Origin of the sequence: Campylobacter sp. RM6914, from assembly GCF_004803835.1 — a bacterium.
Lineage (GTDB): Bacteria > Campylobacterota > Campylobacteria > Campylobacterales > Campylobacteraceae > Campylobacter_A > Campylobacter_A californiensis.
Map to the genome: position 1 here is coordinate 1,091,770 of NZ_CP012545.1, position 115,343 is coordinate 1,207,112.

117 protein-coding genes (2 of these 117 only partly in view) are annotated in these 115,343 nt (G+C 37.2%); 50 read left to right on the forward strand and 67 right to left on the reverse strand.

Annotated elements, in window-relative coordinates; all coding sequences use genetic code 11:
* From CCAL_RS05675 to groES, 8 genes are all read right to left on the reverse strand, one after another.
* A protein-coding gene (locus CCAL_RS05675) for a TDP-N-acetylfucosamine:lipid II N-acetylfucosaminyltransferase (protein WP_170015595.1) crosses the window boundary here: on the reverse strand, window positions 1-579 show its 5' portion. 444 nt of this gene lie to the left of the window's left edge; only the first 579 of its 1,023 coding nucleotides appear in the window; the start codon lies at window positions 577-579; its stop codon lies off the left edge, out of view.
* Window positions 576-1,613 carry a dTDP-glucose 4,6-dehydratase gene (gene rfbB, locus CCAL_RS05680; RefSeq protein ID WP_170015597.1) on the reverse strand — a complete coding sequence of 346 codons (1,038 nt, stop codon included), beginning with the start codon at window positions 1,611-1,613 and terminating at the stop codon, window positions 576-578. The genes CCAL_RS05675 and rfbB overlap by 4 nt, the downstream gene beginning before the upstream one ends.
* The gene (gene rfbA, locus CCAL_RS05685) at window positions 1,600-2,481 is read right to left on the reverse strand and encodes a glucose-1-phosphate thymidylyltransferase RfbA (protein WP_170015599.1); all 882 of its coding nucleotides are present in this window, start codon (window positions 2,479-2,481) and stop codon (window positions 1,600-1,602) included. Before rfbA ends, rfbB begins: the two co-directional genes overlap by 14 nt.
* Before the next feature lies 1 nt (window position 2,482).
* Window positions 2,483-3,673 (reverse strand): UDP-N-acetyl-D-mannosamine dehydrogenase, encoded by a 1,191-nt coding sequence (wecC, locus tag CCAL_RS05690; RefSeq protein ID WP_170015601.1) that lies wholly within the window; start codon window positions 3,671-3,673, stop codon window positions 2,483-2,485.
* A 9-nt stretch (window positions 3,674-3,682) separates the two neighbouring features.
* Window positions 3,683-4,816 (reverse strand): non-hydrolyzing UDP-N-acetylglucosamine 2-epimerase, encoded by a 1,134-nt coding sequence (wecB, locus tag CCAL_RS05695; RefSeq protein ID WP_170015603.1) that lies wholly within the window; start codon window positions 4,814-4,816, stop codon window positions 3,683-3,685.
* On the reverse strand, window positions 4,813-6,177 hold the full coding sequence (locus CCAL_RS05700) for a phosphomannomutase/phosphoglucomutase (RefSeq protein WP_170015605.1): 1,365 nt from the start codon (window positions 6,175-6,177) through the stop codon (window positions 4,813-4,815). The genes wecB and CCAL_RS05700 overlap by 4 nt, the downstream gene beginning before the upstream one ends.
* Window positions 6,178-6,356: 179 nt before the next feature.
* The gene (gene groL, locus CCAL_RS05705) at window positions 6,357-7,991 is read right to left on the reverse strand and encodes a chaperonin GroEL (RefSeq protein WP_170015607.1); all 1,635 of its coding nucleotides are present in this window, start codon (window positions 7,989-7,991) and stop codon (window positions 6,357-6,359) included.
* Window positions 7,992-8,015: 24 nt separating this feature from the next.
* Window positions 8,016-8,276, reverse strand: coding sequence for a co-chaperone GroES (gene groES, locus CCAL_RS05710; RefSeq protein ID WP_169935488.1), 261 nt, complete (start codon window positions 8,274-8,276; stop codon window positions 8,016-8,018).
* A 170-nt stretch (window positions 8,277-8,446) separates the two neighbouring features.
* Between groES and CCAL_RS05715 the strand changes: the two genes are divergently transcribed.
* The gene (locus tag CCAL_RS05715; protein WP_170015609.1) at window positions 8,447-11,005 is read left to right on the forward strand and encodes a translocation/assembly module TamB domain-containing protein; all 2,559 of its coding nucleotides are present in this window, start codon (window positions 8,447-8,449) and stop codon (window positions 11,003-11,005) included.
* A 43-nt stretch (window positions 11,006-11,048) separates the two neighbouring features.
* On the opposite strand, the gene CCAL_RS05720 is transcribed toward CCAL_RS05715, so the two are convergent.
* The 13 genes from CCAL_RS05720 to uvrB all read right to left on the reverse strand — a co-directional run bounded on the left by CCAL_RS05720 (window position 11,049) and on the right by uvrB (window position 24,881).
* Window positions 11,049-11,903, reverse strand: a complete 855-nt coding sequence (locus CCAL_RS05720) for an MBL fold metallo-hydrolase (RefSeq protein ID WP_170015611.1) — start codon at window positions 11,901-11,903, stop codon at window positions 11,049-11,051.
* Between the two features lie 62 nt (window positions 11,904-11,965).
* The gene (locus CCAL_RS05725; protein WP_170015613.1) at window positions 11,966-12,793 is read right to left on the reverse strand and encodes an ABC transporter permease; all 828 of its coding nucleotides are present in this window, start codon (window positions 12,791-12,793) and stop codon (window positions 11,966-11,968) included.
* Window positions 12,790-13,440, reverse strand: coding sequence for an ATP-binding cassette domain-containing protein (locus tag CCAL_RS05730; RefSeq protein ID WP_169935481.1), 651 nt, complete (start codon window positions 13,438-13,440; stop codon window positions 12,790-12,792). The genes CCAL_RS05725 and CCAL_RS05730 overlap by 4 nt, the downstream gene beginning before the upstream one ends.
* Window positions 13,441-13,450: 10 nt before the next feature.
* Window positions 13,451-14,356 carry a NapH/MauN family ferredoxin-type protein gene (locus CCAL_RS05735; RefSeq protein WP_170015615.1) on the reverse strand — a complete coding sequence of 302 codons (906 nt, stop codon included), beginning with the start codon at window positions 14,354-14,356 and terminating at the stop codon, window positions 13,451-13,453.
* Window positions 14,353-14,817, reverse strand: a complete 465-nt coding sequence (locus CCAL_RS05740) for a c-type cytochrome (RefSeq protein ID WP_170015617.1) — start codon at window positions 14,815-14,817, stop codon at window positions 14,353-14,355. The genes CCAL_RS05735 and CCAL_RS05740 overlap by 4 nt, the downstream gene beginning before the upstream one ends.
* 1 nt (window position 14,818) lies before the next feature.
* Window positions 14,819-15,391, reverse strand: a complete 573-nt coding sequence (locus tag CCAL_RS05745) for a c-type cytochrome (RefSeq protein ID WP_170015619.1) — start codon at window positions 15,389-15,391, stop codon at window positions 14,819-14,821.
* Window positions 15,391-16,077 carry a 4Fe-4S dicluster domain-containing protein gene (locus tag CCAL_RS05750; RefSeq protein WP_170015621.1) on the reverse strand — a complete coding sequence of 229 codons (687 nt, stop codon included), beginning with the start codon at window positions 16,075-16,077 and terminating at the stop codon, window positions 15,391-15,393. Before CCAL_RS05750 ends, CCAL_RS05745 begins: the two co-directional genes overlap by 1 nt.
* Window positions 16,074-17,303: a nitrous oxide reductase family maturation protein NosD gene (locus CCAL_RS05755; protein ID WP_170015623.1), complete on the reverse strand. Its 1,230-nt coding sequence runs from the start codon at window positions 17,301-17,303 to the stop codon at window positions 16,074-16,076. Before CCAL_RS05755 ends, CCAL_RS05750 begins: the two co-directional genes overlap by 4 nt.
* Entirely contained in the window at window positions 17,300-18,055 is a 756-nt protein-coding gene (locus tag CCAL_RS05760) for a cytochrome C (protein WP_170015625.1), read from the reverse strand. The genes CCAL_RS05755 and CCAL_RS05760 overlap by 4 nt, the downstream gene beginning before the upstream one ends.
* Window positions 18,056-18,146: 91 nt before the next feature.
* The gene (nosZ, locus tag CCAL_RS05765; protein WP_169935468.1) at window positions 18,147-20,735 is read right to left on the reverse strand and encodes a Sec-dependent nitrous-oxide reductase; all 2,589 of its coding nucleotides are present in this window, start codon (window positions 20,733-20,735) and stop codon (window positions 18,147-18,149) included.
* 18 nt (window positions 20,736-20,753) lie between these two features.
* Window positions 20,754-21,629 carry a WD40 repeat domain-containing protein gene (locus CCAL_RS05770; protein ID WP_170015627.1) on the reverse strand — a complete coding sequence of 292 codons (876 nt, stop codon included), beginning with the start codon at window positions 21,627-21,629 and terminating at the stop codon, window positions 20,754-20,756.
* Between the two features lie 369 nt (window positions 21,630-21,998).
* Complete coding sequence (locus CCAL_RS05775) at window positions 21,999-22,454, reverse strand: hypothetical protein (protein ID WP_170015629.1); 456 nt, start codon at window positions 22,452-22,454, stop codon at window positions 21,999-22,001.
* A gap of 444 nt (window positions 22,455-22,898) precedes the next feature.
* Complete coding sequence (gene uvrB, locus CCAL_RS05780; protein WP_170015631.1) at window positions 22,899-24,881, reverse strand: excinuclease ABC subunit UvrB; 1,983 nt, start codon at window positions 24,879-24,881, stop codon at window positions 22,899-22,901.
* A 301-nt stretch (window positions 24,882-25,182) separates the two neighbouring features.
* On the opposite strand from uvrB, the gene CCAL_RS05785 reads away from it, so the two are divergent.
* The 7 genes from CCAL_RS05785 (at window position 25,183) to CCAL_RS05815 (ending at window position 31,732) form a co-directional block, all read left to right on the forward strand.
* Window positions 25,183-25,416 carry a hypothetical protein gene (locus tag CCAL_RS05785; RefSeq protein WP_169937426.1) on the forward strand — a complete coding sequence of 78 codons (234 nt, stop codon included), beginning with the start codon at window positions 25,183-25,185 and terminating at the stop codon, window positions 25,414-25,416.
* A gap of 12 nt (window positions 25,417-25,428) precedes the next feature.
* Entirely contained in the window at window positions 25,429-25,665 is a 237-nt protein-coding gene (locus tag CCAL_RS05790; RefSeq protein ID WP_169937424.1) for a hypothetical protein, read from the forward strand.
* Window positions 25,662-26,084 carry a type II secretion system protein gene (locus CCAL_RS05795; RefSeq protein WP_170015633.1) on the forward strand — a complete coding sequence of 141 codons (423 nt, stop codon included), beginning with the start codon at window positions 25,662-25,664 and terminating at the stop codon, window positions 26,082-26,084. The genes CCAL_RS05790 and CCAL_RS05795 overlap by 4 nt, the downstream gene beginning before the upstream one ends.
* The gene (locus CCAL_RS05800; RefSeq protein WP_170015634.1) at window positions 26,084-27,934 is read left to right on the forward strand and encodes a primosomal protein N'; all 1,851 of its coding nucleotides are present in this window, start codon (window positions 26,084-26,086) and stop codon (window positions 27,932-27,934) included. The genes CCAL_RS05795 and CCAL_RS05800 overlap by 1 nt, the downstream gene beginning before the upstream one ends.
* Before the next feature lie 75 nt (window positions 27,935-28,009).
* Window positions 28,010-29,074 (forward strand): flavodoxin-dependent (E)-4-hydroxy-3-methylbut-2-enyl-diphosphate synthase, encoded by a 1,065-nt coding sequence (gene ispG, locus CCAL_RS05805; protein ID WP_170015636.1) that lies wholly within the window; start codon window positions 28,010-28,012, stop codon window positions 29,072-29,074.
* On the forward strand, window positions 29,061-30,473 hold the full coding sequence (locus CCAL_RS05810; RefSeq protein WP_169937416.1) for a replicative DNA helicase: 1,413 nt from the start codon (window positions 29,061-29,063) through the stop codon (window positions 30,471-30,473). The genes ispG and CCAL_RS05810 overlap by 14 nt, the downstream gene beginning before the upstream one ends.
* Window positions 30,473-31,732: a ComEC/Rec2 family competence protein gene (locus CCAL_RS05815; protein WP_170015638.1), complete on the forward strand. Its 1,260-nt coding sequence runs from the start codon at window positions 30,473-30,475 to the stop codon at window positions 31,730-31,732. The genes CCAL_RS05810 and CCAL_RS05815 overlap by 1 nt, the downstream gene beginning before the upstream one ends.
* On the opposite strand, the gene CCAL_RS05820 is transcribed toward CCAL_RS05815, so the two are convergent.
* From CCAL_RS05820 to CCAL_RS05830, 3 genes are all read right to left on the reverse strand, one after another.
* Window positions 31,685-32,518 carry a YihY family inner membrane protein gene (locus tag CCAL_RS05820; RefSeq protein ID WP_169937413.1) on the reverse strand — a complete coding sequence of 278 codons (834 nt, stop codon included), beginning with the start codon at window positions 32,516-32,518 and terminating at the stop codon, window positions 31,685-31,687. The genes CCAL_RS05815 and CCAL_RS05820 overlap by 48 nt on opposite strands.
* Window positions 32,519-32,627: 109 nt before the next feature.
* Entirely contained in the window at window positions 32,628-34,013 is a 1,386-nt protein-coding gene (locus CCAL_RS05825) for an FAD-linked oxidase C-terminal domain-containing protein (RefSeq protein ID WP_169937411.1), read from the reverse strand.
* Between the two features lie 2 nt (window positions 34,014-34,015).
* Window positions 34,016-34,738 carry a plasminogen-binding N-terminal domain-containing protein gene (locus CCAL_RS05830; RefSeq protein WP_170015640.1) on the reverse strand — a complete coding sequence of 241 codons (723 nt, stop codon included), beginning with the start codon at window positions 34,736-34,738 and terminating at the stop codon, window positions 34,016-34,018.
* 117 nt (window positions 34,739-34,855) lie between these two features.
* On the opposite strand from CCAL_RS05830, the gene CCAL_RS05835 reads away from it, so the two are divergent.
* The 4 genes from CCAL_RS05835 (at window position 34,856) to CCAL_RS05850 (ending at window position 40,342) form a co-directional block, all read left to right on the forward strand.
* A complete protein-coding gene (locus CCAL_RS05835) occupies window positions 34,856-36,025 on the forward strand; it encodes a peptidoglycan DD-metalloendopeptidase family protein (RefSeq protein ID WP_169937408.1) in 1,170 nt (389 codons plus the stop codon).
* Window positions 36,026-36,034: 9 nt separating this feature from the next.
* Window positions 36,035-37,402 (forward strand): magnesium transporter, encoded by a 1,368-nt coding sequence (gene mgtE / locus CCAL_RS05840; RefSeq protein WP_169937406.1) that lies wholly within the window; start codon window positions 36,035-36,037, stop codon window positions 37,400-37,402.
* On the forward strand, window positions 37,387-37,983 hold the full coding sequence (locus tag CCAL_RS05845) for an NUDIX domain-containing protein (RefSeq protein ID WP_169937404.1): 597 nt from the start codon (window positions 37,387-37,389) through the stop codon (window positions 37,981-37,983). The genes mgtE and CCAL_RS05845 overlap by 16 nt, the downstream gene beginning before the upstream one ends.
* A 265-nt stretch (window positions 37,984-38,248) precedes the next feature.
* Window positions 38,249-40,342 carry an RNA degradosome polyphosphate kinase gene (locus tag CCAL_RS05850; protein ID WP_170015642.1) on the forward strand — a complete coding sequence of 698 codons (2,094 nt, stop codon included), beginning with the start codon at window positions 38,249-38,251 and terminating at the stop codon, window positions 40,340-40,342.
* A 44-nt stretch (window positions 40,343-40,386) separates the two neighbouring features.
* Here the strand turns inward: CCAL_RS05850 and CCAL_RS05855 are convergent, their stop codons facing one another.
* From CCAL_RS05855 to CCAL_RS05870, 4 genes are read right to left on the reverse strand one after another with little or no spacing between them, the layout of a single operon-like run.
* On the reverse strand, window positions 40,387-41,181 hold the full coding sequence (locus tag CCAL_RS05855; RefSeq protein ID WP_169971476.1) for a 3'-5' exonuclease: 795 nt from the start codon (window positions 41,179-41,181) through the stop codon (window positions 40,387-40,389).
* Window positions 41,178-41,825 (reverse strand): ribulose-phosphate 3-epimerase, encoded by a 648-nt coding sequence (gene rpe, locus CCAL_RS05860; protein WP_170015749.1) that lies wholly within the window; start codon window positions 41,823-41,825, stop codon window positions 41,178-41,180. Before rpe ends, CCAL_RS05855 begins: the two co-directional genes overlap by 4 nt.
* A 12-nt stretch (window positions 41,826-41,837) precedes the next feature.
* Window positions 41,838-43,211, reverse strand: a complete 1,374-nt coding sequence (locus tag CCAL_RS05865; protein ID WP_170015644.1) for a hypothetical protein — start codon at window positions 43,209-43,211, stop codon at window positions 41,838-41,840.
* Window positions 43,195-43,959 carry a hypothetical protein gene (locus tag CCAL_RS05870; RefSeq protein WP_169937397.1) on the reverse strand — a complete coding sequence of 255 codons (765 nt, stop codon included), beginning with the start codon at window positions 43,957-43,959 and terminating at the stop codon, window positions 43,195-43,197. Before CCAL_RS05870 ends, CCAL_RS05865 begins: the two co-directional genes overlap by 17 nt.
* A 154-nt stretch (window positions 43,960-44,113) precedes the next feature.
* Between CCAL_RS05870 and rpmB the strand changes: the two genes are divergently transcribed.
* The 4 genes from rpmB to CCAL_RS05890 are packed head-to-tail and all read left to right on the forward strand — an operon-like array spanning window position 44,114 to window position 46,902.
* Complete coding sequence (rpmB, locus tag CCAL_RS05875) at window positions 44,114-44,305, forward strand: 50S ribosomal protein L28 (protein ID WP_169937395.1); 192 nt, start codon at window positions 44,114-44,116, stop codon at window positions 44,303-44,305.
* Between the two features lie 21 nt (window positions 44,306-44,326).
* The gene (locus CCAL_RS05880; protein ID WP_169937393.1) at window positions 44,327-45,457 is read left to right on the forward strand and encodes a potassium channel family protein; all 1,131 of its coding nucleotides are present in this window, start codon (window positions 44,327-44,329) and stop codon (window positions 45,455-45,457) included.
* A complete protein-coding gene (argJ, locus tag CCAL_RS05885) occupies window positions 45,450-46,640 on the forward strand; it encodes a bifunctional glutamate N-acetyltransferase/amino-acid acetyltransferase ArgJ (RefSeq protein WP_172285071.1) in 1,191 nt (396 codons plus the stop codon). Before CCAL_RS05880 ends, argJ begins: the two co-directional genes overlap by 8 nt.
* Window positions 46,641-46,695: 55 nt before the next feature.
* A complete protein-coding gene (locus CCAL_RS05890; RefSeq protein ID WP_170015648.1) occupies window positions 46,696-46,902 on the forward strand; it encodes a YdcH family protein in 207 nt (68 codons plus the stop codon).
* A gap of 2 nt (window positions 46,903-46,904) precedes the next feature.
* On the opposite strand, the gene epsC is transcribed toward CCAL_RS05890, so the two are convergent.
* The 13 genes from epsC to yajC form a co-directional block, all read right to left on the reverse strand.
* Window positions 46,905-47,462, reverse strand: coding sequence for a serine O-acetyltransferase EpsC (epsC, locus tag CCAL_RS05895; RefSeq protein ID WP_169937388.1), 558 nt, complete (start codon window positions 47,460-47,462; stop codon window positions 46,905-46,907).
* Between the two features lies 1 nt (window position 47,463).
* The gene (gene cysK / locus CCAL_RS05900; protein WP_170015650.1) at window positions 47,464-48,369 is read right to left on the reverse strand and encodes a cysteine synthase A; all 906 of its coding nucleotides are present in this window, start codon (window positions 48,367-48,369) and stop codon (window positions 47,464-47,466) included.
* Between the two features lie 65 nt (window positions 48,370-48,434).
* Window positions 48,435-49,103 (reverse strand): endonuclease III domain-containing protein, encoded by a 669-nt coding sequence (locus CCAL_RS05905; protein ID WP_170015652.1) that lies wholly within the window; start codon window positions 49,101-49,103, stop codon window positions 48,435-48,437.
* The gene (locus CCAL_RS05910) at window positions 49,100-49,864 is read right to left on the reverse strand and encodes an ATP-binding protein (protein ID WP_170015654.1); all 765 of its coding nucleotides are present in this window, start codon (window positions 49,862-49,864) and stop codon (window positions 49,100-49,102) included. Before CCAL_RS05910 ends, CCAL_RS05905 begins: the two co-directional genes overlap by 4 nt.
* Window positions 49,857-52,811, reverse strand: a complete 2,955-nt coding sequence (mfd, locus tag CCAL_RS05915; protein WP_170015656.1) for a transcription-repair coupling factor — start codon at window positions 52,809-52,811, stop codon at window positions 49,857-49,859. The genes CCAL_RS05910 and mfd overlap by 8 nt, the downstream gene beginning before the upstream one ends.
* Entirely contained in the window at window positions 52,792-53,919 is a 1,128-nt protein-coding gene (locus CCAL_RS05920; protein ID WP_170015751.1) for a Mur ligase family protein, read from the reverse strand. The genes mfd and CCAL_RS05920 overlap by 20 nt, the downstream gene beginning before the upstream one ends.
* Window positions 53,920-53,973: 54 nt before the next feature.
* Window positions 53,974-55,542: a GGDEF domain-containing protein gene (locus tag CCAL_RS05925; RefSeq protein ID WP_170015658.1), complete on the reverse strand. Its 1,569-nt coding sequence runs from the start codon at window positions 55,540-55,542 to the stop codon at window positions 53,974-53,976.
* Window positions 55,523-56,062 carry an LPS assembly lipoprotein LptE gene (gene lptE / locus CCAL_RS05930; RefSeq protein WP_169971460.1) on the reverse strand — a complete coding sequence of 180 codons (540 nt, stop codon included), beginning with the start codon at window positions 56,060-56,062 and terminating at the stop codon, window positions 55,523-55,525. The genes CCAL_RS05925 and lptE overlap by 20 nt, the downstream gene beginning before the upstream one ends.
* 3 nt (window positions 56,063-56,065) lie before the next feature.
* Window positions 56,066-58,537, reverse strand: coding sequence for a leucine--tRNA ligase (leuS, locus tag CCAL_RS05935; protein ID WP_170015660.1), 2,472 nt, complete (start codon window positions 58,535-58,537; stop codon window positions 56,066-56,068).
* 10 nt (window positions 58,538-58,547) lie between these two features.
* Window positions 58,548-58,886, reverse strand: a complete 339-nt coding sequence (locus CCAL_RS05940) for a DUF6394 family protein (RefSeq protein ID WP_169937372.1) — start codon at window positions 58,884-58,886, stop codon at window positions 58,548-58,550.
* 9 nt (window positions 58,887-58,895) lie between these two features.
* Window positions 58,896-59,867, reverse strand: coding sequence for a protein translocase subunit SecF (gene secF / locus CCAL_RS05945; RefSeq protein WP_170015662.1), 972 nt, complete (start codon window positions 59,865-59,867; stop codon window positions 58,896-58,898).
* Between the two features lie 15 nt (window positions 59,868-59,882).
* Entirely contained in the window at window positions 59,883-61,466 is a 1,584-nt protein-coding gene (gene secD / locus CCAL_RS05950; RefSeq protein WP_170015664.1) for a protein translocase subunit SecD, read from the reverse strand.
* 3 nt (window positions 61,467-61,469) lie between these two features.
* Window positions 61,470-61,739, reverse strand: a complete 270-nt coding sequence (gene yajC, locus CCAL_RS05955) for a preprotein translocase subunit YajC (protein ID WP_169937367.1) — start codon at window positions 61,737-61,739, stop codon at window positions 61,470-61,472.
* On the opposite strand from yajC, the gene CCAL_RS05960 reads away from it, so the two are divergent.
* Entirely contained in the window at window positions 61,712-63,013 is a 1,302-nt protein-coding gene (locus tag CCAL_RS05960) for an apolipoprotein N-acyltransferase (RefSeq protein WP_170015666.1), read from the forward strand. The genes yajC and CCAL_RS05960 overlap by 28 nt on opposite strands.
* A gap of 17 nt (window positions 63,014-63,030) precedes the next feature.
* Here the strand turns inward: CCAL_RS05960 and metK are convergent, their stop codons facing one another.
* Entirely contained in the window at window positions 63,031-64,233 is a 1,203-nt protein-coding gene (gene metK / locus CCAL_RS05965; RefSeq protein WP_169937363.1) for a methionine adenosyltransferase, read from the reverse strand.
* A gap of 141 nt (window positions 64,234-64,374) precedes the next feature.
* Here metK and sstT point away from each other — a divergent pair, with 141 nt between their 5' ends.
* From sstT to CCAL_RS06030, 13 genes are all read left to right on the forward strand, one after another.
* Window positions 64,375-65,631, forward strand: coding sequence for a serine/threonine transporter SstT (sstT, locus tag CCAL_RS05970; protein WP_170015668.1), 1,257 nt, complete (start codon window positions 64,375-64,377; stop codon window positions 65,629-65,631).
* Between the two features lie 101 nt (window positions 65,632-65,732).
* Entirely contained in the window at window positions 65,733-67,451 is a 1,719-nt protein-coding gene (locus CCAL_RS05975; protein WP_170015670.1) for a M3 family oligoendopeptidase, read from the forward strand.
* 1 nt (window position 67,452) lies between these two features.
* The gene (locus CCAL_RS05980; protein ID WP_170015672.1) at window positions 67,453-67,893 is read left to right on the forward strand and encodes a hypothetical protein; all 441 of its coding nucleotides are present in this window, start codon (window positions 67,453-67,455) and stop codon (window positions 67,891-67,893) included.
* 208 nt (window positions 67,894-68,101) lie between these two features.
* A complete protein-coding gene (locus CCAL_RS05985; protein ID WP_170015673.1) occupies window positions 68,102-70,171 on the forward strand; it encodes an ATP-dependent helicase in 2,070 nt (689 codons plus the stop codon).
* Window positions 70,168-70,989 carry a tRNA pseudouridine(55) synthase TruB gene (gene truB / locus CCAL_RS05990; protein ID WP_170015675.1) on the forward strand — a complete coding sequence of 274 codons (822 nt, stop codon included), beginning with the start codon at window positions 70,168-70,170 and terminating at the stop codon, window positions 70,987-70,989. The genes CCAL_RS05985 and truB overlap by 4 nt, the downstream gene beginning before the upstream one ends.
* On the forward strand, window positions 70,983-71,213 hold the full coding sequence (gene csrA / locus CCAL_RS05995) for a carbon storage regulator CsrA (RefSeq protein ID WP_169937351.1): 231 nt from the start codon (window positions 70,983-70,985) through the stop codon (window positions 71,211-71,213). Before truB ends, csrA begins: the two co-directional genes overlap by 7 nt.
* Window positions 71,210-71,965 (forward strand): 4-(cytidine 5'-diphospho)-2-C-methyl-D-erythritol kinase, encoded by a 756-nt coding sequence (locus tag CCAL_RS06000; RefSeq protein WP_169971440.1) that lies wholly within the window; start codon window positions 71,210-71,212, stop codon window positions 71,963-71,965. Before csrA ends, CCAL_RS06000 begins: the two co-directional genes overlap by 4 nt.
* Window positions 71,962-72,417: an SsrA-binding protein SmpB gene (gene smpB / locus CCAL_RS06005; RefSeq protein WP_169937347.1), complete on the forward strand. Its 456-nt coding sequence runs from the start codon at window positions 71,962-71,964 to the stop codon at window positions 72,415-72,417. Before CCAL_RS06000 ends, smpB begins: the two co-directional genes overlap by 4 nt.
* Window positions 72,418-72,426: 9 nt before the next feature.
* Complete coding sequence (locus CCAL_RS06010; RefSeq protein ID WP_169937346.1) at window positions 72,427-73,029, forward strand: thioredoxin domain-containing protein; 603 nt, start codon at window positions 72,427-72,429, stop codon at window positions 73,027-73,029.
* A gap of 53 nt (window positions 73,030-73,082) precedes the next feature.
* Window positions 73,083-73,517 carry a flagellar basal body rod protein FlgB gene (flgB, locus tag CCAL_RS06015; RefSeq protein ID WP_169937344.1) on the forward strand — a complete coding sequence of 145 codons (435 nt, stop codon included), beginning with the start codon at window positions 73,083-73,085 and terminating at the stop codon, window positions 73,515-73,517.
* 9 nt (window positions 73,518-73,526) lie between these two features.
* A complete protein-coding gene (gene flgC / locus CCAL_RS06020) occupies window positions 73,527-74,030 on the forward strand; it encodes a flagellar basal body rod protein FlgC (RefSeq protein ID WP_170015677.1) in 504 nt (167 codons plus the stop codon).
* The gene (gene fliE / locus CCAL_RS06025) at window positions 74,027-74,320 is read left to right on the forward strand and encodes a flagellar hook-basal body complex protein FliE (protein WP_169937340.1); all 294 of its coding nucleotides are present in this window, start codon (window positions 74,027-74,029) and stop codon (window positions 74,318-74,320) included. Before flgC ends, fliE begins: the two co-directional genes overlap by 4 nt.
* A 6-nt stretch (window positions 74,321-74,326) precedes the next feature.
* Window positions 74,327-76,159 carry a peptidoglycan D,D-transpeptidase FtsI family protein gene (locus CCAL_RS06030; protein ID WP_169937338.1) on the forward strand — a complete coding sequence of 611 codons (1,833 nt, stop codon included), beginning with the start codon at window positions 74,327-74,329 and terminating at the stop codon, window positions 76,157-76,159.
* Here the strand turns inward: CCAL_RS06030 and CCAL_RS06035 are convergent.
* From CCAL_RS06035 to CCAL_RS06045, 3 genes are read right to left on the reverse strand one after another with little or no spacing between them, the layout of a single operon-like run.
* Window positions 76,151-76,600, reverse strand: coding sequence for a response regulator (locus CCAL_RS06035; protein WP_170015679.1), 450 nt, complete (start codon window positions 76,598-76,600; stop codon window positions 76,151-76,153). The genes CCAL_RS06030 and CCAL_RS06035 overlap by 9 nt on opposite strands.
* A gap of 39 nt (window positions 76,601-76,639) precedes the next feature.
* The gene (gene hemH, locus CCAL_RS06040) at window positions 76,640-77,569 is read right to left on the reverse strand and encodes a ferrochelatase (RefSeq protein ID WP_170015681.1); all 930 of its coding nucleotides are present in this window, start codon (window positions 77,567-77,569) and stop codon (window positions 76,640-76,642) included.
* Window positions 77,566-78,438, reverse strand: coding sequence for a Gfo/Idh/MocA family oxidoreductase (locus tag CCAL_RS06045; RefSeq protein ID WP_169937332.1), 873 nt, complete (start codon window positions 78,436-78,438; stop codon window positions 77,566-77,568). The genes hemH and CCAL_RS06045 overlap by 4 nt, the downstream gene beginning before the upstream one ends.
* Before the next feature lie 244 nt (window positions 78,439-78,682).
* On the opposite strand from CCAL_RS06045, the gene alaS reads away from it, so the two are divergent.
* From alaS to CCAL_RS06065, 4 genes are read left to right on the forward strand one after another with little or no spacing between them, the layout of a single operon-like run.
* A complete protein-coding gene (alaS, locus tag CCAL_RS06050; protein ID WP_170015683.1) occupies window positions 78,683-81,235 on the forward strand; it encodes an alanine--tRNA ligase in 2,553 nt (850 codons plus the stop codon).
* A complete protein-coding gene (locus CCAL_RS06055) occupies window positions 81,235-81,732 on the forward strand; it encodes a 3-isopropylmalate dehydratase (protein WP_170015685.1) in 498 nt (165 codons plus the stop codon). Before alaS ends, CCAL_RS06055 begins: the two co-directional genes overlap by 1 nt.
* Window positions 81,732-82,277 carry a septum formation inhibitor Maf gene (gene maf, locus CCAL_RS06060; protein WP_169971434.1) on the forward strand — a complete coding sequence of 182 codons (546 nt, stop codon included), beginning with the start codon at window positions 81,732-81,734 and terminating at the stop codon, window positions 82,275-82,277. Before CCAL_RS06055 ends, maf begins: the two co-directional genes overlap by 1 nt.
* Window positions 82,274-84,202 (forward strand): transglycosylase domain-containing protein, encoded by a 1,929-nt coding sequence (locus CCAL_RS06065; protein ID WP_170015687.1) that lies wholly within the window; start codon window positions 82,274-82,276, stop codon window positions 84,200-84,202. The genes maf and CCAL_RS06065 overlap by 4 nt, the downstream gene beginning before the upstream one ends.
* 204 nt (window positions 84,203-84,406) lie before the next feature.
* Here CCAL_RS06065 and rplS read toward each other — a convergent pair whose 3' ends face one another.
* From rplS to CCAL_RS06145, 16 genes are all read right to left on the reverse strand, one after another.
* Entirely contained in the window at window positions 84,407-84,763 is a 357-nt protein-coding gene (gene rplS, locus CCAL_RS06070; RefSeq protein ID WP_169937324.1) for a 50S ribosomal protein L19, read from the reverse strand.
* A gap of 14 nt (window positions 84,764-84,777) precedes the next feature.
* Window positions 84,778-85,464, reverse strand: coding sequence for a tRNA (guanosine(37)-N1)-methyltransferase TrmD (trmD, locus tag CCAL_RS06075; RefSeq protein ID WP_169937322.1), 687 nt, complete (start codon window positions 85,462-85,464; stop codon window positions 84,778-84,780).
* Entirely contained in the window at window positions 85,461-85,991 is a 531-nt protein-coding gene (gene rimM / locus CCAL_RS06080) for a ribosome maturation factor RimM (protein ID WP_170015689.1), read from the reverse strand. Before rimM ends, trmD begins: the two co-directional genes overlap by 4 nt.
* Window positions 85,981-86,226 carry a KH domain-containing protein gene (locus CCAL_RS06085; RefSeq protein ID WP_169937319.1) on the reverse strand — a complete coding sequence of 82 codons (246 nt, stop codon included), beginning with the start codon at window positions 86,224-86,226 and terminating at the stop codon, window positions 85,981-85,983. The genes rimM and CCAL_RS06085 overlap by 11 nt, the downstream gene beginning before the upstream one ends.
* Window positions 86,227-86,230: 4 nt before the next feature.
* The gene (gene rpsP / locus CCAL_RS06090) at window positions 86,231-86,461 is read right to left on the reverse strand and encodes a 30S ribosomal protein S16 (protein ID WP_169937317.1); all 231 of its coding nucleotides are present in this window, start codon (window positions 86,459-86,461) and stop codon (window positions 86,231-86,233) included.
* Between the two features lie 66 nt (window positions 86,462-86,527).
* A complete protein-coding gene (ffh, locus tag CCAL_RS06095; protein WP_170015691.1) occupies window positions 86,528-87,868 on the reverse strand; it encodes a signal recognition particle protein in 1,341 nt (446 codons plus the stop codon).
* A gap of 64 nt (window positions 87,869-87,932) precedes the next feature.
* Entirely contained in the window at window positions 87,933-88,691 is a 759-nt protein-coding gene (locus CCAL_RS06100; RefSeq protein WP_170015693.1) for an RluA family pseudouridine synthase, read from the reverse strand.
* Complete coding sequence (gene waaA, locus CCAL_RS06105) at window positions 88,681-89,823, reverse strand: lipid IV(A) 3-deoxy-D-manno-octulosonic acid transferase (RefSeq protein ID WP_170015695.1); 1,143 nt, start codon at window positions 89,821-89,823, stop codon at window positions 88,681-88,683. The genes CCAL_RS06100 and waaA overlap by 11 nt, the downstream gene beginning before the upstream one ends.
* 7 nt (window positions 89,824-89,830) lie before the next feature.
* Window positions 89,831-90,538 (reverse strand): zinc ribbon domain-containing protein, encoded by a 708-nt coding sequence (locus tag CCAL_RS06110; RefSeq protein WP_169937309.1) that lies wholly within the window; start codon window positions 90,536-90,538, stop codon window positions 89,831-89,833.
* A 12-nt stretch (window positions 90,539-90,550) separates the two neighbouring features.
* Window positions 90,551-91,273 (reverse strand): Nif3-like dinuclear metal center hexameric protein, encoded by a 723-nt coding sequence (locus CCAL_RS06115; protein WP_169937307.1) that lies wholly within the window; start codon window positions 91,271-91,273, stop codon window positions 90,551-90,553.
* Window positions 91,270-92,127, reverse strand: coding sequence for a glycine--tRNA ligase subunit alpha (gene glyQ / locus CCAL_RS06120; protein WP_170015753.1), 858 nt, complete (start codon window positions 92,125-92,127; stop codon window positions 91,270-91,272). Before glyQ ends, CCAL_RS06115 begins: the two co-directional genes overlap by 4 nt.
* Before the next feature lie 11 nt (window positions 92,128-92,138).
* A complete protein-coding gene (locus tag CCAL_RS06125; RefSeq protein ID WP_172285072.1) occupies window positions 92,139-92,561 on the reverse strand; it encodes a GyrI-like domain-containing protein in 423 nt (140 codons plus the stop codon).
* On the reverse strand, window positions 92,561-93,034 hold the full coding sequence (locus CCAL_RS06130) for a DUF3972 domain-containing protein (protein ID WP_169937304.1): 474 nt from the start codon (window positions 93,032-93,034) through the stop codon (window positions 92,561-92,563). Before CCAL_RS06130 ends, CCAL_RS06125 begins: the two co-directional genes overlap by 1 nt.
* 9 nt (window positions 93,035-93,043) lie before the next feature.
* Entirely contained in the window at window positions 93,044-93,538 is a 495-nt protein-coding gene (purE, locus tag CCAL_RS06135; RefSeq protein WP_169937302.1) for a 5-(carboxyamino)imidazole ribonucleotide mutase, read from the reverse strand.
* On the reverse strand, window positions 93,535-94,797 hold the full coding sequence (locus tag CCAL_RS06140; RefSeq protein ID WP_170015699.1) for a peptidase U32 family protein: 1,263 nt from the start codon (window positions 94,795-94,797) through the stop codon (window positions 93,535-93,537). The genes purE and CCAL_RS06140 overlap by 4 nt, the downstream gene beginning before the upstream one ends.
* On the reverse strand, window positions 94,797-95,546 hold the full coding sequence (locus CCAL_RS06145) for a chemotaxis protein (RefSeq protein WP_169937298.1): 750 nt from the start codon (window positions 95,544-95,546) through the stop codon (window positions 94,797-94,799). Before CCAL_RS06145 ends, CCAL_RS06140 begins: the two co-directional genes overlap by 1 nt.
* A 96-nt stretch (window positions 95,547-95,642) precedes the next feature.
* On the opposite strand from CCAL_RS06145, the gene CCAL_RS06150 reads away from it, so the two are divergent.
* From CCAL_RS06150 to CCAL_RS06160, 3 genes are all read left to right on the forward strand, one after another.
* Window positions 95,643-96,422 carry a histidinol-phosphatase gene (locus tag CCAL_RS06150; protein WP_170015701.1) on the forward strand — a complete coding sequence of 260 codons (780 nt, stop codon included), beginning with the start codon at window positions 95,643-95,645 and terminating at the stop codon, window positions 96,420-96,422.
* Window positions 96,423-96,506: 84 nt separating this feature from the next.
* Window positions 96,507-97,937 (forward strand): type I glutamate--ammonia ligase, encoded by a 1,431-nt coding sequence (glnA, locus tag CCAL_RS06155; RefSeq protein WP_170015703.1) that lies wholly within the window; start codon window positions 96,507-96,509, stop codon window positions 97,935-97,937.
* 236 nt (window positions 97,938-98,173) lie between these two features.
* Window positions 98,174-99,796: a DNA polymerase III subunit gamma/tau gene (locus CCAL_RS06160; RefSeq protein ID WP_394346917.1), complete on the forward strand. Its 1,623-nt coding sequence runs from the start codon at window positions 98,174-98,176 to the stop codon at window positions 99,794-99,796.
* On the opposite strand, the gene CCAL_RS06165 is transcribed toward CCAL_RS06160, so the two are convergent.
* Genes CCAL_RS06165 through CCAL_RS06175 form a run of 3 tightly spaced genes read right to left on the reverse strand, consistent with a single transcriptional unit; the run spans window position 99,786 to window position 102,692 of the window.
* Window positions 99,786-100,106: a cupin domain-containing protein gene (locus CCAL_RS06165; protein WP_169937290.1), complete on the reverse strand. Its 321-nt coding sequence runs from the start codon at window positions 100,104-100,106 to the stop codon at window positions 99,786-99,788. The genes CCAL_RS06160 and CCAL_RS06165 overlap by 11 nt on opposite strands.
* A complete protein-coding gene (ccoS, locus tag CCAL_RS06170; protein ID WP_169937288.1) occupies window positions 100,090-100,323 on the reverse strand; it encodes a cbb3-type cytochrome oxidase assembly protein CcoS in 234 nt (77 codons plus the stop codon). The genes CCAL_RS06165 and ccoS overlap by 17 nt, the downstream gene beginning before the upstream one ends.
* On the reverse strand, window positions 100,305-102,692 hold the full coding sequence (locus tag CCAL_RS06175) for a heavy metal translocating P-type ATPase (RefSeq protein WP_170015707.1): 2,388 nt from the start codon (window positions 102,690-102,692) through the stop codon (window positions 100,305-100,307). The genes ccoS and CCAL_RS06175 overlap by 19 nt, the downstream gene beginning before the upstream one ends.
* A 160-nt stretch (window positions 102,693-102,852) precedes the next feature.
* Here CCAL_RS06175 and CCAL_RS09365 point away from each other — a divergent pair, with 160 nt between their 5' ends.
* The 5 genes from CCAL_RS09365 to CCAL_RS06195 all read left to right on the forward strand — a co-directional run bounded on the left by CCAL_RS09365 (window position 102,853) and on the right by CCAL_RS06195 (window position 106,295).
* A complete protein-coding gene (locus CCAL_RS09365) occupies window positions 102,853-103,074 on the forward strand; it encodes a CoA protein activase (RefSeq protein ID WP_228026726.1) in 222 nt (73 codons plus the stop codon).
* Entirely contained in the window at window positions 103,031-103,345 is a 315-nt protein-coding gene (locus CCAL_RS09370; RefSeq protein ID WP_228026727.1) for a BadF/BadG/BcrA/BcrD ATPase family protein, read from the forward strand. Before CCAL_RS09365 ends, CCAL_RS09370 begins: the two co-directional genes overlap by 44 nt.
* Before the next feature lie 267 nt (window positions 103,346-103,612).
* Window positions 103,613-104,722 (forward strand): double-cubane-cluster-containing anaerobic reductase, encoded by a 1,110-nt coding sequence (locus CCAL_RS06185; protein WP_170015709.1) that lies wholly within the window; start codon window positions 103,613-103,615, stop codon window positions 104,720-104,722.
* 89 nt (window positions 104,723-104,811) lie between these two features.
* Window positions 104,812-105,189 carry a RidA family protein gene (locus CCAL_RS06190; RefSeq protein WP_170015711.1) on the forward strand — a complete coding sequence of 126 codons (378 nt, stop codon included), beginning with the start codon at window positions 104,812-104,814 and terminating at the stop codon, window positions 105,187-105,189.
* 20 nt (window positions 105,190-105,209) lie between these two features.
* Window positions 105,210-106,295: a threonine synthase gene (locus tag CCAL_RS06195; RefSeq protein ID WP_170015713.1), complete on the forward strand. Its 1,086-nt coding sequence runs from the start codon at window positions 105,210-105,212 to the stop codon at window positions 106,293-106,295.
* Window positions 106,296-106,367: 72 nt separating this feature from the next.
* Here the strand turns inward: CCAL_RS06195 and CCAL_RS06200 are convergent, their stop codons facing one another.
* A complete protein-coding gene (locus CCAL_RS06200; protein ID WP_170015715.1) occupies window positions 106,368-107,477 on the reverse strand; it encodes a cation diffusion facilitator family transporter in 1,110 nt (369 codons plus the stop codon).
* Between the two features lie 149 nt (window positions 107,478-107,626).
* Between CCAL_RS06200 and rho the strand changes: the two genes are divergently transcribed.
* Window positions 107,627-108,973, forward strand: a complete 1,347-nt coding sequence (gene rho / locus CCAL_RS06205; RefSeq protein ID WP_170015717.1) for a transcription termination factor Rho — start codon at window positions 107,627-107,629, stop codon at window positions 108,971-108,973.
* A 61-nt stretch (window positions 108,974-109,034) separates the two neighbouring features.
* Here the strand turns inward: rho and nusA are convergent, their stop codons facing one another.
* Entirely contained in the window at window positions 109,035-110,141 is a 1,107-nt protein-coding gene (gene nusA, locus CCAL_RS06210; RefSeq protein WP_169937275.1) for a transcription termination factor NusA, read from the reverse strand.
* 146 nt (window positions 110,142-110,287) lie between these two features.
* Between nusA and CCAL_RS06215 the strand changes: the two genes are divergently transcribed.
* Genes CCAL_RS06215 through CCAL_RS06245 form a run of 7 tightly spaced genes read left to right on the forward strand, consistent with a single transcriptional unit; the run spans window position 110,288 to window position 115,118 of the window.
* On the forward strand, window positions 110,288-110,530 hold the full coding sequence (locus tag CCAL_RS06215; RefSeq protein ID WP_169971404.1) for an HP0268 family nuclease: 243 nt from the start codon (window positions 110,288-110,290) through the stop codon (window positions 110,528-110,530).
* Window positions 110,527-111,831 carry a tRNA (N6-isopentenyl adenosine(37)-C2)-methylthiotransferase MiaB gene (gene miaB / locus CCAL_RS06220; RefSeq protein ID WP_170015756.1) on the forward strand — a complete coding sequence of 435 codons (1,305 nt, stop codon included), beginning with the start codon at window positions 110,527-110,529 and terminating at the stop codon, window positions 111,829-111,831. Before CCAL_RS06215 ends, miaB begins: the two co-directional genes overlap by 4 nt.
* Window positions 111,812-112,546 (forward strand): lysophospholipid acyltransferase family protein, encoded by a 735-nt coding sequence (locus tag CCAL_RS06225; RefSeq protein WP_170015719.1) that lies wholly within the window; start codon window positions 111,812-111,814, stop codon window positions 112,544-112,546. Before miaB ends, CCAL_RS06225 begins: the two co-directional genes overlap by 20 nt.
* A gap of 3 nt (window positions 112,547-112,549) precedes the next feature.
* A complete protein-coding gene (locus CCAL_RS06230) occupies window positions 112,550-113,002 on the forward strand; it encodes a hypothetical protein (RefSeq protein ID WP_170015721.1) in 453 nt (150 codons plus the stop codon).
* 55 nt (window positions 113,003-113,057) lie between these two features.
* Window positions 113,058-114,071, forward strand: a complete 1,014-nt coding sequence (locus CCAL_RS06235; protein ID WP_169937267.1) for a hypothetical protein — start codon at window positions 113,058-113,060, stop codon at window positions 114,069-114,071.
* Window positions 114,068-114,589 (forward strand): hypothetical protein, encoded by a 522-nt coding sequence (locus CCAL_RS06240; RefSeq protein WP_170015722.1) that lies wholly within the window; start codon window positions 114,068-114,070, stop codon window positions 114,587-114,589. The genes CCAL_RS06235 and CCAL_RS06240 overlap by 4 nt, the downstream gene beginning before the upstream one ends.
* Window positions 114,582-115,118 (forward strand): hypothetical protein, encoded by a 537-nt coding sequence (locus CCAL_RS06245; protein WP_170015724.1) that lies wholly within the window; start codon window positions 114,582-114,584, stop codon window positions 115,116-115,118. Before CCAL_RS06240 ends, CCAL_RS06245 begins: the two co-directional genes overlap by 8 nt.
* Here the strand turns inward: CCAL_RS06245 and tilS are convergent.
* Window positions 115,107-115,343: the end of a tRNA lysidine(34) synthetase TilS gene (gene tilS / locus CCAL_RS06250; protein ID WP_170015726.1), read on the reverse strand. The gene runs 747 nt beyond the window's last position; the window shows 237 of its 984 coding nt (coding positions 748-984); its start codon lies beyond the right edge, outside the window — the gene reads right to left on this strand; the stop codon is at window positions 115,107-115,109. The genes CCAL_RS06245 and tilS overlap by 12 nt on opposite strands.

Below are 115,343 nucleotides of genomic sequence, written 5' to 3' on the forward strand. Positions count from 1 at the left end.
AACATCTTTATGCCTATTTTCTTTAGTAGACGAATTACCAACTAAAATTTTAATAGTCTGCGTATCCACGCAATCACTTTCGACCATTTCACAAGAAGCAATACAAGTAGGATAAAATTGTGAGTAAAATATATTCTTTGGACTTATTTGATAATTATTAATTGCATATGCCATATCTTTGTTGTTTACTGATATAAAATTATTAATCTTTCTAATTACTTGTTTTTTTATCCAACCCTGCTTTTCCGGAAAATAAAAATCACCGCCCCACATAATCCAATAACATTTTTTAATAAGCCAAGGATTAAAAAACAGATAAAATATGCAATATGGCTGAGAAAGTCCATGTATTATGATTTTTTTAGATTTATACATTTTTATATTAAATTCTATAAAATATTTTATAAAATCTTTTATATTATTTATTGATTTTATACAAAAGTCATCATCTATATAAAATTCTCTTTTATTAGTACCACCAACCAAAAGAAAAAAATGATCATTTATATTAAAATTCTCTTTTATAAAATCAATAAAAGGTTTTGTAAATTTCTCTTTTCTAGTAAGATGCAAAATCATTTATTTTGTCCATATTTACTTAAATACCACTCCACAGTTTTTATAATACCCGTGTCAAAATTCTCATCAGCTTTCCAGCCAAGTTCTGCTTCTAGCTTAGTCGCGTCTATGGCGTAGCGTCTATCATGACCCGCTCTATCTTCTACGAAAGTTATTAGACTTTTATATGAGAAATTTTGCTTTGGCACTTCTTTGTCTAAAATTTCACAAATTCTATCCACTATTTGCAGATTTGTTCGCTCATTTCTTCCACCGATATTATATGTTTCGCCCTTTTTGCCATTGTGATAAACCAAGTCTATGCCCTTGCAATGATCAAGCACATATAGCCAGTCTCTTATGTTTTTACCATCGCCATATATCGGTATTGGACTTCCTTTTAGAGCGTTTCTTATGATAGTTGGGATTAGCTTTTCATCATGCTGTTTTGGGCCATAGTTGTTTGAACAGTTTGTGATAACACAGTTTAGTCCAAAAGTCTCCACATAAGCCCTTACTATCATATCGCTTGAAGCCTTACTTGCACTGTACGGAGAGTTTGGCGCATATGGAGTTTTTTCAGTAAATAGATCATCTGGATCATCTGATAGCGTACCATATACTTCATCTGTGCTTATATGATGAAACCTACAGTCCTTATACTCTTTTTTATAGACAAACGGCTTATCCATCCAATATTTTTTAGCAACATCTACAAGAGTATAGGTGCCATTTACGTTTGTTTGCACAAATACACCGGGGTTTTTGATGCTATTATCTACGTGGCTTTCAGCCGCAAAGTGAATAACTCCCCTTATATCATACTCAGAAAATATAAACTCCACAAGCTCGCGGTTACAAATATCACCTTTTATAAATTTATATCTTAGGTTGTTTTCACACTCTTTTAAATTTTCTAAATTTCCAGCGTAGGTTAAAAGATCTAAATTTACAATATTATAGTTTGGATATTTTTCTAAAAAATACGGCACAAAGTTTGAGCCGATAAATCCAGCACAACCTGTTACTAATATTGTTTTATTATCTATAGACACTACTATCCTTTACTAATGTGTAAAGATACTGTCCATATCCATTTTTAGATAGTGGTTTTGCTATTTCTAAAATTTTTTCCTTAGTTATCCAACCATTATTATATGCTATCTCTTCAAGACAAGCTATTTTATAACCCTGCCTATGCTCTATTGTTTGCACGAATTGCCCAGCTTCTACTAGACTATCATGGGTGCCTGTGTCAAGCCACGCAAAGCCACGACCAAGAAGCTCGACTTTTAGTTTTCCTTTCTTAAGATATTCTTGATTTATACTTGTGATTTCTAGCTCACCCCTATCACTTGGTTTTACATTTTTGGCTATTTCGACCACACTATTATCATAAAAATACAGTCCAGTAACCGCAAAATTTGATTTTGGTTTTACAGGTTTTTCCTCTATGCTGATGGCTTTTTTGTTTTCGTCAAATTCAACTACACCAAATCTTTCAGGATCCCTTACTTGATAACCAAATACAATCGCGCCATCCTTTATAGAAGCAGCATTTTTTACCATCTCACTTAATCCACTTCCATAAAAAATATTATCACCAAGTATTAGACATACGCTATCTTTTCCAATAAATTCCTCACCCAATATAAAAGCTTGAGCCAAACCATCAGGACTTGGCTGAATTTTGTATTCCAACCTTATTCCCCAGTCATTTCCATCACCTAAAAGCTCTTTAAATTTGTCCATGTCTTGTGGAGTTGAGATTATCAGTATCTCTTTTATACTAGCCAGCATTAAAACAGACAATGGATAGTAAATCATTGGCTTATCATAGATGGGGAGCAACTGCTTACTAATACTTCTTGTTACCGGATAAAGCCTTGTGCCACTACCCCCTGCTAAAATTATACCTTTCATATTATTTTAAAACCCCACAAAAGTCTAGCTCACTCTTTATATCAAGCTCTTTAAATTCCTTATGTCCTACCAAAAATACAGCCAAATCAGCTATATTTAACGCCTCTTTATAATCCACTATCTCAAATTCACTATGCGTTTGAATATTTGGCTCAACAGCTATTATATCAAACCCTTGCTTTTTTAAAACCCTAGCCACACCCAAAGCCGGAGACTCTCTAAGATCATCAATATCTGGTTTAAACGCCAGTCCCATACAGGCTATTTTCGGCTTTTTACCATTTTCTAGCTCAAACTTTAAAGCCGCATTTTTTATCTTCTCTGTAGCCCACTGCGTCTTATATGTATTTACCTCTCTTGATGTTTTTATAAGTCTTGCATCACTACCACCAGCATGGACGATAAACCAAGGATCGACAGCTATACAGTGTCCGCCCACACCAACACCAGGACTTAGGATATTAACACGTGGATGCCTATTTGCAAGACGTATTAGCTCCCATACATTTATATTAAATTTATCACACAGTATCGAAAGCTCATTTGCAAAGGCTATATTTATATCACGAAATGAATTTTCTGTTAGTTTTGCCATCTCAGCCGTTCTTGCATCAGTTTGTAAGACTTCACCGTTAACAAATGTCTTGTAAAACTCTGCCGTCCTTTTAGAAGCTTCATCAGTTAAACCGCCCACTATTCTATCATTTTGCACAAGCTCCTTCATAATCTTGCCTGGCAATACACGCTCAGGACAGTGAGCCACATATATTTTTGCAGTATTTACACCATTTTCTTTTAAAATTTTCTCCACCATCTCAGTTGTGCCTACAGGAGAGGTTGACTCCAGTATTACTATATTTTCATCTTTTACATATGAAGCTATAGACCTAGTAGCACTTGCGACATAGTCTAAATTTGGGATATACCCCTTATGAAAAGGTGTGGGAACGGATATTATAAAAACATCTGCAAAGCTAGGCTTTAAGTCTGCTTTTAGATTTCCACTATTTACAGCGCCCTTAACAAAGACATCAAGTTCTGGCTCAACGATATGAATTTTACCTTGATTTATCGTATCTATTGTACTCTGTACTACATCTACACCATGCACATTATAGCCTTTATTTGCCAAAAGTGCAGCAGTCGGAAGTCCTATATATCCAAGTCCTACAACACATATATCTTTAATCATCAAACATCCCTATCCCAAATTTTTAATAAAATCAACTATCTTAGCACAAGCACTACCATCACCATAAGGATTGTGCGCCTTGCTCATCTTGCTGTACACATCTATATTGTCAAGTAATTTTTGTGCTTCACTTACTATTTTTACCCTATCCACTCCTACAAGCTTAACCGTCCCAGCCTGCAAAGCCTCTGGTCTTTCTGTGGTGTCCCTCATCACAAGCACGGGCTTTCCTAAACTTGGCGCCTCTTCTTGCACCCCACCACTATCCGTAATAATAAAGTATGCTCTACTCATCAGATATACGAACTCACTATATTCAAGCGGTGCAATAAGATAAACGTTTTTAGTATTTGACAAGATATCACTTACTGGTTTTTGCACATTTGGATTAAGATGTACTGGATATACTATATCTATATCTGGATTCTTGGTCGCAATATCCTTTAATGCGTTACAAATATTTATAAAACCATCGCCAAAATTTTCTCTTCTATGTCCAGTTACAAGTATGATTTTTCTATCGTGATTTAAGTTGTATTTTAAATTAAGCAAGGTTAAGATTTTATTTTTAAAATCACTATTTTTATCCATCATGTTTAGCAATAAGAATAGAGCATCTATTACTGTATTTCCTACAACTTCAATATTTTTTTCATCTTTGTTTTCTTTTAAAAGATTACCTTTTGATAGATTTGTCGGAGCAAAATGATAGCTGGCCATTATTCCGATCATCTGTCTATTTATCTCTTCTGGAAACGGAGAATATATATTACCAGTTCTTAACCCTGCCTCAATATGCGCAATCTTTATCTGTTTATAAAAAGCAGCTAAAGCAGTACTGCTTGCAGTAGTCGTATCTCCATGCACAAAGACAATATCTGGTTTAAAATCCTCTAAGACATCTCTCATTTTTATCAAAATTCTAGCAGTCAGATCATAAAGGTCTTGTCCAGACCGCATGATATCTAGATCATAATCCGGCTTTACATCAAAGATCTCAAGAACCTGATCAAGCATATGCCTATGTTGTGCCGTAACACACACCTTAATCTCAAACCATAGGTATTTTTTAAATTCTTTTACCAAAGGAACCATTTTAATGGCTTCTGGTCTAGTTCCAAAAACTATAAGTATCTTTTTCATACACAAAGCCTTACTGCATCCGTAACTTTCTCTTGAATTTCATTCAAAAATATCTCATTTTTAGCTTCAAACCTAGTTACTATAACGGGAGTAGTATTTGAAGCACGCACTAGCGCCCAGCCATCTTCAAATTGGATTCGAACGCCGTCTATCTCGATAAGATTTAAAATTTTAGGTAAGTCACATTCATTATGTTTTATACGTCTTTTAAGCTCTTCGACTATTTTAAATTTATCCTCTTCGCCTACTTTTATCTTTATCTCATCGGTACTAAAAACAGGTGGCATCTTGTCAAGTTCACCATCAAGGTCAAAGCCTTTATTAACAAGCTCCAAAACTCTCATCATCGCATAAAGTGCGTCATCAAAACCAAAATATCGCTCTTTAAAAAAGATATGTCCACTAACTTCGGCAGCAAGATCCACATTTAGCTCTTTCATCATCTTTTTTATATTACTATGTCCGGTTTTGCCCATGAAAACTTCACCGATCTTAGCGATCTCGTCATACATATTTTGCGAGCATTTTACCTCACCTAGAACGCGTGGATTTTGCATATTTAACGCATAAAGATAAGCTAACTCATCACCCTTTATATCACGCTTTGGAGTGATCACCGCTATACGATCGCCATCGCCGTCAAAACCAAAGCCAAGCTTTACATCACCACCGTCAATAAACCTAAAAATATCCTCTAAATTTTCCTTTTCACTTGGATCCGGGTGATGGTTTGGGAAATTTCCGTCAGGCTCAGGGTATAAAATTTTAGCATTTAAGCCAAGTTCGTTTATGATAGGTACGACACTCACGCCTATCGCACCATTCGCACAGTCGATCACAAAAGGCTCTTTAAAGCTCTTTAACCCCGCAAATTCTTTAACAAAAAACTCTTTATATGGTGTTAGAATGTCAAATTTCTCGCAAGCTACATCGTCATCTATGCGCGTGTTTTGATCTATTATTTTATTTACTTCAAGTTTTAATTTTTGCAGATCATCACCAAAAAAGCTATCTTTTTTTATAGTTATTTTAAACCCATTATACTCTTTTGGATTATGTGAGCCAGTTATCATAACATTTGCGTCAAAATAGTCAGCATACACACTAAAGTATCCCACTGGCGTAGGAAGCAAGCCTATGTCATAAATTTTAATACCGCCAGCCTTATTTAAACCACTAAGTAAAAATTTAAATAACTCGCTCGCACTTAGCCTTGCATCATAGCCAACGCTTAGTGTTTTTACACCAAGCTCTTTCATTTTTAAACCCAAGGCATATCCGATAGCTTTTACACTAGCTTCATTGAGGTCTTGATCAAAAATACCGCGAATGTCGTATTCTCTAAAAATATTATCAAACATTATTTTTAAGCTCTTTATTTTAAATTTATTGCAGAAAATTAAATATTTTGCGTAAATTATAGGCTAGTTTTGGTTAAATGTTTATTAAATTAAAGTCGTATTTTTGTGTATTTTGAAGTATTTTTGTATGTTGTAAAAATAAATTTAGCCCGCTAAAAAACGGGCTAAATTTGATGGGCTTACATCATTCCGCCCATACCACCCATTCCGCCCATATCAGGCATTGCAGGAAGTGGTTTATCTTCTTTTATCTCGCTAATCGTAGCTTCTGTGGTTAGAAGCAAGCTAGCTACTGAAACAGCGTTTTGAAGAGCTACACGCTCAACTTTCACAGGATCTATAATACCTGCTTCAAACATATTTACATACTCGCCGTTTGCAGCGTTAAAGCCAAAATTCTCATCTGCACTAGTTTCAACTGCATTTGCAACTACACCCGCGTCAAAACCAGCGTTTTCAGCGATTTGGCGAAGTGGAGCGCGAAGTGCGCGACGAACTATCTCAGCACCTATTTTTTCATCGCCCACAAGGTCAAGTTTTACGCGTTTTGAAGCAAGGATAAGTGCAGAGCCACCGCCTACAACTATGCCCTCTTCTACGGCTGCGCGAGTTGCGCTTAAAGCGTCATCAACGCGGTCTTTTTTCTCTTTCATCTCGGTTTCAGTAGCAGCTCCTACTTTTATAACAGCTACGCCTCCGCTTAACTTAGCTAGACGTTCTTGAAGTTTTTCACGATCATAGTCGCTTGTAGTTTCTGCGATTTGAGCTTTGATTTGGTTGATTCTAGCGTCTATTGCGGCTTTTTCTCCGGCACCATTTACGATAGTTGTATTATCTTTGTCGATAACTACGCTTGAAGCTTGTCCAAGATCATTTAAAGTAGCACCTTCAAGAGTTCTGCCTAGCTCTTCACTGATAACTTCACCACCTGTTAAGATAGCAATATCTTCAAGCATAGCTTTTCTTCTATCGCCAAAACCAGGAGCTTTTACGGCAGAGATATTTAGTACGCCACGAAGTTTGTTTACTACAAGTGTCGCAAGTGCTTCACCTTCGATATCTTCAGCGATTATCAAAAGAGGTTTTCCTGTTTTTTGTATGGCCTCAAGCACAGGTAAAAGATCTTTTAAATTTGCGATTTTTTTGTCAAATAACAAGATGTATGGATTACTTAGTTCAACTTGCATTTTTTCAGTATTTGTGATGAAATACGGGCTTAAATATCCACGGTCAAATTGCATACCTTCAACTACATTTAGCTCGTCTTCGATAGACTTTGCCTCTTCAACAGTGATAACACCGTCTTTTCCAACTTTTTCCATAGCGTCAGCTATCAACTTGCCGATGCTGTCATCTGAATTTGCAGAGATTGTTGCGATTTGTGCGATCTCTTTTGAGCCTGAAACTTTTTTAGAGATATTTTTTAGCTCTTCAACAAGAGCAGCTACTTCTTTATCCATACCGCGTTTTACTTCGATAGGATTTGCGCCTGCAGTTACATTTCTAAGACCTTCTTTAAATATCGCATGAGCCAAAACTGTCGCAGTCGTAGTGCCGTCACCAGCTTGGTCGTTTGTCTTACTAGCAACTTCGCGAACTAAGCTTGCACCCATGTTTTCTATAGTATCTTTTAGATCAACTTCCTTGGCAACACTCACGCCATCTTTTGTGATAGCAGGTGCACCAAAGCTCTTTTGGATAAGCACGTTACGTCCGCGTGGTCCCATTGTTACCTTAACAGCGTCATTTAGTTTTCTAACGCCTTCATACAAGCGGTTTCTTGCGTCATCTGAGTAAAAAATTTCTTTTGCCATTTTATTTCCTTTTTAGTTTATTTCTTATTTTATTACGCCTAAAACATCATCAAGATTTAAGACTAGATATTGCTTGGCGTCAAGCGTGATTTCAGTGCCTGCATATTTGCCAAATACAACTGTATCTCCTGTCTTTACACACTCTACTTCGCTACTTACCGCTAATGTTTTACCACTTAAAGGTTTCTCTTTTGCGTTATCGGGTATAATAATACCTGAAGCGGTGGTTTTTGTTTCTTCCACACGCTCAACTAGAATACGTTTGCCTAATGGTTGAAAATTCATCGTTCATCCTTTTGGTTAAATTTCAAATTTTAGCACTCTTTATTTTTGAGTGATGAAATATTAGCATTTTTTTCGTTAAAAGTCAATTATTGATACGAGCTTTTTCAATAAACTTTAGTCTAGTAAGCTCAATATATATGATATAATAAAATAAATCTTAAAGGATAAATATGAAAATTTTAGCCTACATCGCAGGAATTTTAATTCTCACTGTATTTTGTGTATTTGGTTTTATCTTTAGCAGTTTTGGCAACTCTATGATCGCTTCTTATGCGCAAAATTTGGCAAAACAAAAAGCAGGCATAGAACTTAGTTTTGATAAATTTGAGCTTGGCATTAGCAAAGTGGATATAAATGCTAAAGTTAATAATGAAATATCAGCAAGTATAAATGGTGATTTTTCGGTATTTTCCCAAAATATAGATCTTACTTACGAAATAAATGCAAGCGACCTAAAAAGCGCAAATTTAAAACTCACGCAACCGATCGCGTTAAGTGGCAAAATAAAGGGCAAATTTAACAACTTTGATGCAAACGGAGCAGGAGAAGCCCTTGGATCAAGTATAAATTTCTTAGCAAACATTAAAGAGTATAAGCCTTTAAGCTTACAACTAAACGCAAAACAGCTAAAAATAGATGAGATTTTAGCCCTTGTCAAGCAGCCGATATATGCAAGCGGACGTATCGATATCACATCAAATATAACCGAACAAAACGACATGCCAAACGGGATGGCTGAAATTTTAATATATGACGCGGTAGCAAACAATGCTTTGATATCACGTGACTTTAACGTAAGCTTGCCTAAAAATTTCACATTTAAAGGCGCTGCAAATGCGCAAATAGCAAACTGGATCGCAAATGTAAAAAGCACTCTTATCACGCCTATCGCTACTGCAAATACGACAAAAACAGTGTATAACATAGACAATAAGTCGTTAAATACAGACTTTATGATCGAGATCAGTGATCTAGCCAAACTTGAGCCTATCATCAACCAAAAATTAAACGGTGCTCTAAAAGCTAACGGCGATCTTACTTTTAGCGACTATAAACTTCAAAATTTAAATGCCGTTATCGACGGGCTTGGTGGCAAGATAGATGCAAATTTAAAAGATGGCAAGTTGCTAGCTAAAATTCACTCCATTAAGCTTGAAGAAGCGTTAAAACTAGCCGCACAACCCCCATACGCAACTGCAAACATAAACGCAACTGCCACTATTGAAAATTTAAACGACGCTAAAAATATCAAAGGCAATATCGCTCTTACAAGTGATGGCAAAATAAATAAAAACGAACTTAAAAAAGTAGCAAATTTAAACCTAGCAAAAGATGTTGGCTTTAGCCTAAACACCGATGCAATCATAGCCAAATCAATAGCTAAATTTAAAGCAAATTTACTTAGTGAGCTGATAAAACTAAAAGACGTTAGTGGTGAATTTGATATACAAAAACAGAGCTTAAGTAGCAAATTTTCACTTCTTGCGGATGATCTGGCAAAATTTGAAAGTATCACCCAACAAAAACTAAGCGGAGCCGTAAATTTAAACGGCGATATCAAAGTAGTAGATAAAGTTTTAAGCGAGCTTGGAATTTATGGAAGTGTGATCGGCGGAGAGATAAATGCCAAATTCAAAGACCAAAACCTAAATGCCACACTTAAAAACGGCTCACTAAAAGATGCATTTTTATTACTTGCTCAAGCACCGCTTGCAAATGCCAAACTAAATTTAAGTGCAAATTTAAGTTCTATAGATCTAAAAAACCTAAATGGCGACATACTCTTGTCATTTACTAACGGTGAAGCTTACGAAAAAGAGCTTAGCAAACTACTAGAAAAAAACTTCCCAAGCGGAGTAAAATTTGAAGCCACATCAAACATTAAACTCGCAAAAAACGTAGCAGACTTTACTACGGATGTCAGCTCGACGCTTTTAAATTTAAAAGATACAAGCGGGAAATTTGACATAAATAGCGGCAACCTAAATGCTAAATTTAACGCCTTTATCCCGGAACTATCAAGGTTAAAATTTGCCACAGGACGAGAGTTAAAAGGCGCACTTAACGCAACCGGGGATATTGTAAAAAGTGGTGAAAATTTAATAGCCAACCTTAACTCAAATGTCTTTGGTGGCACAATAACTGCAAAACTTAACAACAACGATCTTAATGCCATCTTGCAAAATTTCACCTTTAAGGACTTAACCGACACATTAAACATGCAACATATTTATGACGGTATAGGAGATGGCAGGCTAAACTACAACCTAGCTTCACAAAAAGGCGACTTTAATATCGACATAAACGAAGGCAGACTCGTATCAAACGACTTTACAAATACCATAAAGACATTTAGTGGACGCGACATAACAAGTGAAATTTACAAAAACGGCTATCTAAAAGGCACGATAGATAAAAATCTTATAAACTTTAAAGCCCAGATGAGTGCACAAAGAAGCGATATAAACGTTACAAACGGCACTTTTGATACCACGTCGCAAGCTATGAATATCCCGGTTGATTTTAAATACGAAAAAACAGACGCTAAAATCGCCATAACAGGCACCACTCAAGATCCAAAATACAGCGTGAGTTCAGAATACCTTAAAGGCAAAATCACAAAAGAGATAGATAGGTTTTTAGATAAAAAACTTGGCAAGGATAGTAACGAAACGAACTCTAGCACGACAAAAGATGCTATAAAAGGGCTTTTAAAAGGGTTGTTTTAAGTAAAATGGCGAGAATTGGCTCGCCACTAATTTTTGCAAGTAGTTAAAATTTAACAACATCGCCGTCATTTGGGATGATAATCTTACTATCTATACCTTTTTCTTTTACAAATTTACGCAAATCTTCGCGGCTTACACTTGCGTGATTAACCGCGTCCATATGAACGGCTATGATTTTAGTGTTTACAAGCACCTTTGCGGCGTGTTCTACATCGGCTTTTCCCATTATGATACCGCTATTTTCAAAGCCTAAAATTCTAGCGTCGCCAGTATTCATCACAACTACGCTTGGGTTAAATTTATTAAGCGCCTTATTTACATCAGCCGTCCACAAAGTATCGCCCATAACATAAAGCGTCTCATGTCCTTTAGTCTCAAAGACTACACCCATCGCATCACCTAGGAGTGCTGAAAGATTTGGGTTAGCATACATCTCCACAGTGCCGTGCGCACCGCCTGTTTTGCTTAATTTTACACCATCAAATTCCACACTGTCATATATAACTTTTATATTCTTAAAACCTTGTGAAACAAGAAGCTTTGCGTCGGCATTGTGCTGGACAAACACAGGTAGCTCTTTTGGTAAAATTTGTGCTGCTACTTCGTCAAAGTGGTCAGGATGAGTATGGGTGATAATGATAGCATCCACACCTTTATACACCTCTTTTACATCCATCGGAAGCTCTATTAGAGGATTTCTTAGATGTGAGTTTAAAGTGCCTTCAAAGCCTGGATATTTGCCTTTTGGCGCAAGGTATGGATCTAGCAAAAAGACTTTGCCCGCATAGCTAATCTTAGCCGTAGCGTTTCTGATGTGTTGGAAGCTATCTTGTGCAAAAGCCATGAAATTTAGCCCAAAAAATAGGGCAACTATAAATAAAATTTTATTTATTTTCATATTTTCTCCTTTATTTTTAATGCGTTATATTACATAAATTATATAAACAGACAAAATTTATCTTAAACTAGATCTTTACTACTAAATATAAAATAGCCTGCCGTAAGCAAGATAACACCCAAAACTATAGGATAAAAAATCGAATACAAAACAAAACCCATTGTGCTAAAATTTGTGAGTATAAAATTTGAAGCCACGCCGATAACGGCTAAATTTGGATCAAACAAACTAATAGCAGCAACCCTAAAAACCTCGATGGGATTAATGAGTGCTATAAAAAATATAATATCCTCTCTAACACTACTTTTCATCAAGAACCCTATCAATACCAAATCCATAAAAGCAAGCAGAACCAACCAAAGCAAAAATGCTACACCCTGCCCCATCTCTTGATTTTTAATCAAAGCCGAGATAAAAAATCCAAACGACAAAAAGACTATACTAAGTGAAAAAAGCAAAGCCGTATAAAAGCCTAAAATTTGCCACGGTATCTCTATATCTTTAGCAACTCCAGTAACAAGAGTTAGCAAAAGTGCAAAAACCAAAGGCGTAAATATAACAAATATCCTACCAAGCGCCTTACCAAAGTAATACTCCGCCAGACTAATAGGAAAACTTAGGATGTATTCTAGTAAATTTGTGTCCCTATCGGCATTTATACTTCGCACGGTAGAGACTAGTATAAAAATAGGCACGATAATAACGCAAATTTGAATAAACAGTAGCAAAAGCCTAGTAAGTCCCGAAAATCCAAGCACACGAGAGTCAGTAATTCCGCTAAATATAAACGTTATCACAAGTCCCGTAAACACAAGCATATAAAGCAAGAACCACCTTGAGCGAAACGACTCTGTAATGTCAAGTTTGGCTATTAAGAAAATATTACTCATTCGTGATCTCCTGTGGTTTCGTCTTTGATAATTTCGCCAAGATCCATCTCTATGTATCTATCGCAAATTTGCTTTACCTCATCGACCCTGTGCGAGATACAAACAAGTGTTTTACTTTTAGCAAACTCATCCAAAAGCCCTATAAAATTTCCTCTTGCCTTTGGATCAAGGTTTGCCGTTGGCTCATCAAATATAAGCACATCGCTATCTTTTGAAAAAGCTATGGCAACAAGCATTTTTTGCTTCATGCCGCCTGAAAGCTTATAAAAAGGCTTGTTTAAATTTCCATTTAAATCAAGCTCTAATTTATCGCAAAAAAACTTAATGCGATCAAATTTAACATCAGAAGTTTTGCAAACAAACTCACAAAGCTCTTTTAGACTAAATTTCAAAGGCGGCGGAGTTTGTGGCACAAATGATATGTTTTTTAAAGCATCTTTTCTTGATAAAAATGGATCTGCGCTACATACTTTTACCTCGCCGTTATTTGGTCTAAATTCGCCCAAGATTATACGCATAAGCGAGCTTTTGCCCGCCCCATTTTGTCCGTATATTACGACTTTTTGTGATTTTTTAATATGCAAATTAATATTTTTTAAAATATTTTGCGAGCTAAAAGTCTTTGTAATGCCTTTTAAAATTATCACTTTTATCCTTTTAGATTAATCTTTTAAAACCGTTGTCAAATTTAAGCGCATCGTGATGACATACGTCGATACAGCGTCCACAAAGCGTGCAGTCGCCACCAACTAGCCTAAATTCTTTTTTATCTTCATCGCCGCTAAGCTTGGCGTTTTTCTTAGTTATCTCAAGCACGTGTGGCATTAAACAAGTGTCTATACAAACAAGACAGTGATCACAAAGCTCTTTGTTCCAGCTTACTTTAATGGCATTTGTGCGAGTTAGAAGTGAGTAGGTTGCTCCGATAGGGCAAAAATACCTACACCAAGCCCTTCTTGAAAAGAAAATTTCCACAAAAAGAACAAACACTACAAACCATATCGCATGAAAATACCCATATATGATAAACCTTGAAAATATCCCAACGACGCTAAAAATTTCAAACACAAGTTGAGAGCTTGCAAAACTCATAGTCAAAAACAAAACAGCAAAGACATATCTCCATCTAGGGTCAAAATTTCGCCTTGATATGATCTTTTTAGCGGCTAAATTTTCATGTATCTTCTCGCCTATCTCGCCTAAAAGCGAATACGGGCATATCCAGCTACAAAACGCCCTGCCCCCGACAAGAGCGTAAAAAAACAAAATCGTACATGTACCGATAATTAAATTTATAGCAAATTCATGTGTCGCGGCAAAGACCTCAAAGCTCATAAACGCATCCGTAAGATGAAAGCCAAGCATCCTTGAACCGCTGATACTTCCTTCTAAAATTTGAATATCCGCATAGTATGAAAGGATAAACAAAAGATGGACTAAAACTATGCTAAATATCCGCCATGAACGGATACTTAAGCGTTTTTTACCCTGCTCGTTTTCTATTACCAAGGTATCAAAAAAACCCGTTTTTGCTACCGTGCAACGGGTGGTGTATTTATTCATTTTTCATTACCGCTTTTAAAATTTGAAATTTCATCAGCTAAGAGCTCTAGATCCGTATCGCTGACATTTGTCAAAAGTCCCTTCATGAGAGAGTTTTGAATTTTGTCTTCTTTATACTCTTTTAGCCTTGATAAAATTTCATCCTTACTTTTACCACTTATATCAGGAGCCATGACGCCTTTACCGTTAGCACCGTGACATGGAGCACATGTTGTCAGGTATCTTTTGCTCGTGCCTGTGGTTGGTTGATTAGCAACCATGTTTTTAAGCTCTTTTATCTTTTTAAGCTCTTCGTCATCTTGTAAATTTATATCCGTTTTTACCTCAGCTTTTGGCGCGATCGTCTCTTTTGGTTCAAGCTTAACTTCACTCTGTTTTGAAGCAGGAGTATTAGAACTCATCATAAAAACCATAAGAGCTATTATCAAAACACCGATGATTATTGCTATTTTCTTACCCATGTTATTTTCCTTTTCTAAACTGTTCGTTAAAGTTACTTATCTCATCCGCAAGCGATCTTATCTCTGTATCGCTCATGTTTTTTATAAGGTCTTTCATCAAAACATTTGCTTTTTCTTTGTTTTTGTAAGCGCTTATCATATTAAATATCTCATCGCTACTTTTAGTTAAAAGCGAAGGGCCTATGATGCCGTTTGCATAGTCATTGTGACAAGCGGAGCATTTTAAGATAAATTCCTTGCTAAGCTGACCCTTTATAAGCTTTAAATTTATAACCTCAAGTGGAGAGCGAACCATAGCCAAAGCGCCGACAGATCGACTTACGTTACTGTCATCAAGCCCGAAAGAAACGCGCTTTTGACCATGTATATCGTAGGTAAAAAAGTCTGAATTATCCTTTTGTTTTGTGTTATGGTTACTTGCTTTTTGTATCTCTATCGCAGGAGCTTGGTTTGTGACTAACTCTGCTTGTGCGGACTGCTTGGTTTGAGCAATTTTACCTTCACTCCCTTTGCCGCTATCACAACCGCAAAGTAGCGTAAACGCCGCCAAACAGCATAAAAATTTATATCTCATTAGCCCTCCTTGTAAATTTCATTATATTTTTTATTTGGTATTATGCTAATAATCTGCGCCGGACAAACCTCCGCACAAACACCGCAACCTACGCATTTTTCTTTTATATCGGGTAAATTTGCACCATCTTTTGTCCGTCTCATCGCTATAGCCCCATCTCCAACAGGACAAAGTCTAACACATAGATCACATTCGTTATCAACTCTTTGTTTTATCGTCTCTTTTAATGCCTCTTCACGTTCGTTATACGTTTTTCTTTCAAGCATTTTTAAGACGCCGTTTTGGTTGATGTTTTCATTTTTATAAGCAAGGCAGGAATTTACGTCACCCAAAACCGCAATCCCCATTAAAACATCGCTAATACAAGTCGTATGATGATCTAACGCGCCGCTTGGACAGGCTAATACACACGGAAAAAGATCACATAGATAACAGCCTCTATCATTTGGCGATATATATGAAGTGCCGTTTGAGTATCCTTGTGTTATATCAAGCAAATTTATGCTGTGATAAGGGCATACTTGAACGCACTGCCCGCATTTTATACACAAAGCTTCGAAATTTTTAACGGCACCGGGCGGTCTTAGATACAGTTCATGAGAATTTGTCTTTGGAAGCAACTTTCCCGCTCCATACCCAACTCCTGCAGCAACTACGGTAAATGCTATAAAATTTCTTCTATTCATACGCTTGTCTTTTCTTTGTTTGGTTTCATTTTTGGACTTTTATCTTCAAGTAATTTTATAGGCTCTGAAAACGGAGCTAATTTAGCCAGGAAATTTAATCCACTTATAATACTTGAGCCGTAAAAAAATCTCAAAGTCGGATAGTATTGCCACAGCCTATCGGCATAAACAAAATTTACATAGGATACATCTCCTATGCCGTTACGATCCAAGTCATACCCCTCATACTCGTCAAAGTAGTTACCCTCCCAGTATATCTGGTCGATCTTAGAGCCCGGGGTGTCGTTTATCGCCGTGTCCATATTGCCGATAAAGTCATTGTTTAAAAAGATACTTCTTTCTTGTGTAGCATGGAGTTGAACGCCGACTATGTTATGTAAAATTTGGTTATTCTCAAAGCTGTTCAACGCCCCTGGATTTAACGGAGACCTATCAAGATAAAATCCTCTTGCATTATAAAGCAAGATGTTATCTTTTATATCAAAGTCAGAAACATCCTTTAAGGCTATGCCAACCCCAAAAGCACCGCTTGAGCCGATAATGGTGTTATTTTTAACAAGCGATTTGGTGGAAAACATAAAATACATCCCAACAGCACCGTAGCTAAATTTATTCTCTTCTATTAGGTTATTAGACGAATACATCGTATGTATCGCATATCTGTTACCATGGCCATAGTTACCTCTTATCGTGTTACTACTAGAAAACCACGCTACGATATCACGGCTATTATAAACATAGTTTTTTTCGATCAAATTCTCATGCGAATACCACGCTCTAATAGCATCGCCTCTTTGCGGTATGTCAAATCCCTCTTTTGAAGTTATGTTGTTATCTCTTATAATAGAGCCATTGCACTGAGATAACTCAACACCAAAAAGCACATCTTTTATGCGATTTTTTTCTACAAGTAAGTTATTGCCGTTTAGGCAACTTATCCCGGCATCAAGTGTCATCTGACTGATGCCGCTGCCTTCGATATTTAAATTTATAAGCTTAACGTTTTTGCTAGTAACTTTTATAACGCTTGAAGTTTTATCTCCCTTTATAACGACATTTTGTCCTTTGCCGATGATGGTTATCGCCTTATCAACGACAACATTACCGCTATAAATTCCGTCATTTAGCCAAAGAGTATCACCGTCTTTGGCTAAATTTATAGCCTCTTGTAGCGGATTAGAAAGACCAAAGGTGGCGATCATAAAAACTAAAAGCAAAAATTTCATTTTTTAAGTTCTTTTTTCTTTGAAAATACAGCCAAGATACAAAGAACACTCATTGCTATCATAATCCAAAAACCGATACTAGGGTATGAATGTGTTGTAAATTGCGCTACTTTACCATCACCAAGAACTGTCGGCATAAATGGTTTTATCTTAAACGCTCCCCACTCTTGCATGTTGTGTCCATACCAGTAAAGCCAGCCCGCAAACGCTCCCATAAAAAGCACGGGCGCTATAGTTGGAAGCACCATAAGCAGTGAGTTGAATTTACCGTCATAATACAAAAACGCAAGCATACATATCGTAGAGATAAGTAGATAGTATGGAGATATGGCACGTTCTACATTACCGCCGTGCTCCATAGGATACATGCCGATGTAGTGATTTATAGTGTTCATCTCATGAACCTCTCCGCTATATCCATCAACATGAAAATAAACAGGAATTCCGTTAGGAAAGACCTCTTTTGGATAGTTAGGAGCTTCAAGAGAAACATACCATACAGGAAAAGACGGCGTTCCTATCTCAGCCCTACTTTCCAACATCTTTTTAAGACTTGAAGCCACGTCTTCTTTTAGTAGGTGATTTTTATGCTGAAACGAAGTATAAATGTCGTAAATTTTATAAGAGTATCCAGGTAGGCTTTCACCTGCAGCTATCTTTGCATTTGCCCCAAAAAATCCAAGAACCGGCACGGTAAAACAAACAGTCATTAAAACTAGCGCGATGATCGTATAAATTTGATACTTTTTCATCTTTTCTCCTTGTGTTTAAATTTCTAACAATTCATTTTAAATTTTTAGAAATTTAAACAGTTCGGGAGAGCTTTTCTCTCCCGAATTTGCACTACATGCCGGCGTTTTCATCGATCCATTTTAGATACTCTATGATATCTTTTGTCTCTTGATCGCTCATGTTTTGGTTTGGCATTCTAAGGTTAAAGTAATCAATCATTGACTTGATATACTCATCATTATAGAATTTAGCAGGGTCTTTAATAAAGTCAAACACCCATTTCTCGCCGTTTTCATGTCTTAGTAAAACACCGGTTAAGTCTGGACCGGAGCTTACTTGACCTATGACGTGACAACCGTTACAACCACCTTTTAAGTAAGCCTCTTCTCCTTTTGCGGCAGCCGCACTCATAGGAGTTGCTATCTCTTTTGCCAGGTTGTTTTTAGCTCTTAAACCAACATCGGCGGTTTTTACCATGTATTGCCATACTTGATACTCCCAAAGGATCGCGCCGTTTACATCGCCTTTTTTGTAAGCTTCATCAGCCTTAGCCTTAGTTTCAGGGATCCTACCGTATTGATCTAGGGCATCAACAACAAGCTCTTTTACTTTAGGATACTTCTCGTATCCTTTTTCTTTTAAATACGCCACAACGCCTTGTATAACATCATCAGTTGCTTTGTTTGTAGCTATGACCTTTTCGTATTCAGCTTTTAAAGCCTCGGGGCTTAAGGTTTTTAGCTTGCTAACCTTGGCTGATTCGTATTTTTTATTTGGATCCTTAACATACAAATAACCCATCATCTCAAGGTGAAGCGCGGAGCAAAATTCAGTACAGTAGTAAGGAAAAACACCCTCTTCATCAGCAACAAAATTTACAGTTGCGGTTTTGCCAGGTTCAAGCGATGCGTGAACGTTGTAAAGATCTACAGTAAAACCATGTGTTTCATCCTGCGCACGCTCTAGGTTTGTAAGGTGGATAGTTACGTTATCACCTTTATTTACCTCGATATGCTCAGGGTTAATATGGCTTCTCACCATTGTCGCATAAACAGTCACGTTGTTGCCGTTACGTTCGATTCTCTCTTGACCGGCTAAAGTAGCAGCTGGGTGAGCCTTGCCTGTTCGAGAGTTTGTTCCCATATTGTAAGTCGCGGCAGGATTTAGCTTGCTAGCTGCGATCGATACCACATCATGTGGCTCGCCAAGCGGTATAGGAAGATCGTATAAAAGCTCCATTTTAGCACCTGTTATATCTATAAGCTGGTGGTTTTGCGGATGTAAAGGACCGACCGGGTTAAATCTATCAAGAGAAAGTTTGTCTAAAGCGATAGCATATTTGCCTTTTGGCTTAGCAGACTTACCTTCCATAGTATCAAGGTGTCCGATGTTATAGTGGACATTTATCCTGTCAAGAACCTTTAAATTTTTATAATCCCATTTTACGATCTGACTATCAACATACAATGATGTATATAAAATTCCATCCTTCTCGTCAAATGAGGTGTGTAAAGGTCCAAGACCAAGCTCGACTTGTCCGTGAAGCGTTTTTTTCATGTCAAGCACAGGTATACCATATGGATCGGTGCCTATAAATTCTTTCTTATCGATTAACGCCTTGATCTTTCTAAAGTCAAAAACACTAGCATGAGTGTCTAGCTTACCACCGATGATAATGTATCTGCCATCAGGGCTCACGTCGATACCGTGCGGACTTTTTGGCTCAGGGATCAAAAACAACGCTCCGGCTTTTACTGCAGCTTCTATAGTAACGACTCTATGACCGTTGATCTCCATGTAGTTTTTCTTATCCTGTGCAAGTTTTTCTAAAATTTGCCAGTTATAAACGTGCATGTAATCAGTGTCGTTCCTACTTGCTCCCGCCTCAAATGGAGGAAGTCCCTTTTCTATACCACCTGTATACATCTCTGAATTTATAGAGTTTGTAAAAGCCCATCCAAAGCTCTCGCCTTTGCCTGCATCGCTTAAGTCTTGCCAGTAAGGAGGAAGTTCAAGAGTAAATGAAGCTTTCTCGTCTATCTTACCCTTTTGATAGTCAAATTTCCAAAGAGTTACAGCACCGCGATACACCGCCTCATACTCCTCTATCGGGTGATAGTTGTTATCAAACGGGGCTGCATACTGAGCGGCTTCGATGACATACTCGGTATTTGGAGTAACAAAGCTTCCGCCGTGTTCGCTTTTTATAACCGGGTTTACAACGATCTGACTTGTTTCAAAGTCATGTAAATTTATAACACCGATTCTAGGATTGGCCTTATCGTTGATAAAGAGATAGTCTCCAACATACTCACCATTTTTCTCCGTAAGTGCCGGGTGGTGAGTATCACCCCATGTTATCTCTTTGCCTCTGATGGCACCGCTTTTTAAGATCGCTTTTGACTCCTCGTCATAGCCGTATCCTTGCCAAGGTTCGGGCGTAAAAACTCCGATATACTTATAAATTCTCATGGAAGGGACGCCGTAAACCAAAACTTGACCACTTTGTCCGCCTGATGAAAAAACGATGTAATCATCTCTCTTGCCGCTTGGTTGATATGTCTTAGCAGCAGCTAATACGTCTTTCTCACTTAAGCCACGCTCTTTCATGATCGTTGCAAGATCACTTGAAAAAGCACCGCTTGTAGCAAGAACGACGCCAGCCACGCCGACAATAGCAGAGCGTAAAAAACCGTTCATCTAAAATCTCCTTTCTTGTTAAGATTTATTGTTAAATTTAACCTTACCGTTTAGCATCACCACGACGATACTCTTGTTATGACCAAAAATTTTAACCACCGTGTCGGGATTTGCACCATAAATTTTAATATCCTTAAATTTCAAATCACTCTTATAAATTTCTCCATTTTTTAGCCCCATATAAATTTCATCATCTATCAAAGCTAAACTTTTTACGCCAAAGTCTGAAATTTTTATGTAGCTCCCATCTTTTAATGTCAAAATTTCTCCGTTTGCAAGACCAAAAACCACATCACCCAAAAGCTCTTGCGAGCTTAAAACAACACTTTTTGTCCTAAATAGCTCTTTAGCTTGTAAATTTGTCAAATTGATCTCATAAACCGACCTATCCCAGCCGGTTACTATCGCCCTATCATCCAAGATAATACAGCTTGAAACTCTATAAATTTTATCAAGCTTGATCGTGTGTAATTTACCTGTTGCTACATCATAAGAGATGAATGTGTTCTTGCCGACAAAAGCATAAAGTTTGTTATTTTTAAATTTTAGATAAGAGATAGAAGTATCTAGTCCAAAAGATGATGCATCAAACACACTCTTGTCATGTGTGCCGTTTTGATTAAATTTTAAAATTTCACCATCGTTAGTTCCGACATATAAGCTATCTTTATCAAACGAAGCTGAAGTTAGCCTTTTGCCCTTTATAATACCGACTTCATCTTGCATGTTTAAATTTATGATCTTAAGTAAATTTTGGTTATCAAAAACAGCTAAGAGATCGCCGTTTTGGCTGTAAGCGCAACCGCCTATATCACCGCTTGTAATTTCCAAGTGCTGACTTGAATTTGCAAATAACAAACTCGAGAATATGATCATGTAAAATATTTTTTTCATGTTTTTCATCCTCTCTTGGTGTTATCATAGCACTAGATACGGCAAAGAGCGTTGATTTGTGTCAAGATTTTGAATAATTAGTTAATAAAAAATATATTTGTGTAGCATGGTAACATTTTAAATTTCTAAGTGATAATTACATAACTATTTTACGAATTTTTGCTCAATTTTAAAGCTTTTATCAATAAGCAAAAAATTTCAAAATTGTTTCTAAAATACCCATAACCAAGCAAAAACAAAGGCAGCAAGGTATGTTTTGAAGTTAAGTTTTTAAATTTATTTTACTTTGAATTTATAAGTTTAATAGTCAGAGTAGTATCTACACAACTCTGACTATTAAAAATTAAATTTATTTTATTTTTGTTTACTTTATTGCCTTAGATCAAAGTCGATAAAAAGACCGATCTTTTTGCCGTTGCTATAAATCTCAAACCTATATCTCATCACGGTAAGCAAACAAGAGCTTAAGACAACATTTGAAACGTAACCATTTTCGCGCGGCTCAAGTTTGGCTTTTATAACACCCATATCCATATTTACGCCGCTTATCTCAAGGCTTGGATTTTTAATATCACTAAGGCCTTCTATCTTAACAGTAACAGGCTGCATGGTGTAGATAGGTTTTGGAGAGAGCGCAAAGCTTACTTTTTTGCCTTTATACTCAACCTCACACGAGTGTTCTTTGTTTAGATCGCAAGGCAGAGGAGTTAGTTCGGTATCCAAAACAACCTCATCATTTTGCAAATTTTTTGGCTTAAAAAACAAATACGCCGAAGCACCAAAAACAGCTATCAGTAATGTAAGTATGATCATAAACTTTTTCATCTCACTCCTTTTTATTTTTGATCATTATAGCACAAAGAATTATTATGCTCTTTTTTGAGAAATTTAAACCTAAAATAGCTTTTTGTAATATTTAAGTAAGAACAATTTGACGTCAATGTCAAAATTTATGATATAAAATCAACAAAACAAAAGAAGGTCTAAAGAAAGCATTTATCATGACTGCAAGCCTTTTAGACTCTGCGTATAAGTGTATTAAAAAAACTTGGCGAAGAAAATATTATTTTAACAAACAAAAGTACTTTTGCTAAATGTATTTATAATTACATATGTAAAGTTATCAAAAACAAAATGATAGATTAAAAGTTTTAGGACGGTATGTAAAATGATAAAAATAGCCTTATATCAAATTACAAATTTTTCATAAAACAAGTTATTGCAAAAATTTAATATCTTAAATTTATATCTACATTTTAGCCATAAATTTCAAAGCTCTCTAAGCTTTGCTATCTCGTCACGCAAGGCTGCAGCTTTTTCAAACTCAAGCGCATTTGCCGCTTCAAACATCTGCTTTTTAAGCTCTTTTACGATTTTAGCTCGTTCGGCAGCCGGCATTTTTTCCATATTTTTAGCCTTTTGATAAAGCACACCCTCATCTTCGACATGCAAGCTCTCTTCGATATTTCTCGTTGCAGAACGCGGAGTGATGTTGTGAGCCTTGTTATACTCATCTTGCATTTTACGCCTTGAGGTCGTGATGTCTATCGCCTCTTGCATGGAATTTGTTACCTTTTTGCAAAACATCACAACTTTGCCGTTTACATTTCTAGCCGCTCGCCCCATGGTTTGTATCAAACTGGTTCGTGAGCGTAAAAACCCCTCTTTATCCGCGTCCATTATGGCTATAAGTGAAACCTCTGGAAGATCAAGTCCCTCACGAAGCAAATTTATACCGACTAGCACATCATAACTGCCACTTCTTAAACCGCGTATCAGCTCATTTCGCTCTATGGCGTCGATGTCTGAGTGCATATACTTTACTCTAACGCCAAGTTCGGTATAGTAGCGAGTTAGCTCCTCAGCCATCTTTTTAGTTAAAACAGTTATCAACACACGCTCGCCGCGCCCAACCACTTCTTTTATCGTATCATATAGGCTCTCTACTTGATTATCACTATCTCGTAGCTCTATAAGCGGGTCTAAAAGCCCGGTAGGACGCAAAACCTGCTCATATACATGACCTTGCGAGAGTTCAAGCTCAAGTTCGTTTGGTGTGGCTGATACAAATAAAAAATTCGCATTTTTATTTATAAACTCATCAAATTTAAGCGGTCTGTTATCAAGCGCGCTAGGCAAACGAAACCCATACTCCACAAGAGTTTCTTTGCGACTTCTATCCCCTGCATACATACCGCGAAACTGTGGTAAACTAACATGGCTTTCATCGACTATCACTAAGAAATTTCCATCATTTAGTAATTTAAAATAATCAAACATTGTATATGGAGTTTCACCCTCGCCTTGTCCCGTAAGATGACGTGCGTAGTTTTCTATACCCTTACACATCCCCGTGCCGCTAAGCATTTCAAGGTCAAATTCCACCCTTTGCTTTAAGCGCTGATGCTCGACAAGCTTACCCTCTTTCTTAAAAAATTTAAGTCGCTCATCAAGCTCTGTTTCAATATCTTTGATAGCTGACTTTAAACGCTCTTCACGCACGATAAACTGACTTGTTGCATAAAGCGTAAATTTATTTATATCTTTAGTTCGTTTGTTTTCAAGTATATCAAAATGATACATGCTTTCTATCTCATCGCCAAAAAATTCCACTCTAAGTGCCTCATCACCCCAGTACGCCGGGTAAATATCGACCACATCGCCGTTTACTCTAAAGTCACCACGATCAAAATAAGCATCATTTCGTTTATATCCCATATCAACAAGACGGCGCAAAAGCGAGCGCTGGCTTAAATTTTCACCGACATTTAGATATTGCACCATGCCTTGATACTCGCCCGGATCGCCCAAACCGTAATTAGCCGAGACAGACGCTATAACTATAACGTCATCAAAACTTAACAAGCTAGCGGTCGCGCAAAGACGCATACGCTCAAGCTCCTCATTTACAGAGCTATCCTTTTCTATAAAAAGGTCTTGACGCGGGATGTAGGCTTCTGGCTGATAGTAGTCGTAGTAACTTATAAAATACTCCACGTGGTTATTTGGGAAAAAGCCTTTAAATTCGCTATAAAGCTGTGCTGCAAGAGATTTATTGTGTGTCATTATTAAAGTCGGCATTTTTAAATTTTTTATCACATTTGCCATAACAAAGGTCTTACCGGAGCCTGTTATACCCAAAAGCGTGTTGTAACGGTTACCACCACGTATGCTACTAACGATACCGTCGATAGTGTCTTGCTGATGCTGTGTTGGGCTAAATTTACTTGAAATTTCAAACTCATTTTTCATCTTAAATTCCACTTACATTAAATTCAAATTCATAAATTTTACATTTTAGCCAAAACAATCTTATTTCAAGGCAAGTTTTTATATAAATTTTATATTTTACAAGAGAAACTCTCACGCTCCTAAAATTTGAGCTAAGCAAATACGAAGCCAAAATTTAGCGAGATACTCGTGTTGAGCAAGTAAAGACATCAAACATCACGCTGTCACTCTGCGCAAACTACTTAAAATACTCTCATTGTTAGCTATATTTTAGCCTTTGCGTGCTAAAATACAAACTTAAATTTTAAAAAAGAGGTGAATCATGTTTGAAGAAAACAAAGTACTAACCACATTAACAAGCAAAGTAAATGACCTACTTGAAAAATATGACGAGGTAACAAAAACAAACGAAGATTTACATAATCAAATCGTAACTTTAAAAGCGCAAAACGAAGCCAAAACAAACCAGATCGCACGCCTTGAAGAGGAGCTAAACAAGAAGAATAGTGAAACTGATGACGTGCTTAAAAAGATAGAAGCGGTTTTAGGAAAATAACTCGGATAACCAATGAAGCAAATCACGCTTACGATACTTTCGCGCGACTACACTATCACCCTTGATGATGATTTTGCCAAAATTTTTGAGCGTGATTGGCAAAAATTTCTAGGCGGTCAAAAATTTCTTGACCCCAAAGACGTTTTAAACGCATTTATAGAAAAATGCTACGCTGACTACGCCAAGGAAAACGACCTAAAGCGTATCATCGAAAAAATAGACAACGCCATCTTAAAGGAAGATAAATGAAAAGAGCTGCTTTTACGATGATAGAGTTGATATTTATCATAGTTGTCGTCGGTATTTTAGCTGGAGTGGCTTTGCCAAAGATATTTTTCACGCGAGATGATGCGATGATAACAAAGACAAGAACCCAGATCGTAGCCATACAAAGTGCCATATCAGCAAAATTTAACGAATCTTTAATGAGCGGAGGAGGTGCGGTTTATCCAAATTCCCTAGAAGGCTCTAACGCTTCATTGCTTTTTGACGGCGTTCTTGTCCAAGGCATTAAACCGGCAGCTAACGAGTCATCAAGCGGCTGGAGAAACGTGGGCGATACATACACGATACGAATTTCCACAAGAAGCACAAGTTTTACTTATAATGCAACTGACGGCTCATTTACTTGCGATGACGAAGGTCTTTGCGAAGAGCTAACTCAGTAATGCACTTTTACAAAGTTTCTTTTAGTGGCTTAAATTTATCCGCCCTAACATATCATTCAGATAAAAAGATAGAAAATTTTACAGCCGTAAAAGTAAATCTAAACAGAAAAGAAAATACCGGATATGTGGTTTCACAGTGTGATGAGCCGGACTTTAAAACACTTGAAATTTTAGAAATTTTACCATACTCTTTAACTAAGATTCAAGCCGAACTTGTTAAATTTATAAGCTACTACTATACTTGTAACTTTGGTGTAGCCATCGGTCTTTGTGAGGAAAACACTACCAAAGATACGCAAAATTTTACGCAAAATTTTAATAAAACTCCAACGCTAAACGAGAAGCAAAACAGCGCGTTAAATTTTATCAAGTCACACAAAACAAGCCTGCTTTTTGGTGATACGGGAAGCGGTAAAAGCGAGGTTTATATCGCGGCTATTAAAGAAATTTTAGATAACGGTGAACAAGCATTATTTTTAATGCCTGAAATTTCACTAACCCCTCAAATGCAAAAGCGGCTTGAGGGATTTTTCGGTGAAGCAGTAGCCATCTGGCACTCTAAAATTTCAGCAAAGAAAAAAGGTGAAATTTTAGAAAACATCGCAAACGGCAAGGTTTTACTTGTTGCAGGCGCTCGCTCGGCTCTGTTTTTACCGATGTCAAATTTAAAGCTTATCGTTGTTGATGAAGAACATGACGATAGCTACAAAAACACAGGCTCTCGACCTCACTATAACGCTCGCGATCTAGTGTTGTTTTTATCAAGTAAATTTGACGTCAGAGTCATCCTAGGAAGTGCTACACCAAGCCTAACAAGCTTTCACAAACAGCCTGTTTTTCGTATGCGAGGGACATTTTTTAATTCACAAAAATTCTTCATATACGATGAGAGTGAAACAGGACTTACTCAAATTTTAAAAGACGAGATCGCAAAATGTCTGGCAAACAAAAAACAAGCTGTCATCTGCCTGCCAACACGCGCAAATTTCAAATATCTCGAGTGCAAAGAGTGTGGAGAAAGCATAAAATGTCCATTTTGCAGCATAGGTATGAGCTTTTACAAAAAACAAAATGTGCTTAAATGTCAATACTGCGAATACAAAATGCCAGTCACACAAAGATGCGAAAAGTGCGGTAGCCAGATGATAGAGGCTAAAAAGATCGGCACGAGCGAGCTTTTGGAACAACTACAAAACGAATTTGCAAATGCTAGAATTTCAAAATTTGACCGCGATGAGATCACGACACAAAACAAACTCGTAAAAGCATTAAAAGAATTTAACGACGGCAAGATCGATATCCTTGTGGGAACGCAAATGTTAAGCAAGGGACACGACTATCATAACGTTGATCTAGCCGTGATAATGGGTATTGACGAGCTGCTAAATTATCCTGATTTTAGAGCAAGAGAAAAGACTCTGGCTTTAAGTATGCAAGTAGCAGGACGTGCCGGCAGGAACGGTATAGGACGGGTTATCGTCCAAAGTCGACAGCGTGAATTTTTTGAAAACTACATTAGTGATTATGATAAATTTTTAGCCGATGAGCTTAGTTTTAGAGAGAGTCTTTATCCGCCTTTTGCTAGACTTTTAAGAATAATCATCTCACATAAAAACGAAGCAAATACCAAAAAGATCATGGATGAGATGATACTTAGGATAAATTCACTTCAAAACGATCAAGAATTTCAAGTGATAGGATATGGAAAATGCGCGATCGAAAGGTTAGGAGATAAATTTCGCTATGAAATTTTAATAAGAAGCTCCTCCCATCTACCGCTTATAAATATCGCAAATATCTGCAACCAAGAGCATGCCGATATCGATATAGACCCTGTAAATTTTAGTTAAATTTCAAAAAACACGCGAAATCAAATTTTAATCCTACTTTTTATATAATAACCTTTTACTTTTAAAGGCTAAAAATTGCAAAGATATCCGACTAAACAGATAAAAATCAAAAACGTAGCTATCGGTGGAGATGCACCTATCTCGGTGCAGTCGATGACATTTTCAAAAACAAAAGATATAAAAGGCACACTAGAGCAGATAAATCGCCTATACTTTGCGGGATGCGATATCGTGCGCTGTGCCGTGCTTGATAAAGAAGACGCTTACGCGCTTAAAGAGATAGTTAAGCAAAGTCCGCTTCCTATAGTTGCCGACATTCATTTTAACTACCGCTTTGCGCTAATTGTTAGCGAATTTGTAGACGCCGTGCGGATAAATCCTGGCAATATCGGCTCAAAAGAGCGTATAAAAGCGGTAGTTGAGGCGTGTAAACAGCGAAATTTACCTATTCGCATAGGCGTAAATTCGGGTTCGCTTGAAGAGCAGTTTGAAGATAAATACGGTCGCACTATTGAAGCGATGGTAGCTTCAGCTATGTATAATATAAATTTACTTGAGGATTTTGACTTTACTGACATTAAAATTTCACTTAAATCAAGCGATGTAGAACGAACTATGGCGGCTTACCGCGCGCTTCGTCCAAAAGTTATTTATCCGTTTCACTTGGGTGTGACGGAAGCGGGAACAACATTTCACGCTACGATAAAATCAGCTATCGCTCTTGGCGGACTGCTGCTAGAAGGTATCGGCGATACGATGAGAGTTAGTATCACGGGCGAGCTAGAAGAAGAGATAAAAGTCGCAAAGGCGATACTAAAAGATAGTGGTCGCCAGCGTGAGGGACTAAATATCATCTCGTGTCCGACCTGCGGGCGCTTACAAAGTGACCTGATGGCCGCCATAAAGATTGTCGAAGAAAAGACCAAACATATAAAAGAGCCGTTAAATGTAAGTGTAATGGGCTGTGTAGTAAATGCTATCGGCGAGGCAAAGGGTGCAGATGTCGCTATAGCCTTTGGTAAGGAGAGCGGACTAGTCATGCGCCGTGGCGAGGTTGTAGCAAGACTAAAAGAGAGTGAACTAGTGGATCGGTTTTTAATAGAACTTGACGAGGAGATAAAGAGCCGTGGCGAAAAATAAATTTGAAGCGGTTGACTTTCACAACCTATACGACCTTGACATGGAAAGAGCAATACTAAGCTCGATACTCCTAAATAACGATGTTTTAAGTGAAATTTCAGATATTATAAAACCAAGCGACTTTTATCTAAAGGGACATGCTGAAATTTATACAGCGATGATGGAGTGCTTAAATTCCGACCTACCTATCGCTACTTCATTTTTAAAAAACAAGCTCGGAAGCAATTTTGATGAAAATTTAATGGTAGAAATTCTTGCCACAAACTCTATTATCGACATAACAAAATACGCAACCGAACTCAAAGAAAAATCAATCAAACGCAGTCTTATCAAGATCGCCCAACAAATACCAAGCAAAGTAAGCGAAGACAAGCCAAGCCGCGATATGGTTGATGAAATGAGCCAAGAGATTTACGCACTCATCGAAGGTGGTGTTTCTGGCGGCATAAAACAAAGCCAAGAGATCATTGAAAACATGCTTGAACATCTAAAAAAACAAGCAGAACTTGAAGATAGAGATATAGTCGGTATCGACACCGGTTTTAGAGAGCTAAACGAAATGACAAAAGGCTTTAAAAACGGTGATCTTATCATCATCGCTGCACGCCCCGGTATGGGAAAAACAACGCTTTGTTTAAATTTCATAAGCCATGTTTTAAAAAGCGGCAACGGAGTTGTTTTCTTCTCTCTTGAGATGCCTGCAGAACAGATAATGATGAGAATGCTCTCAGATAAAACATCCATACCGCTTCAAAATTTAATGACAGCAAAAATGGACGACGAAGAGTATCAAAAGCTAAGCGACGCGTGTAATGACTTCATGCAAAGCAAGCTTTTCGTCCACGATAGCGGATATGTAAATATCCACCAAGTGCGAACACAACTACGAAAACTAAAGTCCATGCATCCTGAAATTTCACTTTGTGTGATTGACTATATCGGTCTTATGATGAGCACGAACAACTTTGCCGATCGCCATGTGCAAATCGCCGAAATTTCCCGCGGATTAAAGCTTTTAGCGCGCGAACTCGATATGCCTATCATCGCACTTAGTCAGCTTAACCGAAGTCTGGAAACCCGCGCAAACAAACGCCCTATGCTAAGCGACCTAAGAGAGTCTGGCGCGATAGAGCAAGATGCGGATACTATTTTATTTGTTTACCGCGAAGAAGTTTACCTCGAACAAGAAGAGCGCGAGAAAGAAAAACGCATGAAAGCCGAGGGTAAAGAGTATAAAAGTGAGGTCGTCTTTAACAAACTTCAGGAAAATGCCGAGATCATTATCGGCAAAAACAGAAACGGCCCTGTTGGCACTGTTGAAGTTTTATTTCACAAACAGCACTCTCGCTTTGCAGATAAGCCTTACGGAGCAGCTCATATGGCGGAATTTCAAGGATAGTGAAACTTTTTAACAAGCGCGTTTATTATCTATATTTCGCGCTTTTTTGCTTTATCGTCTTTTGCATAAACCTAACCTCATCTTATATTCAATACAAAAATTTCATGGACATTGGCGAGCAAGAGATCATCGCAAAGGTAGAACTTGTCTACACAAAAACAAACGAGTCTAATAAAACATATAAAATTTTACGCCTAAAAACAAACGGCTTTAGTTTTTATACCGTGCCTCGTAAAAATATAAATTTTAAACCCTTTGATGAGCTAAAACTTACTGTCATAAACCTTGATGTTAAATTTATTGATTATTTGCGAGGAGTATTTTATATGCCATCAAACGGCATCACTCCTCTTGAGCAGAGTAAGACACCGAATTTAAGACAAAAGGCACTAAATTTTATCTCTTTGCAACATGAAAACGATAAAATTTCATCTTTATTTATGGCTCTTTTTCTAGGTGCTGCAGTCTCAAAAGAGCTTAGAGATGACATCTCACATTGGGGCATGGCTCACCTTGTAGCCATAAGCGGATATCACTTAGGCGTGATAATGGGAGTTGTATTTTTACTTTTGGCACCTGTTTATAGGTATTTTGGAGCGAGGTTTTTCCCGTATAGAAGCTATAAATTTGACATTAGTGTTATCGGTTTTGCTCTGCTTTGTTTTTATTTTTATATGATAGGTTTTATGCCAAGCTTTTTACGAGCTTTTACGATGAGCATTTTTGGCTTTATACTACTTTGTAGAAATATCAAAATTTTAAGCTTTAACACGCTTTTTATCGTTGTTTGTTTTTGTGTGGCGTTATTTCCTAGCTTGCTTTTTAACATAGGTTTTTATTTTTCTTGCGCAGGTGTGTTTTATATATTTTTATATCTGCACTACTTCAAGGATAAATTTAGCATACTCACGCACTCTTTGCTTTTAAATTTTTATGTATTTTTGGCGATGGAAGTAAGTGTGCTTTACTTTTTTCCGCTCATTAGCTTTCAGCAAATAGCCGTTATACCGCTTAGTTATATTTTTATCTTGTTTTATCCTCTCAGTTTCATACTACATTTGTTTGAGTATGGCGGAATTTGTGATGAGCGGTTGGCTTGGTTTTTAAGCTTTAAGTTAAGCTTTACAAATGCCACTATACCGCTCTTAGTATTTCTAGGCTACAACCTACTCTCTTTTTTAGCTATAAAATTTAAAGCCGTTATGCTAACCTTACCCCTGCTTGGAGCTCTTTGCTTCATTATCTTTTGTATTTTCTAAAAAACTGCAAAGCTTAAGCCCGTAAAGAAAGATGATCCATGAGATGTATATCCATACAAAAAATAACAGCGCCACAGAAAATGAGCCATAAATACTAAGGTAAGTTTTGTTATTTGCAGCATAAAAGACAAAGATATTTTTGCCAAGATACCAGATAAGTGAGGCTACAAATGAGCTTAAAAGTGCGTTTTTAAAAGCTATAGGACGACTAACAGAGATGAGATAAACTATGCAAAATATCGCCCAAATTATAAGATATGGAAAAATGCTTAAAAAATTTATCCAATTTGTGTATTCGTTAGAGTTTAATAAATTTTGCAATAAATTTGAGAGATAAAAGCTAAGTCCAAGCCCGATAGGAGCCAAAGTTATAAGCGTCCAATACACGCTAAGAGAGCTAAAAAAACCACGTCCTTCACTTTTCATTATCTTGTTTATTACGTATTCATAATCTATAAAAAACATTATCGAAGTAAATATAATAGCCCCAAGTCCAAGTACCCCAAGTGCAGAGCTGTTTTGTAAAAATGTCTCGATATACCCTGTGATCGCCTCTTGATTTGATGGCAATAAAGATGAGAATATAAACTCTTTTATCTTACCGTAATAAACGCTAAAGCTGGGCATCTGCGTGAAGATAGAAAATGAAATAAGAAGTACCGGGATGATAGAGAGTATAGTGTGAAAGCTAAGGCTTGATGCGTAGTGAAACAACTCTTTATCTTTTGCTTTTAATGCTAAATTTAACCAAAGTTTGAAATTTTGCTTAATGTTTGCTTGTCTCATTTACGCCTGCTTTCTTTGAAATTTTCACAAAAATAATATGTAAAATAGTTGAAATTTCTAAACAAAATGAGCAAAATCTAACAAAAAGGGCGCATATAACGCCCAAATTTTATAATCCCATCTTGCCTGGGTTTAAGATATTATTTGGATCAAAAGCTCTTTTTATCTCTCTAAAAAGCGCCATTTCGGCATCACTAAATGCCAAAGGCATAAATTCCGCCTTGCTAATACCTATACCGTGTTCGCCAGAAAGTGTTCCGCCAAGCTCAACCGTTATCTTAAAAATTTCCTCTATCGCCTGATGTCCGTTTTTAACTTGAGAGGGGTCATTTTTGTCAGCTACCATTACATTTGTATGGACATTTCCATCGCCAGTATGCCCAAAACACGGCACTTTTACACCGTATTTTACAGATACCTCGGCTATCCTTTTAAGAAGCTCCGGAAGTCTTGAGCGTGGCACCGTGATGTCTTCATTTAACTTTAATGTGCCATAGATATTTATAGCTTGAGAGCAGTTTCTGCGCGCAAACCAGATGTCATTTCGCTCGCTCGCGTCTTTTGCTATCTTAAATTCACCAGCTCCGTTTTCCTTAAATACACGCTCTATCGTCGCCAAGTCTTGCTCTAAACCAGCCTCAATATCACCATCTACGTCAGTTATCAGCAATGCCCCTGCTTCTTTTGGTAAACCTTTGGAGAATTTCTCCTCTACCGCATTTATACAAAGAGCGTCTAAAAACTCCATAGCTACCGGCGTTACTCCTGCCGCCATACTTTTATATACGGCATTCATGGCAGTTTGGACACTTGGGAAAATTCCCATTGCCGTCTTGGTAAATTTAGGCTTTGCTATAAGTTTTAACGTGATCTCCGTGATAACAGCTAAAGTGCCCTCTGAGGCTATTAAAATTCCTGCTATGTTATAACCTGCAACATCTTTTATAGTGCGTTTTCCAGCACGTATAACCTCGCCATTTGGTAGCACGGCACGAAGTGCCATTACATAGTCTTTGGTTATGCCGTATTTTGCCGCTCGCATACCGCCTGCATTTTCACTGACATTTCCGCCTATAGTAGAGTAGTCTTGACTGGCAGGATCTGGTGGATAAAACAGTCCTTGCTCCTCAACCACGCGCTGCAAGTCCATGTTTATGCAACCTGGTTGCACGACTGCAACCATATTTTGCATATCTATCTCTAAAATTTTATTCATATGCTTTTCAAAGGCTAAGACCAAGCCGCCTTCATGAGCCAAAGCCCCACCCGTAAACCCGCTTCCCGCACCTCTTGGCACGATTGCAAGCTTGTTTTCGTTGCAGTATTTTAAAATTTTACTTACATCACTTTCATCCCCAGGAAAGAGCACGCCGTCTGGCAAATGACGCTTTCTAGTTGCGTCATAGCTATATGCCATTAGGTGAGCTTGATCAAAATAAGCATTATCTTCACCTAGCAAATTTTGAAAGAATTTTATATGTTTTTTGTCTAGCATAACTATCTCTCTTTATCAAACAGCAAGTCATAGTGCTGGTCGTAATTATTAATATGCGCGCTATCTAGCTTCCAAAACACCGTATCTATCCCACTAACTCTAGTATAAAATGGCAGTTGATAGTATTCAACTTCACCTGTTTCAAATTCTTTTAAAATTTCAAAACTTTGGCAGTCGGCAAAGACGCTTCTTCCGTCCATAGCAACAAAGATAAGTCCTGCCGCACTTTGTGAACACATCTTTCTAAAGTCATCGCGATTTGGATTTGGCTTATATTCATAACTTAAATAAGCACCGACAAGATCGGGATGTATAAATATCATATTAGGAAAAGCAGAAACTATCTCATCATAAATTTCTTTATTTGGAACAACGATAACGGAACGATTATAAAGGTAGTTTAACACCACCGTATCACCTACCTTAGGTGCAACTCCAGGTAAAGGAAGGGCTGATTGCTCAAGCATATCAAACACTTCAAATCTAACCTTAGCAAAGCCGCCGCTTTTAGATACAACGCTAACACGAGCTATGATCGTGCTTTGTGTATTAAATTTATGAAGCACTACGCCGCTTGAACCAAGAACTATCTCCGGACTATCTACGATCGTAGCCGTATCATCTGCATCTATGCTTAAAATCGGGGTTTTGTATTCATTAAAATGAAAACTGGCCGCAAAAACAGAATTTAAAAAAAACAGTAAAATAAAAACAAAACGCTTCAAGCAACATCTCCTGTGTATTCTAAAATTTTAATGATTATAGCTTAAGTTACTTTATTTTTTGCAAAATTTAAAGAAATTTTTAGTAAAATCAAATCTATTTTTACGCTAAGGATGTTGATGCTACGGGCTTTTACAACTTTTTTATTATTATTTATAAATTTATACGCCATAAATCCGACCGTAGAAGAGCTAAGCTGGCCAAATGGTATATCATTTTTAAATTTCTTAGAAAACAACAAAATGCCGCTTTCGCTTTTTTATGAACTTTCAAGCGAAGATAAAGAGCTTGCTGCAGAGATAATTGCAGGAACAAAATACCAAATTTTAAAAGACAAAGACCAAAACACTATCCAGGTTTTAGTTCCTGTTAGTGACGAGTTGCAGCTACATATCTTTAGAGATAAAAAAGATAATTTTAGCCTTGAGTTCATACCTATATCATACCAGTCTTACGATAAAGTAGTAAACATCAGCATACAAAAGTCACTCTCTGAAGATCTGTTTGACTACACAGGCTCTGCATCTCTTGGAATAGCGATAAGGCAAATTTTTAAAGGCGAGGATATAGACTTTAAAAAACTTCAAAAAGGCGACCGCATAGTGGTTGTTTATAACCAAAAGATCCGCATGGGAAAGCCGTTTAATACGCCTGAAATTTATGCCGCCATGATAGAAACAAGAAATAAACGCTACACGATGTATAAATTTGAAGATAAATTTTACGATAAAAACGGCAAAAAAAACGATAAATTTCTGCTTGTCCGCCCGTTATTAAATGCTCGCATAACATCACCTTTTACAACAAAACGCTTCCATCCTATCTTGCAAAGATACCGCGCTCACTTAGGTGTTGATTATGGTGCTCCAAGAGGAACTCCGATACGATCTGCAGGAGATGGAACAGTAAAATTTGTAGGAACTAAAAGTGGATACGGCAAAGTTGTTATCATAAAACATGCCGGTGGCTACGAAACACTTTACGCGCACGTAAACGGCTTTGCTAAAGGACTTAAAACAGGTCAGAGCGTAAAACAAGGCGCACTAATAGCATATGTTGGCTCAAGCGGGCTTAGCACGGGACCGCATTTACACTTTGGTCTTTACCAATCAAACAAACCTATTAATCCAGAAAGCGCGCTTAAGACGGTTAAAAGCGTAACAAACGCAAAAGAGATGGCTAAATTTAAAGGCGTAGTAAGTTCAAATGACGCCCTAATAAAAAAAGCTATAGCGCAAGGTGAAACGGATAAGAAATTTGAATTTTTTCCAAATATTATAGAATTTTAAAGAGGCGAAATGGGCGCAGAACTTGAAGAAGCTAAAGAGATAATAGATCAACATCTAAACGAAGAAAACGAAAAGGTTGATCTTACGCCGTATGATCTGGCTCAACACCTTAAAACCTTAAAAAAACATGACGAAGATCTTTATAATGAATACCTTGAAAAGCTAGATCCTGAAAGTCTTGGTGACGTAGCTATCGAACTTCCTGATCACATGCTAAAAGACGTGATCGAAACCATCCCTTCAGAGAAGATCGTCGAAGCACTTGAAGAGCTTGAAAGTGACGACGCTACAGATCTTTTGCAATACATCGAAGATATCGATGAGGAAAAAGCAAAAGAGCTTTTTGACGGACTTGACAAAGAGGATCAAGACGAAATTTTACGTCTTAGAAGCTACGACGAAAACGAAGCCGGCGCATATATGCAGACCGAGCTTTTTAGTGCAAATTTAAACGAAAAACTAAGCACGGCGGTTGAGCGACTAAGAGAGCAAAAAGAGCTTGGCGAACTAGAAAACGTCTCGCAACTGTTTATAACCGATGAAAGGCACATCTTAAAATTTGCCATACCGCTTGAGGATTTGATACTTTTTGACTTTAACTCTAGCCTAAAAGATATCATAGAAAAAAGTGAAGAGGATAAATACAAACCGCACGTTGCTATGGACAACGACCCTATAGAAGAGGTAGTAGAGGTTGTTCAGGATTATGATATGAACTCTATAGCCGTTGTGGACACGAGAGGAGTTTTGCTTGGTCGTATCACAACAGATGACATTCACGACTTTATTCAAGAGCGAGCAACGGAACAAATTTATAACCTCGCAAACGTAGGTGATGCCGATGAAGAGGAAAATTCTCTCTTAAATGCAACCAGATCAAGAGGAATTTGGCTTTTTGTAAATTTATTTACCGCTATCATCTCATCAAGCATCATAGGTCTTTTTGACGACGCTATCGCAAGCTATGTCGCGCTTGCCGTTTTGATGCCCATAGTTGCTTCAATGGGCGGCAATACCGGCACTCAAGCACTTACTGTTACCGTTAGACGCCTAGCTCTTGGCGAGATAGAATTTAAAAACGCCAAACCAGCCCTTATCCGAGAGCTTGGTATCGCTTTTATTAACGGACTTATCTTTGCGGTGTTAATCGGGCTTGTGGCGGCATTTTGGTTTAACAGACCGATGCTTGGCGTTGTTATAGGAACAGCCATGCTTACAAATTTCTTCTTTGCCGGATTTTTTGGCACGGTGATACCGCTGGCTTTAAAGAAATTTAACATCGATCCTGCTGTTGGCTCAAGCGTTTTACTTACTACAGTAACTGATGTAGTTGGATTTTTTAGCTTTTTAGGACTTGCAAAATGGATACTACTATAACTGATATTAAAATTTTAGAATGCACAGACTCAAAATTTGTCCGTCCTTACAGGATCAGCTTCACGCAAGACGGTATGCGCCGCAACTGGGACTGCGTGCATGTGCACGATAGTGTTTCGATATTGCTTTATCATGAGAACAAGGATGCTTTCTTACTAGTTAAGCAGTTTCGCCCTCCTATCTGGTATAACCTAAGCAAGAGTGGAGAAAATTATGAAGAAATGGGCTACACATACGAACTTTGCGCCGGGCTTATGGATAAGGGCTTAAGCGAAGAGCAAACCATCAAAGAAGAGGCTATCGAAGAGGTTGGCTTTAAGTTATATAGTGTCGAGAAAATAGCCGTCACACACGGAGCTCTTGGCTTTGGAGGCAACAAGCAAACAATGTTTTACGCAGCTATTAACGACGATATGAAGATAGGTAGTGGCGGCGGGATAGACGGTGAACGCATAGAGCTTGTCTATCTTAAACTAGAGCAAGTGCGCGAATTTATGACAAATGAACAAAAGATTAAATCCCCAGGTTTACTTTTCGCATTTATGTGGTGGGGAAACAAATTTAAAAGAGATATAGTATAAATTTACGCGATATCAAAGAAATTATAAAATAAACATTTATCTTAAAATCGTTAAATTTAAAAAGAAATCTTTTTTAATATCGCAAACAAAATAACAAACGCCAAAAAAATACCTACAAGCAAAATGTAATCAGACATTTTTAGCTCCATTTGTGAAACTTCTTCGGTATTGTAACAAATTTTTTAAAAACCTGCAAAATTTAAACATAATAAAGATATTTATTAAGGCAAATATCATACAATAAAACAAAAATCAAAGGATAATAATGAGTAGAAAACAAAGCCTTTTTATAAACAGAGAACTTAGCTGGCTTCGTTTTAATTCGCGAGTTTTAGCACAATGCAACAAAGACATTCCTCTGCTTGAAAAGCTTAAATTTTTAGCCATTTATACGACAAATTTGGACGAATTTTATATGATACGTATAGCTGGTCTTAAACAACTTTTTGCCGCAGGTGTAGTAACTAGCGGTAGTGACGAAATGAGCCCGTTAGATCAGCTTAGAGAGATACGAAAATACCTGCAAAACGAACATAAAATCGTAGAAGCGCACTATAACGATGTTAAAAATTCTCTCGCGAAAGAGAATTTATTTATCAAAAACTACGAAGAGCTTGATGAGGGTTTAAAACAAAAATGCGACACATACTTTTTCTCAAATATTTTACCTGTAATAGTTCCTATCGCTGTTGATGCGACGCACCCTTTTCCGCATTTAAATAACCTTAGTTTTTCGCTAGCCGTGAAACTTTCAGACGTAGAGCATCCTGAAATTTTAAAATACGGCATGATACGAATTTCTCGTGTTTTACCAAGATTCATACAGCCAAACGAGAATGTCTACGTGCCTATCGAAACGATAGTAAAACGCCACGCAGAAGAGATATTTCCAGGATATAAGCTCATTAGCTCATGCGTGTTTAGAGTTACCAGAAACGCCGATATAGTCATAGAAGAGGAAGAAGCCGATGACTTTATGATGATACTAGAACAAGGCTTAAAGCTTCGCAGAAAAGGCGCTTTTGTCCGCATGCAAATCGCTCATGACGCAGACCCAGAGATACTTGAATTTTTAAATTCTCACATGAAAATTTTCCACAAAGATATTTATTATTCAAAGATACCACTAACATTAAGCTCGCTTTGGCAAATCGCCTCAAACAAGGATTTTAGTCATCTTGCAAATCCTCTTTATACGCCAAAAACTCTCCCGCCATTTGGAGAAAATATTAATATCTTTGAAGCTATCGATAAAGAAGACATTATGTTAATGCACCCTTATGAGAGCTTTGATCCGGTTGTGCAGTTTGTAAAAGAGGCGAGCAAAGATCCAAAGGTTATTTCAATACGCATGACGCTTTATAGGGTCGATAAAAACTCGCCTATAATCCAAAGTCTAATAGACGCTGCAAGTGATGGCAAACAAGTAACGGTAATGGTTGAGCTAAAGGCGCGTTTTGACGAGGAAAATAACCTACACTGGGCAAAAGAGTTAGAAAACGCCGGCGCACATGTTATATACGGTATAACAGGATTTAAAGTCCATGCTAAAGTTAGTCAGGTCATCAGACAAGTTGGAGATAAACTTAAATTTTACATGCATTTTGGAACAGGCAACTACAACGGTAGTTCTGCAAAAATTTACACCGATATTAGTCTATTTACTTCAAGAAATGAATTTGCCAACGACTCGACGATATTTTTCCATATCCTTTCTGGCTATAATAAAAATCGCCGCCTTCAAACCCTCTCAATGTCGCCATTTCAGATAAAAGAGCGCATCATAGAAAAAATAAAATTTGAAGCAAGCAAAGGCAAAGAGGGTAGGATCATCGCCAAAATGAATGCTCTTATAGACACCGATGTCATAAACGAGCTAAGCAAAGCCTCAAATGCAGGAGTAAAGATCGATCTTATCGTAAGAGGCGTATGTGGACTTAGGCCAAATGTAGCAGGTAAAAGCGAAAATATCCGTGTGCGTTCAATCGTCGGCAAGTATCTAGAACACGCGAGAATTCTATACTTTAAACACGCTGAGCCTAAAATTTATATCTCAAGCGCCGACTGGATGCCTAGAAATTTAGAGCGTCGACTGGAGCTTATGACGCCTATTTACGAGCCTAGACTTCAAGAGCGAATGCTTGAACTTTTAGAACTTCAACTAAGCGATAACGAACTAGCATTTGAGCTGCAACAAGACGGCGAATACAAACAACTAACGGTAAAAGATAACGAAAAGTCAATAAATAGCCATGATGTTTTAGAAGCTTATGTAAATAAAATTTACAAATCCCTAAAGAAAGACACGGATAAGGCAAAAGCCGATCTTATCGCAACAAAACTACTAAAAGAGAGTTAAGTCCCGCAGTTTGTGGGACTTTTGCCTTTATTAAATTTAATTCCCTAAACCAAAACAGGTTCGGGTTTTAGCTTCATGCTTGGAGCGGTTTTGCTAAATTTAATCAAATCTTCTGTTGTTTGAACGCTAAATGGAAGTCTAGAGAGTGAAATTTTTAAAATTTCAGCTGCAGCTATCGCGTCATTTAAGGCACGATGATGAAGGTTGTTGATGCCAAGTAACTCTTTTAACGAGCCAAGGCCGTATTTTTCAGAGGCTATCGTCCTGCGAGCTAGATCTATGGTGCAAAGTTTGCGATTTAGAAGCATTCCTAGCCCTATTTGATCCAAGCTTTGCGAGATAAATCCATAATCAAAATTTACATTATGAGCAACAAAAAGTGATGTTCCTAAAAATAATTTAAATTTCTCCAAAACATAGCTAAGGCTTGGAGCACCCACCAAATCATCTGTGCTTATGCCTGTTAGCTCTGTTATGTTTTCAGGAACAAACGGCGCTGAAACAAAGCTTTCAAAACGCCCTATTTCGACTGAATTTTTTATCTTTACCGCACCTATTTCTATTATTTGCCCGGTATTTATACCACCGCTTGTCTCTATATCTACCACACAAATTTCTTGCTCGCTTATGTCCCTAAAGCGCGTTAAAAGCTCAATCTCATTTTGTTCTGTCTTTATGATATCAAGCCCCAAAGCACACCACATATCAATATCTCTAACATCCATAAATCCACTTAACTCTTCTATATCTGAAAATTTGGATATGAACTCGTAGTAGCCCATGTTATGGGTGCATAGTAAATTTAAGAGATTATCAAGACGTTGTTTTCTTGGCTTCAAAACTCAAGCTTTATCGCGCGGATCGCCTCCGCGTATGAATTTGATGAAAATACATAATTGCCCGCGACCAAGATATCCGCTCCTGCCTCATCAAGATCTGGCGCATTTAAGCCATTTACTCCGCCGTCAACCTCGATCATACATTTTGCATTTTTCTTTTCTATTAGCTCTCTTAGTGCACGAATTTTTTCATAAACAACAGGCATAAAGCTTTGCCCGCCAAAACCAGGATTTACGCTCATTAAAAGCACCATATCCACTTCGCTAACTATATGTTCGATCGAATTTACCGGAGTATGCGGGTTTAAGACGATACCTGGACTTACGCCATTTTTACGGATATGGTCTATCAGTCTTAAAGGATGCTTTTCCTCTTCTATGTGAAATGTTAAAAATTTAGGCTTTAAGGGTAAGAAAAGATCAACAAAAAACGGGTTATTCTCAACCATTAAATGTATATCAAGAGGTTTTGTGGCCACCTTTGCCACGGCATTTACAACAAGCGGTCCGATGGTTAAATTTGGTACAAAATGCCCATCCATAACATCAACATGGATAAGATCCGCACCGGCTTCACAGATAGCTTTTATCTCCTCATCAAGCCTTCCAAAGTCAGCTGATAAAATACTAGGAGCTACATACATTATCATTTTTCCCTATTTACTTATAAATAACACGCCTAAATTATCATCTTCTTTAATGCCAAGCTCGATAAGTGCGCCGTTGCTAACATCATCATAAAACCTATCGTCTATGAAAAATTTAGACATACTAACACCGACATTCATATCTTTTGAGATAAAAAAGGCTAAAATTTTATTCGCTATTATACTTAAAAGTTTCTCATAACCGCTTAAAATCTGGTCAAATTTGTCATTTACTCCGACAAAAATTTTACTCATTTGCTCTAGCTTTTCTCTTTTTAAAGCAACAACAAGCCTCATATCAAAATCACCGTAAAAAACTATACACGCGGTTAAAAGGTCGTTATTTACACGAAGGTCACAAGCTGACACCTTCATACGAACTGATAAAATTTCATTCCCCAAAAGTGCAGAAACGGAATTTGTCGCACACTCTATGATAAAAGGCAAAATTTCAACTATACCCTTTGAAATATGCCTTGGCTGATAGCCAAAAGCATCTTTTGGTACATAAACCGTGCCGTTATCATCAAGAAATTCTTGTAAATTTTTATATAAAAGCACATTTGTTTGCTTTAGCCCTTCGACTAAATTTGGAGATAAATTTTTTTCATTTACTCCGCATATTATAAGTATTGCGCCATATTTTGCGCTGTATTGGGCAAGTCGGATCAAAAAATTTGCCCCATGGACGTTTATCGTCGTATTTATCCAAAATATAAATAGCTTAAACCCGACTTTTAACATATTTTTATGATAATCCATATTAAAAATCTCTATAAAAGACGAGTCGATAATACCGTTGGTTTTATAAATAACAGAGTTATCCTTGATAAAAGTTTGCAAAAGCGACGGCTTTTCGACTAAGTGTGTTCTTGCGGTAATTGCGTATTTGTATCTCTTTTTTTGATTAGAAAACAAGGTTCTGTTTTTAGAAATTTGAACCTTATAGTTGCGCTCTTGAAGTCTTTTTTGCAAGTCCTCTCTATGCTCCTGTGACTCTACAAAAAGCAAAACAGAACCTTTTGTATCCACAAGCGTCCTATCAAGGAAAATCCTTGCTATATCTTCGGTTTCAAAAAGTGAAAAATTTATAGACTTGCTAAATGAAGTTTTCATCATTATATCGTGCAGTGCAATACTGTAATCACAAATTCCAACTTCGACTTTTAGCTCTTTTGAAAGCTCTTTTAGTCTAACTATGGCTTGGTTAAGCCATGCCGGAGCAAAAAACACGACATCCTTAAAAGAGAGTAAAAGATGTGAAACACCTCTGGCTCTAACCAGTTTTACTCTCTCATCATCAAGTAAATAATGCGGGGTATGAAGCTCTAAAAACCCAAACGCACGAATAACTGCAAATGATGAGTTAAAGGTTATTTTCATGAGCCAATGCCTTTTTAAAATTAACCAACATCTCGCCTGTCACATCAATATCTAAATTTAAGATCATATCAAAACCCATATCTGAAAATTCAGGCCTGCAAAACTCATAAATAAGCAAAATTCTTAAATAATCGCTAAGCTTTTTATCCTCTTCACTTAAGTTTTCAAGCTCAAAACCAGCCGTTTTGCAAACCAAGTCAAATAAGCTTGTGCCATATAAATTTTTTAAAATTCTATCATAACTAACATCTGAATTTCTTACTACGTATTCAAAATTATGAGATAGATCAGAAAATATAATCTCACAAACCACAATACTCAAAAGAGCGTATGCGCTAAGGTGTAAATTTCGATCATTTTTTTGTTCTAAATAGCTTATAAGTCTGTTCCAATCAGATAAAATTTTAGCATTTAGTTCGACTATTTTTATAGCATTTGTGTTAAAAATTTTCCAATTTTTAGGAATTTTAAAAAATATAAAATACGAATACACAATAAGCTTAAAAATATCAGGTCCCAGCAAATGCGAGATAACAACAATATCTTTGCTATTTATGTCTACCTTTGTGCCAAAATCAACCTTGCGCAAAAGCGTAAAAAAGTATGTTTTAAATGTTTTATCTTCTGATATGATTTTAATGGCTTCAGCTATTTGAGAATTTAAAAGAAGTCCTTTACACTCTTGTAAATTTTTAGAAAGTAAAAGAATTTGCTCTATTTTTTTATCAATTTGCTCTTTTAAAAGCATTTGTGTTCCAAAATAATTTAATTTTTTTAATTAATTCGTAATTTTATCTATTATTTTTTTAAAAATCAATACGAAAAGTATCTTGTATCTTTAAGCATTCCTTTTGTTTATTTTAGATACAATCAGCAGAAATTTTTGTTTATAAGGAAAAAAAATGTCAAGAAGATGTGCCATAACAGGTAAAGGTCCTATGGTTGGAAACAACGTAAGCCACGCCAACAATAAGACTAAAAGAAGATTTATGCCAAACCTAAGAACGATTCACGTTACTTTAGAAGATGGCACCACTAGAAAAATCAAAGTTGCTGCTTCAACTCTTAGAACAATGAAAAAGCAATCAAACTAGTATGTAAAATGAGAGGAATTTATGTCTTTTATAACAAGGCTTAAAAAATTCCTCAACTGGTCTAGCTCAACAAAGCCGGAAATAAACCTCAACACTGAACTATACGAACAACTAAAGCCCTTCAGACTTCCGCTTATCTGCGTCGTTTTAATGATGACGGTAGGTTCGCTCGGATATGTATTTATCGATAACTTTTCATTAATAGACGGCATATATCAAGCAGGTATGACATTTACCACGGTCGGTTTTACCGAAGTCGCACCTATATCGACAAAAGGACGACTTTTTACCATCACCTTTATATTGCTTGGTTTTGTTGTTTTTACGTTTTCTATCGGTATCTTGGTGGAGGTTTTAAAAAAAGGTCTATTAATCGGTATTTTAAAGGAAAGAAACATGCTTTATAAGATCGCGAGACTAAAAAATCACTTTATAATCTGCTATCATAACATATACACCATAGAGCTTAGTGCACAATTTAGAGAAAACCATATACCTTTTGTAGTAGTGGATAATAGGGATGATCTAGCCGAACTTGCAGAAGAACATAAATACCCCTACTTTATCAAAGCTCAGCCACATACCCAAACAGCATTTTTAAAAACGCACCTCTCAAGCGCAAAGGGACTAATAACTCTAAGTCCAAACATCGCTGACAATATCGCACTCATCGCTTCGGTTAGACTTTACGAAAAAGAGATCGGTAGAAAAAGACCATTTTTCGTAATGACCAACTCTGACAACGAAGATGATACCGAGCGCCTCAAAAAACTAGGAGCAAATAGCGTCGTTAGCCCGTCTCGTCTAGTAGCACAAAGACTAAGCGCCATGAGTGTGCGTCCTGATATGGAAAACATGTTAGAGCAGTTTTTATACAAAAAAGACTCACCGATCGATATAGAGGAAATTTTAGTGCCTGACTACTCGTGGGTTAGATTTAAAAGGTTAAAAGAGACACATCTACGTAATATCACAAACGCCGACGTGGTAGGTATCCGCGACATGAACAACAAATTCATACCGATGCCAAACGGCGATACTCTCATAGGCACCGGGACAAAACTTCTAGTTATCGGAACGGTTGATGGTATACGTCTTACAAAGCGCGTGATAAAAAGCAAACACAAACCAGAGGAATTTAAATATGTTTAAAATAACTGCTCTACAAAACGGGCTTGAGAATGTTGATGGATTTTATTTTGGAGGAGTAAAGTCAGGTTTTAAAAAAGATGCAAACGATCTAGGTTTCATAAGAAGCGACGAAGCTGTAGATGTTAGTGCAAATTTTACAAGTAATAAATTTAGAGCCGCTCCTATAAGGCATTTTTTAAAATACCCTAAAAATTTTAAAACAAATTTCATCTTGCTAAATTCTAAAAACGCAAATGCAATGACCGGAGAAGCTGGAGTTAATGATATAGATACTCTTTTTACAAGACTAAAAGAGACATTAAATTTAAACCTTGTAAATCCGATCATGAGCTCAACCGGCGTCATAGGATATAGGCTAAATATCGATAAAATCTCAGCATCGTTTGATAAATTTGAGCTAAATTCTCGTGACAGCAACGCAACCGTAAGCGCGATAATGACAACAGATAGCTTTAAAAAAGAGCTTGCTTATGAAGTAGAGCTTAAAGACGGTTCTAAATTTAAAATAGCTGCGATATGCAAGGGTGCAGGTATGATAAATCCGGCATTTGCAACCATGCTTTGCTTTATCTTAACCGACGCAAACATACCAAAAGAAGATATGGATGAACTTTTAGATGGTGCAGTAAAACAAAGCTTTAACTGTGTAAGCGTGGATGGCGATACCTCAACAAATGACACCGTCATGCTTTTAAGCTCACGCAAATCAAACTCTTATAATAAAAATGCTTTCAAAGAAGTTTTAAATCTACTCACAAAAGAGCTTTCTCTTATGCTAGTTAAAGACGGCGAAGGTTCAACAAAAGTAGTAGAATTTGAAGTAAAAGGCGCAAAAAATTTAGAAGAGGCTCAGCGCGCAGCAAAAGCTCTTTCAAATTCGCTTCTAGTAAAGACGGCGATATTTGGAGAAGATCCAAACTGGGGACGTATAGCCTCAACTATCGGCGCTAGTAATGTAGAGTGTGATGAAGACAAGCTTGTAATCTTTTACGACGATGTGTTGCTTTATGATAAAAATCACAAAGAACTTGACAAGGCTCGCGAAGCCGATGCTCACGCGATAATGCAAAAACCAAACTATAAAATAAGCTGCGATCTTGGTGTGGGAGAAGCAAATTTTAGTGCATACGGATGTGACTTGGGTCATGCATATGTTAGTATAAACGCTGATTATCGTTCATAGTTAAACATTTACTCTCCTTTGTTAGAATTTGTAAATTTTTAACAAAGGAGACCTTATGTTACATGAGCACACGGATCTTATCAACGAGTTAAAAACAAAAAACGCACGTTTTGCTTCACTTTGTCAGAAGCATAAAGAACTAGATGCGCAGATAGATAGAGGCTCTTTGGGTGCAAAAGAGCTTGAAATACTAAAAAAAGAAAAACTAAGATTAAAAGATGAAATTTATTCTGAAGTTTTAAAGTATAAAAATTCTATATAAACCTAAATCATAAACTCCGGCTCGTATTTATTGCCATTTACTCTAACCACGCGAGCCGGGATCCCAACAACCGTAGCGTTTCTAGGAACATTTTTTAAAACAACCGAATTTGCACCGATCTTTGCACCATCTCCTATAGTTATCGCTCCAAGTATTTTTGCGCCTGCAGCTATAGTTACTCCATTGCCAACCGTTGGATGGCGCTTGCCACACTCTTTTCCCGTGCCGCCAAGTGTAACTTGATGATACATCATCACATCATCTCCAATCTGCGCAGTCTCTCCTATAACAACACCCATACCATGGTCTATAAAAAATCTACGACCTATCGTAGCACCAGGATGTATCTCAATACCGGTTATAAATCTTGAAATTTGTGAAATAAATCTAGCTAAGAAAAAGCGCTCTTTTTTATATAAAAAGTGCGCGAATTTATGTATCGCTATAGCATGAATGCCGGGAGTGTTTATAAGTATTGCTACAAAACAGCACTTTTTAACAGAGGGGTCTTTCTCTTTTACGACCCCTACTAGCTCTTTTATCTCAGCCCAAAAATTCATATCACACACCGTAAAGTTCAGTGCTTAGGTATCTTTCACCATTATCCGGAGCTATAAAAAGAACCTTTTTACCTTTTCCAAGCGCCTTAGCCACGCGTCTTGCGGCAACATAAGCAGCACCACCGCTAATACCAAAAAGTATACCCTCGCTTTTAGCAACTTCTCTTGCGCCAAGCATAGCATCTTCGTTGCTGATTTTTTGAATTTCATCAACAATATCAAGATTCATCGTATCAGGAACAAATCCAGCACCAATGCCTTGAATTTTATGAGGTGAAGGATTTCCGCCGCTTAATACAGGTGAAGCCTCAGGCTCTACGGCTACTATTTTGGTGTTATAGCCTTTTTCTTTTAGTTTTTTAGCAACACCGCTTATAGTTCCACCGGTGCCAACTCCCGCAACAAAAGCATCAAGCGAGTCAAAGTCGGCTATGATCTCAACGCCAGTATTTAGCTCGTGAGCCTCTGGGTTAAATTCGTTTTCAAATTGACTTAATATCACATGATTTGGCTGGGCAGCTAGCTCGGTAGCACGCGCTATAGCGCCCTTCATACCTTTTGCTGCTTCGGTTAGCTCTAGCTTTGCTCCATACGCCGCTACTATCTTGCGACGCTCTATACTCATACTTTCAGGCATACAAAGGACGACCTTAAATCCAAGTGCGCTTCCTACCATGGCTACGCCTATTCCGGTATTGCCGCTTGTAGGCTCAACTATAGTATCGCCGTCTTTTAGCTTACCGTTTTGTAGCATTTTCTGTATCATGTTAAAAGCGATTCTGTCTTTAACAGAACTTCCTGGATTAAAAAATTCAAGCTTAGCATAAATTTCAGCTTCATTTTCGCCTGATTTTAGTTTAACTACCGGGGTTTTGCCGATAGTTTGTGTGATATTTTCATATATCATTTAGGTCTCCTTTAAAAGTAATAGGAGTATTTTACTCCATGAAATGTAAATTTAAAGTAACTTTATCAAATTTTTGTATTTTTTAGTACCAATTCTCCGCTTTTGCTCAAATTTTTGCCTTTGAAATTTTCCTTGCAAAACTCAAGTATGAGTCCATGGTATAGCTTTAAAATTTCAACTTCGTCGTATTTATCGCCTAAAATTTTATAAATTTTATCGTATTCAAGCGCGCTCAACCACTCGGAAGCCTCATCATAGCTTTCAAATTCATATCCTAAATGAGTTAAAATTCTAAGAGCATACGCATCAACTACCATATATGGTCTATTACAAGCATAAGCTAGTATCGCATCGCACGTCTCGGCGCCAACGCCTTTTACGCCAAGTAGCCACTCCCTATCAACACTCTCTTTAAAATTTTCAAAATTTTCAAATTCACTCTTTATTGCAGTGCAAAGTCCGTTTAGCCTCTTTGCCTTTGTGTTGTAAAATCCGCTAGGCTTTATAAGCATAGCAAGTTCTTGCACAGATAATGACAACACCGCATCAAGGCTTAGCTTGTTTGCGGTTTTTAAATTTAAAAGAGCTTTTTCTACATTTTTCCATGCGGTATTTTGAACGAGTATCGCACCGATAACAACTTCAAAAGTGCCCTCCTGTAGCCATCCTAACGCGTTAAAATCATCTCTTGTTTTGGAATTTAAAAGCGTCAAAAAAAGCTGAGTAGATGTCATTTAAAGCTATCCTTAAAAGCTATATAAAACTGCTTTGCCGTGCGTCCGCTACGACTTGCACGCAAAGTTGCATAGTTTTTAGCAAGCTCGTGAAGCTTCTCTTTATCTCCGGTATAATCCTTAAAATAAAAATCAACTATCTTTAGGTAGTCGTTAAAGCTGCCTTGATAAAAACTTATCCAAAGACCAAATCTATCAGAAAGAGAAATTTTCTCCTGAGTTGCATCTGAGTAGTGAATTTCGTCTTGACTAACAAGAGTTGAAACATTATCGCTTTTATACTCGCTTAAAAGATGTCTTCGGTTTGAAGTAGCGTATATCAGGACGTTTTTAGGTGGTTTTTGTATAGAACCTTCCATGATCGGCTTTAAAAATTTATACTCTTTACTACCATCTTCAAAGCTCATATCATCGCAAAAGATGATAAATTTAAACTCGCTTTTTCTAATCTCATCTATGATTTCAGGCAAAAATCGCAGGTCATCACAGCCTATCTCAATAACCCTAAGCCCTTTTGTATAAAATTTAGTAAAGACAGCCTTTACTAAACTACTCTTACCGCATCCACGCTCGCCCCAAAGCAAGACGTGATTTGCCTCTTTTGAGTCTATAAATTTTTGAGTATTTTCAAGCAGTTGTTCTTTTTGTGTTTCTATGCCAAGGAGTGAATTTATATCTACAAAATCAATATCGCTAACCGCTACAAGCTCATTTTTGCGTTCTCTAAAAACCGTTGCTAGGACATTTTCCCAATTAATCATTTGACCTCATTTCCTTTCTTAAATAGCTTAAAATTTCCTCAACTATATCGTCGTCATCTTTGCTTCTTGACTTAAGTCTTACTTTTTCATCATTTTCTTTTGTTAAAACAATATTTTGATCAGCATTTGAGATCGATTTAAAACCGCATTTTAATGCTAAAATTTTTATGATTATAAGCTGTAAAAATTGAGCCGTATAAACATCTATCTTGCCAAATCTATCTTCAAGCTCACTTGCTATCTCATGAACAGCATTCACCTCATCACATTTGCTAAGTCTTCTATAAATTTCAAGACGCAAACGATCCTCTCTGATAAAATCTTGGTTTAAAAAGGCGTTTATGCTAAGTTTTAAGTCGATTTTATTTAACTTCACGCTTTGTTTGTTTAGAAGTAAATTTATCTCATCTTCAAGCATTTTTAAATAGAGCGAATACCCTATCGCTTCAATATGGCCGCTTTGCGCCTCGCCCATGATATTTCCACCACCTCTAATCTCAAGATCGTGATACGCAAGAACGCTTCCGGAGCCTAAAAATGAGTTACTTTCAAGCGCTACAAGCCTTTTTAGTGCATCTTTTGAAAGTGCTTGCTTGTCTTCAACTAAAAAATAGCAGTAAGCCTGTTTATCGCCTCTACCAACACGACCTCTAAGCTGATGTAGGTCTGCCATGCCGAATTTATTTGCATTTTCGACGATTATTGTATTTGCGTTTGGCAAATGGATCCCGCTTTCTACTATGCTTGTGCAAAGAAGCAAGTCGTATTCGCCATCTTCAAATTTAATCATCTCATCTTCCGTGACCTGGGCGCTTATCTTTGAGTGAAGGACGAGAATTCGTAATTTCGGTAAAATTTTAAGCAAATTCTTTTTGGTTTGCTCCATGTCAGCAATGTGATTATGTATATAAAAGACCTGTCCGCCACGCCTTAATTCTCGCATGATAGCCTCTTTTATAACCTTTTCGTCCCACTCTCTAACGTTTGTTCTAACATCAAGTCTTGAGCTAGGCGGAGTTTGTAAAACAGAGTAGGACTTGATCTGACTTAAAGCCATGTTTAAACTTCTTGGGATCGGCGTCGCACTCATGCTTAAGATGTGCGAAGTGGCTGAAATTTCTTTTAGTTTTTCTTTTTGCTTTACGCCAAATTTATGCTCTTCATCAACAACGATAAGACCCATTTTAGAAGCTTTTACGCTAAGTAAGGCATGGGTTCCTACACAAACGCAAGGTTCGCCGTCATTAAGCGCCTTTGTTATAACAGCCTTTTCTTTGGCGCTTGTAAATCTATCAAGCCTAAAAATTTTAATATCAAATCCATCAAAACGTTCTTTTAAGCTTTTATAGTGCTGCGAACTAAGTAGCGTCGTGGGAACAAAAAATAACGACTGAAAGCCAGACTTAACACAAGCAAATATCGCATTCATAGCAACTTCTGTTTTGCCAAAACCAACATCGCCGCTTAGCAAACGGTCCATCACGCGACCGCTTTTCAGATCGCTTAAAATTTCCTCAACAGCTCTTGTTTGGTCTTTTGTGTATTCAAAATTTGCCTTTTGGCTAAATTTTAGATACTCAAGATCGTTTTTATCTATCACTTCACCGTTTATTAGCTCACGTTGTGCTGCCATTGCTATGATTTTTGAAGCGATAACAAAGAGTTTTTCTCTAACTTTTTCTTTTATTTTTGCAAAACTTGCCTTGCCAAGCCTATCAAGCACTGCCGCCGAGCCACTTTGTGCGATATATCGATCGATCATATTTAAGTGCTCTACCGGCAAAAGTAGTTTATCGTCATTTTGGTAAGCAATAACAACAAACTCTTTTGTCGCACCCAAAACGGTAACTTTCTCAAGTCCTAAAAATTTACCGATACCGTAGTCCTCGTGCACGACGTAGTCATTTATCTTTAGCTCATCAATGACTAAACTTGCACGTTTTACGCGTGATTTTTTATCAAATTTATTTAGCGAAATTACTATATGTTCGCTTGAGGTTAAATTTACAACAAGCGGTGAGTTTATAAATTCTAAATTTTTAAATTCTCTTAAGTCGTATGTATTAAAAAGCCCTTCGTTTCTTGCTAAAACGGTGATCTTTTTATTTTGATTTAGTTCAAAAAAGTCCTTGTTTGGCGTTACGGATAGATCTTTATAAATCTTTGCTTCCGGCAAAATTTCAATACTTTTAAGCGTCTTTAAATCACGCTCAAAATCATCAAAATTTATCTCTTTTACAAGCTTGCAGCTAAAATTTGTTAGATAATCGACAAAGTCATCTATCACCCAAAACCCAAGTGAATTTATATCACCAAGCAAAGCATCCGTATTTAAAGAGCCGATCTTCTCATTTACATTTTCAAATTCATCTTTGCTTAAATTTGCAATAAAAGGAGTTATCTCGATACGCTCAAGCTCTATTTTATGGCTGATTTGCGTTGACGGAGAGTAATTTCTTATACTCTCAACCTCATCGTCAAAAAGTAAAATTCTAACCGGTTCATCCGAGCCTATCGCAAAAATATCAATGATATCGCCTCTGACACTAAACTCACCGACACTCTCGACGATATCTACTGTCTCGTATCCAAGACGCATAAGCTCATCTGCAAGCTCGTTTAAATTTACCTTATCGGCAAAATTTATACTTTTGCTTTGCAAGTGTTTTTTTGCAGGAAGCGGGTTTAAAAGCGTGCATACTGGACTTATAATAATCTTTTTGCCATCAAATTTATAATACTTGCTAAGAATGGTAGAAATTTCAAAAAGCTCTTGACTAAAACTACGAAGATCATCTCCGAAGCGAGCACGAAAATCAGGAAGCTTAAACGACTTGTATCCTGCAAATTCCGCCGCATCGGCACATAAATTCGCCTCTTTATCATCTTCGCAAATTAAAATTTCGCAACTATTTTTTGAAAGATACTCATAAACCTTTGCTTGCATAAAACTCTCTTAAAAATGCCTCTACCAAATAAAACGAACCAAATGCCAAATACTTCTCGCCTTGATCAAATTTTACACCGCCAAATTCTTTCCACTCAAAGCCAAGCTCGTCTAAAGTATGCTTTATTTCGTTTGTTGCAAGCTCTCTATCGTCACTTGGATACTCAAAAACCTCAACACGTTTTATGATAGGTTTTAGTGCCTTTAAAACCGCACGGTAGTCTTTATCAAAAAACGAGTTATAGATAAGAACTAATTTCTCATCCTTAAATTTTCTTGCTATGGCTTGTGCGCCAAGTTCATTATGTCCGACGTCTATAAATACATTTGGTGCGATTTGTTCACATCTTCCGCTAAGATCGAGTGCTTTTAAATTTGAAATATCAAGCTTGCCTAGTATTTTTTTGGCAGCTGCTGCGGCTAAATTTAAATTCGAATACAAAAACTCAGGTAACGCAAATTTCTTTTCATAGGCTTTTAAATTTTCATAGTCGTTTTTGTCTAAAATTTCATTTGCATAACTAAGCTTAGCATCTTTTTCTGCTGCTATATCGTTGGCTATTTTGGCACATATAGGCTGCATTGTGTCGTTCATTATCGCTTCGCCACTCTTGCTTATGGCATTAAATTTAGTCCTTGCTATCTCTTCTATGCTTGAGCCCAAAACCCCAACATGATCAAAACCGATAGGAGTAAACAGGCTAAGCCTTTTATCAAAGACGTTTGTCGCATCAAACTCTCCGCCTATACCTGCTTCACAGATAAAATACTCACACTCTTCAAAAAGCACCGCGGCAAGTAGAGTAGCATACTCAAAATAACTTGTCTTAAAGACAAATTCCTGAGGTAAAATTTCAAGCAGTCTCTCGTGAGCTTTTTGTAAAATTTCATCACTTGCAACTTTACCATTTAGCCAAAATCTCTCATTAAACTCAAAAATATGTGGACTTGTATAGTGCCCCACACTCTTTCCATTTAAATGCAAAATTTGAGCTAAAAACCTACCCGTGCTACCTTTCCCGTTTGTTCCTATGACATGCACGATCTTAAATGGCTTTATGTCCGAACATATCTTCTTCCATGCACACGGCATACGTTCATAATCCATCTCTTTATAAAAAAGTGGTTTGCCGTTTAGTAAACTTCTTAAATTTTGCAAATTTTACTCTATAATCTTTGGCATTACTTGGTTGCGACCGTTTTGTTTTGAGCTATAAAGCATCTTGTCGGCACTCTCAAGAGTTAAGGTTTCATTTATGTTAGCACTTCTTGTTGCGACTCCTGCACTTATAGTAACCTTGATACGATCATCTTTATATATAAATTTAAAACCCTCTATCACGCTTCTTACCTTGTCGGCAAATTTTACAGCATCGTTTAAATTTGTATTTGGAAGTAAGACGATAAATTCCTCTCCACCGTATCTACCGATAAAGTCTATTTTTCTAACATGTTTTTTAAGAAGCTGCGCAACGGCTGAAAGTATAACATCTCCAGCATCATGTCCATATCCGTCGTTGATCTTTTTAAAGAAATCAATATCAACAAAGCAAAGCGAGTAGTCGATACCGTATCTCTTATAAGCGTCCTCTATCTTTTGAAGTTCGCTCATTAGTGCGCGTTTTGTGGCAACTTTGGTTAAAAAGTCCTCTTTGCTTTCTAATTTTGCCGCTTCAAGTTCTTTTTCAAGCGAGCTTACACGCTCTTTTAGCTCCGAGATGGTTTGTTGTTTTTTGTTCATCTCATTGCCAAATTCTCGACTTTCTATCTCTAAAGCGCTAGCAACGTTTAAAAGTATCGTTCTTATCTGCTCGATGCCCGTTCTGTTTAAAGTGACATCTTTTAGGTTGTTTTGAATGTCTTGCATCTTTAAAGAGCTGGTTTTAGAACTTGCGGCTATGTCTGAAATTTTATCCCCGATAGTTCCAAGCACGACATTTAACGAGCCTACCTTTTCTTTTATCTCGGCTCTATCTTTTTCTATCCTAAGATCAACAAAAGAGCTTATCTTGTCTTGTAGATCTTGCTCACTAAGTCCTAGTGGATTTTTCTTTATAATGCCTGTCAACTCATCAAGCTTATCGCCAAGCTCGGTCGTTATAGAAGGCTCTAGCATCTTTATAAAAAGTTCCGTTATGGCCGCGATACCGGAATTTTCATTTTTAACAGTTAGGAAATTTTCAAGTTCCTTACTCATCTCCTGTAAATCATCAAAGCTTTTAACTCCATAGTATTTTAAAAAGTCTAGGTATTCGTCATTGTATGAGCTAACAAAGTCAAACCACCTTTCTCTCATCGTATCTAGTGTTTGCGGATCATACTTCTTGGCTAAAAGTTGCATACCCTGCTCTGCCAAAGCTTTTGCATCTTTATTATGCAGGATAGAAACAGCCTGAAGAATTCTTCTAGCAAAAGCATTTAATGACTGGTTTGTCTTTACATCATCTTCATTAGACTTAGTAGCACTCGTGCCCCTACCTAGTCTTGCCGTCATAAACGCCACAAACTCATCTACTGTTTTTATGTTAAGCGATAGTGCTTGATTTTTATACTCTCCTCCGAGCCTTGAGATGTATTTTTCTATTTTTCTACTTTCTTCAGTACTAAAGCCGTATTTTTTTGAAATTTCATTAAATACGTCGGTGTAATTTTCCGGCGTTAGCATTAAATGGCGGTTTTTGATCTCTGTTAACGCCTCTTTTACTATTTGGCTAACGGTTACGGCTGCCATTTTGATATCCTTTTAGTGCTAAATTTGCTATGTACTCATCAAATGCTTCTTTTGAAGCCTCTTTTATCGCTTCATATCTTTCGGTATCACTTATGACACTATCTGCATATCTGGTATTTTGCAAACGCCTTGCGATACTAAAGTCATGCTCTCCGCTTGTGGTAATATTTACAACACTTCCATCCTTAAGCCTTGTTTTAAAATTTAAATTTAAAATAGCCCTATATGAAGTAATGTATCCGTATTGATCATAAACAGCGGCCTGATACGACAATGAGCCTACTGATATAATTATTGACATATCGGCATTTTGATCATCACTTAGTGTTTTGTTAAGACGTGAAACGACGCCCTCTTTTACAGCGTCTTTTACCCAAACGCTATTTTTTGGCTCGGTTTTGCTAATGATAACATCAACATAAACACTCTCACCGGTCATTTCTTTGGTAATTTTAGACACAGGTTTATACCCACATCCAGCAAGCATCAAAGCCATAAAAACACTAATAAAAAACTTCAAATTTTATCCTTTGATAACCAAATTTACAAGTTTGCCTTTGACATAAATTTCTTTTATAATCTCTTTGCCTTCAAGCCATTTTGCCGTTTGTTCTTTTGCTTCTTTTAATACTTCACTCTCACTAGAATTAGCGCTCATCTCAAATTCGGCTCTTTTTTTACCATTTATCGTAACGGCTAACTTTATCGTGTCTTTTACAAAAACCTCGTCTAAAATTTCTATCTCGCCAAAATTCTTTCTACCAAAAAGCTTATCACTAAGCTCACATGCGATGTGTGGTACGATAGGCTCAAGTAAATTTAAGATGATGAAAAATCCCTCTGCGCTTACCTCATCGTTATCTTGAGCGTTTATGGCGTTCAATGCCTCCATGCAAGCAGCTATCAAGGTGTTAAACGTAAAGCTTTGAGTAAATACATCACGGGATTTAGCAAGTGCCTCATAGACCTTTAGACGTGCGTATTTTTCCTCTTTGTTTAGACCTGCATGCTCTATGGCTGGAATTTTATCGCACGGCTTGATGCTTTGAGCCCTATCCCAAAGACGGTTTAAAAACCTATAAGCGCCCTCTACTGCACTGTCGTTCCATTCAAGCTCTTTTTGAGGAGGAGCGGCAAATAATATAAATAGCCTTGCCGTATCGGCTCCATATTTGTTTATGATATCATCGGGATCTACAACATTGCCTTTGCTCTTGCTCATTTTTTTGCCGTCTTTTAAGACCATTCCTTGAGTAAGCAAATTTTTAAATGGCTCGTCATCTCTCATATAGCCAAGATCGCGAAGAACTTTTTGGAAAAATCTCGCATAAAGCAGGTGAAGTATGGCATGCTCGATACCGCCGATGTATTGATCGACATTCATCCAATAATCAACGCCTTTTTTATCAAGTGCTGTGTCGTTCCATGTGCGCTCATCACTAGCGTATCTAGCAAAATACCAACTACTTTGCACAAAAGTATCCATAGTATCCGTCTCTCTTATGGCATCACAACCGCATTTTGGACACTTCGTATGTTTCCATGTCGGATGTTTATCGAGCGGATTTCCCTCTCCTGTTATCTCAACATCATCAGGTAGAGCAACCGGTAAATTTTTCTCATCTTCAGCCACAACGCCACATTTTGGACAATGCACTATCGGTATCGGAGCACCCCAGTATCTTTGGCGAGAAATTCCCCAATCCCTAAGTTTAAAATTTACCACTCTTTTTCCAAGCTTTAGCTCTTCAAATTTTTCTATCATAGCCATTTTGGCTTCTTCGCTACTAAGTCCGTTTATAAGTGGAGAATTTATAGAAACACCGTAGTCGCCGGTGGCTTTTGGACGCATTATCTCGCCATTATTTTCCTCTGTCTTAATAACAGAAACTATCGGTAAATCAAATGCACTTGCAAAGTCAAAGTCACGCTGATCGTGTGCAGGAACAGACATGATAGCACCGCTACCATAGTCGGCTAGGATGAAATTTGCAACCCATACAGGAATTTTTTCATTAGTAAGCGGATGGGTTACATAAATTCCCAAGAATACACCGTCTTTCTCGCTAGCTTGGCGCTCTCTTGGGCTTTGGTTAAGGATTGATTTTATTTTTGACTTTTTATCTTCATCAAGAGTGTTGCCGTCTAAAAGCGCTTTAACAATAGCATGCTCTGGAGCTAAAGCCGTATATGTAACACCGTAAATCGTATCAGGACGAGTTGTAAATACCTCAAAACCATCAAATTTATCGCCTAAAATTTTCTTTGAATCATCATCAAGATAAAATTTAAATTCAAGACCAAAGCTTTTACCTATCCAATTTTCCTGCATGGTTAAAACTTGACTTGGCCACTTGCCCTCAAGCGTTTTAAGGTCGTTTAATAACTCATCTGCATACTGCGTTATCTTAAAATAATACCCAGGAAGCTCTCTTTGGACAACCTCATTGCCACATCTCCAGCAACATCCCTCTTCTACCTGTTCATTAGCCAGAACGGTTTGATCGTGCTCACACCAGTTTACTATGGCGCTCTTACGATAAACCAATCCCTCTTTAAACATCTTTATAAAAAAGCTTTGCTCCCATTTTGTATAGATAGGATCCGAAGTCGCAAGCTCACGTCTTTTAGAAAAAGACAGTCCTAAAGTACGAAGCTCTTTAGTCATATAGTCTATATTTTCATAAGTCCAAATTCTAGGATGAATTTTATTTTTTATAGCTGCATTTTCAGCCGGCATACCAAAGCTATCAAAGCCTATCGGATGAAGCACGTTAAAGCCTTGCGTGCGGTAATATCTAGCAATAGCATCGCCTATGGAGTAGTTTCTAACGTGACCCATATGTATACGACCGCTAGGATACGGAAACATGCTTAGGATATATTTTTTAGGCAGGCTATAGTCGTCTTTTGGTTCAAATTCCCCATTTTTAGCCCAAATTTCTTGCCATTTTTTCTCTATATCCAAAGCATTGTATTTTAAATTTTCAGCCATTTAATATCTCCTAAAATTCTTCTTGAGTTTTTGCAGACTCGATCAAAACAAGTGCTAATGAAAAGACGTTTGCGATAACCGCTCCTATAACAAGCGAGTAGCAAAGTGTCATATTGGCATTAACCTGAAGCACCACAAATGCCGGTATAAGGTGCAAGTCCGCAACAAGCGAACTAGCAAAAAGCTCCGCAGAAAATATGTTTTTAACACCGATTTTAAGTAATGTTGAAACAAGATTTATACTAGCTGCAATAAAAAGCGCTATTTCATTTTTATCATACAAAAACTCAGCTGCAGTAGTTAAGCTCATAAGAGCGAAAAATATATATACAACCTTTCCCCAGTTCATATTAACTCCTTATACTACACCCTTTTCATACATAGCGCGCTCACGCTCTCTCTCTTTTTTAAGCTTCGCTTTTTCTCCAAGCTTAGCCCTATACTCATCCACGCTAAATTTAAGCCATACAAGAAACGGAAATGCTGTATAAACCGAGCTAAATGTTCCTATCAAAACACCAACCATAAGTATAAATGAAAAACCATTTATCATATCTCCGCCAAACATATATAGTATAAATACAACTATAAATGTCGAACCTGACGTTAATATCGTCCTTGATAGTGTAGCCGAAACAGACTCATTTATGATACCGTTTATATCGTTTCGCTTGCTTGTAGTTATACTCTCTCTTATACGGTCAAATATAATAATAGTATCATTTAATGAGTATCCAAGCACCGTTAGCACGGCAGCTAAAGTATCTAAATTTACATCTATAGCAAAAAGAGAAATAGCACCAAGCGTGATAACAACGTCGTGAATTTCAGATATAACAGCAGCAAGTGCAAATCTCCACTCAAAGCGAAGTGCTATATATATAAGCACCGCTCCAAATGAGATAAGTATCGCCATAAGTGCCTTTTCTCTAAGCTCTCCACCAACCTTTGGTCCAACTATATCAACACGTCTTATCTCAACGTTGCCTGTATCTTTCAAAAGCTCTTTTGCTACAGCGCCGATATCAGTGCCTATATCTGAACTTGAACCCGAAAAACGAACAACCACTTCGCGATCGCTACCAAATTCCGTTACAGAAGCATTTTTTAACATTTCGTTTGCACTAAACGCATCTCTTATCTTATCAAGAGGTGCTTTTTCATCATATCTTAACTGTATAAGAGTGCCTCCTGAAAAGTCTATGCCGTAGTTTAGTCCCTTGGTTGCAAGCAAGAAAATAGAGCCGAAAAATAGTATAGCAGAGATGATGACTGAAGGAATTTTAAGCTTCATAAAGTCATAGACTCTAGCCTTTGTAAAAATTTGCATTATTAACCCTTAAATTTATTTATCTCTTCTGTAGCCAAACCACAGCCTTGTGTTACCACTTCGTTCTATCTTATCTGTAAATAGATCAAAAAATCCGTGTGTTCCAAGTATCGCAGTAAGCATAGATATCAAGATACCGATACTCATTGTTACCGCAAAGCCTTTAACCGGTCCCGTGCCGTATGCGTATAAGGCTATAACTGTAATTAGTGTCGTGATATTTGCGTCCACAATAGCGCTCATAGCATTTTCATAGCCCTTTTTCACGCTTGTTTTAAGGTTTGCTCCCTCTCTTAAGAACTCTCTTATACGCTCATTTATGATAACATTAGCATCAACAGCCATACCGATAGTAAGAACGATACCGGCCATACCAGGTAGTGTTAGAGTTGCTCCAAAAAGCGCCATTACGGCAACTAGGATTATGATATTTGCCACCAAAGCGATATTTGCAAACACGCCCGACATTCCGTAGTAAATCATCATAAAAACAACTATAAACATAGCGGCTCCTGCAAGTGCTGTCATGCTTTTTTGTATACTTTCAGCTCCCAAAGATGGTCCTACACTACGTTTTTCAAGTACTTTAACGGGAGCAAGCAAAGCGCCGCTTCTAAGCGCGATAGCCACGTCATGGGCCTCTTCTACACTAAAGCCGCCACTTATCTGACCGCTTCCGCCGCCTATCCTTTCATTGATCACGGGGGCTGAATAAACCTTACCGTCAAGCACTATAGCTAGACGTTTTCCAACATTTGCTCCGGTAAAATCACCAAAAATTCTAGCTCCTTCGGAATTAAGAGAGAAATTTATTATAGGTTGATTGTTTTGTTGAGAGAAAGCAACTTTCGCATCTGTTAGCATGGAGCCATCAAGAACAGGGATGTTTTTAACCACGTATTTAAACTGTTCGTTTTTAGCGTCTGGATATATAATATCGCCGTAACTTTCAGCTTGTACCGCACTCATAGTGTTTGCTTGATCTTGACGTTTATCGTCTACCGCCATAAGCTGCAAATGCGCTGCTTTTGCGATAAGATCGCGAGCTCGTTGCTCATCTTCTTGAGTTTTGATACCGGGAAGTTCGACTAAAATTTTATCCTCACCCTGTCTTGCAACGGTAGGTTCTGCCAAACCAAATTGGTCTAGTCTGTTGCGTATCGTCTCAACAGCTTGAGCGATAGCGTATTCTACCGTAGCAGCACGCTCCTCTTGAGTTAGCATTATTGTGTATTTCAAGCCATCTTTTTGAATTTCTAAGCCTACTATCTCTTTTAGCGCAGCATCTATTTTAGGTGCTTCATCGCTATCAAGTAGGGTAAATTCTACGCTATCTTGTCTGATTTTAAATTTATCGATTAAAACATCTTCTTTTTTTGCATAGTAGTTTATGCTTCCTGCGATAGATTTTATCTTGGAATCTATAGCCTCGTGTGTTTCAACACCAAGAAGCATGTGTAAACCGCCTTGCAAGTCAAGACCTAGTGAAATTTTAGATCCGCCTTGAGTTTGCAAAAAAGAAGGCATCGAAAAAACGATACCAAACACCAAGGCGATTATAAGAATAATCAGCCTATAAGTTACCTTTGCACTACGCATGTTTTAGGCTTCGATCTTTTTAGCCACAAACTCGCGTGAAAGACGAACGATTACGTCATCGTTAAGCTTTACTTTGATAAAATCGTCTTCCGGTTTAACCACTTCACAAATAAGTCCGCCGCTAGTGATGATTTTATCGCCTTTTTCCAAAGCTTTTATCATCTGAGCATGTTGCTTTTGCTGTTTTTGTTGTGGTCTTATAACCAAAAAGTAAAAAATCGCAAAAAGCACGATTAGAGGTAGTAATGAAGCAAAAAAATCTCCGTTTTGCATGGGTTTCCTTAGTTTTAAATTTTTTAAGCAGATATTTTAGCACTAAAATTATAATAAAAGCCTTTGTCGGCGCATTTTTACTGGCAAACTTTATTTTTTTAGCACCTTTTAACAACTCTTTGTTTGATCTTATGTCACCATTTCTAACGCTTGCAGGGATATATACCGTGATCACTTCAACTAGAGCTGGTTTTTTTGCGGCTGGATTTTTTAGTGGAATTTTGTGGTTTTACTGGATAAGTTTTAGCTTTATTTATTACGACTTAGGTTGGTTAATCCCAATTGTGATTTTATCTATCGCTACTATTTACGGGTTTATTTTTTGGGCGGCAAGCTTTCCAAGTTTTATCGCATTAAGGGTCGTGGTACTTTTTATTTTTAGCTATATTCATCCGTTTGGATTTAATTGGTTTAATCTTGAAGCAACACTTGTATTGGGCGCATTTGACCCAAGCGCAAGAGGTCTTGCTTTTATGTTTTTGGCTGCGATATCTTTAGCATATTTTTCTAAAATTTATAAATTTATAGCGGTTTTTATCTGTCTTGTTTGCGCCTTGCAGTTTGATAGCAAAGATGTCAAGATTTTGCCATTTGAACTGCAGCTAACAAATTCAGATATTTTACAAAAACAAAGATGGGATAAAGAGCTAAAAAATAGTTTTATAAATGAAAATTTGGCCGTGATAGATGATGCTATCAACAATGGCAAACGAGCTATATTAATGCCAGAAAGTGCCTTTCCTACATTTATAACACATGAATCAAATTTACAAACAGAACTAAAAGAAAAATCAAAACAAATCGCAATCATTGCAGGCGGTTTAGCTTATGAGAACAAGCAAATTTATAACTCCGCCTTTTTCTTTGATAAAGGCGAAATGAAACGCTTTGACAAGCTAATCTTAGTGCCTTTTGGAGAGGAAATTCCGCTTCCAAATTTCATAAAAGAGATAATAAACAAGATGTTTTTTGACGGTGCGCAGGATTTTCAAACAGCAAAAACGTTAAGTGATTACGAGATAGACGGAGTTAAGATACGTAATGCGATATGTTATGAAGCGACTCGTGACGAGCTTTATGAGGGAGAATTTGATGTTATGTTTGCCATTACCAACAACGGCTGGTTTAAAGCCAGATATTTTCCTTCAACAGAGCCTATTTTGCAAAGAAATTTATTAAAGTATTACGCTACAAAATACAATAAAACTATATATCATAGTGTAAATGGAAGTCCAAGCGAGATAATTACACCAAAAAAGAGCCTGTTTAATTAGGCTCTCATAAAAATTTATTAAGCTATCAAGCCTTTAAATAGATTAACGCTGTCAAGTTTTTCCCATGGATATTTTGCATCGCCAACTTGACCTTTTGCAGCAACTTTTGCATATAAAAATGTATCTTTGCCGGGCTTATCAAGTCCAAATTTATTGGTTATCCATTTTGGAGTTAGAGGGAAATTTTGCATAACAAAATTTGAAAGCATATCATCATTTATGCCCTCCACTTGCGTTCCCATCGTATCAACACTAACGGAAGTTGGTTTTGCAACACCTATAGCATAGCTAATTTGAACTATGCACTTTTTAGCAAGTCCTGCCGCAACGATATTTTTAGCTATATATCTAGCCGCATAAAGACCGCTTCTATCAACCTTAGTGTAGTCTTTTGAACTTTGCGCACCACCGCCTATCGGGGCATATCCGCCAAAACTATCTACGATAAGCTTACGTCCTGTTAAACCACTATCGTGAAGCGAGCTGTGATTTACATATCTACCGGTTGGGTTTATGTAGATGATAGTTTTTTCTTTATTATATAGCTCTTTTGGAAGTCCGGTATCATCGATAAGTTCTTGAACTAAATTTCTAAGCTCTTTTATGCCCATTTCTTCTATACAAGGTGCTGAAACGACTATAGTATGGATACTTTGAGGCTTGCAATTTTCAAAATTATCCTTTGTGCCGTAATCAATAGTAACTTGTGTTTTTATATCAACCCCTAATTTATCAGGATTTGCTTTTGCAAATTTATAGACTTTATTGCACAGCATACGAGCATAAGTTATAGCTGCAGGCATGTATTCTTTCGCCTCACAACTTGCAAAACCAAACATAATACCTTGATCGCCGGCGCCTATCTCTCCGCTTTCTTGATCAACTCCTTGGTTGATGTCAGGACTTTGTTGGTTTAAATAAACCTTAACCTCAATATCATCAGGATGCAAACATTGCTCTTTTGTAAAATTTGACTTACCGTTATATCCGATATGAGCCAAAGCATCCTTCACGATACGCTCATAATCACGATATGAAAGGCTTACTTTTGAGTTTATTTCTCCTCCGATAACGATATTTTTACCTGCCACAAAAACCTCGCTTGCAACGCGACCGTTTGGATCTTCTGTTAAAATTTTATCAACGATACTATCAGCAATTATATCGGCGCATTTGTCAGGATGTCCCGGACTTACGACTTCAGAAGTAAAAAGATACATAAAAATTTCCTTTATCCTTAAATAATTAGGCGTAATTGTAGCATTTAATCTTAAAATTTATATTAATCAAATATTAAATTTTATTTCTTTCAGCCTTTTTTGGATATACTTAAGTTTTATCTTAAATTTAAAGGTGGTGAAATGAGCGCTTTTTCAAAACTTGCCAGACGCTATGCCGACGGCAACTTGATCGTTCAAATTTTAATAGGCATTATTCTTGGTGCTATCGTAGGTTTTTGGGGACACTCACAACTTGGCGCAGGTGGCGAGTCTGCTAATTTTGCAAATAGTATTTTAAACACTATTTCTATACTTGGCAACCTTTTCGTCGGCGCACTTAAGGCCGTAGCTCCGATACTTGTTTTTGTTCTAGTTGCAACATCGATAATAACAAAAGAGTTTGGCGAAACAAAAGGCATGGGCAAGATCGTATTTTTATATCTTTTAGCTACATTTTTAGCAGCCGTTGTAGCAGTTTGTGCAAGCTTTATGTTCCCTGTTGAACTTGTCTTAAAAGGCGTTGAAACGACACAGCTAAGCGCCCCTCAAAACGTTATAGATGTATTAAAAGACCTTATATTTAAAATCGTACAAAACCCCGTAGTTGCAATAAGCACCGGTAACTATATAGGCATAATCGCCTGGGCTGTAGGTGCCGGTATTGCGCTTAGAAGTTGCTCAAAAGAGACTAAAAATGTATTTAAAGATGTTAGCGAAGGTATCACAAAGATCGTTAAATTTGTAATCCGTCTTGCTCCGTTTGGTATTTTTGGTCTTGTTGCGATTAGCATTCATGAGACAGGGTTTGACGCTCTTGCTGGATACCTAAAACTTATCTTAGTTTTAGTTGGTTCTATGCTACTTGTGGCCTTTGGAGTAAATCCTCTAATCGCATTTATAATAACAAAGAAAAATCCATACCCTCTTATAATGACAACAATTAAAGAAAGTGCTGTAACTGCGTTTTTCACTCGTTCATCTGCAGCAAATATCCCTGTAAACATGGCTCTTTGTAAAAAACTCGGTTTAAAGGAAGAGCTTTACTCTATCTCTATACCTCTTGGTGCTACCATCAACATGGCTGGCGCGGCGGTCACTATAAGCGTTTTAGCACTTGCGGCAGTAAATTCTCTTGATCATATTACTGTTGATTTTGCAGATGCACTTTTACTTAGTTTTATATCAGCTATCGGAGCATGCGGAGCTTCTGGAGTTGCCGGTGGTTCATTACTACTTGTGCCTCTTGCTTGTGCACTATTTGGAATTTCAGACGATATCGCTATGCAAGTCGTTGCGGTAGGATTTATAATCGGCGTTATCCAGGACTCTGTCGAAACTGCATTAAACAGCTCGTCTGACGTTGTATTTACGGCGATTGCTTCAGAAACTATCAAATAATAAATTTGGCGTCACAAGGCGCCAAATTTACATTAACCTTTAAAACTTGCTTATATCTCATTTTTTCTGTAAAATATTCAAAAAATATTTGAAGGTAATAAATGAGCAAATGGGATCTAACTCCACTTTTTAAAAATACACAAGAACTTGAAAATTTTACATCAAAGACTAAGCTTAAGTGCGAAAAATTTAAAGCTAAATTTGAAAAAAAGCTGGCTTTATTAAACGAGCAAGATTTTAAAAACAGCATAGAAAATTACGAAAGTCTACTCTCTGACATCTCGAAAATAATAACTTACGCCTTTTTAGTCTTTGCAAAAGACACAAAACAAGGTGCATTTTATGCTAAATTTGATGAAGAGTGCACAAAGGCGCAACAAAATTTGCTATTTTTCGAGATAGAATTTAATGAGCTTGATGAAAAAATTCAAGACAAATTTATACACTCATCACCAAAATACGCCTACTATCTATCAAATTTACAAAAACAAAAAGCACATCAACTAAGCTTAAAAGAAGAAGAGGTTCTGCTTCGCACTTCAAACACAGGAGCACAAGCCTTTGCAAGACTTTTTGACGAAAGTATGAGTGCAATGAAATTTAAATTTAAAGATAAACTGTTAAGCGAAGAGGAAATTTTAAGCAAACTTCACAGCGCAAATAGAGATGAGCGCAAAATGGCTGCAAAATCACTCTCAAAAGAGCTTAGTAGACATCAACATCTTTTGACATATATCTACAATATGATAAAAACAGATCTTGCAACATCTTGCGAGCTACGAGGCTTTGATAAGCCAGAAGCGCCACGCCATCTTGATAATCAGATCACAAAACAAAGCGTAGATGCACTTATTAAAGCAAGCGAGGATAGCTTTGGTCTCGTGCACGAATACTACCGAAAAAAACGTGAAATTCTAGGACTTAAAAAGCTTTATGACTACGATAGATACGCGCCGTTAAAAAGTGGCGACGAAATTTATAGCTTTAAAACAAGCAAGGAGATAGTCTTAAAGGCTTTTAATAAATTTAGTCCAGAATTTGGCAAGATCGCCAAAATGGCGTTTGAGGACGGCTGGATAGATGCTTATCCAAGCGATGGCAAAAGAGGAGGGGCATTTTCACACTCTGGCTCAAGTGACGCCCATCCATACGTTTTGCTTAACCACACAGACCAAAGGCGCGACTTATTTACTTTAGCTCATGAGCTTGGGCATGCCATACATCAAAAGCTAAGTTATAGCGTAGGCTATTTAAATTCCGACACCCCGCTTACTACAGCAGAAACTGCTTCGGTATTTTGCGAGATGTTGGTTTTTGACTATGTCAAAAATACACTTGCACCAAAAGAACGTCAAGCACTTATCGCAAGCAAGCTTGAAGATATCTTTGCAACACTTTATCGCCAGATAAATTTTACTACATTTGAAAGACGCATTCATGCGCACAAAGGCGAGATAAGTAGTGACGAGTTAAATAAAATTTGGCTTGAAGAGAGTGCGAAAATGTTTGGAGATAGCGTTATTTTAAATGATTATTATAAAATTTGGTGGAGCTACATCCCACATTTTATCCACACTCCATTTTACTGCTATGCCTACTCTTATGCACAACTTTTAGTTCTTGCTTTATTTGGACTTTACAAGAGTGGCAAGTGTGAAAATTTCGTTGAAATTTATACTAAGTTTTTAAGCTTTGGTGGCTCAAAAAGTCCAAAAGAGCTTGTTTTAATGTTTGGTTTTGATATAGACAGTGATGATTTTTGGCAAATAGGTCTAAAAGAGATTAAAGAGCTTTTGAAAGAATTTAAGGAGGTAAATTAACATGTTAGAAAGCCTTTTAGATAACGAAGAATTCTCTCTTTTGATGAAAATGCACGTTTACGAGTGTATAGACTTTCTACTGCAAAACAACGTAAATTTCTCCATTATGGCAAATCTCCCGCTTGTAAATTTTAATCCACCGCTTCCACCTGAAGTGAGTATAAATTTTAACATGCCGGTTATCATGTTTAGCCTTGGCGGATACACGTTTAAAAGTGCTGTTTTATCACAGGAAGAGCTTAGTTTTGAAGCTGGATTTGGCACACAAAATTTCGCTTCTTTAGTGACTTTGCCACTTGGAGCGATAGTGCAAATTTTAGTAGAAAACAGTCCTGTTTTGATAAATTTTTCCATACATAAAGCAAGGCAAGATCAGACCAAAAAGTCTATGTCGATCTTTATGTCTAATCCAAACAATAGGGATTTATTCGGGTCAAAATAATTTTTTTACAACAAACAAAACCATAAACTTTATCCATGAGCCGATGCTAATTTTAATTTATGTCGGTTTAGCCCTTAAGTAAAAGTATAAATTTTATTAAAAATTTTCAAGTTCAAAATCTACAAAAAACAACTACTTTTATCTATAATCAAGCTTTCAACAATTTTTAGATAAAATCTATGTTTAAATTTAATTTATAAAGTAAAATATGCAAAATTTATTAAACCAATTAAACGATTCACAACAAGAGGCTGCAAGACATATTGATGGAGCCATGCTTATCCTTGCTGGTGCTGGTAGCGGTAAAACAAAAACCATCACAACTCGCCTAGCCTATCTAATAGGCGAAGTTGGCATAGATCCGGCCAATACACTAACACTTACTTTTACAAACAAAGCTGCAAACGAAATGCGAAGTCGCGCACTTGCTATGCTTAGCGATGTAAATACAAATTTCACTCCCCTACTTTGCACATTTCACAAATTCGGTCTTTTGTTTTTAAAATTCTACATCTCAAAAATTGGACGCAAAAACAACTTTATCATCATCGACACCGATGACAAAAAGCGTATCATAAAAAGTTTTGAAAGCCAGATCGCGACCTCTATCCTCGCAAATGAAATTTCAAACTACAAAAACTCTCTTTTAAGCGTAGAAGATGTTTATAAAAACGCAAATTTTTTAAACAATGAAAACGGGAAAGACGGCTTTTATCAAAAGGTAGCCGTTATCTACGAACGCTACGAAGAGTATTTAAAAACAAATAACTTGGTCGACTTTGACGATCTACTCATGCTGACATATAAAATTTTAGACGAAAACGAGGACTTAGCTCGTGAAATTTCAAACAGATATAAATACATCATGGTCGATGAGTATCAAGATACAAACGACTTGCAATACAAACTTCTAAGAAAGCTTTGCGCAACACATGAAAATATCTGCGTCGTCGGCGATGATGATCAAAGCATATACGGCTGGCGCGGTGCAAAGGTCGAAAATATCCTAAATTTCAAAGACCAGTTTAAAGATGTAAAGATCATAAGACTAGAGCAAAACTATCGCTCAACTACGCCGATATTAAAAGCCGCAAACGAGCTTATCGACCACAACCGCAACAGGCTTGGTAAAAATTTAATCAGCGTCAGCGGGGACGGTGAAGAGATAAAACTCATGGAAAGCTTTGATGAAAACATAGAGTCAAACAAGATAGCAAAACAGATAAAAGAGCTACTTCTAAGCGGAGTTGCGGCAAAAGACATAGCCATACTTTACCGTATAAACGCCCTTTCTCGCTCACTTGAAGATGGCTTAAATAAAGAAAAAATTCCATATAAAATGGTCGGAGGTATTAAATTTTACGAACGTGCCGAGATCAAAGATATCATAAGTTATTTAAGGCTTGTGATCAATCAAAATGATGACTTTTCGATAAAACGTATCATCAACCGTCCGAAACGAGGACTTGGTAAGATAAGTCTTGAAAAACTCGAGAAAATCGCATTTGACAATAAAATTTCACTCTTTGAAGCAATTCTTGCCATAGATGAAAAAGACGAAGTTTTTAGCAAGAAAATCAAATCCGCACTAATAGAATTTACTCAAAACTTAAAAGAACTACAAGGCTTTGAGTCACTTTATGAACTTATTGATAAGATAGAAACAAAATTTGGTATTAAAAAATACTACGAAAGCTTGCCTGACGGAAGTGAACGTGCAGCAAATATCGACGAATTTTACGCGATGTTAAAGGATCAAATCAAGCAAAATCCAAGCTTTGATCTTGATGAGTTTTTAAACGAACTAACCATAACTAGCGAGCAGGATAATATAAGCAGCGAAGCTATCTCGATAATGAGCGTGCATGCTAGTAAAGGTCTTGAGTTTGAACACCTTTTTGTTATAGGATTTGAGGAGGGATTTTTCCCGCTCATCGGAGATGGTAGCGACATAGAAGAAGAGCGCCGCTTGGCATACGTAGCCATAACTAGAGCCAAAAGAAATTTAACGCTGACCTTTGCAAATTCACGCTTTTACAAAGGTCAGCGAACAAGACTTAACAAAAGTAGATTTCTAAGCGAAAGTGGGCTTGTACAAGGCTCTCTTGTTATAGAACAAAGCAACGAATACAAAAAAGGTGATCTTGTCAAACATAAAATTTTTGGTATCGGTCGCGTAACAGAAGTTAGCAAAGTCAAGAAAGAGCTTAAGCTTACGATAAATTTTGCCGGCAATGTCAAAGAGATCATGTCAAGCTTTGTTGAGCATGCCGTATGAACGCAATATTTGTCGCCGATAAACCAACCGGACTAAGCTCGAATCAATTTCTTAGCCGCTTAAAACGAAAATACAAGGTTAAAAAGGCTGGCTACTCCGGCACGCTTGATCCATTTGCAAGTGGCGCTTTAATCGTTGCATTTGGCTCGTATACACGTTTGTTCAGGTTTTTAAATAAGTCCCCAAAAGTATATGAAGCAACAATGTGGATAGGGGCAAGTAGCAAAAGTCTGGATAATCAAAACATAACGCAGGTGCAAAAAATTTTACCTTTTGCACCAAGCTCGCTTGAGATAGTGCGTCAAGATTTATTAGGAGAGGTTGAATTTATCCCCCCAAAATATAGCGCTAAAAACATAAACGGTGAGCGCGCGTATAATCTTGCAAAAAAAGGTATAGAATTCGAGCTAAAAAAACAGACGATGCAGGTTTTTAGCTGTGAAATTTTACACTACATGCATCCGTTTTTGACATTTAGAATTTCACTTAGCGAAGGTGGATATGTGCGCTCTTACGCGGAGCTTTTTGCAAAAAAACTAGGCTTTGATGCAACATTAACGGCACTTAGACGGATTAGCGAAGGTAAATTTAAATTTGAAAACGAAAAATTTCTAAATCCAACTGAAATTTTAGACATAAAAGGCAACGAATATCTAGGCGACATAAGCGACCTGCTTGACGGCAAAGAGCTTAATGTAGGCAAGCTAAAATTTAAAGAAAATGGGATATATTTACTAAATTATGATAAATTTTTTAGTATTATCGAAGTGCAAAACGATATGGTTAATTATTGTTTAAACAAGGTTGAAAAATGTTAATACTTTCAAGAAAAGAAAATGAAGAAATTTTGCTTGGCAACGACATCAAAATAACAGTTGTTAGCATCTCAAAAAGTGGTGTTAAAATCGGCATAGAAGCCCCAAAAAACATGATGATACTAAGAAGCGAGCTTTCAAATGAGATCAAAGCCAAAAATACAGAAGCAAGCAAACATGCAAGCGATGAAAATTTAACGGAACTATCAAAGAAAATCGAGAAATGAAAAGCTACGCAAAAATCAATATCTTCTTAAAGATCGTCGGTACTCGCGGCAATTATCATGAAATTTTATCGAGATTTGCGAGATTTGAAGATATTTTTGATGAGATAGAATTTCAAAAAGCGGACAAATTTGAGCTTACTAGCAATGTTGACATTAAAGACAACATCATTTTAAAGGCCAAAACCGAGCTTGAAAATGCGGGCTTTAAAGATGTGATCAATGAGTTTTTTACTGCCCATAAAATCGTTCTTAATAAAAATATCCCAACAGGCGCCGGTCTTGGTGGAGGAAGTTCAAATGCGGCGACATTCTTACTCATGACAAACGAGCAGTTAAATTTAAAAATCCCAATGAACAAACTAGCACAAATCGGCGCAAAGATCGGCTCTGATGTGCCGTTTTTTATCTATGGATACAAAAGTGCAAATGTTAGCGGAGTTGGTGAGATAGTTAAAGAATTTGACGATGATGTACCTCAAACTAGGCTTATAACGCCTAATGTATTTTGCTCCACGCCTCAGGTTTATAAAAAATTTAGAAGTGATTTTATGCAAAATATCAATGTGAAACAGGCGAATGATTTTTTAAATTTGAGCTCATCAAAGCTTTTGCAAAATTTTAAAAACTACGAGCTAAACGATCTTTATGCGCCTTGTCTTGAACTTTATCCGCAGCTTAAAGAGCATGAGGATCAATTTTTAAGTGGAAGTGGAAGCTCGTTTTTTATGCTTAAATCACAGGATAGCAAATGATAAAAGACTTAGCAAAAAATAAAAAAGCGCTACATGATTTTAGCATTTTAGAAACATTTGAAGCCGGTATAGTTTTACGTGGCAGTGAAGTAAAATCGCTTCGCGCAGGACGAGTAAATTTAAAAGATAGTTTCGTACGTATCATAAAAGGCGAGATGTTTTTGCTAAACGCTCACATCGGACATTTAGAAACAACACACGCAAGCTTTAGGCCAGACGAACGCGCTCCAAGAAAGCTTTTAATGCACAAAAAACAGATCGATAAACTATTTGGTAGCGTGACAAGAGATGGCCTAACCATGGTTGCGCTCTCGCTTTATCTAAACGATAAAAATATCGTTAAAGTTCGTGTAGCACTTGCAAAAGGTAAAAATTTACACGACAAACGTGAAACTTTAAAAAAACGTGAAGCCGACCTTGAAGCTCGTGCCGCAATGAAAAAATCTATTTAAAGGTAAAAAATGAAAAAAATTCTAACTGTTTTACTCTCAATGTTTTTATTCTTAGGTTGCAGTAGCGAAGAAAAAGAGACGAGTGTTTTAAATTTTAAAGAATACGCAAAAGGCGAAGAGATAAAATTAACAAGCGTTTCCGGTAAAGAACTAACCCTTGTAAGAACGCAAAATGGATTTAACATAAAAGGCGATGAAAACAAGATCATAATGTTTGATATATTTGGCACATTTTGCCCTCCTTGTCAAAAAGAAGCTCCAAATTTAATGGAATACCAACTAAAAAATGTTGAAAATTTTATACTTATCGGACTTACTTACTTTGAAAACGTAACAGACGAATATGTCCAAAAAGAATTTATAGAAAAATACAATGGATACTACTTTATCGCAAACAACCAAAAGATAAATGAGCGTTTGGTAGAGCAAATCACTCGCGATATAGATTATAAACGCGAGATAAGCTTACCGTTTAAGGTAGTAACAAAAGATGGTGCATATCAGCTTTTAACGGATGTAGATAGTGGAAATTTTGGAGTTAAATATTATCTTGGCGGTATAAAAATAGACAAAATGAAAAGTGACATCGAAAGAATTCAAAGCGCAAAATAGCCTACTTTGGAACAAATTTTGCTTGCAATAATAAAAATTTAGAAAGGAACAAAATGTTTGTACTTCAACATTCAAAGTCATCTGATCTAGTAGCCGAAGCTATGAGCGCAAGAGAGATGCGTCAAAGACTAATATCCGGCAATATAGCAAACATTGACACTCCTTTTTATAAAGCACGGGATATAAATTTCGAAACAACACTTAGACAAAAAGCGGATGAAATTTATAACAGATCAAACTCAACCAAGCTAGATCTAGCTCAAACCGACGACGCACATATACCTATGGTGGATTTTCCAAGAAACGATAGGGCACAAGTGTTTTTGCGCGACGGTCATATGGCTAGAAATGACGCAAATACGGTTGATCTTGATATAGAAACAACCGAGCTAAGCAAAAACTCCACTATGCTAAGCGCACTTGATAACGCCTATAGACGCCACGGATCGATCTTTAGAAACGTTATAGAGTCCAGTGGTAAACTATAAGGATAAATGATGTCTTACTTAAATGATTTTGATATAAGCGGATACGGACTTAGCGCGCAACGCTTTAGAATGAACGTTATAAGTTCAAACATAGCAAATGCTCAAACTACACGCACCGCAGAAGGCGGACCATATAGAAGACAAGAAGTTATTTTTAAAGCGATTGATTTTAATAAAATTTTAAACGAACAAATAAGAGATAACGACTCTTTGCTTGAGTATGAAAACCCTCTTGATGATCCAGCGTCGCCCAAAAATGCACATCCGTCGCTTATGAGCGTGGTTGTTGATAAAGTTGTTCGCGACGATAAGGACTTTATGTTAAAATACGATCCAAACCATCCTGATGCAAACGTAAATGGATATGTAGTTTTCCCTAATATCAATCCGGTTATAGAGATGAGTGATCTTTTGGAAGCCACAAGGGCGTATCAGGCAAACGTAGCTGCTTTTCAAAGCGCTAAAACTATCGCACAAAGCGCGATACAACTAATTTCAGGACAATCATCATGATAAATAATATAAACGGCATAAACGAAGCATCTTTAGCACAAAACAATAAAAAAGTAAGCCAAGCAAATCAAAATGAATTTGAAAACATATTAAACAACTCGCTAAAAGAGCTAAACGAAGTTCAAGTAAATGCTGACAAAGCCGTTGCAGACCTTGCCACAGGCGAAGTAAAAGACCTACACCAAGCAGCTATCGCGATAGGCAAAGCAGATATGAGTATGAAATTAATGCTTGAAATTCGCAACAAAGCAATCAGCGCATATAAAGAAATTTCAAGAACTCAAATTTAATTTTTTATGAATTCCAAAAAGTCAAAAATAACTATACTTTTTTTATTTATCACATTAGGAATTCTTCTTTTTGTCGCGGTTATATTTTATAGAGCAACGATAGAGAGAAAACTTCCAAGACTTCAATCAAGCGAGATAAACACCGCACTGCGTGGAAGCATAATCACAAAAGACGGCTTTAGTGTTGCATCAAGCCAAAAACTATACAAAGTCATGCTTGATACAAGAAACATCGATCCAAACAAAAAAGAGATGTTCATAAAACTTTATTCGCTTTACAGCGGAGAAGATCCAAACGCCGTAAGAAAGATCATAAACGGCACAAACGGGCAAGTTACTCTTTCTTACAAGATAGACGCAAAAGGGGCAGCATACTTAAAAGAATTGGCCAGAAAATTAAACAGGAAAAAAATTCTTATCTCCTATCAAGACAAAAACGGCAACGTTTCATTTCAAGGTATGAGCATAGTCGAAAGTGGCGAAAACCGCAGATACATGGCCGCTCATGCCATAGCACCGGCTCTTGGGTATACTAAAAAAACGGAAAAAGACAACATGACAAAGACAGTCGGTGTAAAGGGAGTAGAAAGATACTACGAAGACTACCTGGCTCCGATACAAGATGCTAAAATTCTTGGACCGCGAGACGTAGGAAGCAACATCATCTTAACAAGTGATTCAAATTTAGCTAACAGGATCGACGGATACAACGCCATATTGTCCATACCTTTAAAATTTCAAACAAAGCTTGAGCAAATCCTCGATGAAAGACGAAGTTTTTTAGACGCAAAAGAAATTGTTATCTGTATAATGAACAGCAAAACAGGTGAAATTTTATCTCTTGCCTCAAGCTCAAGATATGATCCCTCAAATATAAAACGCACCGACTATCCTGCCCTAAACTCAACCGCAACCGAATACGCATACGAAGTAGGTTCTGTATTTAAACCGTTTATATTTGCATTATTGCTTCAAGAAAATAAGATAAATCCGCTTGAAAACATAAATACGCACAATGGTCGCTATCAACTTGGAAAGCGTATAATAAGGGATACTCACCCAGAGCCTTTTATGAGCGCGGAAGACATTATAGTATATAGCTCAAACATCGGCATGATCGAGATAGTAAACCGCTTAAGCGGTACAGAAATTTATCAAGGTCTTTTAAATTTTGGCTTTTCTAGAAAAACCGGCATAGACATGCCTTACGAGCAAGTCGGCATGCTACCAAACACAACAAGACTAAACTCTCAAACATATAAAGCAACCGTTAGCTACGGATACGGACTTCAATCAACCTTTATGCAACTGCTTAAGGCATACAACGTCTTTAACAACAAAGGAGTTGAAGTAACCCCTCATTTGGTTGAGTTTTTAGAAAAAAACGGCAAACATTTTACACTGCCAAAAGATGAACCAAAGCAAATCATCAGCCAAGAAGCTGCAAAAATAATGAAAAGAATTTTAATAAAAACCGTAGATAAGGGAACTGGCATAAAAGCCCAAACTCCAGGACTTGAGGTAGGTGGAAAAACAGGCACCGCGCACATTGCCGTAGGAAAAGGCGGATATAGTAATACCTACAACGGTTCGTTTTTCGGTTTTGCAAACGACTCTAAAGGTAACAGCTACACCATAGGCGTTCTAGCCAGAAATCCACAAAAACCATACTATTATTTTGGTGCACAAAGCGCATTACCCGTATTTAAAAAGGCGATTGATTTGATGGTTGAAGAGGGCTACTTAGTGCCGGATGAAGCCATAATCGCACAAATAAATGCTAAAAAAGAGCAAGATAAAGATAAGAAAAAGACACAAGAGCGTAGGATTTTAGACTAGCCCTACGCCAAAGAAAGTTCTGCAAGAACGGATTCCTGCAAGTTGTTGCTGTTTTTCAAGTATACTCTGACTCGCAAGGGAGTTTTGTATTTGCTTGCGATACTCGCTTAGCATTTCCTCAAGTACCTTTAAAAGCTCACTGCGCTGATCATTGCTTTTATTTGGATCGTTTATGCCAAGCGTTTCTATTAACTCATTTCTTTTTTGAGCTATTTTTTGCTCGATTTTATCTTCATTTAGTTGTGTTATATATCCATATGCGCCAAGCTCGCTAAGGCGTTGCTTAAAGTCTTCTACTTCTTGCGAGAGATCGTTTTTACTTGTCTTGTTTTCAAGGGCTGAGTTTAAAATTTCATCAAATTTCAAACTCTTGTTTTTTTCATTTTTACCAGCTTCAAGTTGCGATAGAAAATCAACCAAAGAGTTGTTTTGAACTTTCATTTTTTACCTTTCTAAAAAGATAAATTTTACAAGCAAAAACTATTCCTTTATATTGTTTACTATAAACTCCGCAAAAGCGTCAGAGGCATTTGGACACTCGCACACCTCATAAAACTCAAAACCAAGCTCTTTTGCGATATGTCTATACTCAACATCAAGCTCAAAAATCGTCTCTGAATTATCCACGCAAAAAGACAGTGGATAGATCAAAGCTTTTTTATTTTTAAGCAAAGAAAGAACATCATTCAAAGACGGCTCAAGCCACTTAACAGGACCTAGACGAGACTGATATGCAAGCTTGACATCTTTAAAATTTAACCCCTCTTTTTCTAATAAATTTGTTAAAATTTCAACATGCTCTTTCACATGCGCTTCGTATCTATCGCCGTTGTTGATAATTTTTTGAGGTAAGGAGTGAGCTGAAAATATCATTGAAATTTCACCCACATCCATGCTTAATATTTTATCTTTTATGTTTTTTATGATTATTTGATTATACTCTTTACTTTCGTAAAAATACCTCACTTCTTGCACTTTTGCCTTTAAGCCAAGCTCATTATAAGCTTTATAAAAGTCGTTTAAACTTGAAGTTACGGTCGTGATAGAATAATGAGGATAAAGAGGAAAAACAACTATCTCGTCTACGTTTTCATGTCTGCTTAAAACCTCTTTACAAAATGGTGGCGTATAGTTCATAGCATAGTCAAATACAAATTTATTGTTTTGATTTAGCTTGTCACAAAGCCTTTGAGTTATCTCACAAATAGGTGACTTTCCGCCTATTTGCTTATAATTTTCTTGAGCTGATTTGAGCCTCATTTTTGTTATCATAAAAGCCAAAAATTTACGCAAAAAAGGATTTTTAACCCCTAAAATACAAGGATCGTTAAACATATTTTTTAAGAAAATTTCAACTTCACAGCTCTTTCTTGGACCGCCCATATTTAGAAGAAGTATCAGTTTTTTCATGCAAAAAGTTCTTTGATCTTGATTAGGTCATCAAGGTTTGAAAGCTCGCTGCTTTCACCACTCTGGCAAAGGTTGTAAAACTCGTCATACTGTGTTTTTATCTCGTTTTCGTCTTGATAAACCTTTAAATTTATCTGTCCGTATTCGTTTAATTGATGAAGTCTAACTCCGCTTAGATCCCCTATATAAACACCACTTTTAGCATTTACTTCCACCACAAAACGGTTTATACAGCTTGAGATAGAATTTGAAATGTTTATTAAAATTTGATTTTTAGTTTTAAGCTTCATGGCTACATTATCAGCAGACCTTGCGTTAGTTTTGTTTGCCTCGGAGTATGAAAATTCATAAATTTCACTATTGCTTAAAATTTTAGCAAGATCGATATCAAACATACAAAGCTCTCTAACGATATTTTTACCAGGCATTGATACACAGTGAGATATATTTATACTATAAATTTCCTCTTCTTTTGCAAGTGCGCGTTTTAGCGAGGTGATAACCGGATTAAACCTCAAGCTCATACCGCTACAGACATTTGCCTTGTTGGTGGTTGCGGCGTATTTTATCTCTTTTATCTCGCTTAAACTTTTAAATTTAGGCTCGGCGATTAGTATATTTTTACAGTATTTGGCGCATTTAAAAAAGCCAAAAACAAGCTCATCACTAGAAAGGCAAAGCACGATCGCTTGAGGTTTGGCCTCTTCTATGAAACTGTTAAAATCATCAAAAAATTTAGCCCTACAATGATCATCACGACAGCTAGCGTCAAACACCCCGCAAACTTCAAATTTATCAGAACGCCTTAATATAGCATAGTGTTTTTTGGCAATACCAGAATACCCAACAATGCCGATTTTAAGCTTCATTATGCAGCCTTTCTTAAATTTTTATTCTAATTATATTTTTTATTCACTCAAACTTAGCTAAATTTTAAGATTTATTTTCATTATTATAAGTTTTTAAGCTTATATTTATAAATATCACTAAGCTTATGGCGCAAAAAATTTTATTTTACCAACTCTAAGACATTTTTTAGTAAATTTATAAATTTAAAAACGATTTTTAGATAAAATTAACGCTAAAAAATTAAAATAATTTATAGGAAAAAACATGCAAAATTTTGATGTTAGACAGGCTTATTTAGACTATTTTAAAAGCAAGGGACACGAGGTTATAGAGTCGGCTCCGCTAGTGCCAAACGATGCGACACTGCTATTTACAAATGCAGGAATGGTGCCATTTAAAAGTATTTTTACCGGCGAAGTTCCACGCCCTACTCCTCCTATCCGCACAAGTTGCCAAACCTGTATAAGAGCGGGCGGCAAGCACAACGACTTAGACAACGTCGGCTACACGGCTCGTCACCATACATTTTTTGAGATGCTTGGAAACTTTAGCTTCGGCGAATACTTCAAAAAAGACGCGATCGCATACGCCTGGGAATTTGTTACGCAAGTATTAAAACTTCCAAAAGATCGTCTATATGTAACAGTTCATGAGAGCGATGACGAAGCTTACGGAATGTGGCAAGAGCATATCGCAAAAGAGAGAATTTATAAATTCGGTGATAAAGATAACTTCTGGCAAATGGGCGATACGGGACCTTGCGGGCCTTGCTCTGAGATATTTTACGATCAAGGCGCGGAGCATTTTAACTCAGATGAGGACTATATGGGCGGTGACGGAGACCGCTTTTTGGAGATTTGGAACTTAGTATTTATGCAGTTTGAGCGAAGTGCGGACGGCAAGCTAACCACACTTCCAAAGCCCTCGATTGATACCGGAATGGGACTTGAGCGCGTAACCGCGATAAAAGAGGGTAAATTTAGCAACTACGATAGCTCACTTTTCATGCCTTATATAAACGAGGTCGCCAAACTTTGCGGTAAGCCTTACGAGTACGCCACAGGTGCGAGCTACCGCGTCATTAGTGATCATATCCGCTCGGTTACCTTTTTACTGGCTCAGGGCGTAAATTTTGATAAAGAGGGTCGCGGATACGTGCTTCGCAGGATTTTACGTCGTGCGGTGCGCCACGGCTACCTGCTTGGTATCAAAAAGCCGTTTATGTATAAGCTTGTCGATAAGGTTTGCGAGCTAATGGGCGGACACTACGCGTATCTAAACGAGAAAAAAGAGGCGGTAAAAGAGCAAATCAAACTTGAAGAGGAGAGATTTTTCGCTACGATCGCTTCGGGGCTTGAGCTGTTTAACGATGAGCTAACACGCACAAAAGATATATTTAGCGGCGAAGTTGCGTTTAAGCTATATGACACATTTGGCTTCCCACTAGATCTAACTGCCGATATGCTAAGAGATAAAAATCTAAAGGTCGATGAGGCAAAATTTGATGAGCTTATGAGCGAGCAAAAGGCACGCGCAAAAGCCGCTTGGAAAGGCAGTGGAGATAAGAGCGCAAAGGGCGACTTTAAAGAGCTTTTAGAGGAGTTTGGTGAGAATGAATTTATAGGTTACGAAGCGCTTGATAGCCAGAGTAAAATTTTAGCCATACTTGATGAGGACTTTAAGCGCACAAATAGCCTAAAAGCCGGCGAGAACGGCTGGGTAATGTTTGATAAGACTCCATTTTACGCGCAAAGCGGCGGTCAATGCGGCGATAGCGGCGAGATAACAGGCAAAGCGCAAATCCTTGATACGCAAAAATTTCACGGATTAAATTTATCGAGTGTTAAAGCAAATGTAGAGCTAAAAACAGGCGACGAGGTAAGCGTAAAAGTAAGCAGTGAGCGAAGCGAGATAGCACGCCACCACAGCGCTACCCACATCCTACACTCAGCACTTAGAAAGGTCCTAGGCACACATATCGCACAAGCTGGATCAAGCGTAGAGGCTGATAAACTACGCTTTGACTTCTCTCATCCTAAGGCTCTCACAAGTGAGGAGCTTGCGAGAATAGAAGCCTTCGTGCAAAACGCCATAGTAAAAGGCGAAGCGGCAAAAACCCAGATAATGGATATAGAAGATGCTAAGAATAGCGGTGCGATCGCACTATTTGGCGAGAAGTACGCCGATAAAGTGCGCGTGCTAAGTTTTGGCGAGGTTAGCAAGGAGCTTTGCGGAGGAACTCATGTGCATAATTTAAATGAGATCGGAGCATTTTTTATAACCAAAGAGAGTGGCGTAAGTGCCGGTGTGCGCAGGATCGAGGCTGTTTGCTCAAAGGCAGCCCTAAATTTAGCTAAAAATTTACACGCCGAGCTAGATGAGATTAAAACCGAGCTAAAGAGCATAGAACCGATAATCGCGATTAAAAAGCTAAAAACTGAGATAAAAAGCTTAAAGGACGAGCTTAAAAATGCAGGTAGCTCAAAAGCTATAAATTTAAGCGACATTAATGGCGTAAAAGTGTGCGTTGAAATTTTAGAAAGCGGCGATATAAAAACTGCGATAGATGAGATCAAAAACGCAAATGAACGCACTGCTGTGCTATTTATGCAAGTAAAAGACGATAAAGTCGCTATCGCGGCAGGTGTGAAAAACGCTAGCATAAAAGCAGGCGAATGGGTTAAAATGACGGCTCAAATTTTAGGCGGTAATGGCGGAGGCAAGGATGACTTCGCAACAGCAGGCGGTAAAGATACATCAAAAATTCAAGATGCCACAAAAGCAGCACTTGAATTTGCAAAGGAAAAACTCATCTAATGATCGAATACGACATAGCTTTTGCGCGTTTAGGGCAATTTTTGCCCTTTTTACATATAGCGTCTGCCGCCGTTTTTATAGGACTTCAGCTTGGCTTGCTGATATTTGGCAGATATCTTTTATCAAATAGATGCAAAAGCACAGACAAGGTGTTTTTAACTATAAGATTTTTAAGACAATTTGGTATTTTTTTGATAATATCACTATTTGTTATCGCAGCAAGTAGCTTTTTATTTAGCAATCAAGATGCGTCATTAAGATCAGCAGACCCGATGGCTACGGCTATACTTGCGACAAAGTGGACACTATGGCTGTTTTTAACACTAAATCTTAGCTATATGTTTTATCACTACAAAAAGGCACTTGTTGCACTAAAAATTCGAGAAAAGATAACGCTTCATGAAAGCCTAGTCGTTATTATCATCTACTTTACTCCTTTAAATTTAATAGTATCATTCATAGCCGTTTATCTAGGCGTTGCTTATAAGGATTTTTAATGTTAACACTTGCTTCAAGTTCACAAACAAGAGCTAAAATTTTAACCGAGAACGGCATAAAATTTAAACAAATTTCATTTGATTTTAACGAGAACGATGTGAGTGATCAATGTGAGCCACATATCTATGTTCAAAATGTCGTAAAATCCAAAAAAGAGCAGTTTTTAAAACTATATCCGGATGTAAAAAATGTCATCTTTGCAGATAGCTGTGTAGCTTGTGACGGTAAAATTTTAGGCAAGGCAAAAAACAAGCAAGATGCTATTAATATGCTTAACCTGCAAAGCGGCAATATCGCTTCAGTTTTTACGGCAATGATATTTTTAGCAGAGGATTTTGAATTTATAAACGTTAGCGAAACTGCATATAAATTTGCAAATTTTAAAGAAGAAGACATAAAAGAGTATATCAAAAACGGTGAATACAAAGACAAAGCGGGAGCGATGATGGTAGAAGGTTTTAACAAAAAATATATCATAAAACAAATCGGCAATACAAGCACTGCAAGAGGGCTAAATGTCGAACTTTTAAAGGCATATTTATGAAATATATTTTATGGATATTTTTTGCAGGAGCTCTTGCTCTTGGTGGCGGCTTTGTATATATTTACTCACAGGTTCGCTTTGATGCATATAGTATAATCGACTACAAGCCAAAGCTTACAACTCAAATTTTTGATAGAAACAACGAACTTATAGCAAATATCTTTGAGGAAAATAGAGTCTATGTAAAATACGAAGAAATTCCCTCAAGAGTAGTTGAAGCGCTTGTTGCCATAGAAGATACTAGCTATTTTGAGCATGGAGGCATAAACTACGAAGCTATAGTAAGAGCTGTTATAAAAGATATAAAAGCAGGTAGATTTGTCGAAGGAGCGAGCACTCTTACCCAGCAGCTTGTTAAAAATTTAGCTTTAAGTAGCGAAAAAAAGATAACGCGAAAGATCAAAGAGATCGTCTTAGCCATTAAGCTTGAAACCGAACTAGACAAAGAGCAGATCATAGAACGATACTTAAATCACGTATATTTTGGTCACGGATATTACGGCATTAAAACAGCTGCAGATGGATACTTTAGAAAAGACTTAAAAGAGCTTAGCATAAAAGAGATAGCCATGCTAGTAGGCTTACCAAAAGCACCAAGCTCTTATGACCCTACAAAGCATTTAGACCTATCTTTAGGGCGCGCAAACAGAGTTCTTGAACGCATGTATACGATAGGTTGGCTAAACGAAGAAGAGTATCGCAAAGGCATACTCGAAGAGCCTGCTGTATTTGACGACACCTTAAGCAAAAATAAGGCTCCGTATGTAGTAGATGAGATCATAAAAGAAGTCTCAAAAAGAGTTGACGATATAAGAACCGGTGGATATAAAATTTATAGCACCGTAGATCTTAATGTGCAAAAAATGGCAAATGAAGCCCTAATATACGGATATAACGAAATTTTAAAGCGTGATAAAAAAGCAAATGCAAACATACTAAATGGCGCGATAGTCGTTACGCAGCCTCAGACCGGACATATTTTAGCACTTGTTGGTGGGGTTGATTACTCAAAAAGTAGTTACAACCGTGCAACCCAGAGTGCAAGACAACCTGGCTCAAGCTTTAAGCCTTTTATCTATCAAATCGCGCTTGATGAGGGATACTCGGTAGTATCACAACTAGCAGACATAGCGCGAAGCTTTGATATGGGCAACGGCAAAGAGTGGACGCCTAAAAACTACAGTGGCGGCTTTCAAGGCTACATTAGCTTAAAATCAGCCCTAACACAGTCAAGAAACCTAGCAACTATAAATTTGCTAAACGACCTAGGTCTTAGCTCTGTTAGAGCAAAGCTTTCAAACATAGGCTTTCAAAATATACCGGAAAATTTATCCATCGCACTTGGAAGCTTTGGTATATCGCCTGTAAATTTTGCTAAATTTTACTCAATGTTTCCAAACGAGGGAGAGATTGTCGAGCCGATACTTATAAAATATGTAGAAAATAGCTTTGGCGCGGTTGTAAATTACGAAGCAAAAAAAGAACAGGTTTTAAAGCCTGAACAAGCATTTTTAATGATAGATCTTCTTAAAAACGTCGTTAACAATGGAACCGGTCGTAATGCCAAAATAAATGGCATACAAGTAGCAGGCAAAACAGGCACAACAAACAATAACATAGACGCTTGGTTTTGCGGTTTTACGCCTGATGTTCAAGCCATAATCTGGTACGGCAATGACGACAATTCGCCAATGAAAAAGATAGAAGGCGGTGGTAGAACTGCGGCGCCGGTCTTTAAGAAATTTATGGAAACATACATAAAACAATACCCGACAGTAAGACGCGTATTCGAACAGCCTGAAGGCGTTTATAAAGGTATTTACAATGGAGTAGACGAGTTATACACAAACGACTCACCTTTACCTGAGATAATACCTGCAAACGAAATAATACAAGAGCAAGAAAATAACGGTTTAATGTTTTAAACCGCTTGCCTTTATCGTTATGGTATTTTAGTTTTATCATAGCGACAAATTTATACAAACCATCAAATCAAATTTTCAAATAAATACAGTCAACTAAAAATTTAAATAAAAACAATAACTAAATCACAAAGAAAAAGTGGAATAATGGATGATATACTTTAAAGAAGAAAAATTTCAAAGGAAAAACCTTTGAAATTTATATTTTTATTTTCTAAGTTCGCGGATCTTAGCAGCTCTACCGCGTAAATTGCGTAGATAAAATAGTTTAGCACGTCTAACACGACCACGTCTTAATACAGTGATCTCTTCGATACTTTCGCTATAAATAGGGAAAATTCTCTCAACGCCTACACTGTTTGCGCCGATTTTTCTGATCATGAATGTCTCACCTACGCCACTTCCGCGTCTAGCTATACAGACACCTTCAAAATTTTGAACCCTAGTCTTATCGCCCTCTTTAATACGAATAGCTACACGAAGTGTATCACCCGCACGAAATTCAGGCACAGTTTTGCTTGCGATTTGAGCATTCTCAAATGCTTCAATATACTTATTTCTCATAGTTTGTCCTTAAATTATGGCTTAATTTTTTGGTATAAATCAGGGCGGAAGAACTTTGTTTTGCAGTGCGCCATCCTGTTTTTTAAAGACTGGATTTTACCATGATTTCCCTTTAAAAACTCTGAAACAACAAAACTACCTTTAAAGAGGTCAGGCTTAGCAAAGGATGGAGCTTCAAGCAAATTATCCTCAAAACTCTCCACTGCCAAACTCTCATTATTGCCAAGCACTCCATCTATATTTCTAGATATTGCATCACTCATACAAAGAGCGCCAAGCTCCCCACCAGTTAGCACATAATCGCCTATGCTAAAAACTTCATCAGCCCACATTTCAATGATTCTCTCATCGATACCCTCATATCTGCCACAAACAAAACAGATATGATCTTTTTTGGCTAATCTTTTGGCATCATTTTGATTAAATTTCTTTGCAGCCGGAGTTAAAAAAATAATATGCACACTCTTATCATTTTTTTTTATCTCACTCAAAGCGTCATCAATCGGCTGTGCAAACATCAAAAGACCTGCGCCACCGCCTATCATATACTCATCAACTTTTAAATTTTTTTGTTTTGTATAATCACGAGGATTGACAAAAGAGAGATTGATCTTATTAGAAGATACTGCCCTTGCAAGGATTGAGTCTTTAAAGTATGGTTCTATTAACTGTGGAAATAAAGATACAAAGCTAAATTTCATGAATTTTCAAGAATTGCTTTTGCGTTTTTAGTTGAAATTTCTTGTTTTTCTAGATCAACACTGGTAATAAATTCGTCTATATACGGTATATAAAAGCTTTTTGCAAAGCCTTGTTCAGCTAGGCTTGGGCTAGTTTTGATAAATAAAAGATTTGAGCTTGAAATTTCTTCAATATCATCAACTATGCCTAAAATTTCACCATTTTCCAGTATCTTAAGTCCGATAATGTCAAAATAAAAAAATTCATCTCTCTTAAGCTTGCAATCTTTTCTAGTTTGCTCGACAGTAGTATAAATGACGCGGTTAGTTAGCTCTTTTGCAGCTTCAATACTTTCAAAACCAACAAACAAAGCCTCACCGCGTGTTTTGTCATAATTTTTTATAATAAGCCAATTACCGTCTTTGTCAAAAAATTTAGCGTCTTTTTTAAACTGCTCAGGGAAGTCACTTTTATTGTGAAGCTTTACATAGCCCCTAAGTCCGACGGTTTTGCCTATTATAGCTACTTCGAGATTTTCACTCTTCAAAAGCTTTTACCGTTACCCTGTAGCTAGTGGAGTCTTTTGCCTTACATCCGATAATGACAGTTTTTATGGCATTTATCATCTTGCCATCTTTTCCTATCAACTTACCGGTATCAACCTTATCGGCATTTATAATAATCTCGGCAAAATTCTCGCCAAGCTCCACACGCTCAACTTTTATCTTTTCAGGAAAGTCGGCTATAAGCTTAGCATATTCGTATAAAAAATTTTCAACCATAAATTTATTTGCTTGTTATTTGTTCAACTCTATCGCTAAGTTTAGCGCCAACGCCTTTCCAGTATGCTAGTCTTTCAGCGTCAAATTTTACAACTTCAGGCTCTACCATTGGATTGTAGTAGCCGATACTCTCTATCCAGCCGCTATCACGTCTTTTTCTACTATCTGTTACAACTATACGATAAAATGGTCTTTTTTTGCGTCCCATTCTTGTTAGTCTTACTACGGTTGCCATTATATTTCTCCTTAAAATTTTTAAATAATGCTTAAATTTAGATAACGAATTATCCAAATTTAAACCCTATCTGGGTCTATTCATATTGGCTTGACTTAGCATATTTGCAAGCCCTTTAGCACCGCCTTTACCTGAAAATTTCTTTGCAAGCTTGGAGGCATTTTCAAACTGTTTTAAAAAACGATTAACCTCTACTTGAGATAGCCCAGAGCCGGCTGCTAGACGACGTTTTCTGCTATTGTTTAAAAGCTCGGGATTTTCACGCTCTTTTTGCGTCATTGAATTTATCATAGCTTTTATATGCAAAATTTCTTTTGAGTTATCAAGATCTATGTCTTTGATCTGATTTGCCATATTGCTAAGACCAGGTATCATACCTATTAGGGATTTCATAGAACCTAGTTTTTTTACGCTCTCCATTTGTTCTAAAAAGTCGTTAAAGTTAAATTGTCCCTTTTTTATCTTTTGATTTAAGCGCTTAGCTTCTTTTTCATCAATAATAGAACTTGTTTTTTCTACAAGAGTAGCAAGGTCGCCCTCGCCCATTATGCGACCGACTATACGGTCTGGTATGAAGCTTTCTAAATCGGCAACTTTCTCACCGGTACCAACAAACCTAAGTGGAATTCCTAACTGTTTTGCTATGCTGATAGCAACACCACCCTTGCTATCAGAGTCAAATTTTGAAAGTATTGCACCGCTGATATTTAGCGCTTCATTAAAGCTAGCTGCAGAACGCACGCCATCTTGACCACTCATAGCGTCAGCTACATAGAAAATTTCATGTGGATTTATGGCACTCTTAACATCTTTTATTTGACCCATTAAAGCTTCATCTATAGCCAAACGACCTGCCGTATCAACTAAAAGCACATCATAAAGACCGCTTTTAGCTTTTACTAGTGCCTCTTTGGCAACTTTAACAGGGTCATTTTCATTTTCTATAAAAAATAGATCGATTTCATTAGCAACACAAAGCTGACGAAGTTGTTCAACTGCAGCCAAACGTTGTAAATCACATGCAGCAACAAGAACTTTCTTCTTGCGAAGCTTTAAATAATTTGCTAGTTTTATCGTAGTTGTGGTTTTTCCGGATCCTTGCAAGCCGGCCATCAACACGATGGTGGGAGCTGTTTGAGCATAAACAAAGCCTTGATTGCCAGGAGCTGTTAAAATTTCTGTCAGCTTTAATTTTATAGCATCTAAAAATTGCTTTTGACCGATACTAGTTTGTTTTATCTCGCTTTCGATCGCGCTTAATAAATCCTTGGTAACTTTATGATGAACATCAGCTTTTAAAAGAGCTTTTTTAAGCACATCAAATGCGTTTTTCAAAGCCTTTTCATCATCTACAAAACGTATCTTGCTGACGGCTAATCTAAACGACTCACTGATTTGTTCAAACACTATTTACCTTTCTAAATTTATATATTAAACGGCGCATTTTACTAAATTTTTTCTTTATCGCTCTTTAAATCTCAAATTTATTTGAAATTTCAAACCCTAACGCATTAAAATCTTTAGGAATATTAGCTTTAAAATTATAACCCAAAAGCCCGATATAATAGGCATGTAGATACATTCTAGCTGAACGATTTTTACCGTATTTTTCATCACCAACTATAGGTGCATTAACACTTGATAAATGAACCCTTATCTGATGAGTTCTTCCTGTTTTTATTTCGACTTTTACAAGTGACTTTTTGCCGACAACCATAAGTGGCGTTACTTTCGAGATGGCCTCTTTACCATCTTTTGAAATTTTAGAGTGAGCACCACCCTTTGTTTTAATGGTTAAAATCGGCTCATTTATATTAATTTCTTCACTCACTATGCCTTTAATTGCAGCAACATAGGTTTTAGCAACGCGCATATGCTTAAATTCTTCTATTGCTTTTTTGGCAAATTCTTCATCTTTAACAAGCAGTAAAACACCGCTTGTTTCTTTATCCAAACGATGAAGAAGCGGAAATTTATAAATTTCGCTTATCTTTTCACTCGTAATAAAAGCCGGTTTATTTATTGCGATCAAATTTTCATCTTCAAAAATCACGCTTGGCTTTGGTACTTCTTGAACATTAAAGCGTGTATTTGCCCCCATTAGCGCACGAGCTATGAGAATTTTCTGCCCTTTTGCATACACAAAACCATCGTCGATTAGTGCCTTTGCTTCGTTGTTTGAAATTCCCTCTTGCAAAGCCAAAAGCTTATATGCTTTTTCACTGCTCATAACTACTCCTAATATCATCTATAATCACCGTAATATCGGCCTTGTTAATAATCCTTGCACGCTCTTTGTAAAGACTTAAAACATCATTTAGCTCATTTGTTTTGATAAATTTTACTCCACTTACAAGCCTAAATAGTGCTTTTTGGTTAAATACATGCTCGCCACTCACAAGAATAGGATTAAAATTTGCACACTCTATTGGGTTGTGTCCGCCAATACCAGAAACAAAACTTCCCCCAAGCACTACCACGTCACTTATAGCATAAACATTTACGAGCTCACCGAGCGTATCAAGTAAAGTTATTTGTCTATTAAAATTTCCGTTTTGACTAAATTTATCAAACTCAAAGCCGTGCTTATGCGACCATTCTTTTACAAACTCGCCAACACTTGCAAATCTCTCAGGATGTCTTGGGGCTATAACAAGCTTGTCATTTTTGCTTAACTTCAAATTTTCAAGTAGCATTTTCTCTTCACCTTCATGCGTGCTTGCTAAAACTATAACCCTTTCTTTAGGCTTTTTATAAATTTTACCAGGTTGTGAGGCAAACGCTGATTTGACATTGCCAGCTACTTTTATATCTTTTGCTCCAAGACTCATAAGTCTTTCTTTATCTAGATCGCTTTGCGCATAAACTTGGTCTATGTATCTAAAAATAGTAGCATAAAAAAAACTAAATTTCTTATATCTAGCATAACTTCTATCTGAAATTCTGGCGTTTATCAAAATAACCCTTGAGCCATTTAGCTTAGCCACAAAAACAAGCATGAGCCAAAGTTCGGCTTCAAAAATAACTAAAATTTTACTTTTTTTAAGCCAAAATGGTAAAAATATCTCAAATGGTAAAAACCGTGAATTCTGGCTTATTTTTTTTGCTGCTTCAAAACCGGTATGCGTCACTACGCTTATCGCCTTATCCTCAAATTTTCTCATGATCGGCGTTAAAGCCTGAATCTCACCATAACTGCAAGCATGAAAATGAACTTTGGCGTCTTTAAATTTTGGGTTATTAAAAAGAAAAAACCGAGCCGGTATAGCGCTGCGGTATTTCTTTTTAAGGCTTAAAGGGAGTAAAAAAATAGCTCCGATCAACCATGCGATCAAAGCTAAGATATAATAAATCGCTACCACGAGGGGCTTAAATATTTTCTTTATATAAAATTCTACCGCAATGAGGGCAAGTGACGATATCTTCAGCACGAACTACAGCTGCAAAAGTTTTATCATTTATCTGCATAAAACAGCCGTAGCATGCTTGTTTTCTAACAGGAACAACAGCTGAATTATGAGCCCATTTGCGAATTTTCTCATAAAATGTAAGAATTTTTTGGTTCATCTCGCCTACAAGCTTAGTTTTTTGTGCATAAACTTCAGCTCTTTCTTTCTCAATAGCCTCAAGCTCTGACGAAATTTCCGCTTCTATCTGTGTGAGTTTAGCCTCTAGCTCGCTCTTTTTAGCTACTAACTCTTCCTTACTTGCATTTTTGCTATCAATTATCTTTTCAAGTCTAGCTATCTCTTCGTTTGCAGCTTCAAGTTGCTCTTTGGCGATCTCTTCTTCAAGATTAAGAGCTTTTACCTCTTTTTCGCTCTTGGCTAAACCACTTTTTTTTGCTACATCTTTGATCTTTGCTGCAAATTCGGCTATGTGTGCATTTGTTTGACTTTTTTGAACTTTGATATCGCTTACTTCATTGTCCAACTGCTCGATATTTGCGCTTATGGCATCACATTCTTCTTTTGTTACTCTGTAAGTTTTTTGAACGTTTTCGATACGAGGAGTAAAATCGTCGATCTCTTTATCAAATTTTGAAAGCTCAACTAGCTGTTGTAAATATTTATTCATTTTAGTGTTTCCTTAAAAATGTGTGAATGGGTTTTTCGAATTAGATATTATAATCAAAACTCCAAGATTTTGCAAATATTTTGCCAAAGACTCCCCAAAATACTGCTCGCTCTCGTAGTGATTTATATCTATTAAATTTAGCAAATTTTCTCTAGCTTCTAGCGCTTGATGATATTTTATATCACCCGTTAAAAGCACATCGGCCTTTACATAAGGCATTAAATCAGCTCCGCTTCCAGTGCAAATAGCTATAGTTTTTATCTCATCTTTTGCATAGACAGTACGAATTTGATTTAAATTTAACCTGTCTTTTACCAAATCCACAAGCTCTTTAAAATTTAAATTTACATCACAATAGATCAAAAATTCATCAGACCTTGAAATATCAAAGCCTAAAATTTCAGTTACAAAATATCTGTTTAAAACAGCTTTATCAAAGTTTGTATGCATCGAAATTAAGCTTATATTTTTTTTAATCATTTCAGCGATTATGCCACTTGGATACTTGGCAAGATTTATCACTTTAAGTCCTTTAAATATAAGCGGATGATGAGTTATTAAAAGTGAATTTGGCTTCATTTTATCAACCAGCTCACTATCTATGTCAAGGCTTAGATAAATTTGCTCAAACTCACTCTCAAACGATCCGACAATAAGTCCACTATTATCCCACTCCTCTTGTGTGTCAAACGGGGCTATCTTGTTTAAGTGTTCGTAAATGTCAAAAATTTTCACTGCTGCTCTTGGGATTTAAGATATGTTAAGGCGCAGGATTTGGCAAGCTCGCGGATTTTTAAGATATACTCTTGTCTTTGCGTAACAGAGATCGCACCTCTTGCATCAAGAACATTAAAAGTATGAGCCGCCATCATGCAATAATCATACGCAGGAAGCGAAATTTCAGCCTCCAAACAACGCTTGCATTCATTAAATGCGCTTTCAAATTGATTAAAAAGCATATTAACATCGGCTACTTCAAAGTTGTATTTACTCCATTCAAATTCGCCTTGTTTATGCACATCGCCATATGTTACCATACCGTTTTTATCATCCCATACGATATCATAAACGCTGTCTTTATCTTGCAAATACATGGCAAGTCTTTCAAGACCGTAAGTTATCTCTCCGCTTACTAAGTCACAAGTTATGCCACCAACTTGCTGAAAGTATGTAAACTGCGTTACTTCCATACCATCAAGCCAAACTTCCCAGCCTAGTCCCCAAGCACCAAGCGTCGGACTCTCCCAGTTATCTTCTACAAAGCGAATATCATGGTTTTTCAGGTCAAGTCCTAGTTTTTCAAGGCTTTTTAGATATAGCTCTTGGATGTTTTTTGGGCTTGGCTTGATAAGTACTTGAAACTGATAATACACACCTAGGCGATTTGGATTTTCACCGTATCTTCCGTCTGTCGGACGACGAGACGGTGCAACATAGGCAGTCGCCCACGGCTTTTTACCAAGGCTTCTTAAAAATGTCGCTTGATGATATGTTCCTGCACCTGCTGGCATATCGTAAGGTTGAACAATAACACAACCTTGCTCACGCCAATAATTTTGTAAATTTAAGATTATCTCTGAAAAAGTTATCATTTGTTTCCTTATTTTATTGATATGTAAATTTCTATTTTATCTTTTAAATGTTTTTCAAAATCGCTCTCATAGACTCTTTGCAAATTCGAGCTTTTAAAAAAGCTCCAAATTTCATGCCAAAGCTCTATCGTAACACTCTCTCCTGTGCCATCCTTGCTAAACATAGCATATTTGCCATTTTTAACAAAAACCTTCCGGCTATCTTTGCGTTCTAAATTTTTAGCACCTACGATCAAAGAGCAAAAGCCGTTTATATCGCTTTCATACTCATGATAAACTGCATAAATTTCATCTAAATCACCAAAACCTAAACTTAAGAATTCTTTCCATAAACTAGTTATCTTGCCACAACGACTCATTTCGCTAGAATTATCTGTTATAGCTTTTAAGCCATAAATTTCAAAATCCTCTTTTAGATTAATTATTTGCACTAATTATCCTTGAAATTTTCGACCGCCTTGTTCCACATAAGTTTGTATTTACGTTTTAAAAACTCAACCTCATCTTGCGAAATTTTAAGTTGATCCGTTAGTGTTTCTATAGTCTTTCTGTCTTCATCGTAAAGTTCTTGCATGGAAAACAGCGCTTCTTTTAAAAATTTATTCTCGTTTCTTAAAACTTCAAGCGTTTCGTCTTTTGCATCAAGAACTTTTTCATGTAAATTTAAAATCGTTCCGATAGTTTTTTCTACAAAACTCTCGCCCGCAATCGCGTTCATATTTACGCTTAAATTTGAACTTGTTGTAGGCACTACACTCATGGTTCCTTGCGAAGCTTCGATGTAAATTTCGCCGTCTTCTTCAATTTTTGTATTTAACACACCGCGCTCTATCATGCCTTCGATGACTTCACGCTCTAAATGCACAAGTTTGCAAAACTCATCTATCTTTAAAAAAGTCTGCATCCACCCTCCTTAAAGTATAACTTCAACCTTTGCCGAGTCAGCCTTTAAAGCCTCCTCTTTCGCCTTTCTGTCTTCCTTAAGTTTTTTAGCTAAAACATCATCGCTTAACGCTAAAATTTGCATGGCAAGATAAGCAGAATTTATCGCTCCCGCCTTACCTATCGCGAGTGTTGCCACCGGCATTCCACTTGGCATTTGCACTGTTGAGTAAAGAGCATCCACTCCACCCAATGCAGAACCGGCCATAGGTATACCGATAACAGGTTTTGTGGTATTTGCCGCGATCGCGCCTGCCAAGTGAGCCGCCATTCCAGCTGCTGCTATGAAGACTTGTGCGCCTTTTACTTCGGCATTTTTTACGTATTCATGCGTTCTTTCCGGACTTCTGTGAGCAGAGCTAATAATGAGTTCGTATTTTACTTCAAATTTTTCAAGTAGTTTTGCCGCTTCACTTACTATCTCGTAGTCGCTCTTACTTCCCATTATAATAGAAACAAATTTCACTTAAATTCCTTTCTTAGAAAACTAAATTTAGGTAGTTTTATAGGTAGTTTTATCTCGTTTTCGTTACCGCTGTGGATCTCTTCGAAAATTTTACCTTTTTTACTCACAAGCTGTTTAAATTCCAGCCAAAACTTTCCATTGTTATCATAAACACTTCCAAGCTCGCTTTCGCCGACTTCTATAATACTATCAAGCGGAGATACTATCTCGTAAGCCTCATTAGCGACGATCTTAAATTTACACTTTATAAATTCCCCATCTTCGCTTATCGCATGAACTTGATGAGTGCCCTCTTCCAAGCTACTGGTGTGGTTTTGAGTATCGACTCGTTCGTAAGGACGACTTACTAGATATCCGTCCGTAAAGCCGCGGTTTTTAAGCGTATTTATCTCAAATTCATACTTTTCTCGCTTAAATTTACCACTTGCCGCGTCATCTATCGCCATTCTGTAAGCACGCGTAGCACATGCCGCATAATACTCGCTCTTTGTCCTGCCTTCTATTTTGCAGCTGTCTATGACGCCTGATTTTACTATTTCATCGATATGAGAGATAAGGCTTAAATCCTTTGCGTTCATAACATGCGTACCGCCTTCAGGATCTTCTTCCAATCGGAACAAAGTCCCGCTTTCTGGATTTTTAGCATAAAGTTCGTATTTAAAACGGCAATCATTCGCGCAACTTCCGCGATTTGACTGTCGTCCGCTTTGCACAGCACTAACCAAACATCTACCAGAATAAGCAAAACACATAGAGCCGTGAACAAAAATTTCTATTTCGAGATTAGGTAGCATTTCCTTTATCTTGATGACATCCTTTAGACTCATCTCGCGAGCCACAACTATGCGTGACGCACCCATTTCATGATAAATTCTAGCATCAAGATAGTTCATCACATTTGCCTGTGTACTTAAGTGTATGTCAATATCAGGAGCTATCTCCTTTGCAAGACTCATTACGCCTGGAGTTGAGATCAAAAAAGCATCAGGTTTCATAGCTGAAACTGTTTGTAAGTGGCGCTTTAACGGCTCGATCTGCCCATTAAAAGGAAATGCATTTATGGTAACATAAAATTTCTTTCCTTTTTCATGAGTATATCTTATGCCTTCTTCAAAGCTTTCTAGACTAAATTCTCTAGCCGAGCGTGTGCGTAAACTAAAACTAGCCACAGAGGCGTAGACGGCATCTGCGCCGTATTCAAGGGCTATTTTAAGTTTAGTTAAATTTCCTGCAGGGCTTAATAATTCGGGCTTTAACACTATTTATTACCCAAACTTTCGATAAGCGCTTCTATATCATCGTTGCTTACTAAGTTTTCGGTCGTAGTATCACCCACGATGTGAACAGCCGAGCTAACGCGCTTATCATCATCTATCCTACCTTCAAACAAGCTACTCATATACTTACTAAGCGCTCTCATGACATTTATGACACGCTCGATTTTTTGACGATGGATATCTTGATACTGCATCATATCCATAGCCATCATTATCTCGTCTTGTCCCATTTGGATATCGCCGATAGTGTTTTCGACAGTTTCTTTCATGCTCTCGTTACGTTTAAGAGCTTCCAAAAATGCATCTACGCCCGGAAATTTCTCACTTAACGTAGTAAAAATTTCTATATTTTTATCAATATCTTTCTTAAGATCGCCACATGAACTCTCAGCATTCATGAAAAAACCGTTGATAACATCAAGTTTATCAAACATTTCAGTGGCTTTCTTCTCGCTGTCTTTCGTAACATCATCAAGCTGGTTTACCATTTTATGATCATCTGTAGGCGGTGGAGGTGGCCATGCGGTTTGCGGATTTACCCTGTAACCTTTTACAAATTCCTCGTCAATATCATTATCTTCCGACTCTTTTTCCTGCTTTACAGGGGCTGTTTCTTGTTTTGTTTCAACGGAAGAATCAACTTTATCTTGCGTATCAGGCTCGGCTGTCTCTTCGTCCATAATGTCGTCAAGACCGCCTGCCATAAGCGCATCAAGTTCTTCTTGGGTCATAAAAACTCCTATTGGTATGATTGTGCGATTATACAATCAATAGGCTTAAATTTATCTACTTTTAGATAAGATTATGCGGATTTTAAAAGGACGGACATGAAAGTTGATCTACACAACCACACAACTCTTTGTAATCACGCAACAGGCGAGATAGACGAGTATATTAAACAAGCTATCAAACTTAATTGCGAAATTTACGGCATTAGCGACCATGCCCCCATGAAATACGACGAGGCTTATAGAATGAGCTTTGCGCAAATGAATTTATATGAAAGCATGGTTTTAAAAGCAAAAGAGGATTTTAAAGACAAAATTAAAATTTTACTTGGATACGAGGTTGATTTTTTAGAGGGTTTTATAGATGAGCGCGTTTTGGCTCGTGATGTGGATTATTTTATCGGTTCTGTGCATTTTATAGGCGGTTGGGGATTTGACAACCCTGAATTTATAGGCGAATACTCAAACAAAAACATAGACGATATTTGGCGAGAGTACTTTGCTTGTATCAAGCAGTTAGCAAAATGCGGTAAATTTGATATAGTCGGGCATTTTGACCTGATGAAATTATTTAATTTTATGCCAAAAACAGATATTAGAATTTTAGCTAAAGATGCCATAAAAGAGATAAAAAAAGCAAATTTAGCTCTTGAAATAAACTCTGCAGGTCTTAGAAAACCGGCAGCAGAGCAATATCCAAGTGTTGAGCTTTTAGAGCTTATTTATGAAGCGCAAATACCAATAAGCTTTGGCTCTGACGCGCACGATCCTTTGCAGGTCGGAGCAGATAACGGCTTATGTGAAAATTTGGCTCGGAAAATGGGCTTTAATAAGTGTGTAAGTTACGAAAAAAGAGATAGGTATTTTGTTAAATTTTAAAATGGGTATAAATTTTATATAAAGTTAAACTTAAAAGTTAGATTTTGTGATATAATTCAAAAATACAATCCAAAAGGAGAATATATGGGAAAATTTGTAAATAGTGTCGATGAATTTTTCGACTTTTGCAAACAACACGAAGTTAGATTTATAGATTTTAGATACACCGATATGAACGGTGCTTGGCATAGCATAAGTTACAACGCAAAAGTTGTAGAAAAAGGAAATTTTGAAAACGGTATACCTTTTGACGCAAGTTCTACAGGCGGTTGGCAGCCTATCGACAAAAGCGATATGATACTGATGCCTGACGCTGCTAGTGCATTTTTAGACCCTTTTACGGCAGATATCACGGCTGTTGTTTTTTGTGATGTTTATGACATATATAAAGGTCAAATGTATGAAAAATGCCCACGCTCTATAGCTAAAAAAGCAATGTCTTACGTAAAAGAAAGCGGCATGGGTGATGTAGCGTTTTTTGGTCCTGAGAACGAATTTTTTGTATTTGATAACGTTAAAATCATCGATAGCCCAAACTGTGCAATGTTTGAAGTTGATACAGAAGAAGGTATCTGGAATGACGGCAAAGACTTTAAAGATAGCTACAACACAGGTCACAGACCTCGCACAAAGGGAGGATATCTAGCAACGGGACCGGTTGATAGTATGGTCGATCTACGTGCTGAGATGGTAAATGTTTTAGAGCAAGTAGGTCTTGAGCCATTTGTAGTTCACCATGAAGTAGCACAAGGTCAAGGTGAGATCGGTGTAAAATTTGGAACACTTGTCGAAGCTGCCGATAATGTTCAAATTTATAAATACGTAGTTAAAATGGTGGCTCATCTAAACGGCAAAACCGCAACTTTCATGCCAAAACCTCTTTATGGAGATAATGGAAGCGGTATGCATGTCCACCAGTCTGTATGGAAAGATGGTAAGAATTTATTTTATGGAGAGGGCAACTACTCAAATTTAAGTGATTTTGCTCGCTGGTATATAGGTGGAATTTTAAAACACGCAAGAAGTGTTGCAGCCTTTACAAACCCAAGCACAAACAGCTACAAACGCCTAATCCCAGGCTTTGAAGCACCATCGATCTTAACTTATTCAAGCCAAAACCGCTCTGCTTCTATACGTATCCCTTACGGCTCAGGAGAAAAATCAGTCCGTGCCGAAATGCGCTTTCCTGATAGCACCGCTAACCCGTATTTGGCATTTTCAGCAATGCTTATGGCTGGTCTTGACGGCGTTAAAAACAAATACGAGCCGGTTGGACCGATGGATGAAAATTTATTTAAACTTACTCTTGATGAAATTCGCCAAAAGGGTATCGAACAACTTCCGCACACTCTTCGTGGCAGTTTAGAAGCACTTATTAGAGATAATGAATACCTAAAACCTGTAATGTCTGAAGTGTTTGTGGATGCGTTCCAGCATTATAAATTTGAAACACAAGTTTGGCCATACGAAGCTCGTCCAACAGCATACGAGTTTAAAACCTGCTACTCTTGCTAAAAAACATAGGGGCGCTTAAGCCCCTTAAATTTTAATTACTTATCACTTTGTTGATCTATGCATCGGGTGTTGGTAATCGTTGCGCTCGCAACCAATAAAACTAAACACAACAGCACCTAAAACGATAGCTAAAAATAATTTTTTCATAAAATATCACCTTTTTGTTTTTAATTTGATTATATCAGAAATTTATCATTTTTTGAGTAAAATCAATCCAAAATTTTACCCAAGGATAGATCTTGCAAGCATTAGCACTTAAATACAGACCGAAAAATTTTGACGAACTCATAGGTCAAGAAGCAGTTAGTAAAAGTCTGACTCACGCTTTGCAAGAGGGTCGCATAAGTCACGCATATCTCTTTTCCGGACTTAGGGGAAGCGGTAAAACATCAAGTGCTAGGATATTTTCTAAGGCGCTTGTTTGCGAACAAGGTCCAACATCTCATCCATGCGAAATATGCTCTCACTGTCAAATGGCAAACGAAAGCAGACACATGGACATCATCGAAATGGACGCCGCAAGTCATAGAAAAATAGACGATATAAGAGAGCTAATCGAACAAACAAAATACGCTCCCGCGGCCGCAAGATATAAAATTTTTATCATTGACGAAGTTCATATGCTAACAAAAGAGGCATTTAATGCACTTTTAAAAACACTGGAAGAGCCGCCAAGCTATGTCAAATTTATACTTGCCACGACCGACCCGCTAAAGCTTCCTGCAACCGTGCTTTCGCGCACACAACATTTTAGATTTAAGCAAATTAGCAAACACAACATCATAAAGCATCTTGAATTTATTCTGAGCAAAGAGGGAATTTCTTATGAGAAAGAGGCATTAGAGATCCTTGCTAGAAGCGGATCAGGCTCACTTAGAGACACTCTTACTTTACTTGATCAAGCCATTATTTTTAGCACAACCCACATCACTCAAACAGCAGTCGCTTCCATGCTAGGACTACTTGATCCCATAAAAATAGAAGAGATCTTAGATGTCGTTATCTTAGGTGATAAGGATAAATTAAAAGAGCTGGTTTTGGAGCTTGAAATTTATGAACCGGAAATGATAATAGATGAGTTAATCATAAATTTAAAAGAGAAATTTCTAAATAACGATCCAAAATTTTCATTGTTGATCTACGAGAGATTTTTTAGAATTTTATCACAAACAAAGGGTATGTTAAGCGTTTCTAGCGACAATGGTTTCATACTAACGATAATGCTTTTTATGATGATAGAAGCACTAAATTTAAAGACGATAGATGAAGCTATTGTTTCACTTCAAACATCTAAACAAACTAATCAAGCACAAAATTTAACGCAAAAGTCGACAACAGTAATAAATTCAAACACTCCAAATTTAGCACAAAATGACCCTTATGCTTTGTTCTTATCAAAAATTTATGACCGCGACTACGAACTTGGCGAGTGTTTTAAAAGATGTATCGAATTTCAAGACTTTAAGCAAAACACTATGTATTTAAGCTCGGGCGCAATGGGTGAAGATCAAACCAAAATGCGAAACAGCTCAAAAATCATAATGCAAATTCTTCGCGCCTGCTTTGGAAATAGTGCAAATATCAAGATCGTAGCAAAAGAACAAAAGCCCTTAAATAAGCCAAAAAACGAGAACTCAAGCCTATCTTACTTGGATGCAGAGCTTTCAAATTTAAATATAGATCAAAATTTATCACAAACACAACCTCATCCAAAACCCATCGAAGTAAAGCCTATTATCACTCCAAGTATAAATTTCAATGGGCAAAAAAGCCCTGAAGAGCTTGAGAGGCTAAAACAAGAGGGCGTAATAAAAGAGGCAAACAAGCTTTTTGGCGAACCGCAAATCATCAAAAGCTAAAAAAACAAAGCCAGATACACTCTTGTGATGTATAGCTGACTTGATGCTTTGTATGCGCTTTGATAAAAAGCGTATCGCCTCTATTTAGTGAAATTTTATCGCCGTTTTCATATCTAATCTTAGCTTCGCCATCAAGCAAACAAACCCACTCGTCCTCGTCATTATCTTGCCATTTTGTAGTTTGCCCGCTTGATAAAATTCGTTCAACTCGTATTTTTTCATTTTTAAAAAATTCGTCTACTATCTCAAATTTTGATGAGAAATTTAAATTTTTAAAGATGTTTTGCCTATCTTCACTCAGATGACCCATAGCTTTTTTCCTTGCGTTTTTTTATCGCTTCTTTCTTTCGCTTTTCAAGCTCATAGGCATCATTTAAAGCATCCTCTCCATCAAAGCTTGCCCCATCAAGAAATTTACGATAGTCCTCAAATTGATGATTTTTAATCCCCCAAATAACGCCAAAAAGCCCGCATGCCCCTATTAAAATAGAAATTCCAAGCATTATCGCTAAAACCAAATCATCCATTTTTTTGCCTTAAAAGTTGATTTTATCCTTAGTGAATTTAATATCACGACTATCGAGCTAAGCGACATAGAAAGTGCGGCAAACAGCGGTATAACATATCCCATAACCGCCAAAGGCACGGTTAAAGCGTTATAGCAAAGGCTAAAGGCTAAATTTTGCTTTATCGTCCTAAATGTTCTTTTTGCCAAGACCATGCTGTCGCCAAAGGCTGTTATATCGTCGTTTAAAAGTGCGATATCGCTTCTTTCCAAGCTTATATCAGCACCACTGCCCATGCAAACTCCAACTTGGGCTTTACTCATAGCGAGACTGTCGTTTATACCATCTCCTACAAAAACAACTCTTTTGCCGTCTTCTACAAGCTTTGCTACGAATTTGGCCTTTTCATCAGGAAGCGCATTTGCCTTGTATTTAAGTTTAAGTTCGTCTGCTACCTTTTTGACGTTTTTTTCATTATCACCGCTAAGCACGTAGGCGCTTATGCCTAATTTTTTTAGGCTTTGCACGCACTCTTTCACGCCACTTTTTAGCTCATCTTTTAATACAAATTTAGCCACAAGCTCGCCATCATAAGCCACAAAATACCCTGCATTATCATCTTGTAAGGTGAGCGAATTTTCACGCATAAACCTAGCACTTCCGCCAAGTAAATTTCTACCCTCAAAATCCGCCATTACGCCCTTTGCTGCGATCTCTTTTACATTTGTTATATTAACGCTTTTTGCTTCTTTTAGATAGGTTGCTACAGTAACACTTACGGGATGTTTTGAAGCTAAAGCGATAGAAAGTATTAGCCCGTCATCTATATCTTTAAATTTAGCAAATTCACTAACTGTCAAATTTGCCTTCGTAAGAGTTCCTGTTTTATCAAAAACAACCGTATCACACTTTGCCAAGCTCTCTATAAATTTAGCCTCTTTAAATAAAACTCCTCTTCTAAGCCCTGTCCCAAGCGCGCTTAAAGTCGCCACCGGAGTTGCTAAAGCAAGAGCGCAAGGGCAAGCGATGACGATAACAGATATGGCGATGACGATAGCTTTTTCAAACCATGCCGTATAAAAATAATACCCAAACGTAAGCAATGCGATACTTAAGATCACAAGCGAAAATTTAGATGAAATTTCATTTGCGAGCTGCTCTATGCGTGGTTTTTTAATTGTTGCATTTTCAAGCATCGATATAATTTTATTTAAAAGCGAGTTTTCAAAACTGGCATTTGCCCTGTAATAAACTACTCCGTCAAGACATATCGAGCCGCTTTTTAACTCATCATTTACACCCAAAAACACAGGCAAACTCTCTCCGCTAAGGCTTGAAAGATCAAAGCTAGCCTCTCCGCTAGTCACGACACCGTCTATAAGTGCTTTGTCCCCTGCTTTTAGCACGATGGTTTCACCAACTTTAACATCCTTAATGTTTTTACTAGTTACAGCACCATCTTTTGCTACGCTAACTTCGCTTAAAGATAATAAATTTAGCCCATCAAGAGTATCGTTTGCCCGTTTTTTACTTAAAATTTCTAAAAATTTACCGATAAAAACAAAGGTGATTATCATCGCGACAGAGTCAAAATACACCTCTCCAACGCGCGAAAACATCGAATACACCGAATAGCTATACGCTAAAGTCGCTCCGGTAACCACAAGCAGATCCATGTTTGGCGTTCTTGTTTTTAAAGCTATTTTTGCCCCTGAAAAAAACGCCGATCCCGTATAAAACAGCACAGGAGTAGCAAGTATAAACTCGGCAAAATTTAAAATATCTCTAACATTTTTGTCGATACCCGTAAAATACCCGGCATACTGGGCTATGGCTATCCACATGATGTTCATCACGCAAAACACTCCGACAAGTAGCTTTATATAAAAATCACGCCTTTTTGCCGACATTCTAAGCTCTTCTTGCCCTGCATCATACGCATATGCTCTATATCCCACGGCACTTATGGCATTTAAAATTTCAGCCAAACCGACTTGCTCTTCATCCCAGATAACGACAGCTTTGTTATTTGTTGAATTTATACTAGCCTCAACGACACCCTTTGTAGAAAAAAATACCTTTTCGTTTAGCCAGATACAAGCCGAGCAGTGAATTCCCTCTATCACTAAACTTATCTTTTTAAAGCCGTTTTCATCTTTTACATACTCATCATATAAGCTTTGTATACTTTGAGTGGTGCTATTTTGGGTATTTTGCGGACTTAGGGTGTTTGTTCCAAGCCGAGAGTAAAACTCGTCAAATCCGCCATTGTGTAAAATTTCATAGACATTAGCGCAACCCGTGCAACAAAATTTTTCTCCATTTTGATTTACTATCGCACAATCATCGTCAAAGCTTAGCCTACAATGCGAGCATTTAAATTTTGGCATGAATTACATTTTTCTTTCATATTTAGATTAAATTATTATACGGAAATTTCTCTTAAATTATATAAATTTGTGCTATAAATATTAAGCTGTAATTTTGATTTTATTTGATAAAATTATGCAATCTCTAAGTTTAGAGACACTTTTACACTAGGCAAATTTTATGTATTTTATCGGTATCGACATAGGTTCAACCTCAACAAAAGTGGCTGTATTAGACGCGGATAAAAATGAATTTATCGATCTATTTTTACGTCCTACAGGCTTTAGTGCCGTAAATGTTGCGGATGAAATTTTAAATCAAAAAGACTATATTCCAAATTTTATAACGGCAACAGGGTATGGCAGAGGTAAGTGTGAAATACGCAAATTTCACAACAACTGAAATTTTATGTCACGGACTTGGAGCGGATTTTTTATACCCGTATGACTGCACGGTTATAGACGTCGGAGGGCAAGACACAAAGGCGATAAAAATGGTCTCTTCAAAGCCTGAAGACTTTATCATAAATGACAAATGCTCTGCGGGAACGAGTAAATTTTTAGAAGTTATGGCAAATCGCCTAGGGCTAGAACTAACCCAACTTTACAAAACCGCACAGCAAAATTTAAATATCAAAATCAGCTCAACTTGCACGGTTTTTTGCAGAGTCTGAGATAATCTCTCTCATATCAAACGGCGTTGAAAAAACACAAATAGCATATGCCATTATTGACTCTTCGACACAAAAAGTTGCTTCGCTCATAAAAAAACTTGAGAATGAAAGATACTTTTTAAGCAGAGGACTAAGTAACGTAGAACTGTTTAAAAATTTGCTCTCAAATCATCTTGGTAAAGAGATTTTCGCTGATAAAAATGCAATATTTTGCGGTGCGATGGGAGCTGCTCTCATCGGCGCAAGAAAATCAAAGGAGAAAAAACAATGAGAATGGAGTTTGACGCTTTAAAAAAGCGTAATGCAATGGCTCTTCAAGACATCAAAGCTCAAGGCAAGAAGATCGTAGGGAATTTTTGCACCTACACACCAAAGGAGATAATATATGCCGCAAGGGCAATACCTATAAGCCTTTGTGCTTACGATGAAAGTCCGATAGATGCGGCTCAAAAAGAGCTTCCTCGCAACCTTTGCCCTCTTATTAAGGCGAGTTACGGATATGCATTAGCCAAAAAATGCCCCTACATGAACGCAAGCGATCTAGTTGTCGGTGAAACAACCTGTGATGGCAAAAAGAAGATGTATGAGATGCTTGCAAATCACAAAGATGTCTATGTCATGGAACTTCCAAATATGACAAACAAAAAAAGTCTAAAGCTTTGGAGCAAAGAGATAGCGGAATTTAAAGAATTTATAGAGAATAAATTTAAAACCAAAATCACCGATGAAGCGCTGCTTGAAACGATAAAAATTTATAACCAAGAGCGTGAGATAATGTGCGAACTTATGGATCTTAGTAAGGCGAACCCAAGCCTGATAAAAGGCAGCGAGATACATCAAATTTTATTTGCAAGCGACTTTATCTACGATAAACAAGAAAAAATCTCCACGCTTCGCTCTTTCATAGATGCTATAAAAGAGAGCACGCCACCAAAAGAACACAAAAAACATATCTTAATCACAGGCTGTCCAAGCGGTGGTATATATGAAAAGATAATCAAACAAATCGAAGATCTAGGTGCAGACGTGGTTGCATTTGAAAACTGCACGGGAACTAAAAACTATAAAAACTTAATCCAAACCGATGGCGACTTGATAGAAAATATCGCCAAACGCTATCTAAAAATCCCATGCTCGGTAATGTATCAAAACAATGACAGAGGTGAGATCATCAAATCCATGGTAAAAGAGTACGAAGTAAATGGTGTCATAGACGTTGTTTTAAGCGGTTGTCACACATACGCGATAGAAACAAATAAAATCAAAATCGCAAGCAAAGAAGTCGGTGCAAACTACATGAGCTTAGAGAGTGATTACTCAAAACAAGATGTAGGACAAATTCGCACACGACTTGAAGCTTTTATAGAACTATTATGATAAATTTAGAGCGAAATTTTCGCCCTTTTGCTTAAGCTCCTTTAAATACCGTTACGAGTAAAATTAGATAAAATTTTTAAGGAGTTTTTATGGAAATTTTTCAAACACAACTTTCTAAAACACGCAAAGCTCACTACTCCCCTGCAGTGCTGCACGGCGACATACTTTACGTTTCAGGGCAACTAAGCATAGATCCGGTGACCATGAAACTACCAAATGGTGGAGTTAGAGAGCATACACAACAAGCGCTTAAAAACTTACAAGCCGTCTTAGACCTATCAAACGCTAAAAAAGAAAATATCATCATGTGCAGGGTCTACACTCCAAATGTTGAATTTTGGGATGAGATAGATGACGAGTATGCGAAATTCTTTGGCGAGCACAAACCCGCTCGCGTAGTCGTGCCTACGTCGACCTTACATTTTGGTTGTTTGGTAGAGATAGAAGCTCAAGTGGCAATGAGATAAACCCAACACAAAGGAAAAACATGTCAAATTTTAAATGTTGCGAATGCGGTAAAACGGCATCTTTGCAAACCCTAAACTATACTTGCGAATGCGGTGGACTTTATGATCTTGACTTTAAAGCTCCAAAATTTTCACTAGATCTGATCGACAAAAACGAATTTAGTCTTTTTCGCTACCGTAAATTTTTCCCTATCCAAAATGAAATTTGGCGCGAAGTAACTCTTGGCGAGGGCATGAGTGCGACCGTAAAATTTGATGACAAGCTTTATTTTAAACTTGATTATGCCATGCCTACACTATCTTTTAAAGATCGCGGAGCCGTTATGCTGATATGGCTTTGTAAAAGCATAGGTGTTAAAAAAGTCCTTCAAGATAGTAGCGGAAACGCCGGCAACTCAGTCGCCGCATACTGCGCTAGAGCCGGCATAGAGTGTGAAATTTTTGTTCCAAAAGGCACAAGCGAGAAGAAGATAAACATGATAAAAGCCTTTGGCGCAACGGCTACAGTTTTTGACGGGACAAGAGATGAAACAGCCGACGCATGCCGCAAAAAAGCGCTTGAAGAGAGGATTTACTACGCTAACCATGTTTATAATCCACTATTTTACCAAGGCACTAAAACTTACGTCTATGAAATTTTTGAACAACTAGGCAGGGTGCCTGATAACTTCTTTTTACCCGTTGGCAACGGAACACTGCTAATAGGCTGTGAGCTCGCACTTACCGAACTTTTTGAAGCAGGGCTTATACAAAAACTACCTAAAATTTTCATCGTTCAAAGTGAAAACTGCGCTCCGTTTTTTAAAGCCAAAGATAAGCCTCTAAACGTAATTCCAAAGCCTACCCAAGCCGAAGGTATCGCCATAGGAAAGCCCATGAGAGGTAAAGAAATTTTAGCAAGCACTTATCAAGGCGAACGCGAAGTTATAACGATACCTGAAAATGCGATCATCCCAACAAGACAAGATCTTGCTAAAAAAGGTTTTTATGTCGAGCATACGACAGCTGCCATTTATGCCGCTTATGAGCAATACATCAAAACAAACCGCCTTCAAGGAGATAGCATCATCTCGCTTTGCGGAGCTGGTTTAAAAAGCGAGCATTAAATTTTTTATAAAAACAAACGGAAAAAATTTAAAGACAAAAACACTAAATTTCTTCCATATCAAAATCGAATTTTAGCTAAATTCCCTATCTATAACGATAAAAATTTCAAAGCCCTCAAAACGCTTAGCAACCCTCTCTTCTATCTTAGCCCTAAGTCCTGCTATATCCGGCTCTTTAAAATCAACCGTCACGTCAAATCTAATTCTTTTTTGCTTTAAATTTATAAAAAACGCATGGATATTTAAAACACTTTTTATATCCAAAAGTGCGTTTTTGATGCACTCTTTTGCACTATTTTGGCCTAAATTTACGCTATAAATTCCAAAAACAAGATACACACGATATTTATCGTAAATCTCAACTTGAAGCTCATTTAAACGCTGTGAAACAAGCGGTAGTTTTAAATGCTCGTCAACCTCAACATTTATAGACCCTACATAACGCTCAACACCATAGTTATGGAGTATCAAGTCATAAGCGCCTTGTACTATCTCGCACTCTAAAACCGCCTGATAGATCGTATCGCTAACCTCTTTTTCGACCCTAACACCGATTATCTTGTCAAATGTCTCTTTTATCAAGATCACACCATTATAGATGATAAAAACCGATGCGACAACACCGGCGTAACCGTCTATAAAAATTTCATAAAAATACGAAAGAAGTGCCGAAATCAGTATGATACAAGATATCATCGCATCACCAAAAGCTTCCGCTCCAACTGCTTTTAGCGAGATTGATTTTGTGTTTTCGCCTACTTTTTTATAATGCTTTGCGATTAATAATTTTACAAAAATAGCAAATAGTAAAAACCAAAGCGCGCCAGCTTCAAAGCTTGTCTTTTGAGGCTCTACTATACCCTCAACCGAGTTTTTAAAAAACTGCAAACCAAGCATTAAGACAACTACCGAAACGATAAGGCCGCCGATGTATTCGGTTCTACCGTATCCATAAGGGTGGTTTTCATCAGGCTTTTTTAGCGAAAGCTTTGAGCCAAATATCGTTATAACGCTTGAAAATGCATCACTTAAGTTATTTATCGCATCTGAAATGATAGCAACCGAATTTGAAGTAAGAGCGATTAAAATTTTTATACCAGCTAAAAAAACATTAACAACAATACCTAAAACAGCCGTTTTTATAATGATCTTTTCTCTAAGACCGTCTTTAAAATTCATCATTTTCTACCCTTAAAACAAAATCCAAATTATATCAAAAAGTGTAAATTTTATTGACAAGAAAGCAAAAATTCTATAAAATGCCACTTTTCAAACACTACATTTGAAGACCCAAATTTCTACATTATTTATGCAAATTTAAAAGAGGATTAATGGAAAATAACGAAAAAGAGCAAGAAGCTCAGGACCAAAAAGAAAACAAGGCTACAAAAAAACACACAAACTCACGCACACATACCCCGGTTGATGGACACAAGATAGAAGACCTAAGAGCGCTTGACTTAGAAAATTTAGTCCAGATAGCAAATGTCGTCGGTGTTGAAAACCCTCGAGAATTTCGCCGTCAAGATTTGATATTTGAAATTTTAAAAACACAGACAAAACAGGGCGGTTTTATACTATTTACAGGAATTTTAGAGGTTACAAACGAAGGTTACGGCTTCTTGCGTTCCGTTGACGCAAACTTAAGCGACAGTTCAAATGACGCTTATGTTTCAAATTCGCAAATTCGCAAATTCGCGCTACGCGTAGGTGATATCGTTACGGGACAAGTTAGAGAACCAAAAGATCAAGAGAAATACTACGCACTTTTAAAGATCGAAGCCATAAATTATATGCCTTTAGCCGAGGCAAAAGAACGTCCTCTTTTTGACAACCTCACACCGCTTTTTCCAACCGAAAAGATAAAACTAGAATACGATCCGATGCATCTAACAGGACGCGTGCTTGACCTATTTACTCCTATAGGCAAGGGTCAGCGTGGCCTTATCGTCGCTCCTCCAAGAAGCGGTAAAACAGAACTCATGAAAGAGCTTGCTCACGGCATAGCTAAAAACCACCCAGAGGCTCATTTGATGGTGCTTTTAGTCGATGAACGTCCTGAGGAGGTTACCGATATGCAACGCTGTGTTAAAGGCGAAGTATTTAGCTCGACTTTTGACCTACCGGCGCTTAATCACGTGCGCGTTGCAGAGCTTGTCATCGAAAAGGCAAAGCGTCTAGTCGAGATGGGAAAGGACGTTATCATCCTTCTTGACAGTATCACACGTCTAGCACGTGCTTATAACACCGTTACCCCACCAAGTGGCAAGGTGCTAACGGGTGGTGTGGATGCTAACGCACTTCACAAGCCAAAACGCTTCTTTGGCGCAGCTAGAAATATTGAGCACGGTGGCAGCCTTACTATCATTGCAACCGCACTTATCGACACAGGTTCGCGCATGGATGAAGTTATATTTGAAGAATTTAAAGGTACCGGCAACAGCGAGGTTGTACTTGATAGAAATATTTCCGATCGCAGAATTTATCCGGCAATTAGTGTGCTTAAATCAGGCACAAGAAAAGAAGAGCTTCTTCAAAAACCTGATGAGTTACAAAAAATTTGGGCTATTAGAACAGCTATCGCATCTATGGATGATGTCGAAGCGCTTAAATTTTTATACGCAAAAATGTTAAAAACAAAAAACAACAAAGAACTACTTGCGATTTTAAATGATTAAATTTTAATCGCCTTAAAAAGCGGCAAGCACAAACTTGCCGCGATTATTTTATACTGAAATTTCAGTCTTCTCCAAAAAGCGATCTTAAATCTCTTGTAAATTCACTATTTTCAGAGCCGCTTGTCTTTGCAGAACCGCCTATCTCGTTAAGCTCTATCTCATATCCTGTAAGCATGCTTGCTAGTCGTATGTTTATGCCTGACTTGCCTATCGCCTTGCTTTTTTGTTCGCTAACTAAACTCACGATAGCTTTGTTTCCATCTATTTTTACAGAACTTATAATAGCAGGACTCATGGCGCGAGTGATAAATATCACAGGCTCAGCCGAATACTCAACAACATCGATATTTTCATTTTTTAGCTCTTTGCTTACGGCATTTATCCTAACGCCTTTTGTTCCAACGGTCGCTCCGATAGGATCGATATTCGGAGAAACGCTAAGAAGCGCGATTTTAGCACGCTCTCCTGGGATTCTAGCGCTTGATTGGATGATTATACCGCCATCTTTTATCTCAGGCACCTCAGCCGCTAAAAGTGCTTCTAAAAATTTAGGCGAAGTTCTGCTTAGCTCTACTTTTATGCCAAGACTCTTATCGGTATAAACCTTTCGGATAACAGCTTTAACTACATCACCCACTTTAAATTTCTCCCCTTTTATACGGTATTTTCTAGGCAACACCGCTCGAAGCTCGTCTATCTCCACAAAAGTGTTTTCTTGCTCATCAACACGAACAACAGTTCCAAAAACAACATGCCCAACAAGTTCTTCGTATTTTTGAAAAATTTTCTCTTCAACAAGACGTTGTATATGAAATTCAAGCTCTTTATGTAATGTTTGAGCCGCCGTTCTGCCAAGGTTATCAAGACTCAACTCATAAGTAAGTTCATCGCCGATCTCTACACTCGAATCGATATTTTTCGCATCTTTTACGCTTATAAAGTGCTCGTTATCTTCGCTCAAACGCTCATCATCGTTTGAAAGTATTAAAATTTTCTGATAAAGTTTTAAGGTTTTATTTGCGTCGATAACAACATCGTATTCATAATGCTCTCCGTATACATGTCTAGCGGTATTGACAATAGCTCGTTTAACACGCTCTTTTACATCCTCTATATCAAGCCCTTTTTCATTTGCAATAGACTCTATGATGTCCGATATTCTCTCCATTTTTGCTCCATATTTTATATTTTTAGGGGATTTAACTTTAGAAGTTTTGACATTATATAGTTTTCTTACTAATAAAAAGTTTAATGTGCTTTTTATTAGCGATTTGATATACTTACAAATTCAAAAATTACAAGCAAGGATAAAAAATGGAGCTAAAACTCGCTAGAACCGAGATTGATACAAAACCAAAAACGATCTCACTTGATAAAATCGAAGCTGCCGTAAACAAAGACGGACAAAAAATTTTTTATTTTGATAAAGAAAACAGTCACAAACAGCTGATCGAACTAGTTGAATACTTTGAAGAAAAAGGACTAAGCGTCTATCATAGAAGCGTTAAATACGGTCTTGACGACAACGACTACATGTATGAAGTTCATATCTTATAATGAGTAAAAAGCTTTTCATACAAACGCTAGGCTGTGCGATGAATGTTCGCGATAGTGAGCATATTATCGCTGAGCTTAGTCAAAAAGACGATTACACTTTAACTGAAGATATGAGCGAGGCGGATTTAATCCTTATAAATACTTGTTCTGTTCGTGAAAAACCGGTACATAAACTTTTTAGCGAGGTCGGAGCATTTGAAAAGGCAAAAAAACCAGGTGCTAAAATAGGCGTTTGTGGCTGCACGGCAAGTCATTTGGGTAGTGAAATTTTTAAACGTGCGCCATATGTTGATTTTGTTTTAGGAGCTAGAAACGTCAGTAAAATTTCAACTGCCGTCAAAACTCCAAAATTTATTAGCACCGATATAAACTACGATGAGAGCGACTATGCCTTTGGTGAATTTCGCGGATCGCCGTTTAAATCATACATAAATATATCAATAGGCTGTGATAAAAAATGCACTTACTGTATAGTTCCGCACACGCGTGGCGATGAGATAAGCATACCTTTAAATTTAATACTTTTAGAAGCTCAAAAGGCAGCCGACAGAGGCGCAAAAGAGATATTTTTACTTGGTCAAAATGTAAATAATTACGGTAAACGTTTTTCAAGTGCACATGAAAAGATTGATTTTAGCGACTTGCTTGAACGACTAAGCGAGATTGATGGCATCGAGCGCATACGATTTACAAGCCCACATCCACTTCACATGGATGATAAATTTTTAAATGTTTTTGCAAACAACCCAAAAATTTGCAAATCCATGCACATGCCGCTTCAAAGCGGAAACACAAAAGTGCTTCGTGAAATGAAGCGCGGATATACCAAAGAGTGGTTTTTGGACCGTGCCTTAAAACTTCGTGAACTTTGCCCTGATGTAAGCATTAGCACGGATATCATCGTGGCTTTTCCTGGCGAAACAGATGCAGAATTTCAAGACACCATGGATGTGCTTGAAAAAGTTAGGTTTGAGCAAGTTTTTAGCTTTAAATACTCGCCTCGTCCGCTTACGAAAGCAGCTGAATTTACAAACCAAATTCCAGACGATATAGCCTCGCAACGCCTAACAAGACTTCAAAGTCATCATAATGAAATTTTAGATGAAATAGTAGCAAAGCAAAACGGTAAAATTTTTGACGTTTATTTTGAAGAGCTTAGGGCAAACGGAGCCGTAGCAGGACGAAGTTTTAACAACTTTTTAGTTCAAGTCCAAGGGAGTGAAGAGCTACTTGGCAAGACACTAAAAGTGCGCATAACTAATCCAAAAAGAATGGTGCTTTATGGCGAACTTGTGGAGTAGAGCCAAAAAAAGTATATTTATAAATTTTAGCGTATGGGCCATTTACCTGCTCATGCGCATTATCTTTTTAACCTGCAAAAAAACATATACCGACACAAGACTTCCAAAGCACGGTTGCGTTGTTGTGTTTTGGCATGGGCGACTAGCCATGATGAGCTTTGCGTATTTAAAATTTTGGACAAAAGATTTTAACAAACAAAAACACGGGAAAGTTATAATCAGCGACCACAAAGATGGCGAGATTATTGCAAGGATAATTAAATTTTTTGGTATCGATACCATACGAGGAAGCAGCTCAAAAGGCGGAGCAAAAGCACTTATTACCGCGTTAAAAGAGATAAAAAGCGGGGTTGATGTCATCATTACGCCAGATGGACCAAGAGGACCAAGACACAGCATCGCTGATGGCGCCGTAGTTATCGCACAAAAAACAAATTCTAAAATTTATGTCCTAAACTATGAAGCCGATAAATTCTGGCAACTTAAAAGCTGGGATAAAATGATAATACCAAAACCATTTTCAACTATAAATTTCAGCCTTTCCGCTCCTTTTAAAGTTGATGGCTTAGAACTAGATGACGCAAAAGAGCTTATACAAGAAAATTTATGGAAAGCTTCACAAAAAGACGGCGGCAAAAGCGTCGAGGAAAATAAAAGCGATTTTGTTGCAAATTTAAAAGTATGGTGGGTTAAAAACGCCAATAAAAACAGGTAAAACATGAAAAAATCACGCTCAACAGCTGCTATCTTGGCAATACTGATAATATTTTTTGCTTGGCTATTTTTCGAAACAAACACATCATATCAGCTAAGCTTTAAGGCTAAATTTTATTATGAGATAGGCAATTTTCAAAAGTCACTTGAACTAAGCGAAGAGGCTGTAAAGCTTGATATCTACAACAAAATGGCAAACACCTTGCTTAACCAAAGTAAAATTTCTCTCGAATTTACAAACTACATAAATGACGGTAAAAAATACATAAAAATGATCGAAAACATCAGCCAAGGAGAGGTCAGCAACAGCGACAAAGAGCGTATAAAATTAATATGCGATATCATGATAGATCAGTATACCTTTTTAAAAAACAGTATACTTATCGACGACGCTTTAAAAGATGAAGCCAAAAAGACGAAAGAGAATTTTGAAAAGTTAAAAAAAGAGCTTTTTTAATCTTATTTAATACGTTTTTAGATACCATTATATAAGTTATGATTTTAGGAGAAGTATGTCGTTTTCTATTCGCGGTATGTTTTCAAATTTATTTTTAAGCGTTCTTATTGAGGATTCAGAGTGCATATTTTACGGACGTGTCGTTAAAAATAAAGAGGTCATAAACACTATAAACGCAAAATTTACAGACATAAACCCCGAAGACATAGACCAAAAAGTTCTTGACTTCATACAAAGACAAGAGAAAAACTACTCTAATATATACATATCTTTATTTTTTAATAGCCCATACCAAGGGGCACTTCCTACCATCAAAGAGGAAGAATATAATAAATTTCATATAAATTCCGACGGACTTGTAAGCATAAAAATGCAAAATGAATGGAGCATTTATGCTGATATGCTGGCCGTTAGAAGAGCCAAAAACACATTTGGAAGAGATAGCGTTGATCTTATATATTCGCCTATCGCCCTACTTTTTCATGAGCTTTTAAAACGCCAAATCCCTGAAAAAACGACGCTTTGTGTGTACAACCATGAAAAATCCGTCACACTGTCTATATTTAAAGATAAAAAAATGAGACTTTCTACGTTTTCGATCATAAACGAAAACCAGCCAAGCGGTGATACAAATTTCACCGAGCAAAAGCTTGAGTTAGAAGACATTACGGATATTGACAACCTAATCGTTAAAGAAGAGAGCGAGGCAAGCTCGATAGATGATTTTCAAAGTCTTGACGATCTTTTAGGTGATGATAAATTTCAAGGTTTTGAAGACTTAGGATATGACCTAAATATGCCGGTTTCACAAGATGTAGAAAAGTCCGTTGCGTTATTTGGACGCGACATGAACACTTTTGAATATATCCTTTCAGCCATTAAAGAATTTTACAACAACCCGCTTTATGACGCTGATTTTATCGAGCAAATAATTGTATTTGACAACACAAAAACTAGCGCGACATTCCTGCAATACCTTGAGTCAGAACTACTGGTTGAGACATCGGTCTATCCTATAAATACTCTTGAGATCATGAACGAGCTTATGTATGAGGAGATAAAACTATGACTTTTAGCTTTATTACGCCTGAACCGAGACCGATTTTAAGCCTATTTAGCAAACTTTGGCTAACACTTATCGGCTCTGTTTTCTTCGTTCTTTTGCTAGTAAATTTACTTATCATATATAAAAACTACTCGCTTGCCACAAACACCAAAGACTTATTTGCCGAGCAAACAAGCTTAAGCGAAAAAATAGTCCATGCAGATGAGGTTTGGGCGACATTAACAACAAGAATTTCTGCCGCAACTGATATTTACACCTCAAACACTTTACTTAAAAAAAGCCTACATAATCTTTTCGACATAGTTCCTGACAGTATTACACTTGAAGAGGTATTGATGCAAAAAAACTCGCTAATAATACGAGGCACCACACCAACAAAAGACGTATTTAACCAGCTTTTGGCAACCCCGCTAAAATCAATATTTAGCACTTCAAACACAAGCTTTTATCAAACCAAAAACGGCTGGTATGGATTTATTAGCACAAACAAAATAGATAACTCCGAGGGATACAATGAGTAAAAGACGCGACACAAGCCTTGAAAAGATAGACGTAGTCAAGCTTTTACTTTATATTTTGATATTTATAGTTATCTGCTTTGTGATGATATTTGCATTTATCGTGCCAAATATCAAAGAATTTAAAGAGCTAAGTAGAGAAAATCGCTCTCAAATGTCATCATATTCAAAGGTCAAGCAAACATACGACGGTAAAATCGCGGCACTTGAAAGCCTAAAGGAGAAAAACGAATTTATCATCTCCTCTTATGACGCAAAATTTGACAAACAGAAATTTATAAATTTCGCCTCTACTTTTTTTAACGAAGTAAGCTTAAGCGAAGCCGAAGAAACTAATCTCGATGAAAGATTTTTCCTTTATCAACTAAATGTCACGACCTCAGTTAAAACACCGCAGAAATTTTATGATTTTTTAGATGCACTTAGCAAATACGAAAGTATAATTAGAGCCGAATTTCCGATCAACATGAAAGGTGATGGAGACAAGATCCACACTATCTTTAACATACGTGTTTATGGTCTAAAACCTTAACTCCGCTAAATTTATGCCAGCACTAAATAAATAGCCTCGAATTTGCGCCGGTATACCAAGAATTCGGCACTTTTCCTTAAAATCCTTATCCATTTTAGTTTTTACAAACGGTGCAATCAAAACACTTTCGTCTTTGTATAAACCAACCGCTATACGTCCCGAGATAACACAGCCACCTTTTAGGCATCTTTTGCACTCTAAGCGCTGAGCCTCGCTCATCACAAC

What these genes read in the sequence shown, in the direction of transcription:
- CCAL_RS05750 (WP_170015621.1), bottom strand. Translation starts at nt 16,077, where the DNA reads ATGAATAGAAGAAATTTTATAGCATTTACCGTAGTTGCTGCAGGAGTT.
- epsC (WP_169937388.1), bottom strand. Translation starts at nt 47,462, where the DNA reads ATGAATTTTTGGGCTGAGATAAAAGAGCTAGTAGGGGTCGTAAAAGAG.
- CCAL_RS05755 (WP_170015623.1), bottom strand. Translation starts at nt 17,303, where the DNA reads ATGAAATTTTTGCTTTTAGTTTTTATGATCGCCACCTTTGGTCTTTCT.
- CCAL_RS05795 (WP_170015633.1), top strand. Translation starts at nt 25,662, where the DNA reads ATGAAAAGAGCTGCTTTTACGATGATAGAGTTGATATTTATCATAGTT.
- CCAL_RS06245 (WP_170015724.1), top strand. Translation starts at nt 114,582, where the DNA reads ATGAGTAAAAGACGCGACACAAGCCTTGAAAAGATAGACGTAGTCAAG.
- rfbA (WP_170015599.1), bottom strand. Translation starts at nt 2,481, where the DNA reads ATGAAAGGTATAATTTTAGCAGGGGGTAGTGGCACAAGGCTTTATCCG.
- CCAL_RS05720 (WP_170015611.1), bottom strand. Translation starts at nt 11,903, where the DNA reads ATGAAAATAAATAAAATTTTATTTATAGTTGCCCTATTTTTTGGGCTA.
- CCAL_RS05725 (WP_170015613.1), bottom strand. Translation starts at nt 12,793, where the DNA reads ATGAGTAATATTTTCTTAATAGCCAAACTTGACATTACAGAGTCGTTT.
- CCAL_RS05790 (WP_169937424.1), top strand. Translation starts at nt 25,429, where the DNA reads ATGAAGCAAATCACGCTTACGATACTTTCGCGCGACTACACTATCACC.
- trmD (WP_169937322.1), bottom strand. Translation starts at nt 85,464, where the DNA reads ATGAAATTTAGCTTTGTATCTTTATTTCCACAGTTAATAGAACCATAC.
- CCAL_RS06145 (WP_169937298.1), bottom strand. Translation starts at nt 95,546, where the DNA reads ATGACCCAAGAAGAACTTGATGCGCTTATGGCAGGCGGTCTTGACGAC.
- argJ (WP_172285071.1), top strand. Translation starts at nt 45,450, where the DNA reads ATGTTTAAAATAACTGCTCTACAAAACGGGCTTGAGAATGTTGATGGA.
- hemH (WP_170015681.1), bottom strand. Translation starts at nt 77,569, where the DNA reads ATGAAAAAACTGATACTTCTTCTAAATATGGGCGGTCCAAGAAAGAGC.
- uvrB (WP_170015631.1), bottom strand. Translation starts at nt 24,881, where the DNA reads ATGAAAAATGAGTTTGAAATTTCAAGTAAATTTAGCCCAACACAGCAT.
- cysK (WP_170015650.1), bottom strand. Translation starts at nt 48,369, where the DNA reads ATGATATATGAAAATATCACACAAACTATCGGCAAAACCCCGGTAGTT.
- CCAL_RS05975 (WP_170015670.1), top strand. Translation starts at nt 65,733, where the DNA reads ATGAGCAAATGGGATCTAACTCCACTTTTTAAAAATACACAAGAACTT.
- secF (WP_170015662.1), bottom strand. Translation starts at nt 59,867, where the DNA reads ATGCAAATTTTTACAAAGGCTAGAGTCTATGACTTTATGAAGCTTAAA.
- leuS (WP_170015660.1), bottom strand. Translation starts at nt 58,537, where the DNA reads ATGGCTGAAAATTTAAAATACAATGCTTTGGATATAGAGAAAAAATGG.
- CCAL_RS05925 (WP_170015658.1), bottom strand. Translation starts at nt 55,542, where the DNA reads ATGGCAGCCGTAACCGTTAGCCAAATAGTAAAAGAGGCGTTAACAGAG.
- CCAL_RS06010 (WP_169937346.1), top strand. Translation starts at nt 72,427, where the DNA reads ATGAAAAAAATTCTAACTGTTTTACTCTCAATGTTTTTATTCTTAGGT.
- CCAL_RS06175 (WP_170015707.1), bottom strand. Translation starts at nt 102,692, where the DNA reads ATGCCAAAATTTAAATGCTCGCATTGTAGGCTAAGCTTTGACGATGAT.
- wecB (WP_170015603.1), bottom strand. Translation starts at nt 4,816, where the DNA reads ATGAAAAAGATACTTATAGTTTTTGGAACTAGACCAGAAGCCATTAAA.
- CCAL_RS05905 (WP_170015652.1), bottom strand. Translation starts at nt 49,103, where the DNA reads ATGACATCTACTCAGCTTTTTTTGACGCTTTTAAATTCCAAAACAAGA.
- CCAL_RS06185 (WP_170015709.1), top strand. Translation starts at nt 103,613, where the DNA reads ATGAGAATGGAGTTTGACGCTTTAAAAAAGCGTAATGCAATGGCTCTT.
- CCAL_RS05700 (WP_170015605.1), bottom strand. Translation starts at nt 6,177, where the DNA reads ATGTTTGATAATATTTTTAGAGAATACGACATTCGCGGTATTTTTGAT.
- CCAL_RS06195 (WP_170015713.1), top strand. Translation starts at nt 105,210, where the DNA reads ATGTCAAATTTTAAATGTTGCGAATGCGGTAAAACGGCATCTTTGCAA.
- CCAL_RS05785 (WP_169937426.1), top strand. Translation starts at nt 25,183, where the DNA reads ATGTTTGAAGAAAACAAAGTACTAACCACATTAACAAGCAAAGTAAAT.
- CCAL_RS06215 (WP_169971404.1), top strand. Translation starts at nt 110,288, where the DNA reads ATGGAGCTAAAACTCGCTAGAACCGAGATTGATACAAAACCAAAAACG.
- rpsP (WP_169937317.1), bottom strand. Translation starts at nt 86,461, where the DNA reads ATGGCAACCGTAGTAAGACTAACAAGAATGGGACGCAAAAAAAGACCA.
- CCAL_RS06110 (WP_169937309.1), bottom strand. Translation starts at nt 90,538, where the DNA reads ATGAATAAATATTTACAACAGCTAGTTGAGCTTTCAAAATTTGATAAA.
- fliE (WP_169937340.1), top strand. Translation starts at nt 74,027, where the DNA reads ATGATAAATAATATAAACGGCATAAACGAAGCATCTTTAGCACAAAAC.
- CCAL_RS06030 (WP_169937338.1), top strand. Translation starts at nt 74,327, where the DNA reads ATGAATTCCAAAAAGTCAAAAATAACTATACTTTTTTTATTTATCACA.
- CCAL_RS05865 (WP_170015644.1), bottom strand. Translation starts at nt 43,211, where the DNA reads ATGAAAATAACCTTTAACTCATCATTTGCAGTTATTCGTGCGTTTGGG.
- CCAL_RS05850 (WP_170015642.1), top strand. Translation starts at nt 38,249, where the DNA reads ATGAGTAGAAAACAAAGCCTTTTTATAAACAGAGAACTTAGCTGGCTT.
- smpB (WP_169937347.1), top strand. Translation starts at nt 71,962, where the DNA reads ATGATAAAAGACTTAGCAAAAAATAAAAAAGCGCTACATGATTTTAGC.
- CCAL_RS06235 (WP_169937267.1), top strand. Translation starts at nt 113,058, where the DNA reads ATGTCGTTTTCTATTCGCGGTATGTTTTCAAATTTATTTTTAAGCGTT.
- ccoS (WP_169937288.1), bottom strand. Translation starts at nt 100,323, where the DNA reads ATGGATGATTTGGTTTTAGCGATAATGCTTGGAATTTCTATTTTAATA.
- CCAL_RS06085 (WP_169937319.1), bottom strand. Translation starts at nt 86,226, where the DNA reads ATGGTTGAAAATTTTTTATACGAATATGCTAAGCTTATAGCCGACTTT.
- CCAL_RS05820 (WP_169937413.1), bottom strand. Translation starts at nt 32,518, where the DNA reads ATGAGACAAGCAAACATTAAGCAAAATTTCAAACTTTGGTTAAATTTA.
- rpmB (WP_169937395.1), top strand. Translation starts at nt 44,114, where the DNA reads ATGTCAAGAAGATGTGCCATAACAGGTAAAGGTCCTATGGTTGGAAAC.
- CCAL_RS05845 (WP_169937404.1), top strand. Translation starts at nt 37,387, where the DNA reads ATGGATACTACTATAACTGATATTAAAATTTTAGAATGCACAGACTCA.
- CCAL_RS05800 (WP_170015634.1), top strand. Translation starts at nt 26,084, where the DNA reads ATGCACTTTTACAAAGTTTCTTTTAGTGGCTTAAATTTATCCGCCCTA.
- rplS (WP_169937324.1), bottom strand. Translation starts at nt 84,763, where the DNA reads ATGAGAAATAAGTATATTGAAGCATTTGAGAATGCTCAAATCGCAAGC.
- mgtE (WP_169937406.1), top strand. Translation starts at nt 36,035, where the DNA reads ATGGGCGCAGAACTTGAAGAAGCTAAAGAGATAATAGATCAACATCTA.
- glnA (WP_170015703.1), top strand. Translation starts at nt 96,507, where the DNA reads ATGGGAAAATTTGTAAATAGTGTCGATGAATTTTTCGACTTTTGCAAA.
- CCAL_RS05880 (WP_169937393.1), top strand. Translation starts at nt 44,327, where the DNA reads ATGTCTTTTATAACAAGGCTTAAAAAATTCCTCAACTGGTCTAGCTCA.
- CCAL_RS05890 (WP_170015648.1), top strand. Translation starts at nt 46,696, where the DNA reads ATGTTACATGAGCACACGGATCTTATCAACGAGTTAAAAACAAAAAAC.
- CCAL_RS06230 (WP_170015721.1), top strand. Translation starts at nt 112,550, where the DNA reads ATGAAAAAATCACGCTCAACAGCTGCTATCTTGGCAATACTGATAATA.
- CCAL_RS06225 (WP_170015719.1), top strand. Translation starts at nt 111,812, where the DNA reads ATGGCGAACTTGTGGAGTAGAGCCAAAAAAAGTATATTTATAAATTTT.
- CCAL_RS05870 (WP_169937397.1), bottom strand. Translation starts at nt 43,959, where the DNA reads ATGCTTTTAAAAGAGCAAATTGATAAAAAAATAGAGCAAATTCTTTTA.
- yajC (WP_169937367.1), bottom strand. Translation starts at nt 61,739, where the DNA reads ATGCAAAACGGAGATTTTTTTGCTTCATTACTACCTCTAATCGTGCTT.
- groES (WP_169935488.1), bottom strand. Translation starts at nt 8,276, where the DNA reads ATGAATTTTCAACCATTAGGCAAACGTATTCTAGTTGAGCGTGTGGAA.
- CCAL_RS05835 (WP_169937408.1), top strand. Translation starts at nt 34,856, where the DNA reads ATGCTACGGGCTTTTACAACTTTTTTATTATTATTTATAAATTTATAC.
- CCAL_RS05775 (WP_170015629.1), bottom strand. Translation starts at nt 22,454, where the DNA reads ATGAAAAAGTTTATGATCATACTTACATTACTGATAGCTGTTTTTGGT.
- CCAL_RS05980 (WP_170015672.1), top strand. Translation starts at nt 67,453, where the DNA reads ATGTTAGAAAGCCTTTTAGATAACGAAGAATTCTCTCTTTTGATGAAA.
- CCAL_RS06000 (WP_169971440.1), top strand. Translation starts at nt 71,210, where the DNA reads ATGAAAAGCTACGCAAAAATCAATATCTTCTTAAAGATCGTCGGTACT.
- truB (WP_170015675.1), top strand. Translation starts at nt 70,168, where the DNA reads ATGAACGCAATATTTGTCGCCGATAAACCAACCGGACTAAGCTCGAAT.
- CCAL_RS06240 (WP_170015722.1), top strand. Translation starts at nt 114,068, where the DNA reads ATGACTTTTAGCTTTATTACGCCTGAACCGAGACCGATTTTAAGCCTA.
- alaS (WP_170015683.1), top strand. Translation starts at nt 78,683, where the DNA reads ATGCAAAATTTTGATGTTAGACAGGCTTATTTAGACTATTTTAAAAGC.
- CCAL_RS06055 (WP_170015685.1), top strand. Translation starts at nt 81,235, where the DNA reads ATGATCGAATACGACATAGCTTTTGCGCGTTTAGGGCAATTTTTGCCC.
- groL (WP_170015607.1), bottom strand. Translation starts at nt 7,991, where the DNA reads ATGGCAAAAGAAATTTTTTACTCAGATGACGCAAGAAACCGCTTGTAT.
- CCAL_RS05745 (WP_170015619.1), bottom strand. Translation starts at nt 15,391, where the DNA reads ATGAGATATAAATTTTTATGCTGTTTGGCGGCGTTTACGCTACTTTGC.
- metK (WP_169937363.1), bottom strand. Translation starts at nt 64,233, where the DNA reads ATGTATCTTTTTACTTCTGAAGTCGTAAGTCCGGGACATCCTGACAAA.
- flgC (WP_170015677.1), top strand. Translation starts at nt 73,527, where the DNA reads ATGTCTTACTTAAATGATTTTGATATAAGCGGATACGGACTTAGCGCG.
- CCAL_RS06200 (WP_170015715.1), bottom strand. Translation starts at nt 107,477, where the DNA reads ATGATGAATTTTAAAGACGGTCTTAGAGAAAAGATCATTATAAAAACG.
- maf (WP_169971434.1), top strand. Translation starts at nt 81,732, where the DNA reads ATGTTAACACTTGCTTCAAGTTCACAAACAAGAGCTAAAATTTTAACC.
- CCAL_RS06130 (WP_169937304.1), bottom strand. Translation starts at nt 93,034, where the DNA reads ATGCAGACTTTTTTAAAGATAGATGAGTTTTGCAAACTTGTGCATTTA.
- CCAL_RS05735 (WP_170015615.1), bottom strand. Translation starts at nt 14,356, where the DNA reads ATGAATAAATACACCACCCGTTGCACGGTAGCAAAAACGGGTTTTTTT.
- CCAL_RS05740 (WP_170015617.1), bottom strand. Translation starts at nt 14,817, where the DNA reads ATGGGTAAGAAAATAGCAATAATCATCGGTGTTTTGATAATAGCTCTT.
- secD (WP_170015664.1), bottom strand. Translation starts at nt 61,466, where the DNA reads ATGCGTAGTGCAAAGGTAACTTATAGGCTGATTATTCTTATAATCGCC.
- CCAL_RS06165 (WP_169937290.1), bottom strand. Translation starts at nt 100,106, where the DNA reads ATGGGTCATCTGAGTGAAGATAGGCAAAACATCTTTAAAAATTTAAAT.
- CCAL_RS06045 (WP_169937332.1), bottom strand. Translation starts at nt 78,438, where the DNA reads ATGAAGCTTAAAATCGGCATTGTTGGGTATTCTGGTATTGCCAAAAAA.
- CCAL_RS05825 (WP_169937411.1), bottom strand. Translation starts at nt 34,013, where the DNA reads ATGCTAGACAAAAAACATATAAAATTCTTTCAAAATTTGCTAGGTGAA.
- sstT (WP_170015668.1), top strand. Translation starts at nt 64,375, where the DNA reads ATGAGCGCTTTTTCAAAACTTGCCAGACGCTATGCCGACGGCAACTTG.
- wecC (WP_170015601.1), bottom strand. Translation starts at nt 3,673, where the DNA reads ATGATTAAAGATATATGTGTTGTAGGACTTGGATATATAGGACTTCCG.
- CCAL_RS05920 (WP_170015751.1), bottom strand. Translation starts at nt 53,919, where the DNA reads ATGGATTATGAACGTATGCCGTGTGCATGGAAGAAGATATGTTCGGAC.
- CCAL_RS06150 (WP_170015701.1), top strand. Translation starts at nt 95,643, where the DNA reads ATGAAAGTTGATCTACACAACCACACAACTCTTTGTAATCACGCAACA.
- CCAL_RS05940 (WP_169937372.1), bottom strand. Translation starts at nt 58,886, where the DNA reads ATGAACTGGGGAAAGGTTGTATATATATTTTTCGCTCTTATGAGCTTA.
- CCAL_RS09365 (WP_228026726.1), top strand. Translation starts at nt 102,853, where the DNA reads ATGTATTTTATCGGTATCGACATAGGTTCAACCTCAACAAAAGTGGCT.
- CCAL_RS05960 (WP_170015666.1), top strand. Translation starts at nt 61,712, where the DNA reads ATGAAGCAAAAAAATCTCCGTTTTGCATGGGTTTCCTTAGTTTTAAAT.
- CCAL_RS06190 (WP_170015711.1), top strand. Translation starts at nt 104,812, where the DNA reads ATGGAAATTTTTCAAACACAACTTTCTAAAACACGCAAAGCTCACTAC.
- CCAL_RS05760 (WP_170015625.1), bottom strand. Translation starts at nt 18,055, where the DNA reads ATGAAAAAGTATCAAATTTATACGATCATCGCGCTAGTTTTAATGACT.
- CCAL_RS06065 (WP_170015687.1), top strand. Translation starts at nt 82,274, where the DNA reads ATGAAATATATTTTATGGATATTTTTTGCAGGAGCTCTTGCTCTTGGT.
- nosZ (WP_169935468.1), bottom strand. Translation starts at nt 20,735, where the DNA reads ATGAACGGTTTTTTACGCTCTGCTATTGTCGGCGTGGCTGGCGTCGTT.
- CCAL_RS05715 (WP_170015609.1), top strand. Translation starts at nt 8,447, where the DNA reads ATGAAAATTTTAGCCTACATCGCAGGAATTTTAATTCTCACTGTATTT.
- rho (WP_170015717.1), top strand. Translation starts at nt 107,627, where the DNA reads ATGGAAAATAACGAAAAAGAGCAAGAAGCTCAGGACCAAAAAGAAAAC.
- CCAL_RS06100 (WP_170015693.1), bottom strand. Translation starts at nt 88,691, where the DNA reads ATGAGCAGTGAAAAAGCATATAAGCTTTTGGCTTTGCAAGAGGGAATT.
- flgB (WP_169937344.1), top strand. Translation starts at nt 73,083, where the DNA reads ATGTTTGTACTTCAACATTCAAAGTCATCTGATCTAGTAGCCGAAGCT.
- CCAL_RS05910 (WP_170015654.1), bottom strand. Translation starts at nt 49,864, where the DNA reads ATGATTAATTGGGAAAATGTCCTAGCAACGGTTTTTAGAGAACGCAAA.
- rpe (WP_170015749.1), bottom strand. Translation starts at nt 41,825, where the DNA reads ATGTATGTAGCTCCTAGTATTTTATCAGCTGACTTTGGAAGGCTTGAT.
- mfd (WP_170015656.1), bottom strand. Translation starts at nt 52,811, where the DNA reads ATGCAAGCAAAGGTTTATGAGTATCTTTCAAAAAATAGTTGCGAAATT.
- CCAL_RS06035 (WP_170015679.1), bottom strand. Translation starts at nt 76,600, where the DNA reads ATGAAAGTTCAAAACAACTCTTTGGTTGATTTTCTATCGCAACTTGAA.
- CCAL_RS09370 (WP_228026727.1), top strand. Translation starts at nt 103,031, where the DNA reads ATGGCAGAGGTAAGTGTGAAATACGCAAATTTCACAACAACTGAAATT.
- csrA (WP_169937351.1), top strand. Translation starts at nt 70,983, where the DNA reads ATGTTAATACTTTCAAGAAAAGAAAATGAAGAAATTTTGCTTGGCAAC.
- CCAL_RS05770 (WP_170015627.1), bottom strand. Translation starts at nt 21,629, where the DNA reads ATGAAAAAAATATTTTACATGATCATATTCTCGAGTTTGTTATTTGCA.
- CCAL_RS05985 (WP_170015673.1), top strand. Translation starts at nt 68,102, where the DNA reads ATGCAAAATTTATTAAACCAATTAAACGATTCACAACAAGAGGCTGCA.
- nusA (WP_169937275.1), bottom strand. Translation starts at nt 110,141, where the DNA reads ATGGAGAGAATATCGGACATCATAGAGTCTATTGCAAATGAAAAAGGG.